97 protein-coding genes and 2 pseudogenes (2 of these 99 only partly in view) are annotated in these 115,343 nt (G+C 40.0%); 35 read left to right on the top strand and 64 right to left on the bottom strand.

Features of this window, described 5'->3' with window-relative positions:
• Both A923_RS0101500 and def read right to left on the bottom strand, forming a co-directional pair.
• Nucleotides 1–359, bottom strand: the 5' portion of a protein-coding gene (locus tag A923_RS0101500; RefSeq protein WP_017219870.1) for a cold-shock protein. 304 nt of this gene lie to the left of the window's left edge; only the first 359 of its 663 coding nucleotides appear in the window; its start codon is at nt 357–359; its stop codon lies beyond the left edge, outside the window.
• A 34-nt stretch (nt 360–393) separates the two neighbouring features.
• Entirely contained in the window at nt 394–897 is a 504-nt protein-coding gene (gene def / locus A923_RS0101495; protein ID WP_017219869.1) for a peptide deformylase, read from the bottom strand.
• Nucleotides 898–1,212: 315 nt separating this feature from the next.
• Here def and A923_RS0101490 point away from each other — a divergent pair, with 315 nt between their 5' ends.
• Nucleotides 1,213–1,686 (top strand): outer membrane lipoprotein, encoded by a 474-nt coding sequence (locus tag A923_RS0101490; protein ID WP_017219868.1) that lies wholly within the window; start codon nt 1,213–1,215, stop codon nt 1,684–1,686.
• A gap of 10 nt (nt 1,687–1,696) precedes the next feature.
• On the opposite strand, the gene A923_RS0101485 is transcribed toward A923_RS0101490, so the two are convergent.
• The 5 genes from A923_RS0101485 to A923_RS0101465 all read right to left on the bottom strand — a co-directional run bounded on the left by A923_RS0101485 (nt 1,697) and on the right by A923_RS0101465 (nt 7,802).
• A complete protein-coding gene (locus A923_RS0101485; protein WP_017219867.1) occupies nt 1,697–1,993 on the bottom strand; it encodes a c-type cytochrome in 297 nt (98 codons plus the stop codon).
• Between the two features lie 140 nt (nt 1,994–2,133).
• Nucleotides 2,134–4,830 carry an arsenate reductase (azurin) large subunit gene (locus A923_RS0101480; RefSeq protein ID WP_017219866.1) on the bottom strand — a complete coding sequence of 899 codons (2,697 nt, stop codon included), beginning with the start codon at nt 4,828–4,830 and terminating at the stop codon, nt 2,134–2,136.
• A gap of 2 nt (nt 4,831–4,832) precedes the next feature.
• A complete protein-coding gene (locus tag A923_RS0101475; protein WP_017219865.1) occupies nt 4,833–5,453 on the bottom strand; it encodes an arsenate reductase (azurin) small subunit in 621 nt (206 codons plus the stop codon).
• Nucleotides 5,450–6,700, bottom strand: coding sequence for a cytochrome-c peroxidase (locus A923_RS0101470; RefSeq protein ID WP_017219864.1), 1,251 nt, complete (start codon nt 6,698–6,700; stop codon nt 5,450–5,452). Before A923_RS0101470 ends, A923_RS0101475 begins: the two co-directional genes overlap by 4 nt.
• A 10-nt stretch (nt 6,701–6,710) precedes the next feature.
• Complete coding sequence (locus A923_RS0101465) at nt 6,711–7,802, bottom strand: cytochrome c peroxidase (RefSeq protein WP_017219863.1); 1,092 nt, start codon at nt 7,800–7,802, stop codon at nt 6,711–6,713.
• Nucleotides 7,803–8,150: 348 nt separating this feature from the next.
• On the opposite strand from A923_RS0101465, the gene A923_RS0101460 reads away from it, so the two are divergent.
• The 3 genes from A923_RS0101460 (at nt 8,151) to A923_RS0101450 (ending at nt 14,523) form a co-directional block, all read left to right on the top strand.
• A complete protein-coding gene (locus tag A923_RS0101460) occupies nt 8,151–10,475 on the top strand; it encodes a HEAT repeat domain-containing protein (protein ID WP_157532735.1) in 2,325 nt (774 codons plus the stop codon).
• A gap of 150 nt (nt 10,476–10,625) precedes the next feature.
• Nucleotides 10,626–13,172: a PAS domain S-box protein gene (locus tag A923_RS0101455; RefSeq protein ID WP_017219861.1), complete on the top strand. Its 2,547-nt coding sequence runs from the start codon at nt 10,626–10,628 to the stop codon at nt 13,170–13,172.
• The gene (locus A923_RS0101450) at nt 13,165–14,523 is read left to right on the top strand and encodes a sigma-54-dependent transcriptional regulator (protein ID WP_017219860.1); all 1,359 of its coding nucleotides are present in this window, start codon (nt 13,165–13,167) and stop codon (nt 14,521–14,523) included. The genes A923_RS0101455 and A923_RS0101450 overlap by 8 nt, the downstream gene beginning before the upstream one ends.
• 110 nt (nt 14,524–14,633) lie before the next feature.
• Here A923_RS0101450 and A923_RS0101445 read toward each other — a convergent pair whose 3' ends face one another.
• Nucleotides 14,634–14,837 (bottom strand): cold-shock protein, encoded by a 204-nt coding sequence (locus tag A923_RS0101445; RefSeq protein ID WP_017219859.1) that lies wholly within the window; start codon nt 14,835–14,837, stop codon nt 14,634–14,636.
• Nucleotides 14,838–15,049: 212 nt separating this feature from the next.
• On the opposite strand from A923_RS0101445, the gene A923_RS0101440 reads away from it, so the two are divergent.
• The 3 genes from A923_RS0101440 (at nt 15,050) to A923_RS0101430 (ending at nt 19,506) form a co-directional block, all read left to right on the top strand.
• Complete coding sequence (locus A923_RS0101440) at nt 15,050–16,492, top strand: methyl-accepting chemotaxis protein (RefSeq protein WP_017219858.1); 1,443 nt, start codon at nt 15,050–15,052, stop codon at nt 16,490–16,492.
• Between the two features lie 642 nt (nt 16,493–17,134).
• Complete coding sequence (locus tag A923_RS0101435) at nt 17,135–17,587, top strand: putative pterin-binding protein (RefSeq protein WP_017219857.1); 453 nt, start codon at nt 17,135–17,137, stop codon at nt 17,585–17,587.
• A complete protein-coding gene (locus A923_RS0101430; protein ID WP_017219856.1) occupies nt 17,587–19,506 on the top strand; it encodes a putative bifunctional diguanylate cyclase/phosphodiesterase in 1,920 nt (639 codons plus the stop codon). Before A923_RS0101435 ends, A923_RS0101430 begins: the two co-directional genes overlap by 1 nt.
• Before the next feature lie 150 nt (nt 19,507–19,656).
• On the opposite strand, the gene A923_RS0101425 is transcribed toward A923_RS0101430, so the two are convergent.
• Nucleotides 19,657–19,962, bottom strand: a complete 306-nt coding sequence (locus A923_RS0101425; protein ID WP_017219855.1) for an NIPSNAP family protein — start codon at nt 19,960–19,962, stop codon at nt 19,657–19,659.
• Nucleotides 19,963–20,040: 78 nt separating this feature from the next.
• Nucleotides 20,041–20,463: a rhodanese-like domain-containing protein gene (locus A923_RS0101420; protein WP_017219854.1), complete on the bottom strand. Its 423-nt coding sequence runs from the start codon at nt 20,461–20,463 to the stop codon at nt 20,041–20,043.
• Nucleotides 20,464–20,715: 252 nt separating this feature from the next.
• Between A923_RS0101420 and A923_RS0101415 the strand changes: the two genes are divergently transcribed.
• Nucleotides 20,716–21,585 (top strand): LysR family transcriptional regulator, encoded by an 870-nt coding sequence (locus A923_RS0101415; RefSeq protein WP_017219853.1) that lies wholly within the window; start codon nt 20,716–20,718, stop codon nt 21,583–21,585.
• 286 nt (nt 21,586–21,871) lie between these two features.
• On the opposite strand, the gene A923_RS0101410 is transcribed toward A923_RS0101415, so the two are convergent.
• The gene (locus A923_RS0101410; RefSeq protein WP_017219852.1) at nt 21,872–22,051 is read right to left on the bottom strand and encodes a DUF6435 family protein; all 180 of its coding nucleotides are present in this window, start codon (nt 22,049–22,051) and stop codon (nt 21,872–21,874) included.
• 278 nt (nt 22,052–22,329) lie between these two features.
• Between A923_RS0101410 and A923_RS0101405 the strand changes: the two genes are divergently transcribed.
• Entirely contained in the window at nt 22,330–23,619 is a 1,290-nt protein-coding gene (locus tag A923_RS0101405) for an O-acetylhomoserine aminocarboxypropyltransferase/cysteine synthase family protein (protein WP_017219851.1), read from the top strand.
• Nucleotides 23,620–23,728: 109 nt separating this feature from the next.
• On the opposite strand, the gene A923_RS0101400 is transcribed toward A923_RS0101405, so the two are convergent.
• The gene (locus A923_RS0101400; RefSeq protein WP_017219850.1) at nt 23,729–24,814 is read right to left on the bottom strand and encodes an alcohol dehydrogenase family protein; all 1,086 of its coding nucleotides are present in this window, start codon (nt 24,812–24,814) and stop codon (nt 23,729–23,731) included.
• Nucleotides 24,815–24,886: 72 nt separating this feature from the next.
• A complete protein-coding gene (locus A923_RS0101395) occupies nt 24,887–25,468 on the bottom strand; it encodes a TetR/AcrR family transcriptional regulator (RefSeq protein ID WP_026006005.1) in 582 nt (193 codons plus the stop codon).
• 170 nt (nt 25,469–25,638) lie between these two features.
• On the opposite strand from A923_RS0101395, the gene A923_RS0101390 reads away from it, so the two are divergent.
• Nucleotides 25,639–26,691, top strand: a complete 1,053-nt coding sequence (locus tag A923_RS0101390; protein ID WP_017219848.1) for an alkene reductase — start codon at nt 25,639–25,641, stop codon at nt 26,689–26,691.
• A 157-nt stretch (nt 26,692–26,848) separates the two neighbouring features.
• On the opposite strand, the gene A923_RS0101385 is transcribed toward A923_RS0101390, so the two are convergent.
• The 3 genes from A923_RS0101385 to A923_RS0101375 form a co-directional block, all read right to left on the bottom strand.
• Entirely contained in the window at nt 26,849–27,793 is a 945-nt protein-coding gene (locus tag A923_RS0101385; protein ID WP_017219847.1) for a LysR family transcriptional regulator, read from the bottom strand.
• 147 nt (nt 27,794–27,940) lie between these two features.
• A complete protein-coding gene (locus A923_RS0101380) occupies nt 27,941–28,972 on the bottom strand; it encodes a DUF1214 domain-containing protein (protein ID WP_017219846.1) in 1,032 nt (343 codons plus the stop codon).
• A gap of 243 nt (nt 28,973–29,215) precedes the next feature.
• A complete protein-coding gene (locus A923_RS0101375; RefSeq protein WP_017219845.1) occupies nt 29,216–29,758 on the bottom strand; it encodes a DUF3332 family protein in 543 nt (180 codons plus the stop codon).
• A 293-nt stretch (nt 29,759–30,051) separates the two neighbouring features.
• On the opposite strand from A923_RS0101375, the gene A923_RS0101370 reads away from it, so the two are divergent.
• Nucleotides 30,052–30,447 (top strand): DUF1090 domain-containing protein, encoded by a 396-nt coding sequence (locus A923_RS0101370; protein WP_017219844.1) that lies wholly within the window; start codon nt 30,052–30,054, stop codon nt 30,445–30,447.
• Between the two features lie 106 nt (nt 30,448–30,553).
• Here the strand turns inward: A923_RS0101370 and A923_RS0101365 are convergent, their stop codons facing one another.
• Nucleotides 30,554–32,113, bottom strand: coding sequence for a methyl-accepting chemotaxis protein (locus A923_RS0101365; protein WP_017219843.1), 1,560 nt, complete (start codon nt 32,111–32,113; stop codon nt 30,554–30,556).
• Nucleotides 32,114–32,400: 287 nt separating this feature from the next.
• On the opposite strand from A923_RS0101365, the gene A923_RS0101360 reads away from it, so the two are divergent.
• Nucleotides 32,401–32,682, top strand: coding sequence for a hypothetical protein (locus A923_RS0101360; protein WP_017219842.1), 282 nt, complete (start codon nt 32,401–32,403; stop codon nt 32,680–32,682).
• 7 nt (nt 32,683–32,689) lie between these two features.
• Here the strand turns inward: A923_RS0101360 and A923_RS0101355 are convergent, their stop codons facing one another.
• The 4 genes from A923_RS0101355 to chrA all read right to left on the bottom strand — a co-directional run bounded on the left by A923_RS0101355 (nt 32,690) and on the right by chrA (nt 35,993).
• The gene (locus A923_RS0101355; RefSeq protein WP_017219841.1) at nt 32,690–33,373 is read right to left on the bottom strand and encodes a Dph6-related ATP pyrophosphatase; all 684 of its coding nucleotides are present in this window, start codon (nt 33,371–33,373) and stop codon (nt 32,690–32,692) included.
• 25 nt (nt 33,374–33,398) lie between these two features.
• Nucleotides 33,399–33,839, bottom strand: a complete 441-nt coding sequence (locus A923_RS0101350; RefSeq protein WP_237716152.1) for a DUF5522 domain-containing protein — start codon at nt 33,837–33,839, stop codon at nt 33,399–33,401.
• Nucleotides 33,840–33,855: 16 nt separating this feature from the next.
• A complete protein-coding gene (locus A923_RS0101345) occupies nt 33,856–34,752 on the bottom strand; it encodes a cobalamin-binding protein (protein ID WP_017219839.1) in 897 nt (298 codons plus the stop codon).
• A gap of 89 nt (nt 34,753–34,841) precedes the next feature.
• Nucleotides 34,842–35,993, bottom strand: coding sequence for a chromate efflux transporter (gene chrA / locus A923_RS0101340; protein WP_017219838.1), 1,152 nt, complete (start codon nt 35,991–35,993; stop codon nt 34,842–34,844).
• 454 nt (nt 35,994–36,447) lie between these two features.
• On the opposite strand from chrA, the gene A923_RS0101335 reads away from it, so the two are divergent.
• A complete protein-coding gene (locus A923_RS0101335; RefSeq protein ID WP_017219837.1) occupies nt 36,448–38,886 on the top strand; it encodes a VolA/Pla-1 family phospholipase in 2,439 nt (812 codons plus the stop codon).
• Between the two features lie 148 nt (nt 38,887–39,034).
• Here the strand turns inward: A923_RS0101335 and A923_RS21900 are convergent, their stop codons facing one another.
• Nucleotides 39,035–39,481 (bottom strand): AAA family ATPase, encoded by a 447-nt coding sequence (locus A923_RS21900; RefSeq protein ID WP_017219836.1) that lies wholly within the window; start codon nt 39,479–39,481, stop codon nt 39,035–39,037.
• 222 nt (nt 39,482–39,703) lie between these two features.
• Here A923_RS21900 and A923_RS0101325 point away from each other — a divergent pair, with 222 nt between their 5' ends.
• Nucleotides 39,704–40,603 (top strand): hypothetical protein, encoded by a 900-nt coding sequence (locus A923_RS0101325; protein WP_017219835.1) that lies wholly within the window; start codon nt 39,704–39,706, stop codon nt 40,601–40,603.
• A 116-nt stretch (nt 40,604–40,719) separates the two neighbouring features.
• Here A923_RS0101325 and A923_RS0101320 read toward each other — a convergent pair whose 3' ends face one another.
• The 7 genes from A923_RS0101320 to A923_RS0101290 form a co-directional block, all read right to left on the bottom strand.
• Nucleotides 40,720–41,601, bottom strand: coding sequence for a sigma-70 family RNA polymerase sigma factor (locus A923_RS0101320; RefSeq protein WP_017219834.1), 882 nt, complete (start codon nt 41,599–41,601; stop codon nt 40,720–40,722).
• A gap of 189 nt (nt 41,602–41,790) precedes the next feature.
• Nucleotides 41,791–42,126, bottom strand: a complete 336-nt coding sequence (locus A923_RS0101315; protein WP_017219833.1) for a metalloregulator ArsR/SmtB family transcription factor — start codon at nt 42,124–42,126, stop codon at nt 41,791–41,793.
• A 67-nt stretch (nt 42,127–42,193) separates the two neighbouring features.
• Complete coding sequence (locus tag A923_RS0101310; protein ID WP_017219832.1) at nt 42,194–43,396, bottom strand: NnrS family protein; 1,203 nt, start codon at nt 43,394–43,396, stop codon at nt 42,194–42,196.
• Nucleotides 43,397–43,570: 174 nt separating this feature from the next.
• Nucleotides 43,571–43,807 (bottom strand): FeoC-like transcriptional regulator, encoded by a 237-nt coding sequence (locus tag A923_RS0101305; protein ID WP_017219831.1) that lies wholly within the window; start codon nt 43,805–43,807, stop codon nt 43,571–43,573.
• Nucleotides 43,770–46,082 carry a Fe(2+) transporter permease subunit FeoB gene (gene feoB / locus A923_RS0101300; RefSeq protein WP_017219830.1) on the bottom strand — a complete coding sequence of 771 codons (2,313 nt, stop codon included), beginning with the start codon at nt 46,080–46,082 and terminating at the stop codon, nt 43,770–43,772. The genes A923_RS0101305 and feoB overlap by 38 nt, the downstream gene beginning before the upstream one ends.
• A complete protein-coding gene (locus tag A923_RS0101295) occupies nt 46,082–46,309 on the bottom strand; it encodes a FeoA family protein (RefSeq protein WP_017219829.1) in 228 nt (75 codons plus the stop codon). The genes feoB and A923_RS0101295 overlap by 1 nt, the downstream gene beginning before the upstream one ends.
• A 294-nt stretch (nt 46,310–46,603) precedes the next feature.
• A complete protein-coding gene (locus tag A923_RS0101290; RefSeq protein WP_026006003.1) occupies nt 46,604–48,439 on the bottom strand; it encodes an ABC transporter ATP-binding protein in 1,836 nt (611 codons plus the stop codon).
• A gap of 298 nt (nt 48,440–48,737) precedes the next feature.
• Here A923_RS0101290 and A923_RS0101285 point away from each other — a divergent pair, with 298 nt between their 5' ends.
• Nucleotides 48,738–49,976 carry an aromatic amino acid transport family protein gene (locus tag A923_RS0101285; protein WP_017219827.1) on the top strand — a complete coding sequence of 413 codons (1,239 nt, stop codon included), beginning with the start codon at nt 48,738–48,740 and terminating at the stop codon, nt 49,974–49,976.
• Between the two features lie 99 nt (nt 49,977–50,075).
• Here the strand turns inward: A923_RS0101285 and A923_RS0101280 are convergent, their stop codons facing one another.
• The 6 genes from A923_RS0101280 to A923_RS0101255 all read right to left on the bottom strand — a co-directional run bounded on the left by A923_RS0101280 (nt 50,076) and on the right by A923_RS0101255 (nt 56,389).
• A complete protein-coding gene (locus A923_RS0101280) occupies nt 50,076–50,618 on the bottom strand; it encodes an acyloxyacyl hydrolase (protein WP_237716151.1) in 543 nt (180 codons plus the stop codon).
• A gap of 46 nt (nt 50,619–50,664) precedes the next feature.
• A complete protein-coding gene (locus A923_RS0101275; RefSeq protein ID WP_017219825.1) occupies nt 50,665–51,627 on the bottom strand; it encodes a ribose-phosphate diphosphokinase in 963 nt (320 codons plus the stop codon).
• 2 nt (nt 51,628–51,629) lie between these two features.
• The gene (locus A923_RS0101270; protein WP_017219824.1) at nt 51,630–53,135 is read right to left on the bottom strand and encodes a thymidine phosphorylase family protein; all 1,506 of its coding nucleotides are present in this window, start codon (nt 53,133–53,135) and stop codon (nt 51,630–51,632) included.
• A gap of 171 nt (nt 53,136–53,306) precedes the next feature.
• Nucleotides 53,307–53,627: a YdbL family probable chaperone protein gene (locus A923_RS0101265; protein WP_017219823.1), complete on the bottom strand. Its 321-nt coding sequence runs from the start codon at nt 53,625–53,627 to the stop codon at nt 53,307–53,309.
• Between the two features lie 17 nt (nt 53,628–53,644).
• Nucleotides 53,645–53,827 carry a YnbE family lipoprotein gene (locus A923_RS0101260; protein ID WP_017219822.1) on the bottom strand — a complete coding sequence of 61 codons (183 nt, stop codon included), beginning with the start codon at nt 53,825–53,827 and terminating at the stop codon, nt 53,645–53,647.
• Nucleotides 53,828–53,836: 9 nt separating this feature from the next.
• On the bottom strand, nt 53,837–56,389 hold the full coding sequence (locus A923_RS0101255; protein ID WP_017219821.1) for an intermembrane phospholipid transport protein YdbH family protein: 2,553 nt from the start codon (nt 56,387–56,389) through the stop codon (nt 53,837–53,839).
• A gap of 240 nt (nt 56,390–56,629) precedes the next feature.
• Here A923_RS0101255 and A923_RS23295 point away from each other — a divergent pair, with 240 nt between their 5' ends.
• Nucleotides 56,630–57,172 carry a type II secretion system protein gene (locus A923_RS23295; protein WP_017219820.1) on the top strand — a complete coding sequence of 181 codons (543 nt, stop codon included), beginning with the start codon at nt 56,630–56,632 and terminating at the stop codon, nt 57,170–57,172.
• Between the two features lie 24 nt (nt 57,173–57,196).
• Complete coding sequence (locus A923_RS0101245; RefSeq protein WP_017219819.1) at nt 57,197–57,448, top strand: hypothetical protein; 252 nt, start codon at nt 57,197–57,199, stop codon at nt 57,446–57,448.
• A gap of 23 nt (nt 57,449–57,471) precedes the next feature.
• Here the strand turns inward: A923_RS0101245 and A923_RS22690 are convergent.
• Nucleotides 57,472–57,612 (bottom strand): annotated as a pseudogene (locus A923_RS22690) (metal-dependent hydrolase); the annotation flags it as partial.
• A 694-nt stretch (nt 57,613–58,306) separates the two neighbouring features.
• Here A923_RS22690 and A923_RS0101240 point away from each other — a divergent pair.
• Complete coding sequence (locus A923_RS0101240; protein ID WP_017219818.1) at nt 58,307–61,210, top strand: HD domain-containing protein; 2,904 nt, start codon at nt 58,307–58,309, stop codon at nt 61,208–61,210.
• Between the two features lie 69 nt (nt 61,211–61,279).
• On the opposite strand, the gene A923_RS0101235 is transcribed toward A923_RS0101240, so the two are convergent.
• Together A923_RS0101235 and A923_RS0101230 are read right to left on the bottom strand one after the other, a co-directional pair.
• Entirely contained in the window at nt 61,280–61,720 is a 441-nt protein-coding gene (locus A923_RS0101235; RefSeq protein WP_157532728.1) for a hypothetical protein, read from the bottom strand.
• Between the two features lie 475 nt (nt 61,721–62,195).
• Entirely contained in the window at nt 62,196–62,729 is a 534-nt protein-coding gene (locus A923_RS0101230; protein WP_033197509.1) for a hypothetical protein, read from the bottom strand.
• Nucleotides 62,730–62,828: 99 nt separating this feature from the next.
• Here A923_RS0101230 and A923_RS0101225 point away from each other — a divergent pair, with 99 nt between their 5' ends.
• Nucleotides 62,829–63,035: a helix-turn-helix domain-containing protein gene (locus A923_RS0101225; protein WP_017219815.1), complete on the top strand. Its 207-nt coding sequence runs from the start codon at nt 62,829–62,831 to the stop codon at nt 63,033–63,035.
• A gap of 74 nt (nt 63,036–63,109) precedes the next feature.
• Here the strand turns inward: A923_RS0101225 and A923_RS0101220 are convergent, their stop codons facing one another.
• From A923_RS0101220 to A923_RS21890, 7 genes and pseudogenes are all read right to left on the bottom strand, one after another.
• On the bottom strand, nt 63,110–63,628 hold the full coding sequence (locus A923_RS0101220) for a YgjP-like metallopeptidase domain-containing protein (protein ID WP_026006002.1): 519 nt from the start codon (nt 63,626–63,628) through the stop codon (nt 63,110–63,112).
• 278 nt (nt 63,629–63,906) lie between these two features.
• A complete protein-coding gene (locus A923_RS0101215; protein WP_017219813.1) occupies nt 63,907–67,314 on the bottom strand; it encodes an HD domain-containing protein in 3,408 nt (1,135 codons plus the stop codon).
• Nucleotides 67,315–68,110: 796 nt separating this feature from the next.
• Nucleotides 68,111–68,617, bottom strand: coding sequence for a hypothetical protein (locus tag A923_RS22590; protein WP_017219812.1), 507 nt, complete (start codon nt 68,615–68,617; stop codon nt 68,111–68,113).
• On the bottom strand, nt 68,614–70,794 hold the full coding sequence (locus tag A923_RS0101205) for a hypothetical protein (protein ID WP_017219811.1): 2,181 nt from the start codon (nt 70,792–70,794) through the stop codon (nt 68,614–68,616). Before A923_RS0101205 ends, A923_RS22590 begins: the two co-directional genes overlap by 4 nt.
• A 2-nt stretch (nt 70,795–70,796) precedes the next feature.
• Entirely contained in the window at nt 70,797–73,118 is a 2,322-nt protein-coding gene (locus A923_RS0101200) for a hypothetical protein (RefSeq protein ID WP_017219810.1), read from the bottom strand.
• The gene (locus A923_RS0101195) at nt 73,111–74,568 is read right to left on the bottom strand and encodes a site-specific integrase (protein ID WP_017219809.1); all 1,458 of its coding nucleotides are present in this window, start codon (nt 74,566–74,568) and stop codon (nt 73,111–73,113) included. The genes A923_RS0101200 and A923_RS0101195 overlap by 8 nt, the downstream gene beginning before the upstream one ends.
• 150 nt (nt 74,569–74,718) lie before the next feature.
• Nucleotides 74,719–75,150: pseudogene (locus A923_RS21890) on the bottom strand (metal-dependent hydrolase); the annotation flags it as partial.
• 147 nt (nt 75,151–75,297) lie between these two features.
• Here A923_RS21890 and A923_RS0101185 point away from each other — a divergent pair.
• Nucleotides 75,298–75,642, top strand: a complete 345-nt coding sequence (locus tag A923_RS0101185; protein ID WP_017219807.1) for a YajD family HNH nuclease — start codon at nt 75,298–75,300, stop codon at nt 75,640–75,642.
• A 103-nt stretch (nt 75,643–75,745) separates the two neighbouring features.
• Here A923_RS0101185 and A923_RS0101180 read toward each other — a convergent pair whose 3' ends face one another.
• Nucleotides 75,746–77,053: a BamA/TamA family outer membrane protein gene (locus A923_RS0101180; protein WP_017219806.1), complete on the bottom strand. Its 1,308-nt coding sequence runs from the start codon at nt 77,051–77,053 to the stop codon at nt 75,746–75,748.
• A 294-nt stretch (nt 77,054–77,347) separates the two neighbouring features.
• Here A923_RS0101180 and A923_RS0101175 point away from each other — a divergent pair, with 294 nt between their 5' ends.
• Nucleotides 77,348–78,172, top strand: coding sequence for a DUF547 domain-containing protein (locus tag A923_RS0101175; protein ID WP_017219805.1), 825 nt, complete (start codon nt 77,348–77,350; stop codon nt 78,170–78,172).
• Nucleotides 78,173–78,228: 56 nt separating this feature from the next.
• Here the strand turns inward: A923_RS0101175 and A923_RS0101170 are convergent, their stop codons facing one another.
• The 3 genes from A923_RS0101170 to hisA form a co-directional block, all read right to left on the bottom strand.
• Nucleotides 78,229–78,744 carry a type II secretion system protein gene (locus tag A923_RS0101170; RefSeq protein ID WP_026006001.1) on the bottom strand — a complete coding sequence of 172 codons (516 nt, stop codon included), beginning with the start codon at nt 78,742–78,744 and terminating at the stop codon, nt 78,229–78,231.
• Nucleotides 78,745–78,821: 77 nt separating this feature from the next.
• Nucleotides 78,822–80,096 (bottom strand): cyclic di-GMP phosphodiesterase, encoded by a 1,275-nt coding sequence (locus A923_RS0101165; protein WP_017219803.1) that lies wholly within the window; start codon nt 80,094–80,096, stop codon nt 78,822–78,824.
• A 258-nt stretch (nt 80,097–80,354) separates the two neighbouring features.
• The gene (hisA, locus tag A923_RS0101160) at nt 80,355–81,113 is read right to left on the bottom strand and encodes a phosphoribosylformimino-5-aminoimidazole carboxamide ribotide isomerase (RefSeq protein ID WP_017219802.1); all 759 of its coding nucleotides are present in this window, start codon (nt 81,111–81,113) and stop codon (nt 80,355–80,357) included.
• A 300-nt stretch (nt 81,114–81,413) separates the two neighbouring features.
• Between hisA and A923_RS23190 the strand changes: the two genes are divergently transcribed.
• Nucleotides 81,414–82,361: a hypothetical protein gene (locus tag A923_RS23190; RefSeq protein ID WP_020372909.1), complete on the top strand. Its 948-nt coding sequence runs from the start codon at nt 81,414–81,416 to the stop codon at nt 82,359–82,361.
• Nucleotides 82,362–82,366: 5 nt separating this feature from the next.
• Nucleotides 82,367–84,328, top strand: a complete 1,962-nt coding sequence (locus A923_RS22460) for an HD domain-containing phosphohydrolase (RefSeq protein ID WP_237716150.1) — start codon at nt 82,367–82,369, stop codon at nt 84,326–84,328.
• A 560-nt stretch (nt 84,329–84,888) separates the two neighbouring features.
• Here the strand turns inward: A923_RS22460 and A923_RS0101145 are convergent.
• From A923_RS0101145 to A923_RS0101125, 5 genes are read right to left on the bottom strand one after another with little or no spacing between them, the layout of a single operon-like run.
• Entirely contained in the window at nt 84,889–88,446 is a 3,558-nt protein-coding gene (locus A923_RS0101145) for a methylmalonyl-CoA mutase family protein (protein WP_017219800.1), read from the bottom strand.
• Nucleotides 88,447–88,495: 49 nt separating this feature from the next.
• Nucleotides 88,496–89,671 (bottom strand): dihydrolipoamide acetyltransferase family protein, encoded by a 1,176-nt coding sequence (locus A923_RS0101140; protein ID WP_017219799.1) that lies wholly within the window; start codon nt 89,669–89,671, stop codon nt 88,496–88,498.
• On the bottom strand, nt 89,671–90,648 hold the full coding sequence (locus A923_RS0101135; RefSeq protein ID WP_017219798.1) for an alpha-ketoacid dehydrogenase subunit beta: 978 nt from the start codon (nt 90,646–90,648) through the stop codon (nt 89,671–89,673). Before A923_RS0101135 ends, A923_RS0101140 begins: the two co-directional genes overlap by 1 nt.
• Complete coding sequence (gene pdhA / locus A923_RS0101130; RefSeq protein ID WP_237716149.1) at nt 90,645–91,754, bottom strand: pyruvate dehydrogenase (acetyl-transferring) E1 component subunit alpha; 1,110 nt, start codon at nt 91,752–91,754, stop codon at nt 90,645–90,647. The genes A923_RS0101135 and pdhA overlap by 4 nt, the downstream gene beginning before the upstream one ends.
• Nucleotides 91,735–92,823: a Leu/Phe/Val dehydrogenase gene (locus A923_RS0101125; RefSeq protein WP_017219796.1), complete on the bottom strand. Its 1,089-nt coding sequence runs from the start codon at nt 92,821–92,823 to the stop codon at nt 91,735–91,737. Before A923_RS0101125 ends, pdhA begins: the two co-directional genes overlap by 20 nt.
• Before the next feature lie 425 nt (nt 92,824–93,248).
• On the opposite strand from A923_RS0101125, the gene A923_RS0101120 reads away from it, so the two are divergent.
• From A923_RS0101120 to A923_RS0101095, 6 genes are all read left to right on the top strand, one after another.
• Nucleotides 93,249–93,698 carry a hypothetical protein gene (locus tag A923_RS0101120; RefSeq protein ID WP_017219795.1) on the top strand — a complete coding sequence of 150 codons (450 nt, stop codon included), beginning with the start codon at nt 93,249–93,251 and terminating at the stop codon, nt 93,696–93,698.
• A 548-nt stretch (nt 93,699–94,246) separates the two neighbouring features.
• Entirely contained in the window at nt 94,247–94,897 is a 651-nt protein-coding gene (locus A923_RS0101115; protein WP_017219794.1) for a GIY-YIG nuclease family protein, read from the top strand.
• 140 nt (nt 94,898–95,037) lie between these two features.
• Nucleotides 95,038–95,460, top strand: a complete 423-nt coding sequence (locus A923_RS0101110; protein ID WP_017219793.1) for a hypothetical protein — start codon at nt 95,038–95,040, stop codon at nt 95,458–95,460.
• Between the two features lie 137 nt (nt 95,461–95,597).
• Nucleotides 95,598–96,023: a hypothetical protein gene (locus A923_RS0101105; RefSeq protein WP_017219792.1), complete on the top strand. Its 426-nt coding sequence runs from the start codon at nt 95,598–95,600 to the stop codon at nt 96,021–96,023.
• Between the two features lie 213 nt (nt 96,024–96,236).
• Nucleotides 96,237–96,758, top strand: a complete 522-nt coding sequence (locus A923_RS0101100; RefSeq protein ID WP_017219791.1) for a DUF6988 family protein — start codon at nt 96,237–96,239, stop codon at nt 96,756–96,758.
• 555 nt (nt 96,759–97,313) lie between these two features.
• Entirely contained in the window at nt 97,314–97,940 is a 627-nt protein-coding gene (locus A923_RS0101095; protein ID WP_017219790.1) for an HAD-IA family hydrolase, read from the top strand.
• 184 nt (nt 97,941–98,124) lie between these two features.
• Here the strand turns inward: A923_RS0101095 and rarD are convergent, their stop codons facing one another.
• Nucleotides 98,125–98,988, bottom strand: a complete 864-nt coding sequence (gene rarD, locus A923_RS0101090) for an EamA family transporter RarD (RefSeq protein WP_017219789.1) — start codon at nt 98,986–98,988, stop codon at nt 98,125–98,127.
• 413 nt (nt 98,989–99,401) lie between these two features.
• Between rarD and A923_RS0101085 the strand changes: the two genes are divergently transcribed.
• Nucleotides 99,402–100,736 (top strand): sodium-dependent transporter, encoded by a 1,335-nt coding sequence (locus A923_RS0101085; RefSeq protein WP_017219788.1) that lies wholly within the window; start codon nt 99,402–99,404, stop codon nt 100,734–100,736.
• Nucleotides 100,737–100,920: 184 nt separating this feature from the next.
• Here the strand turns inward: A923_RS0101085 and A923_RS0101080 are convergent, their stop codons facing one another.
• The 8 genes from A923_RS0101080 to A923_RS0101045 all read right to left on the bottom strand — a co-directional run bounded on the left by A923_RS0101080 (nt 100,921) and on the right by A923_RS0101045 (nt 107,745).
• Nucleotides 100,921–101,316: a CBS domain-containing protein gene (locus A923_RS0101080; protein WP_017219787.1), complete on the bottom strand. Its 396-nt coding sequence runs from the start codon at nt 101,314–101,316 to the stop codon at nt 100,921–100,923.
• Entirely contained in the window at nt 101,313–101,663 is a 351-nt protein-coding gene (locus tag A923_RS0101075; protein WP_017219786.1) for a P-II family nitrogen regulator, read from the bottom strand. Before A923_RS0101075 ends, A923_RS0101080 begins: the two co-directional genes overlap by 4 nt.
• Nucleotides 101,664–101,812: 149 nt before the next feature.
• Complete coding sequence (locus A923_RS0101070; RefSeq protein ID WP_017219785.1) at nt 101,813–102,622, bottom strand: DUF1538 domain-containing protein; 810 nt, start codon at nt 102,620–102,622, stop codon at nt 101,813–101,815.
• On the bottom strand, nt 102,619–103,359 hold the full coding sequence (locus tag A923_RS0101065; RefSeq protein WP_017219784.1) for a DUF1538 domain-containing protein: 741 nt from the start codon (nt 103,357–103,359) through the stop codon (nt 102,619–102,621). The genes A923_RS0101070 and A923_RS0101065 overlap by 4 nt, the downstream gene beginning before the upstream one ends.
• Before the next feature lie 192 nt (nt 103,360–103,551).
• Nucleotides 103,552–105,204: a non-ribosomal peptide synthetase gene (locus A923_RS0101060; RefSeq protein ID WP_017219783.1), complete on the bottom strand. Its 1,653-nt coding sequence runs from the start codon at nt 105,202–105,204 to the stop codon at nt 103,552–103,554.
• An 80-nt stretch (nt 105,205–105,284) separates the two neighbouring features.
• Nucleotides 105,285–106,271: an acyltransferase family protein gene (locus tag A923_RS0101055; protein ID WP_017219782.1), complete on the bottom strand. Its 987-nt coding sequence runs from the start codon at nt 106,269–106,271 to the stop codon at nt 105,285–105,287.
• A gap of 254 nt (nt 106,272–106,525) precedes the next feature.
• Entirely contained in the window at nt 106,526–107,194 is a 669-nt protein-coding gene (locus A923_RS0101050; RefSeq protein WP_017219781.1) for a LysE family translocator, read from the bottom strand.
• A 149-nt stretch (nt 107,195–107,343) separates the two neighbouring features.
• Nucleotides 107,344–107,745, bottom strand: coding sequence for a lipoprotein (locus A923_RS0101045; protein WP_017219780.1), 402 nt, complete (start codon nt 107,743–107,745; stop codon nt 107,344–107,346).
• Nucleotides 107,746–107,918: 173 nt separating this feature from the next.
• Here A923_RS0101045 and A923_RS0101040 point away from each other — a divergent pair, with 173 nt between their 5' ends.
• The 4 genes from A923_RS0101040 (at nt 107,919) to ugpC (ending at nt 112,278) form a co-directional block, all read left to right on the top strand.
• Nucleotides 107,919–109,211 carry an extracellular solute-binding protein gene (locus tag A923_RS0101040; protein WP_017219779.1) on the top strand — a complete coding sequence of 431 codons (1,293 nt, stop codon included), beginning with the start codon at nt 107,919–107,921 and terminating at the stop codon, nt 109,209–109,211.
• 72 nt (nt 109,212–109,283) lie between these two features.
• Complete coding sequence (locus A923_RS0101035; protein ID WP_017219778.1) at nt 109,284–110,165, top strand: ABC transporter permease; 882 nt, start codon at nt 109,284–109,286, stop codon at nt 110,163–110,165.
• Between the two features lie 67 nt (nt 110,166–110,232).
• Nucleotides 110,233–111,075: a sn-glycerol-3-phosphate ABC transporter permease UgpE gene (gene ugpE / locus A923_RS0101030; protein ID WP_017219777.1), complete on the top strand. Its 843-nt coding sequence runs from the start codon at nt 110,233–110,235 to the stop codon at nt 111,073–111,075.
• Between the two features lie 120 nt (nt 111,076–111,195).
• Nucleotides 111,196–112,278 carry a sn-glycerol-3-phosphate ABC transporter ATP-binding protein UgpC gene (gene ugpC / locus A923_RS0101025; RefSeq protein ID WP_017219776.1) on the top strand — a complete coding sequence of 361 codons (1,083 nt, stop codon included), beginning with the start codon at nt 111,196–111,198 and terminating at the stop codon, nt 112,276–112,278.
• 132 nt (nt 112,279–112,410) lie between these two features.
• Here the strand turns inward: ugpC and A923_RS0101020 are convergent, their stop codons facing one another.
• The gene (locus A923_RS0101020) at nt 112,411–113,619 is read right to left on the bottom strand and encodes a NupC/NupG family nucleoside CNT transporter (RefSeq protein ID WP_017219775.1); all 1,209 of its coding nucleotides are present in this window, start codon (nt 113,617–113,619) and stop codon (nt 112,411–112,413) included.
• 626 nt (nt 113,620–114,245) lie between these two features.
• Here A923_RS0101020 and A923_RS0101015 point away from each other — a divergent pair.
• On the top strand, nt 114,246–115,343 hold the 5' portion of the coding sequence (locus A923_RS0101015; RefSeq protein WP_017219774.1) for an isovaleryl-CoA dehydrogenase. The gene runs 75 nt beyond the window's last position; the window shows 1,098 of its 1,173 coding nt (coding positions 1–1,098); the start codon lies at nt 114,246–114,248; its stop codon lies off the right edge, out of view.

Genomic DNA, 115,343 nt, shown 5'->3' with positions numbered 1-115,343 from the left:
CAACCTATGTCTGCCGCCAACTTCTTAATATGGCTACGACCTTCGTTTTGATCTTTAAAGAAACGTGTGCTCAGTGTATGTCTTGCAACAACATGCCCGTATCTTGGTTGATTGCTTTTCGCAGTGAAAAAAGCAACTAACTGTTTTTTAAAGTTAACATCCGGTACGTGTACTTGTTTTGCGGCAAGGCCTTTTGGTGTGTCAGTTGGTTCAAACTCAACAACAACATCCTTCACCAATTTAGATTCATTGGCTTTATCGAGCAAGCTCGACACATGTAAGAAATAACTCTCGCCATCATCGCCACAAATAAAACCAAACTTCTTTGCAGAAATGTACGATATAATTTTTCCTTTCACTTAACTTAGCTCCTTCAGTCTTTCTCAGACCTTATTAGTCCATTTCTTTAATTGCTTTTTTAACTTTCTTTAATGCCATTTTCTTTTTCAACGGCGATAAGTAATCAATAAAAAGCTTACCTTTAAGATGGTCAATCTCGTGTTGCATTGCAATCGCTAAGAAGCCATCGTCATTAATTTCAACTGCGTTACCTTCACGATCCAATGCCGTTACTTTCACTTTCGTAAAACGTGCAACATCAGCATAGAAGCCAGGAATAGATAAACACCCTTCTTGACCCGATTCGATGTTTTCGCCTTCAACAACAACAGGGTTGATTAATACCATAGGTTCGTTACGACCCTCTGAAATATCAATTACAACAACGGCTTCTTTACGACCTACTTGCGTTGAAGCAAGACCAATACCGTCTTCTGTTTTGTACATTGTATCAAGCATGTCATCAATCAATGTTTGAACTGTACTTACGTCTGCTACTTGCTCAGCGGGTATCTCTAATTTTTTGTTTGGTGCCGTAAGAATAGTTAATACTGCCATATGTTTTTAAATCCCGGTTCTTGTTTATTTATTACAAACGTGCATATTTTAAGCGCCACATTATAGCCCACAATTGGGTTCAGTTTCTAGTTTATAAATTACGATTACATAGAGATAGTTGAAACTTATACGTATTTCTTTCACATTAATGGCAAATCTATGCCTTAACAGCATGTTTTTTAACTATTAACATTATCTGTCAGGTCTTTTTAACTACACTTAGTATTATTACCTCAATATCGTATTGCATTATAAATAGCCATTATTTCAGTAAAATGAGGCCTACAGCATACGATAAACGCAATAGGACATGTGATGAAAGCATATTATCTACTCTTACCTTTGCTGGTAATAAACACGATTAATTTTGGCTGTTCAAGCAATCCTTATGGCGACAGTTACGATGTTGCTGATACACGCAAAGTGCAGACAGTTTATTATGGCGTAGTAATTAGTGCCAAACCTGTAAACATTGAAGGTGATAAAGGCAGTAGTGCTGTGGGTACAATTGCCGGCGGCGCTGTTGGGGGTATCTTGGGTTCTAAAGTGGGTGGCGGTTCTGGCTCTGATATTGCCGCTATTGGTGGTGCAATCTTAGGTGGCGTGGCAGGTAACAAAGCGGCACAAAGCATCAGTAAACGTCACGGGGTTAATTTAACCATTAAGCTTGATTCAGGCAAGGTCATTTCGGTGGTGCAAGAAGTCGACCCTAATATGTTATTCAGAGTCGACCAGCAGGTGCAGGTAAACCAACAAGGCAGTACTGCGCGCGTTGTGCCGCTGAATTAATCAGTCATCACTATTTAAGACTCGCATAATACGCAGATACATTGGCAATATCGGTATCAGACAATGCCATTGACATCCCTTTCATCGTCGGGTCTTGACGTTTACCTGATTTAAAATCTTTTAGTTGTTTAGTCAGATACATGGCTTTCTGCCCAGCAAGATTAGGATACATAGGCACCGCCGATATCCCCGCACCACCATGACAAGCCGCACACATTCCAGATTTAGCTTTACCTGCGTCAATGTCTGCAGCTAATGCAGGAATGGCGAACAGACTAGCTAATATAACGAGAGACAGTTTTTTCATTTAAATTTACTTCCTAAGTCTTTATTTTAATCTTCCTTGTTAGCGCTGTTTCCAGCCCTAACAAGATTTAAGTAATACCTAGATTTTAAGCAACATCTAAACAACGTTGATACAAAGTCTAAGTCATGTTCAGCGTCGGCTTAAACAATATTTCGCGGTGCAAAAGAGAACGCACGGAATTCATGCTTATATTTAGATTCACCGATCTTCCTGATTTTCGATACACCCATCTTAAAGTTGTAGTTACCACTGATCTGGTCAACGACGCGTGTGGTAAGTGAATTCGATGGCTGGCGCATATCAATCATATTGGCATACAGCGCCCCTTTCTTGGTTGCTGATGTCACAATGGCAACCGCGGTCACAGCGGCTTTATCTAGTTGGATATGACCGTTTTTCAGTAAACTGTTGAATTGGAAGTCATCACCTTTCACACCCAAAATAGTATCTTTGAAATTAGCCACACGATCAGAATACATCATCACTTGATCGCCAGATTCAATACCGCGTCGCTTGGCATCTTCAGGGTGGATCTCAACCCAGTTTTCAGGCCAGCGTTGTGCTGTATAAGCACGGCGTTCAACATCATCAAAACCTGATTGCCAAATTTCGTTTACACGACCATTAGAAAACCACAGTTCATCTTCTCTTGGTTGTAACCAAGCATAAAAATCACTGAACAGATCCCAAGGGTGTTTCTGAAGATTGATCTTACCGGTTTGACTATTAAACGCGGTAAGTTGTTTCTTCAATACGTTCTGACCCTGTGGACCATTAGTTAAACCTTTTTCAGCTAATGTTTCAGCCGTCATTTCGGTATCATGCAAACGTTTCGTGCCCACTAACTCTTTGGTATCGTAGTTATAGAATACCGGCCCTTGAATACCTGTAGTGCCGTACTCTTTCAATTTTTGATGTAAGGTTTTACCTTCGGCATGGGCTGCAACCTTGATCATATTGAAATCTTTACGACTACCGCGGCTAAAGCGCGATGCTTCTTCTGCTACATCGTTAGAGTTTTCCCAATCAAACCCGTCAAAACCCATACGTTTAGCTAATTGACCGACAATCCACCAATCCGGCTTTGCTTGTCCCGGCGCATCATTAAATTTTTGATAAAGGCGTAGACGGCGCTCGCCATTGGCACGCATAAAGTCCACTTCACCCCACGTCGCTGCAGGGAAAACAATATCAGCAAACTTGGCACCAATCGGATCACGTAGATATATGTCCTGGTTAATCACCACCATACCGCCCGAGTCAGCACGTTTTTTTAAGGTATCAATAATCTCTTGTTTGTCGTAGCTGTAGACTTGATGTGGGTTCGACGTAACTAATTCCCAGAACTTCTTCTGCAACCCTTGGCTACCACACATAGATTGGATCCAGGTGGTACCAATAACATGGGCAAAACGCGTATGCCCTGAATATAAATAACGATCCGTATCCAGTGCTCTGCGGCGGCGACCCGGCACTTTCTCTGGTGACTTGTTACGCGGTAATTTACCGCCTGATTGACCACCACGTTGATGACCACCAAAGCGGCCAACAACTTGCCCTTCTCGACCACCAGCACCGACAACGGTTGCTAATGTTGAAATGGCATTCGTATTGGCGGTATTGTTTGACCAATAAAAACCTTTCTCAATGCCAATCGATGTTTTTGGACGTACACCATTCACTGGTTTAGCCATCATTTCAGCGGCTTTGTAAATCTTAGCAACATCAATACCGGCCATTTTGGCTGCGTATTTAGGATCAAACTCGTCCTGGGCTTGGTTCCATTTTTTATAATCGTCAAAGCCATCAGTTTGGAATTTCCCCCAAGTGGTACGCCACTGCCAAGGCGTATTACGGGTACCTTGACCAAAACCTGAGTTAGACTCCCATTTGTTATTTACCCATTTATCAATCCATTCATCATCTTGCCAACCATTGTCCATGATCACGCGTAATATCGCGCCAACCACTAAATTGTCAGAACCTGGATTCAGATCGATATGCAAGCCGCCATGTTTCTTCATGTAAGCAATACCGGCGGTTTCTCTTGGATTCAAGATCACCGTTTTCATACCACGTTGAATAGCAGGCATAATAAACTGCGTAAACAAGATAGTTTTGGTTTCATACGGGTCGGTACCACAAACCATTAAGGTATCGGCAGCGCCCCAATCATCATAACTAGGACCGAAGTTATCAAAACCGGCATCACGGAACCCCGGCGTAGACGTTACATCTGATGGCGTATCATGGAAACTGAAGTTAGCAGTATTAATATGACGTAAAGCATATTTAGTAATGGCATAAGTATTTTCAATATATTGATACGAGAATGTTTTCACGCCATAAGCATTAGTACCATGCTTATCAATCACGTAACTGCCTACTTCAGCGGCGATATCCAAGGCGAAATCCCAAGGCACAGGCTGTAAACTACCACCGATACGCACTAACGGTTGGGTTAAGCGATCGCGCGTACCCGTTGATGGGTTATAGACTTTTTGCGCTAATAGACCGCCACGCATTGAAGAGTCACCCATTTTGTTCACGACTGTACTGTCTTTATCTGGCACGACAACAATATGATGTGGCTTGCCTAGGTGCATCACAACATTATGTTGCGATGGTGCCACCCAGGCTTGCAGTGGCGCACTTGGAAAATTAATACCAAAGGCATTTTCGCTGGCTTTTTGGCCACCATTGGCTTTTTCTAACGGCCAACGGTAAACCTTATAACCACAGGCAACAATACAATAATCACATGCAGTGGTGATGATCTCTGCATTTGCAGGTGGTAATGGTGCATGGTCTTCTGGAATATAAAAATTAGTAGTCATAATTACGCCCCTTGCATGGCAATAATATTATCGGTACGGCCAAACAACAGCCCCATAATGCCCACGGCATAAATGTCATCACCATCTTGTTCAAGTAATACTTGTGGCAAACTTTCATAAGCTTGACCCGAGACAATGATGCCGTGACGACGTAAATCGAAGGTCGATAAATGGAAAGGACATTGGCCTAATACACGGTGTTCGCCAACGACTTTATATTGACCATCAAGCGGCCCGCCTTGGTGAGTACACATCAATGAAAACGCCACGATGTCTTGTTTATTACCCAGACCACCGCCTGCTTTCACGCCCATTTGGGTAATAATGGCGCGTGAGTTAGGGCCATTATCAGGGTAGTTAAAGTTAACTGGTTGATTGAGTTTCAACTCGCTTACTTTAGCGATTAATTGCCGTGGATAACCGACTATTCGCGCCTGCACATTTTGCGCTTGAGCCGTACCAGGGAATAACGACAAAGACACCACACTGGCGGTACTTGCTAGCGCACCGGTATACATGAGAAAGTCACGACGTGAGACCATGCATTTTTGATGCTCTTCTGCACTTTCTGTCTTCATTTTATCTTTACGCTCTGCATTGCGTTTTTTTCTGTCAAAGATCATTTTGTCGCCTCCGCAAGTTGTTGCTCGGTGAATAGACGCTGATAAGGGGGTAATGTTGGATAGTCCATAGTGATACGTTCGCCAGAGAACGCATCGAGGAATGCTAACAAGTCTAATTTTTCAACCGCGGTTAGACCCAGAGGTTTAATTAACGCACTTTTCGTTGCTGGATAACCTGTAGAACGACCATCAGCAGCAATACCACCGCGATCATAAAAATCAATCACATCACTCAGTGTTGCTAACGTACCATTGTGCATAAAAGGGGCGGTATATTTGGTATAACGTAAACTCGGGGTACGGAACTTACCCTTCATTTCTTTCCGTTTTCCGCGGAAATAAACACCCGGATCAGCTTTGGTTTTACGGTACATTTTCTCGTTAGAGCCTTTTCCATACAGCTCGTAACGGAACGTGATCTGCGCAAGAGCCTCCGAATCCCAACGTAAGTTAGTTGGCACTCCAATATTGTAATATTTCTGGTCACTGGCTAACGCACTGTTATGACAAGCAATACACTGGGCTTTGCCTTCAAATAAGGTTTTTCCCTGAAGTTGCTGTGCTGTTAACGCCGCTGTATCACCCATCAAGTAGTTATCTAATGGCGTATCGGTTTGCACTAAGGTACGTTCAAATGCGGCGATAGCTTTCCATGCATTACTGATCTTCGGATAATTATCGCCGAAGACTTGGTTAAAACCAGTCACGTATTCAGGAATAAGAGCCAATCGCGCTTCCATGATGTCGTCTTCGCCATTACCTGCAACCGCCCCTTTTGCCGCACTTTTCGCTTGGCCTTCGAGTGATTTGCTTGAACCTGCCCAGAATAAATTACCGTAATAAGCAGAGTTAATAATGGTTTGACTGTTACGCCAATGCACTGTGCCTGGGTAACCGATAGATAGATCAGTCGGTACATCCCAGCCTAAGTCGGGAAGATGACAAGCCACACAAGGTGTTGAACCATCACCACCAACGCGGCCATCAAAGAACAGCTTTTTACCTAATGCAATTTTTTCATCTGTCATTGGGTTATCAGCTGGAATAGGTACGGCACCCAATGGTGCTAACGCAGGTAATGTCATACCATTTAAGGTAATTGGTTTTAATGATGCAGCGACTATCTCTGCGGTGATGACATTTTTGTCTGCCTGACTTTTCTTATCATCTTGCTGCGCACAAGCTGGCACAGTAGTGATCGTCAACAATAACGCGGCCATTGTAGACAAGTTGATTTTATTGCTCATCTCGTCCTCCTTAGTTTTTAGCATTTTGCCAATCGGCAATCGGTGCATAGTTATAATCAGACTGAGTCCAAACATGCTGTTCAGTCGTTAAGGGTTCACTTGATAATGATTTCAAGAAAGCGACTAAGGCTTTTTGTTCTTGCCATGTCAGATTCAATGGTTTTAAACGGCTGTCTTTGTTGCTGTCCATACCACCACCGGTATTATAAAACGCAACGACATCTTCAAGTGTTTCCATCACACCGTTGTGCATATAAGGTGCTGTTTGTTGTAATTCACGTAATGTGGGTGTCATAAATTTACCCATATCACTACCATCTGCTTTATGCGTTTGCACATGCGCGCCAACATCGCGTTTTAGATTCATGTAATTTTCATTACCCATGAACATATTAAAAGCGATAAAGGTTTGATGACGCAGTGGGTCGCGGAAGATATCGAAGTTTTCTTCAACACCGGTATTGTGCGGTTTGCCGTCACTTAACAGCGAACCATTATGGCATTGCACACAGCCCGCTTTACCGGTGAATAGCGCTTGGCCTTTACTTGCCAGTGCTGACATTTCACCTTTATCGAATGGCGTTGTATTGGAGGTTAATGTTTTCAGAAATTCAGGGATTGCTTTACGAATGGAACCATTAGAAGGTTCACCATAACCAGCAGTTTTAAACATGCTGACATAAATAGGATCTTGTTTAACTCGCTCTTGCATCAAACGCATATCCATATTCATTAACCAATCTTCGGTTAACATTTCACGTGTTACATCGTTTAAGTTGGTCCCTAGACGACCATCATGAAACCACACTTGCTTATAAGCGGTATTGATCAGTGTTGGTACATTTCGGAACCCCTTGCTACCAGGGTAGGCAGGTGCTAGCGCATCTGGGTGTGAAAATCCATTGTCTGGTTGGTGGCACGACGCGCAAGACAACGCACCATCACCCGATAAACGCGTATCATAAAATAGACGTTTACCTAATTCTGCTTTTGCGGCATTCACTTTCAATGTTGGTAATGAACCAAACTCACTGGTACTGCTTGCAGCCCAACTTGAAAATGATAACGAAATCGCAGCAGTAAGGATCAGCATTTTTTTCATTATAAAGCTCCTTTGCTTCCTATTAATTGAAATAACATTAATCACAATGGGGTAATTGCATAAACTGAGCCAAACCAACAAAAAAAATAAACAGTTATTTTACAAACGCTTACGTCAAACCTTGATCGGGTTAACATCACTGTTTTTGTAACGTTTTATTAAATAATAAAAATATTAGTTGCATGGATCGTTAAATTCTTCTGTTTATAAAGAAAACGTTAAAATCACGCGATTAGTGCTGGGAGTAGGTATAGACAGGCTGCGCAGCAATTTACCTATTTAGGCATGCTTTATGCTTTAGCCTTTGTATAGATAAATGCAGAGAGAGTGAATCGAATGACAGTTAACATGACACAGACGAATGCAGCTATTAATGAATTAAGTAAATTACTGGAAACCGGGGATGAAGCCCAGCGTTGCCATTCAGCCCGTGCGATCAGTGTCGCTAAAATAACCACAGTCACCCCGCAACTCAATGCCTGTTTATATCATCAAGACCCTGATGTTGTGATTGATGCGGCAACTGCGCTCGCCACGGCATGTGCGGGCGATTTAGAAAGCTTAGAAGATGTGGTACTGAACCATCCTGATAGTGATGCACGATTAGCAGCGTTATCAGCAATCGCGAAACAATATAACAACGCACCACAACGTGTTGTCGATACCATCACCCGCTTTGCTGCGGGTCGCACTGCAGAAGACGATTGGGGACTCAGCGGTGGCTGGGATGATTGGTGGGACCTACAATTAACCGCAGTGCAATTACTCAGTGCAATTCAAGCAACACAAAGCCGCGATTTGTTCAGCCCATTGTTTATTGAGTTATTAAGCCAAGATCCAGAACCTGAGCTTGAGTTGGCGCTGTATCGTGCGTTAGTCGATTTTCACCCACAGTTATTATTACAGCACTGGACCTGCGCACGGAAAATGAAGCAGCGCAGACTTGCCCGCGCCTTTGCCTCCAGCACAACAACAACCGCACTAGATCATATGGCGGTTTGCTTAGAGTGTGACGATGTAGAAATTAAAAAAATTGCCCTTAAAGCCTTTGCTACTCACGGTAAAACACACGACATTCAAGCTTACATCGCAGGTATCATTGTCTGCCTTAGCGATGGTGAGCCAAGTACACAAGCAGCGGCAACATCGGCACTCAATCAACTTGATCAGCTAGACGCGTTACAAACAACTACGTTGATGCAGTTTGCTAAAGACGCACCAGAGTCGAGTTTACCGAGCCTCATTCACCTCATCTCTGGTCATATTAATCAATTAAATACCGCCGATATTCATTGGCTGGAAGCATTACTCACACACTGTGATATCGAGATTAAAATAGCGGTTATTAGCTGCTTTTCACAATTGTCAGAAGCACCGATTTTGTATTACACAGAGGTCTATTTAAAGGCATTAACTAGCTGTTTAACTGCCATACAGGATCGTCATTTACCCCTATATCAACGCGCTCAATTACTGCGACTATTAAGTCAATTTGATCAGCATGCCAGTCTGTCATTCCCGGTATTAAAAGCATTGCTGGAAAATGAAGATACCGAGACTGCTCTACGCCAATCGGCATTAGAAGCAATCACTAGCGAAACTAATGATGAAAATCAACAATGGCTAAAACAACTGTTACTTGGCCTTGCGTCTCAAGCCGACACTATCGCCGTTACCCAAGTTGATACTGCTGACGTTGAAAATAATAATAGCCAGTCTGAAAAAACAGCTGGGCGCGTTAAGCTAGAAGCGCTATTAGCTGAGCATGGCGATAAGTTTCCAGAAGACCAAGGCTTTGATAATGCACCAGTATCAACACTGGCGGCTATTCAACAATCAAACGTTGAAGCAACGCTGCTATCGACAGATGACAAACCTGATGATCAAACCTTAATGGAAATGATGGATGGTCTGGATGATGAATTTGTCGCTTATCGCAATATTGTCCGAGACCATCTTGATACCGGCGATAACTTAGCATTAAACCGAAAAAAAATTGCCCGTTTACCGCAAACCGATAACAAGTTACTAGCGATTAGAGCGCTCGGCCACAGCAAAACAGAAGCGGCTGCGACCTTATTAATAGAAGCTATGCTGGGCGCAACACCAAAAGAACAACACGAGCTATTTCAAGCCCTCACCCATATTGCCAAACAGCACGACTATAAAGTATTGCGTAATGGCATTGGCGCTGCGGGTTATACCTTGCATTATGGTGACCCGTTATGTAAGCAATCAGCCGCACAGTTTTTAAGTCACATGCCATTGAACAAAGCCCTGCCAATCTTACTGGTTGGTGCTGAGGACGAAAATGAACACGTGCGCGTTTGTTGCCTAGCAGCACTTAAAGTGCAATTAGAAACTAAGCGATTATTACAGCGCCATCAGCAACAAACCTGTGAGTTATTGGTGAAAAAAATACACGATCCTGCGGGCGGCGTGCGTAAATTAGCTTTGCAATTACTCGCCAAGATCGACTTAATCAGCCACTTACCTATGTTGGTAGAATTAGCGGTAAGCGATCAAGAAAGTAATATTATTGCCGCACAGCTGTTCTTTGCTCAACAACAAGACACGCTAGAAATTTTAGCGGACAACATTGCAAACTATAACGACCATCGCCAACCTCTGGCTATCCAGTTAACGGGTCGATTGCTCGCAATGTCTGCCTAAATAAACCGACTTTAATGTCGTTTCGCATGATATAGCACAACTAATATATTGATTTAACATGACAAGAATAAATGGCATCGAGATACGGTGTCATTTTTTGTTACACTCATTAAGTCGGAAACTGAGCGCAGTAAATACTTAGGTAAGAATATGGATATATCGACAAATCGTAAAAAATCATACCAAGATCTCATCTATTGGCTAATACCTTGCTGGTTAGTCATTTTTATTATCATGACGATTCACTATTCGCTAAACATTGCTAAGGACAAGCAATACTCATTACACAATGAGCAAGTGATAGTGGAGTTAATCGAGAAATTGCTGAATGATAGCTTTAACAGCATGACATCCGATGTGTTGATGTTGTCTTATACCGCCAAACAATTAACCCTCAATGACAACAGTTTCTTGCCTTTAACCAATTATTTTGTTGAATTAAGTAAAAATGATGACAATTACGAACAGATACGTTTTATCGACATGCAAGGTTATGAACGTATCCGCATTAATAACATCGGCAACAGAATTTATTCGGTTGATAGTCAAAATTTACAAAACAAATCGAAGCGCTATTACTTCCAAAAGACCATGCAACTGAGTCAAGGCAATGTCTATATCTCACCGATGGATTTGAACATCGAAGCCGGTCAGATCCAACAGCCGCTTAATCCCACCATCCGCATTGGTGTGCCAGTGTTTAATGCCCAAGATGAGAAGATAGGCGCGATAATATTAAACTACAAAGGCCGTAAACTGATTAATCGCTTACTCCATATTTCGCCTAATTTTATTGAGCATTTATACATACTCAACGCTGAAGGCGTGGCGATTATTCAACCCGTAAAAGCGGTACCACCTCAACCTGCTACGCCAAATACCTTGTCCGATGTAACGCAAGAATTCCAATTCAATACCAGTAAAGAATTGAGTACCGAATTACTGGCACTGATGAGCCGCCAACATCAAGGTCAGCTATTGTTTCAAGATAATTACATTACCTTTACTCAAGCGTTTTCAAATCGCAGTAGCCGCTGGACAATCGTGTCGGTATTTCCCCAAGAGCGGTTTAATTTAGCCCGTAGCGCTTTTACCGAACAATTCATGTTGCTGTACATCACACTGACCTTAGTGATCAGTTTTTTCGTGTGCCTTTTCCGCTATCATCGCCAACAAACCAACATCTTACGTAAACAACAGGCATACGATAAACAGTTCAGATTAACCTTAGAGAACATCCAGTATATTGCAGTCTCGATTAACAATGACGGCATTATTACTTTTTGTAATGACTTTTTCTTAAACTTGGTTGGTTATCAAAAACACCAAGTCATTGGCAAGCGCTGGGTTGATACCTTTATTCCGCAAAAACTACAACAACAAGCCGCGGAAGCGTTGAAGCAAGCATTAATACAAGAACTGGATCAAACCAAAATTGAAACCGTAGTACAAACAAATGCTGGTGAGGTAGTGTTAGTTTCATGGAGCAGTACCTATTCTCAAGCTCACGGTAAACAGCTAGCCACTGCCACCTTTATTGGTGAGGATATTACCGAGCACAAGATGGAACAAGATCAACTTCAGCGCTTAAGTCACGCCGTAGAACAAAGCCACAACTCGGTGATGATCACCGAAATATCAGGTGAAATAATCTATGTAAACCCAGTTTTCTGTGAACTTACCGGCTATCAAAAACAGGAAGTAATCGGCATTACCCCTAAGTTTCTACAATCGGGTGAGATGCCAGAGGTCGGCTACGATAGTCTGTGGCAAACCATTAAACGTGGTGATGAATGGCGTGGTGAATTCCATAATAAGAAAAAGAACGGTGACTTGTTCTGGGAACGTGCGCGTATATCACCAGTGAAAGACAGCGCGGGTAATGCCCTGTATTTCGTTGCGGTCAAACAAGATATTACCAAAGAGAAACAACTTGCCCGCGAAATGCAGGAACAAGAAGCCTTACATGCTAAACAAGACAAACTGGCGGCAGTAGGTAAAGTGGTAAATATGATCGCCCACGATTTAAGAAACCCACTGAGCTCAATCAAAATGGCGTTGCAGATTTATGCCCGTAAAGAGCAAGATGAATTGTTTGATATCTCACTTGAGCAAGTGCGTTACATGGAAGCCATTTTAGAAGATTTGCTGTCCTACTCTAGACCGGAACAGTTTAAACCAGAGTGGCTTGATTTAAACAAACTGGTTGAGCTTGTCGTGAATAGTCAACGCCGTTTCGCCAAAGAAAAAGATGTAGCGATTGAGTTTAGTTATCCGCATAACTTACCCACGGTGTACGCAGACCCGATTAAATTGCGCCAAGCATTACAGAATTTGATCGTTAATGCGCTGCAGGCAGCAGAAACCAGTGAGCAAGCTTGCCCTTTAGTGACCGTGACGACTAACATCTTACTTACTGATTCCAATTCGATGATCTTAATTGATATCACCAATAATGGAAAATCTATTGACCCTTGTATGGTCAGCAAAGTATTTGAACCTTTTTATACTACCAAGGCAAAAGGCACAGGCTTAGGGCTGGCTATCGTACAAAAGATCATTGAAAGCCACAAAGGCAATGTACGGTTAAAACCCATCAACCCTATTGGTACCTTAGCACAAATACAATTACCGCTATCTAGCCACAACAGTGAACCCATTTCACCGAATAAGGAAGTAGTTAACGAATATGTGTAAATTGCTTATCGTCGACGATGACAAAGGTATACGTCGTACGCTCGAATTACATTTTGAAACCCAAGACCATGACGTTAAAACGGCAAACAGTGTTGATGATGGCCTCGTTATCGCGCAAGTTTTCATGCCGAATATCATCATCCTCGACATTAGAATGGAAGGCAAATCAGGTTTAGAAGGCATTAGTGAATTCAAACAATTATGTCCGAACGCCCGCATTATCATGATCACCGCGTTTCATGATATGCAAAGTACCATTGAAGCAATGCAAAATGGCGCAGATGAATATATACACAAACCGTTAGATCTGGATGAAATTGATGGTGCGGTGAGTTCGGCTTTACAATATCAAAATAGCAGTACTCTTGATGCAATTTCGATTCCAGACAGCGGTGGTAATTCTATTGTTGGTTGCTCTAGAGCCATGAAAGAAATATTCAAAAACATTGGTCGAGTGGCAATGACTAACGCATCAGTGATGATCACAGGTGAGTCAGGCACAGGTAAAGAAATGGTCGCTAAAGCAATCCATAATGCTGGTAATAAGACCGCCCAACCTTTTGTGGCTATTAACTGTGCCGCCTTGGTCGAGACCTTGCTTGAGTCGGAAATGTTCGGCCATAAGAAAGGTTCGTTCACGGGCGCTGTTAACGACCAAATGGGGAAGTTTGAACTGGCGCAAGATGGGACTTTATTTTTGGATGAAGTGGGTGAATTAGCCGGTTCTATTCAAGCTAAATTACTGCGTGTACTACAAGAAAAAGAGTTTACTGCTGTCGGCGGCAAGTTTTCGCAAACGACCAATGCGCGGATAATCTGTGCAACTAATATCGACTTCGCACAGGCTATTAAAGATAAAACCTTTCGTGAAGATCTGTTTTATCGCTTACAGGTAGTGCGTATTCATATTCCGCCACTGCGAGAGCGTAAGGAAGATTTACCCATACTGATCCCTGCCCTGTTAGCACGTATCAACCGTGATTTGGATACCCAAATTAATCAGGTAGCTCGAGATGCAATGGAAGCGCTTTGTGCTTATGATTGGCCGGGTAATGTTCGAGAGTTAGAGAACTTACTTACCAAGGCCATGGCTTTATGTCCGGGTAAAATATTAACCCAAGATCTGTTTGAAGGCATTGCGCCACAACCGACAGATCTTGATCATGCTAGCTCAACCAATTTAGGCTTGTTAGCACAGCAAGGGATTGCTGAATTAAGCCTGCAAGATCTTGAATTACAGTACACAGTCGAAGTACTCGAACGCGTCGCAGGTCATAAAGGTAAAGCCTGTGATATTTTGAAGATAAGTCGGCCTAAATTGCAGCGTATACTTGAACGCATTGACGCTTAAAACAGTATTGAGTCAGGAATAAACGAGCAGACAATAAAAAAGGATTAATCCCCACTTTAATTTACTATAAATAGTGGTTATTAATCCTTTTTGCTAATAGTTAATTTAACTTAAATTGCAGTTACATTAGTAGCACAAGGGCCTTTCTGCCCAGTACCCTCTTCAAATTCAACTTTCTGGCCATCTTCTAATGTTGCATAACCAGATGTTTTAATTTCAGAATGATGCACGAACAGGTCATTACCGCCTTCGTCAGGGGTGATAAATCCAAAACCTTTGTCTGCATTAAACCACTTAACTGTACCTCGACTCATAACGCTTTATTCCTCAACTGACTTTAGAACTTAATTAAGCATAGTAGAGGTCGTCTTATTGTCCAGTTTGTAAGCAACAAGACAATGAAAATGAGCTTTACATCTACTTACTAAATGGAAAACCTTATTTTAGTGGCTCTTTATGTGAGCATTACTATTAATAGCTAAATTCATTACATGATGTAGTGTTTTGTTATATCAGGGGCGTAATAATGAGAGAAGTTAACTTCAGAACCATAGATAAGCTGTTTATCAAAATGAACATTACTGATAAATTCTGGCTACTTTTCATAATGATATCAACAACTTTAATTGGCCTCTCTGGCAGTAATTATTACGCGAAAATGGCAAGAATTGATGTAGCAAACCACCAACAGGCACAAACCCGTCTAACCTCTACAATCGATGCGCTAAAAGGCGCTGGTTTAGACAACAGTGAATTACAAAAAGCACTTCTACAACAAAATATTCGCGTGTTTAGCCAGCCGACTACGACGACACGCGACACTGAAATAACTGTATCACAGTCTTTAGGCCAGGGTTATGCTGTACTGACTCATTCTGTGGATAATACTGAAGCACAGAGTCAAGCGTTCCTTAGTTTCTTACTGTCTTTATTACCATTACCTTTAATTGGGTTATTTATCTACTGGTTCGCGACACATTTAAGCGGTGCCCTATGGGTTATACACCAAGCGACCTGCCGCATTTCTAATGGCGATTTGAGTTCACGCCTTGGCTTTCATGTTGGTCGTGACGAGTTTGGAATAATCGGTTTCGAGCTTGATCGCTCAATGGACACGATTAGTGAACTAGTCGAAACAGTTAAAACCAGTACAGTTACTTTTCATCGAACGACAACGACATTTGAAAAAGATGCTCAAGCTTCAGAACAACAAGTTAATCAGCAATATGCTTCTGTTGATTCTGTCGCGACCGCAATGGAAGAAATGTCTGCGACTGCGAAAGAGATTGCCGGTTTTGGGTTACAAGCCTCTCACCAAGCAGATAACGAAACAACCAAGATTAGACAGAGTAACGAAAGGATCCAAGATGCGATCCTCATGGTGACCGAATTATCTGAGAACACCAATGCTGCTTCAGTATCTGTCGTTAATTTGAATGAGAGAATGACTGAAATTGATAATGTGATTGTCACGATTAATGGGATTTCTGACCAAACCAATTTGTTAGCCTTGAATGCTGCAATTGAAGCTGCGAGAGCCGGTGAACAAGGTCGTGGTTTTGCTGTCGTTGCAGATGAAGTCCGAACCCTTGCAGGGCGAACACAACAGGCAACTGTTGAAATACGAGATATGATTGACAAGTTACAAGCTGAAACTCAGGGTATTTCAAAAATCACTGCTGAAACCTTAGATCAAGCCAATAAAAGCCGAGAGATAATTACAGAAATTGGTACTGATGTGAATGAAATAGCGGAATCAGCGCAGTCAGTAATGGATATGAGCACTCAGATTGCAACCGCCGCCGAACAGCAAACGTCAGTGGCAAATAGTATTGCATCTGACCTTAGTGATATTCGCTCACAATCAAGCGTATTGCTTACTGCCACGCAGTTGTCAGTTACTGGGATCCAAGAGCTTGTCAGTGCATCTGAGTCATTAGGCTGTATCTTTGAGAAATACCACACTTAAACAATAGTTAAGATGAACAATGTGTTGAACTGATGACTCCGAATCACTAGTTCAACGCATTCCAACTATCATCCTTTTAACTATACTTTTAACTACACTCTTCATTACACTCTTCACAGCCCTATTCGGCAGTTCTATAACCAGTTCTAATAGCGAAACTTAATTTCATATAAACGGCGCTGCATCGCAGGGTAATGTTAATTCAATGAGGCTGCGATCTTTTATATGTGACTCGCAAGCAGAACGAGAAAAGATAGCAAAAGTATGGACGGACGGTTTACCTATCAGAGTTTAGCAGCGTTACTCTGCCGTGATATGTTCAAGTCGATTTCCCATCGATTTATAATGTGAATAGAGGCGTTTCGTATCTCATATAATTTACAGAAGTTAGTGGTAAACGGTTACCAGTATTACTTAGCCACTGTAACCACTGTAACCACTAAGTATTATATTAAATGCTAATTATTGATGTTATTGTTTATTTAATGTTAAATAAATATTAAATAAACTTACTTTTATAGTGGTAATAACCTTCATTAAAACATAAGGAGTGATTAACCACTTTATAATAATTAGAAGTCAGGAGATTGTAACGTGTATATGAAAATTGTGATGATATGTTTAATAATGGGATTCTCTACGATGAGTATCGCTACGGACTTATCTAAACCACAAGGCACAGTTATTCTCACCGTTAGCGGTAATATTGGTAATATAAATACCAATGGTGAAGCCCAATTTGACCGTCAGATGTTGGAACAACTTTCACAAACCAAGATCACTACCTATACGCCTTGGACCGAAGGGTTGCATGTTTATGAAGGGGTACTGCTAAATACTCTTCTAGAACAAGTAAATGCTTCTGGCCATAAGTTAGTAGCGACAGCTTTGAACGATTACCATACAGAACTCGATCTCGAATTACTCCGTGACTACCCAATACTGCTAGCAACAAAAATTGATGGCGCTTTCATGCGTGTGCGTGATAAAGGACCTATCTGGATTATTTACCCTCTGTCTGATTATTCTGAACTAAATACAGCCAGACACTATGAAAATATGATTTGGCAGCTGAGCAGTCTGGAAGTGTATTAATGAAAAGAGTTAAATTTATTGTCCTCACCATTGTCATACTGATATTTTCTGCTTGTTCAATCATCAGTACTCAACGCCATACTCAAGTTACAGATCTTCTGACCCTCTCGATTAAAAGTGTCGGTTGGGCAGCGTCTGAATTGGAGCTAGAAACGTTAAAATTTATGCAAGCGCTAAAGCTTACGGCTCTAAATGATATGAGGGCAGAAGACTTGCAGTTGCGTTTCGAGCTGCTCTGGAGCCGGGTTGAAGTATTATCAGTAGGAGAGGAAACTCATCAATTTAGAAGTCGCCCAGGAGCAATGGAACTATTGCTTAATTTCAAACAGTTCTTGGTTGAAGTAGAACCTGAATTACTGAGCATCAAGATAGGTGATGAAAGTGCGATGAGGGTAGTACAAGATCTCAAGATTTTCCAAACACAGGTGAGAAAATTTAATGTAAATAGCTTCTCTGGAGATCAAGCATTAGGCAATCTAGAACAAATACAAAGCATTGAGAACAATTCTAAATTCTACTTGTTAGGTTTGTTACTGAGTGGCAGTATACTAATATTCCTCGTAATTCGTGAGAGTAGTGTTAACCGTAAGCAAGCATTGCATGACAGTCTCACCGGTTTAGCAAACCGCTATTTTTTTCAAAAAAACTTAAAAAAATCTATTTTCTATTCTCGACGTAACAATTCCCGTGCAGCTGTCCATATCATCGGTATGAATGGTTTCAAGGAAGTGAATGATCGATTAGGACATGCGGTTGGAGATCAATTACTTCAAGAGGTCGCTTCACGCTTAGCGCTGAGCGTTTGCTTACCAGATACCGTGGCTCGTTTGGGAGGAGATGTATTCGGCATAATTCAGAATAATATTACTAATGCTGATGAAAGTGTCCAGTTAGCGAAACATATTCACGAGCAGATAAATTGTGAGATAAATGTTCACGGCTATCAGATATATCCGGATGTGAGTATCGGTATCAGTGTATATCCAGGCGATGCAGTGCATTATGATAAGTTACTTAACAATGCTGATACAGCGATGTACTGCGCCAAAAAAAATGATGATACGTACTACCGATTATTTGAGCAAGAGATGAATGACAGCGTTCTACGGTATAGGATATTAGTAGAAAGTTTACAGGCTGCATTAAACCATGATCAGCTCCAGCAGGTTTACCAACCAATTATTTGCCTCAAGACGAAACGGATCGTTTTGGTTGAAGCTTTATTGAGATGGCATCATGAAAAATATGGCTATATATCACCGCTTGAAGTCGTTTCCATCGCCGAGAAAGCAGGTTTAGCGGAAAAATTAAATGAGTGGGTATTACTAAAAGCATGTTCACAAAATATGGCTTGGAGGAAAGCCGGTTTACCACTAATTCAAGTGTCTGTGAATATTTCTCCTGCTATGTATACACGATATGATCTTGTGACTACAGTCAGTCGCACACTATCCATTACAGGCTTACCTGCAGACCAATTGGTTATCGAAGTAACTGAAGATACCACAATGCAGGACATTGATAGATCACCAGACATACTACAAAACCTACGCCGTTTAGGAGTAGAGTTAGCGTTAGACGACTTTGGCACTGGTTATTCTTCTCTAAGCCATCTCAAGAATATGCCATTTCAGAAACTAAAAATTGATAAAGTGTTTATCCAAGAGCTAAACAATCTTCCCAAGGATATTAGTTTTATTCGCACCATAATCAACTTAGCTCATGGACTCGGAATGCAGGTAGTGGCGGAAGGAATTGAAGTCATCGAAAATTACGAAGATCTTTATTTAGAAGGTTGTGAGTATGGACAAGGTTACCTGTTTTACAAGCCTGTTCCACATCATGAGATTGAATGTATCTTACGAGAAAGTTTGAGCGCCTTAGAGCCTAGTGACTATAATGCATATGTATCTTATTGATTTTTAAATTGAGTCGATTGAAAAATTATATTTTGAATCAGCACAACAATTGCAAGATAGAAGATAGAAGTAACAAGTAGTCAAGGTATTGTATTCGCGAATAATACAATACCCCACTTTCATTTCCAGTTTATCTATTTATCTATTTATCTATTTAAATAGTGGACGGAAAAAGCTACGTTGATAACGCTTAATACATTGGGTTTGCTCTGCATAATCAAAGGCGGCTATGCATTCTGAATCGTTTAGAGACTCATTCCTATATTGCTCATATTTAGCTAAGCTTGGAAAAGTAAATAAAGCCAACGCTACATTGTTAGCCCCTTCCGATGGTAAAAAATATCCCTGATGTTGGCCGCCAAATTTTGTGACTAGCGGGATCCAGAGTTTGGCGTAATGTTCAAACTCTTTTAGTTTATTAGCATCGATAATATATTCAATAAAGCAGGTAACCATTTTAATTCCCTAAGTTTTAAGATGAAAAATAACAACCACTATTCTTTATTGATAATGGTTTCCTTAACAGATATAACGTTATTTTTGAACGTCACTCATCCGACGGTTAACAGGGTATCGTTCAAAATCTTCCCAGTAATGAATTCCACCAATCATTTCTTTTACCGTAAACCCTAAAGCTGATATTTTTAAACCTGCCCTAGACGCACCATTACAACCAGGTCCCCAGCAATAGACTACAAACGAAGTGCCTTTATCGTATTTCGCGAATGATTCACGATTAATGTCACTGTGAGGCATACTTACAGCGGTGATGACATGGCTCTTATTAAAGGCTTCAGCAGAGCGAACATCTAATATTATGTAGCTTTTATTATTTGCTTTTAAGTCCGCATACACATCTGAGCAATCTGTTTCGCAAGCCAGTTTAGCCGCAAAAAAGTCGTGCGTTTGCTGAGCCGGAACCGCTGGGTAAAAGAATGCGTTTGTATTGTGAGGCATAAATCTTCCTTGTCTTATTGGTTATAAATTGTGAGTTGTTCATTGTTCAGGAGTAGAATGAATCGTTCGGTTTCTATGGCATTAATTTAGCGCGATTGAAATAAATCCAAAATTCATAATTTCTGAAGTCAGTGTTCAACATAAATGAAGGATGAAATGGTTACTTGGATCCAGAAGCTGGTAGTATATTTACCTTATACTGACTAACAATGCTGCTCAAAACTCAATTGGACTGATTTAAGGGGATTTACATTGGAATTTTATCACTTACGTTCTTTCGTCGCAGTTGCTCAAACAGGCAATTTAACGCAAGCAGCAAAACGTTTATATACAACACCACCAGCGATAAGTGCGCACATTAAAACGCTGGAAGAAGAACTCTCCACGCCTTTATTCATCCGTTCCAGTAAAGGTATGTCCTTAACCGATAAAGGCCAGTTATTATTAGTAAAAGCACAAGCCACACTAGATAGCGCTGTGGATTTAGTGAATCTGGCCGCGCATAACCAACATGAAATAATAGGGACATTTCACTTAGGAATTAACTTAACCGCCAAGCAAATTAAACTGGCGGAATTAATCGGCAATTTACAAGAGAACTGTCCGGGTATCAGCTTGGATATTCAGCAACAATCAACCGGAAAAACCATTAATGAAATTAGAGAACATCAATTAGATGGGGGTTATATTTTTGGTGATATTCCCGATGACTTTATCGGTGTAGCCGTTATGGACCAACAGATAACGACAGTGGCACCAATGGCATTTGATTGTAGTAAAATATTGACTCAAGCAGACCTTAGTATTCATCCGTGGATAATGATGGGCGACTATTGTCCTTTTGATAATTTCTTAAAAGGGATACTTGGAGATGACATTCCATCGGTATTGAAAACCAGTGATGACGGTACTCGACTAGCGTTAGTTAAAAGTGGTCTGGGGCTTAGTTTTCTAGAAATAGAGGAGGCACTTCGGGCTGAAAGAGACAACAAAGTTCAAATAATATCAGCTCTCGACTTTCCAGCTACACTCCATTTTGTTATTGCTAAAAATAGATCTCATGAGCCAGTAATAAGTACATTAATGCAAGAAATTAGGATCTTGTGGCGTTTAAAATTGTAGTCTATTAAACACTACAATTTGCCAACTTCTCATATGTAAGCAAGGTACAAAATAACGATACTAAACAAGAAAAACTAGTATCGTTCTATAAGTTTGCAAGAGCCTCAAGCGGTGTACTTAGAGAACACTTCGATACGATGCTAGATGATACAGTTGATGTTGAAACTGTTTACTTTTATCGGTATAACGTACAACCTCAGACAGCCAAAGAAATCATTAAACAGACGCTAAGATCCACTGGCTTCATCGTGCTATAACGACTTTTACTGAACTTTAAGTTTGAGTATTATGTTGTTGCTGAACTTTTTAACGCATCGATTTCAATACCTATTTTTTCAGCCTCAACAGTGAGCATTGAATATGCTCTAATATCGCCATTCCGCTGTGCATACATCGCTTGTTCAAGTTTAGCGCTATAGAGTTTAGTTAGTTTTTTGACTGGATCTCGTTTAAATATTGAAAACATGGTCGTACTCCTCAGTTGGTTACTTAACCTATACGTATGAAAATGGATTTTAGTTTCATTTATTTACACGTTAAGTCATTTTAAATGACAAGCCCCCCCTGATCTCCTTTGTAAAACCTTGCCAATGACCAATTACTTTTCTGTACTAAACCTTTGTATATGTGAAAAGAATCACACAGCTGCGACGAGAGTTGCACAGTTGTCAAAATAGTTTTAGACATTTAGATGGCCGTTTGATATGTTTATATTTCATTCAAAAGGAATTAGGATTAATCGATATGAAACTTGAATCATTGGCACTTCATCACGGATATGAATCTGAAGCAACGACGAAAGCAGCTGCTGTACCTATTTATCAAACAACCTCATATACTTTCGATAATACCCAGCATGGTGCTGATTTGTTTGATTTAAAAGTGCCTGGCAATATTTATACTCGTATTATGAATCCTACTACCGATGTATTAGAACAACGCTTAGCCGCGATCGAAGGTGGTATTGGTGCATTAGCCGTGGCATCCGGTATGGCGGCAATTACTTATGCTATTCAAGCGCTAACACAAGTGGGCGATAACATTGTTAGTACCAGCCAACTTTACGGTGGCACATATAATTTATTTGCCCACACGTTACCGCGTCAAGGTGTTGATGTTCGCATGGCGGCATTTGACGATTTTGCAGGCTTGGAAGCACTTATGGATGAGAATACCAAAGCGCTATTTTGTGAATCAATTGGTAACCCTGCCGGCAATATTGTCGACTTGCAGCGATTGGCAGAAATTGCGCATAAGCATGGCGTACCCTTAATGGTTGATAATACAGTCGCGACACCAGTGTTATGCCGACCGTTTGAACATGGTGCCGACGTTGTGATCCACTCTTTAACCAAATATATCGGTGGCCACGGTACAACGATTGGCGGCGTGATTATTGATTCAGGTAAATTTGATTGGGCTGCACAGCCTAAGCGTTTCGCATTACTCAATGAACCTGATGTGTCTTACCATGGTGTGGTTTATACCGAGGCATTTGGTCCAGCCGCCTTTATTGGTCGCTGTCGTGTCGGTCCACTGCGTAATACCGGCGCAGCGCTTGCCCCACAAAGTGCATTTTTGTTAATGCAAGGACTCGAAACACTGGCGCTTAGAATGGAACGCCACTGCAGTAACGCATTAACCTTAGCTAAATATCTTGAGCAGCACCCGAAAGTAAATTGGGTGAATTATGCGGCTCTCGAGAATAGCCCTTACCAAGATAACTGCCATAAGATCACCGGTGGTAAAGCGTCCGGTATTATCAGTTTTGGTATTAAATCAGCATTAGCGGGCGGCGGTAAAGAAGCCGGCGGACATTTCATTGATGCGCTGCAAATGATTTTGCGATTAGTTAATATTGGTGATGCGAAATCATTAGCTTGCCACCCGGCGTCAACCACGCACAGACAGCTTGATACTGCAGAATTAGCCAAAGCAGGAGTGTCAGAAGACCTAATCCGTATTTCGGTAGGTATTGAACATATAGACGATATTATTGCTGATGTGAGCCAAGCATTAGAACAAGTCGGTTAATAGCAACTTAAGGAAGGAAACGTAAAAAGCCGTCACGAATGGCGGCTTTTTACGAATGTATGACTTAACTCGCACACTGTTTGCGTGCCGAGGCTAAAGCAGTTCAGTTTTAGTCTTGTGGCGGAATGAGTACAAATTTACCAACATGGACCTTCTTCAGAAACTCCTCTTGCGCTTCCACAATGGCACTGAGTGGGAAAGACTTTGCTAAAACAGGCTGGATTTCTTGCTGTTCGATGTAGTTTACAAGATTTTTGAACACTGGTTCAGCCCAAGCGGTAGTCCCTATTAATGTAATATCTTTTAAGTACATATCACGCATATCCAACTCTACAATAGGTCCTGCAATCGCACCGGATGACACAAACCGCCCACCACGTTTTAACAATTTCAGCATTGTAGGAAAACCAGCACCTGCCACGTTATCCACGATAACATCGACAGATTGCTCACCGAGTTCTGCTAATAGATCATCGGCTCTGCCGAATAATACATCGGCACCCAATTGTGATACTTTACTGTGTTTATTCTCGCCAGCAATGGCGATAACCTTGGCATTTCTACGCTTAGCAAGTTGCACAGTAGCTGAACCAACGCCTCCAGAAGCGCCCGTTATCAACGCAGTTTCACCCGCCTTAAGCTCGGCTCTATGCAACATATTCTCTGACGTGCCATAAGCACATGGGATAGTGCCAAGTTCGGCATCCGACCAATCAGATGTTATTGGGAATACTTCGCTCGCTTGAATTTTCACGTATTGAGCGAATGCGCCATTAAAATCAGATCCCATCCAGACGTTGTCTAAAGTGTCAAAACCGTTTTCACGAATACAGGGTCGGATCAGCACACGCTTACCAACAAGATTACTGTCAACATCGTTAGCAACACTAACGACGAGTCCACAACAATCGGTTCCTTGGATAAGCGGAAAAGGGGTATGTTTGTTCCACCCACCGTCGGCATCTTGTAGCTCAGGTTCTGCGTTTAAATCCGATGTGGTATTAGTGGACTCGGTAACAGATGAAGAATACCACCCTAGTCTAGTATTAATCTCGGTGTTGTTTACGCCTGCAGCGAGGACTTTAATCAATACTTCGCCTTGCTCCACAACTGGCATCGGTACATCTTGGTAAATGAGTTTGTCATAACTACCGTTACCCGTTGTAACGATAGCTTTCATTGCACTGTGAGTCATGTTTATTAAATCCTTTAAATTCTTATCCATGTGACTTGTTAGGGCTGAAACGCGTTGCATGGTGGAATTCAGCTAACGACATACATCCTCATAAAGCTGTTCGGCGAGCTGCTTTATGGTATTACCTTCAGGATGAGTATGCGCAAACGTTCTTAAACCATATATTCCCATCATCAGGTAATGCGCACGTACATCAGCGTTTCGATCACTGGTGATTTCCTTTTGATCAATCGCATTTTGTAAAACTTGGGTAATGGCTTGCTGCCAGTTAGCGAGGTAAAGCGTGATAATGCCACGCACTTCTTCATCTTGTTCAGCAACTTCATTCAGCGCCTTAGTTAGCAAACAAGACCGCGAGACATCACAGCTCTGGCATTCTAAAACGATATTATCCAGGTAGGCTTTAAGCTCAACAAGTACTGGTCTCTGACCCGAAAATATCCCCGTGAACTCAGTATTTCTATCCTCACGGTACTGGCCTAATGCGGCTAATAGCAGGCCACGTTTATTTTCGAATGCACAATAGATAGACCCAGGGTGTAAACCAGTGGCCCGTTTCAGATCTTGCATGCTGGTCTTGCCGTAACCTTTATCCATAAAAGAGGTCATAGCAGATCTCAGTACTTTCTCTCTATCAAATTCTGCAATTCGCATGGCTAATAATAACTCTTGTTAGGACTCTGTATATCTGAGTCAGATAGTGTAACTGAAGTCCATTGTAATCAATTTTGAACGTTTATTCAAAATAGTTCTTGAATGATCATTCAAATAAGCATATCTTGAACGCTCATTCAACATCTTCATACCATTAAGCAGAGAGCGCTATGACAGCTAACTTATTTCAAACTTATGTACTTAATAAGACTTTATCTTTAAAAAATCGCATTCTCATGGCACCTCTGACTCGTTGTATGGCTGATGATGAATTAGTACCAACTCAAGCAATGGCTGACTACTATGGTCGTCGAGGTGAAGCGGGTTTAATCATTTCAGAAGCAGTGACTATACGTCCTGATGGTCAAGGTATCCCTAACACCCCAGGTATATTTACACCGGCACAAATTGACGGTTGGAAAACAGTCACTGACGCCGTACATCAAAACGGTGGTAAAATTTTTGCGCAACTTTGGCACACTGGTCGTGTTGCACATCCACATTTTTATCAAGCAACGGGGAATCCAGATGTAATCGCACCTTCTGCTGTGGGTGTTGAAGGTACAGTACCAAGAATGCGCGAGCTAACTTATCAAACACCAAAAGCGGCATCAGTTGAAGAGATTGCTCAGTTAGTCAGTGATTATTCTCAAGCTGCGGCTAACGCAATTGACGCCGGTTTTGATGGTGTTGAAATTCACGGTGCTAACGGTTATTTAATTGACCAATTCTTACATCATGACAGTAACCACCGCAGTGACGAATATGGTCAGACGCCAGAAAACATGTCACGTTTCGCGCTCGAAGTTGTTGATGCCATTGTTGAGCGCATCGGCAATGAAAGAACAGCACTACGTGTATCACCGGGTGCATACTTCAATATGGCTGGTGATAGCCGCGACCGTGATGTATTCGATTATCTAATCCCAGCACTAGAAAAACGTGATTTAGCGTTCCTACATATTGGTGTTTTCGATGATGCGATGGAGTTTGATTATTTAGGTGGTCGCGCTTCAAGTTATGTACGCAGTATTTATAACAAAACCTTGGTCGGTGTGGGTAGCTTTACCGCTGAAGCCGGGAGCCAAGCCATTGCCGATGATAAATTTGATTTGCTGGCGATTGGCCGACCATTTATTGCCAATCCTGATTATGTTGAACGTGTTCGAGATGGTAAAGACTTAGTTGAATATTCAGATGAGATGTTGACGAGTCTAGTTTAACGATTAACTCGTTTCATCATTACATAGTATTGGTCGTCAACAGCGATAAAAAATAGGGTTAGCATTGTGCTAGCCCTTTTTGTTACATCCAATACCGGGAGTCGTAGTGTCACCCTCTTCTTGATATAACTTTTGTATCAACGCATCATCCAAAAAATTAGCTTAACAGCGCTCTTAACTGATTTAACATCAAGCTTTTAAACCATTTGTGGGCACTATTATTTCTATTTCTTTCATGCTGAATTAAAAACAAATCAACATGATATTCAACTTCATTTTCAAATGAATATATAGGGAGCAACTGCGACGAAGATTGAAAATAATCAACATGAAGATTAGATCCAAACAGTAAGGCATCTGAAGAACCCGCTACGTCGAGTAATATTTGCGTTTGGCTACTTCTCAATACTGGCTTTTTAAACCTTTGCGACAACTCGAGTAATTTGTGAATTGGAGAAGTGAAAGCATTAGTCTGGCTCTCTTCTACATTCATACTTATAAAAGGATACGACAACAGCGATGCCATTGTTGTTACGTCACCATCAAAAAGCGGATGCTCTTTACGCGCATACACGATCGGATAAATATGGCCAAGATGTTCAGAGAAATATTTGGGATGGCTCTCGCGCGCATAATGCATCGCAAAATCAAGCTCGCCAGCATCAAGCAGTGGGAATGGGTTCGACTTTACATTCGCTTCTGTTACCGAGACCGTCGGTGCAACCTTCATTACCTCACCGATTAAGCGTGGCATTAAAAAAGATGAGATATAAGTAGGCACTGACAAGTTGAACTGAGCGTCACATTCAAAAGGATCAAATTCTTTAGGTATTAATAAACGGTGGAGATCATTTAAAAGTGGCGCAATAAGCAGTTCTAATTCAGATGCTTTGGGTGTGGGAGAAATACCGTTAGATGTTCTTATAAATAGTTCGTCATCAAACATGTCGCGAAGCTTAGCAAGTGTGCGGCTCATCGCCGATTGGGAAACACACATTTGCTCTGCTGCGCGTGAAACATTACGCTCCTTTAATAACACATTAAGAGACACTATTAAGTTAAGATCAATTCTCGATAATTCAAACTCGATACTGTTTTTCATAGTCTGTTTTTCATTTCATATTTTTCATTTCAGGGTTTGATTACAAGTGTGACCCACTTCTAACTGCATGAACTACGCTGTAAATCATTGCCATATTAATATTTATCTAACACTAACATGGCATATATCCGACTTACTAAATTAGGATTATTTTGTCACAGTAGGGAGTACACGCAGCTCACCAGAACGTACTTTATCACTTGGCATATAATGACGAACACCCAGGTTGAAAACGCCGGATTCATTCGCAGTTTCGATATTATTTATCGCTTTTTCACCACAACCAAATGAAACAGTGTAACTGCCGTCTGTGTTTTGTGTGGCTGTGTGTGAATTCACATTGGCGATGTCATTAAACATAAAGCCTGCTTTGTCATAAACAGTGATAGACCAAAATGCTTTATTCTTTGGATCATCAAAGTTAGCCGTGTAACAAGTGTCCGCAGGGTAATTTCCTGATACTTCATATACGTTGTCTTTTGTCTGCGCACCACCCCAACCTATCGCGGCACCAACTTGATATTTTTCTTCTGTAAAATCAGCACTGCTACTATCTGTTGGATCGGTAAACATACCGTATAACGCAGTAGCACCATCCCGTGTATTAATCGTTGGCATTTTCGCTTTTAACGCATTCTCAACAGTTTCAATTGCGTCGAAATCAAACGTATCCGCAGTAAAAGGCACAGATGAACCCGCGTCTATTTTCATCTCATTTTGAATAGCTGTAACTTGCGCTTTATTTAGACGTGAATCGAGGCGGACCACCAAATATACATAGTCACCTTTGTGTGTTGTGACTTCGAACGTACCAGCGCCATATGTCATCGCTTGTATTCTGTGATCTTCGGTTACTGGTTGCACCGAAACATACATACCTTCCGGTATTGCAGGGATAGTATATGTCGCACCTTTAGATACATTAACAACTGCCATTGAATAATAAGTATCGCGGTTCATCCGCACCACTGGTTGATTGTCGGTCGGCGTCAGCATATTTCTATGTTGAAATTGGTTAATGCCACCAGCATTGTCTTGCGCTATCACCATTTGGCGATGGGTTTCGGCTGTTGGATAGTTTGCTTCTGTTATAGGCATTAACGTTTGCGGATTAGCATTTACCATTACTGGTGAAGCAATTAAAATACTGAGTGTAATTTTAGTTAGTATTGATTTCATATTAGCTCTCATATAATGAATGGTTAAACCTGAACTGGTATGCCAACCACTTTATTCCAAACCACATTATCCATCCAATGACTTATATTAATATCATGATATGCACTAGTTGGGTAATACAGTGTTAAATATGTCTCGTTCGACATTATAATTTTTGCTTTATAAGAAAAAGAAGAAGAAAATAGAACATAGAAAAGCCGACAGTTACATCGGCAATATGGATAATGGAACGTGAAGATAAGTTTATGACGTTGTAAACGCTTGTAATTGTTCCATCGATGTTTCGCTAACAACAACACCGTCGATATAATACGTCACTAACTGCCCTTGTTTAACGCCTGTTAATACCGCTTTATCACCATTACTGTAGGTGATATCCATCTTTAAAGTATTATCGTCCACTTGCGTCATCACGCCAGTTTCAATAATACGTAGATTAGCAATTGGTTTGATTGGCGCTTCTTTCAATGATGGGTCTAAGTCGTCATTTATTTTAAATGTAGCATCTACTTTAGTATCAAATATGTGTGGTTTACCATTAAGTGGGTTTGTACCAGTCCAGAATCCAAGTGAATTAAAGATCAAGTAATCAACTGCGACCGAAATCCCATAAACAGGGGCCATTAAGATATTCAAACCGCCTCGAGCATAGCGATTATCAACTACTTCGACATTAAATTGCATTACCTTCGCTGTTACCGCGTTACTGCCGACGCAACCAGTGATACCGGTAAGAGCGGAAGCCACAGCCGTCGCGATGATGATTTTTTTATATTTGTTATGCATTATCATTCCCTAATAATTAACGATTGCTATAAATCCAAGTATTTCATGCTATAAATTAATGCTAAATATTTTCAAAGGACTCTTATATTTATGTACACTTTAGCTAAAAGGGCAATAACTAATGACTAAAGTGCAATAACTAAAGGCTTATGACTGTTATTTATCTAAAAACATACGCTTACCAGCCATCTACAACGCGACATCCTTAATCTTAGCGTGAGAATGGCTATTATTCATGTTCAGTTCATTTGACCTTGATAAACTCGGCACATAATAATTGAGAGAGATATTTTATGAAAACTAGCTTTAAACTTACGCTCTGTGTACTACTCGGTATATCCACCAATGCATTAGCCTCTGATTGCAGTGCGTTAAAAGCATGTGATAAAAAGATTTGTGAAATCAATAACCAATTGTCGATGGCTAAATCTGATAACAACCAATATAAGATTGATGGATTAAATAAAGCGTTAAAATATACTACTGAATATTGCACTATTGACGGTTTACGTGATGATATACAAGATAAAATAGATGATGCGATGGAAGATATTGAAGACTATCAATCAGATCTCAACGAAGCAAAATCAGACAATAAAATGGATAAAGTTGACAAATATCAACGTAAAATAGAACAAAAAAATGAAAAAATATCGATGCTTAAACTTGAATTAGCTGACTTAAATTAGAACAGAGTAGAATAGCTATTTTAATGTCTAACAAGGTGCCCTCAATCAATTTAGGGCACCTCTAATGTCAACTCAATATCAATTCCATGTCAGTTCATCACTAAAGCTATATTTTAAAAGAACCCACGTGTTGATCCAAAGTGTATGCAAGTTCGGTTAAATTTCGACTCGTGACTTCGAGTTCCTTACTTGCCGCAGCGCCTTCGACGATTGAATGATTCACAGTATCCATATTTATATTAATTTCATTAGAGACACTAGACTGCTCTTCGGTCGCCGTCGCAACTTGCGTATTCAAATCAAGAATAGCGATAACTTGATTCGATATTCTAGTCAGTGCTTCTTGCGCTTCTTCGGTAGCCTTTGAACCTTCAACCGTTAAAGACTTACTACAACTCATCGCGTCCACTGCGCTTTTTGATTCACGCTGCAGTTGATCAATCATATTCTGAATTTCACCTGTAGATTGAGCGGTTTTAGTCGCCAAATTTCTCACTTCATCAGCGACAACTGCAAAACCTCTTCCAGCTTCACCAGCACGGGCAGCTTCAATGGCCGCATTTAAAGCAAGCAGATTAGTTTGTTCTGAAATACCATTAATCACTTCCAGTATCGAGCCTATCGATTGCGTTCTTTCAGCTAAAGAAGTGATAACGAGAGAGGTACTGTTTATTTCTTCAGATAGGTTACGGATTGTGCCAGCAGCCTCTTGTAATACATTATTACCCTCCTGAGTTTCATCATTCACATTTTTGGCCGCGTCAGCTGCGCCCGATGCATTGGAAGATATCTCATTGATGGTTGCGATCATTTCATTCATCGAGGTGACAACCAATAAAGATTGTTCACTTTGCATTTCACCTCGAGATAAAGACCGTAATGCTTGGTTTCTAACGTCTGTTGCTGAATGACCTAACTCCAAGCCAGTTTTAACTACCTGCGTGATAATTTCATTAATGTTTCCAGCAAAGGCATTAAAAGCTTTAGAGATATGAGCAATTTCATCATCCCCTTTTATCGGCAGTCTTACGGTTAAATCGCCATCACCTTTAGATATATCTTCCAACGCCAGCTGTAGGCTTGAAAGCGGTTTGAAAAGACGATCCATTAACCAAATAAGCACACATATACAAATAAGGAATATACCTGAGATGGCAATTAACTGAGTGATGAGAATATCTGATGCCGCTTCACTTACTTCAGTAATCGGAATACCAATATCGACAGTACCGTATAGCTCACCATTAACATAGATCGGCGACATAATGTCGTAAACCCATACTTTTTGTATATCGGCATACCATTTTGAATGTTGTGAAACACCTTGGCTTGCGCCTGCTACGCTATAACTGTCATCATAAACTTTATTGATTTTTTCTTTATCACTGTGCGCAATCGCTTTAACATCTTTATTAATAACAATCGCATAGGAAATATCTGGACGCACTTTCAGAGCGGTAACTAATTCTTGTAGATCGATAATAGGTTGTGATGATTTCTCGAGCACATATTCAACATTTGTAGCAAGTAAAGAAGCTTGTTCTTGAGATTTTTTTAGAATGATTTTATCTATTTCTTTATGAGAAATATATGAAGTTGACACTATGCTCGTTATAGCAGCAATCACAAACATTGCGAATACGACTATTAGTATGATTTTTTTCATTATTTACGTCCCTGATGTTGTTAATAATCCCTTTAACTAATGAAGGAAGGAATTAATTAATTAATTAAAAATAGTATAACTTTCACACCCGTATCCGAAAAGACATTAGAGTTCAATTTAAGATCTGCGATGTTATTATTCGCTAATAAATACAAAATCATGAATAAATGTAATGACAATATGTCATATTACTGTGATTTATTCTAAACGAAATATTTTATATCTTTTTAGTCAGATACAATCACCTTAGAGTCGTAAATATTTAACGTTGTGGGATAGTTATTGAAATGGCATGTGTGATCAGTATTTTCAAAAGTAATAATTTGGCGTATGTAAGCAAATTACAAAACGATGATACTAAAAAAGAAAAACTAACATCATTCCACAAGTTCGCAATGGACTCAAGCGGTGTATACAGAGAACACTTCGACATGATGCTCAGTGACATTACTGACGTTGATAATGTTGACGTTGATAGTATTTACTTTGACGGTGAAAACGTAGCTCCGCAGATAGTCGAAGAAATAATTAAACAAACGTTAAAATCTGCAGGCTTCATCGTTTTATAACGGTCGATTACGATCCATTACTACACGCTAACTCCAAATCTATCCAAGTATAGTGACCTTCACTATTCAGTTCGCCGGTTTTAATATCAATAGCGTCTGAAAACAGTGGACTATCAAATACAAAGGTATGGAACTCACCATTCTCACCACAAGGATCGATGCCTTCAGGTAGACTGGCAATAAAAGCCTCATCAAAGACTTTACCAACATAATCCGCAGATAAACGGCGAGGATCGACACAAGTCACTATCGCTTTCTGACCGCCAACCAGCATATCATTGGCCAGCTGTTGCGTATCTAACTTCCACAGCGGGAAGATTGCGTTAATACCAGTGCCAACCAGATTATTAACACGGTAGTTTTTGATATCCGCTAAAAACAGATCGCCATACGCAAAGTTCACTACCTCACGCTGTTTCGCCTGTCCAACAAACGCATCCATTATCGCTTCATATTCAATGTTGCTACACGGATACGGAATTTCGATAATATCCAAGGGTAAGTTCATAGCAGCAGCTTGGCGCTGTAACAACTCAATACGCACAGAGTGAACCGCGGTACGTTGATACTGCGCATTCACCGAGCAAAAGATACCGACGATCTCGATGGTTGGATCTTGCGCCAATTGCAGACACGTCCAGGCCGCGTCTTTGCCGGTACTCCATGAAACTAATGTTTTTTGCTTTTTCATATTTTAAGTATCCAGTACTTCACGCTTATTTATAAGCACAATGACGACAATTATTACCACAACAGCGCGCACGCTTTAAATGATACCACTCGCTAAAAACATAACGGCCATTTTCGATAGTAAAATCGATGTTCTCGACTAACTCGGTTTGATGACGATACGGTTCAGCCAATGCAAGGCGCGCTTTAGGCGAACCTGCAGCATTAAGCTGAGTCATAATTTCAGCACCAATAGCCTTGGCTAAACACGCTTTACACAAACAATCACTTAAAGTGCCCAATGGCATGATCGCGGGTAAATCTTGACACCAACAGCCGCCCTGCTCGCTTGCTTCAGCCACACCACAACCAAACTCGGCTTGGCATTCTGAACATTGCTTCGCCACTGGCGCAGTGATGTTCAATGAAACTGGCTCTGCATTTTCTTCGATATTTACAATTTTGTCATCAACGCCTGATTTCGTCATACTTTCAATTTCCACGTTATACATGCTCATTTTCGTTTGCGAACTGCTGTTGCCATGCTTCGATAATAGCAACAAGTTGATCTAAACCGTCAGTTAAGGCAGCTGGACCCGGTTGTAATATATTTGCTGATTTAACTTCAAATAATTGCTTGTTTTGTACTGCGCTGATCGCATCCCACCCATCTCGGGCTGCAACCTGTTCAGGCTTAAACTTACGTCCACACCATGAACCAATGATGATGTCAGGATTCGCATCGACCACGATAATGGGATCGGCAATAATGCGGTTCTTCGCTAATGACTCTTTGGCCAGTTCAGGGAAACACTCGTCTCCCCCTGCGATCTCAATCAGTTCTGACACCCATTGAATGCCCGACATTAATGGATCGTTCCACAATTCAAAATATACTTTAGGACGTTTATTATATTTTGCGGCATTGAGCTTGATGCGCATTATCTTGCTTTCAATATCATCCAACCAAATAGCGGCTTTTTCACTCGCGCCAACCAGACTTGCTAACATCATGATCATGTTAAATACTTCATCAACAGAACGCTGATTAAAGATATGCACAGCAATACCCTGCTTGATTAATGCACCAGCGATATCCGCTTGGATGTCAGAAAAGCCCAGCACTAGGTCAGGTTTTAAATCGAGGATCTTATCTATCTTGGCTGACGTAAATGCAGACACTTTAGGATGCGCTTGTCGCGCGTGCGGAGGACGAACAGTAAAACCTGAAATACCAGCGATACGAGACTCTTCGCCCAGTATATACAACATTTCTGTGGTTTCTTCTGTTAAGCAAACAATCCGTTTCGGGTAGTAGTCCTTCATTTTATTTAATCCGTCACTTGGCTCTAATAGCGGCAGTATATCTTGTTTATAACAAAGTGAAAACCCAGTAATCATAGGGTTATAGCTACCTTTAATTACTGGGTTTTGTTCATATAACTTAATATTTATTTATGTATCTTTATGCCTCAGCGGCAATGCGCCGATTACAGCCCCATCACATAACCAAATGCGATAAAGCCAGCAACCACTGCCATAATCGGTAATTTCAATGTGCGAAGCGCAAAGAAACCAACAATCACCGCCGCCATGTCAATCGGATTAACAATCGCAGAAGTAAATACCGGACTGTAAAGCGCAGACATAAGCAAACCAACAACCGCGGCATTAATGCCCCATACTGCGCCAGCTACTTTCGGTTTAGCCGCTAACGACTCCCACGCACCATGGAAACCTAATACCAGTAAAAAACCCGGTAAGAAGATAGCAACAGTGGCAATCAATGCCCCCATTAATGGTGAGTTAACCAATAAATCAGCGCCTAAGAATGCAGACAATGAGAACATCGGACCCGGTACCGCTTGTGCTGCGGCATAACCCATTAAGAAACGGTCAGTATCAATCGCATCACCTAATGCTTGTTGCAACATAGGTAATACCACATGACCGCCACCAAACACTAAACTACCCGACAGGAAGAAGTCAGCAAAGATAGTTAACCACGCCGGTGAATTTGTTAATAACGGCAGACCCGCAAACAACACCGCGAAAATAACGAGCGGTAAGTAATTCACACCACCTTTTACAATCGCAACAGCCGTCGTTTCAGCTGGTTTTTTAAGTTGCATACCCACTATTGCCGCAACAACCAGCACCAACATTTGAGTTAATAAACTCGGCACGAGTAATAGAACAGCCGCAGTCACAACACAAATTGTCACTGTCGTACGTTCTTTACAAAAGCCTTTGTACATATTCAGGGTTGCATCAGCAACCACCACAACCGCTAACAATTTCAGTCCATGGGTAATACTCACTAACCATGCTGCGTCTTGTGTTGCGTTGGTCGTTGCTAAAATATACAGCAATAACACCGAAGGGAATGTGAATGCGATAAAGGCAGTGAAACCACCGATAACACCGGCGCGACGTAAACCGATTGCAAAACCGATCTGACTTGAACCTGGTCCAGGTAAAAACTGGCTTAATGAAATTAACCTTGCATAGCTTTCGCTATCTATCCATTTTAGTTTTTGAACGAATGTTTTCTCGAAATAACCGATATGTGCAGCCGGGCCACCAAAACTGATCCACCCCAATGTAAAAAACTGCCAAAATACTTCTAAAACTTGCTTCATTACTTTGCCTTTTATAGCTGTTATGCGATACCAATTTCGCGTCACTATTGTATTTCAGTTTTGTGACAGTTATATGACAAAGGCTAAGGTTTGCAGCAAGTTATATCGTAAAAACCACTTATCTTGGTCTCTTTTAAAACAAGTAACTTAATAGTGAGATAATTAACGTTATATCAAGAGCCTGAAACAGATCAATATACCAAAACGGTTACGCTCATATCGACTCGCTGTATACATGATACAAATGTTAACCAAAAGATCTTATGTGACGCAATGTCGTGAATTGTAAACAAATGAAAACATCCTTTCAATCCAGAACAATATAACAAAGAATACCTCAAAAGTGGCAAGTCCAATTATAAGTTAATCATAGCAGCCTACTTAACAATACCAATATATAGCACTTCGTTAACGCGAAGCGTTAATTTTCTACATTCAAAAATCGGGATTATCAATGAGAAATAAGAAAATTCTAGCGATTACAATAGCAAGCGTGCTTGGGTTAACAGCCTGCGGAAATGATAAAACAGATCTAAGTAACAATACCGATGACATCATTAAAGATTCTCTTAATCGTCAATCAAGTATCGCGTTTGATTTAATATCTTCAGAACAAATGGTATCGAGACCCACTTACTTATTGATGGATAGCTCAGATGGTACGTTAAACATTCCCCTTAACGTTGACGATGATCCTACCGACCGAAATAACCCCGCGGTAGCGATGGGCGATACCGATGGCTGGAGTCCAACACAATCTTTCGTCATTGAACTTAGTTTACCGACTGACGTTACACTAACAACAGATACTGCATTATTAGAGTCTGCCATTAAGATTGTTCGGGTCAAAGTATCAAGCACCAAAGTATTTAGCATCGAAGATCCATCTGTAGATGTGTTAATAGCTGGTGTCGATTATAGCGTAATGTCAGACGGCACATCATTAACGGTATTACCGCTTAACGGCAGTCTGGAACATGGCAGTGACTATATCTATGCCATAACAGATACACTCGTCGATAGCTCTGGTGACCAACTCGGCATGTCAAACAACTATGCGTCATTGAAAAATACCCAGATAGCTCAAACTGGTAACGTTTTTGAAATACCACAGAAAGTAGTCTGGCAGGTCGAAGGCTTGATGCATAGTTACGGTATCGCCAATTATGAAAACATTATTTATTCAAGTTGGTTTACGACATCTTCTGCTGGTGAAGCGCTTTATTTTACAAAATTAGCTACAGCCTTAACCCTGCAATCAATCAATAACGATGCAACGGCAAATAAGATATGGCCTTTAGAAGATGATTCACTTCTGCCTAACAGTGCGAATCCAAATAATTTAGATTTAACAGGCTTATATAACCCTATGACATCAGAGCTAACGTCGGAAACCCCTGCGTCAGCCATGCTAAAATCAACCGGCGTTAAGGTTCACAAAGGTAAAATTAAGCTTCCTTCATTTCTAGAACGTGATCTAGCCGATGACAAATGGAAGAGTACACCATGGCAAAGTGCGACGCCAAGTTTGGCTATCATTACTCACGTATTAAATTCGGGCTCTGACGCCGAAAAATTAGAACTCGGCAGACAGTTAGATGCAGCAGGGATTGATCCTGAGAATATTTCGAAGCAGGCGGAGCAACTAAAGCTTGTAGGTAAATCGTTCACGCTTAATGGCAAGCCACTTGATAGCGAGCGTTTAATAACTAAATACAGTCCCCTGCCACAAGTGAAATCAGTTGAAGATGTTAATTTCTTATTAATCACCCCAGAATTTGATAAAGCTGGAGTCGAAGTAACGGCTGAAAACCCAGTTCCTGTGGTTATTTATCAACACGGTATTACTTCTGTTAAAGAAAATATCCTAGCCTCTGTCGAAGCGCTTACTAAGGGCTATGCAATACTAGCTATTGATTTACCACTACATGGTGAACGTGCGCTTGAAGATGGTACTGTAACAACCTCAGCTACTGCAGACGTATTCCTGAACTTTGAATATCTAGCTGTTGGTCGTGATAACATGCGCCAAGCTGTTGCTGATCTACTCGGTTTACGTGCAGGTATCGCGATGATCGGTTCGGCACAGAAAGCCAACTCACCAAGCATAGAAGATACAGCATTTGCTGTTCTCGATACAAAACATGTCAGTTTCTTCGGGCACTCACTTGGCGCGATAACAGGCATTAGTTTACAAGCAACAATTGATCGCCCTATGCGAGGTAATGATAGCTTCGCCATTGATAAAGCAGTATTTGCCAATCCAGGCGGTAGTATTCCATACTTACTGCTCAATTCAGCAGTCTTTGGCGGTACGCTTAAGCATAGCTTAATGATGGGAGCAAGTACTGAGTACCAAGCCTTTGCACGTAAGTCATGCCGTATTATCGAAATGGGCTGTTTCAACAAATACTACAAGGAGGCGGCAGATACGCCTGGAGCTCAAGCAACAATCGACAAGACATTCAAAAGCTTTGCAATTGCAGCTCAAACGGTTCTTGAAACTGTTGACCCATTTTCGCTTGCTCGAAATATCGATGCGTTAACGCCAATTTACCTCGCTCAGGTTAAAAGCGATATGGTCATCCCCAATATTGTAACGACTAACACAGGGGAAAACACAGATAATAAAAATGCAGCGCCTTTTTCACCGATTGCCGGTACAACACCACTAATCAAACAACTTGGTCTGGATAATATTGGTACTGACAATACTACAATCAAGAAAGTGGCGTTAATCAACGTCGGTGAACATAGCTCTGCAATTGCCTATAACTGGAAGACACCAGGTGCAGATAAAATGGCAACAGATGAATTACAAATCCAAATTTCAAGCTTCTTAGCTGGTGACGGTAGAATGATGACAATTGAAAATAATACCCTACTTGATTAACCCAATAATCAAACAATAAAATGAGTACTTACTCATAACAAACCAAGGTTTAGTTTTAAACCTTGGTTTCTAGATAATGAACCCTATTTAAAGACTAACACGTTAAATATGCCAAAGCGGATATTGCTGTATGTCGAAGATAAAATACTTAGCTTGGAATATAACGGCTTTCATCAGGATCAGGTTCATAACTCAGCGCCATTCTAGCGACAATATCAGCGGGTACATTATGGGTGCTGGTGAACTGACCACAGCAATGAATAATGTGTGGCGTGACGTCATAACAAGCGGCAATATCTAACAGTGCGGTTAGTTCCCACAGCTTAATAGTGGTGTTGCTAACAATCACTGATTTACCTTGGCTTAATGCGTTACGTATATTCAGCTGGCAGAATGCGTGAGCCTGTTTGATTTTACGTCCGTCATAGCAATACTGACCGTGCTTGTTAATGAAATAATGATCCGCTTCACAGTGAACAGCATCCGGTATTGATTGCATGTAATGTGTAGCGAGCGTCGATTTCCCCGAACCAGGGATCCCACGGATGATAAGCAAACAAGGTAAAGCTGGTATGAGGGGTAATGATGCTGGCATAAGAGGCTGCTATAACGACTAGAAAAGTATGAGGCGTATAAGTATAAGGCTTCATACTTTGCATGCAATATAATTAGTACTTAACGGGTTAAAACGTCAATTCAGTGATAAACATTGGTTTTTTTATTTAATATTTGTCTAAATTCCGCTGAACTATTTCAATCCTTTGATATCCAATACATAATTAGATCTAATAGTCCATCTCAACAAATAAGTGACATCATGAACATTAAATTAATATCAGGCGTCGTAATCGCCGGTCTTGCAGCGAGCTATGCTGGCGGCAAAATCTACATGACAGATAAAGTAGCAACTCAACTTGATGCCAAGATCATCGAAATGCAGCCAATGGTTAATGTTAAATATGGCGATCTGAGTGTTGAACCGATCACTCAAAAAATTCAATTGCATGATGTCGTACTCAGCCCTACCGATGGTCGTGCAAAGCCAATTACGATTAATGAAATTACAGTTAATGACTTTGATAGCGAATCAGAATTTCCTGCAGTGTTAGACCTCGCATTAAATGGTATCTCGATCAGTATTGATGATATCGAACCAGAAACCGCTGCACAGCTAAAAGTACTTGGTTACACCGATGATATGCTCATCAGCTTAGCGACTAAATATACTTACGTTGATAACGTAATGGATTGGCAGTTTAACCTTAGCGCACAAGACATGGGAAAAATGGCATACTCATTGAATATTGCCAATTTTGAGTTTGACCCAAAACAACCCGTTTCACTGTTGTTTGCTTACCCTAACTTCCAACTTAATGCGGCTGAATTTACCTACACAGATGAATCATTTGTAGAACGTTTATTTAAGCAAGAAGCACAATCGTCAGATATGACGGTAGAAGAATTGAAGCAAGATATGTCTGATAAGATTAGCGCGTTACTCGCTGCAGATATTGAAAATAAAAATAATGAATTAAGTGATGAGCAAATCAAAGTTGCAAGCGGTGCCACTGAAGCATTCATTAAGTTCATTAACGACCCGCAAAGTCTCACGATTTCAGTCAACCCAGAAAAAGCGATCACATTGGGTGAGATTACTCAAACACAAAATGATCCAGCTAAGTTAATCGCGTTACTGAACATGACGTTTAAAGCTTAGTCTTTAAAAGACTGATATTTGAATGCCGTTTTGAGTAGCTGTGTTTGAGTACTAATAGAAAGTATGTCAGCTAGTATAACCGCTAGCTGACATTACTCTGCTCACACATACTCTATTTACACATTGATGGTACAGATAGAATCGGCTTCAAAATCAAAATCTTCTTTTACCAAGTCATTCGCACACAGTTGCTCTCTCACTTGACTCAAACCATTACGAATGATTTGTCGGACTCGCTCGCGCGAAATATCCATCAATTGGGCAATGGCTTCTAAGCTCATTGGATCTTGGCCTTTAAAACCAAAGCGTAAGCGAATGATATTCTGACTACGTACGGGTAAGTATTCTAATAACGCATCCATGTATTCGTAATAATCACATTTTTCATAACGAATGTCCGGCTGACAATTAACCTCTGCGGCAACCAAGTCTTTTAAACTCGCTAATAAATTGTCACCACTGATGATCTCTTTATCCAGCGAACCTTCATTGAAATAATGACCTAATATATTCAAAACTTTACGCGGCGAAATCTTTAACTCTTGCGAGATCTTGGTAATACCTTCATTAGTATCAAGATCAAGTCCTAGCTCAGAAGACGCCCTCAGGATCTGTTTATAAACACGCGTAACATGAATGGGGATCCGGATCGTGCGGCCGTGATTCATAATATACTGCTCGATGTTGTTTCTTATCCACCAAACTGCATACGTTGAGAATCGACAACCTCTCTCGGGATCAAATTTATCGACAGCATGCATCAAACCAGTATTACCTTCTTGAATGATCTCGTCCCAATCAAGTGAGTAATTCTGGTATTTCTTTGCCACCATAAGCACCAATCTCAAATTAGATTGGATCATCGTATCTCGTGCAGCTTTATCTCCATTTGCTGCAGCAACCGCTGTATCGTATTCTTCCTGTTTAGACAATAACTGGCTAAACCGCTGCAATTCATCAAAATACACATCAAGTGCGTTGCTTGTAATGTTACTCATTAATCATCCCTGTTTATGAACTACCCTCATAGTAGCACAACAAGGTGACAGGTTGTTTCGTTTTATTGTAGTTAATATCACTAAATAAAAACACAATACGAAACAAAAGCTTAATCAACATTACCATTTATCGAAACAATGAATAAGTATAACAATAGCGATCAATCAGGCAGGCAGAATAAGGCACCATTAGTTACAGGTTACTGGACGGTTCTGCATCTCGGTGAGACGTAAAAGCTCGTTAGCAATACTCTCGAGGCTATTTTCTAAGGTAAGCACTAAAACTTGATGTGCCCAATCCGGCATCTCAGGATTGATTTTATAATGCACCCACTGACCTTTACGTCTGTCGACAACAATATTTTGTTGACGGAGTAAGGCTAAATGACGTGATACTTTAGGTTGGCTTTGATCAAGTGCGTGTGTTAATTCACACACGCACAGCTCGTGCTCGTGTTGTATTAGTAATAAACTTTTAAGTCTAGTTTCATCCGCTAAGCACTTGTAAAACTGAAGTAATTCCATAAATCCGTTCATTTTAGGTGGCGTATGCCGCCACTCTATATAAACCTTGATTCACTGTCAAACGGTTCTAACCTGGTCGGCCGTCTTCACGCGCTTTAAACAGCATTGGCGCATAATAATAAACGAACAACCCAAACGCAATAACCCAGAATGCAATACTCACGTTAATAAAGGTAATATAATGCTGCATCCAGAAAATTGGACCGATTACCCGGATCGTCGCGGCAATAAATATACTCAAGAAGCCCAAAAACATGGCTTTAGGTTGTTGTAGCATGCGACCAGTGTGACCCAATGATACGCGAGATATCATGGCTAGAATTAATCCACCCATGCCACCAACCGTAATCAAATGCCACAAATGACTGACAAAGGGTACTTGGATAAAGTAACTCATGCCGACAGTGAATAGTCCTACCCAGATAAAGAACAGCGAGCCATGGATAGACCATAACAGCGGTACACCAAAAGTGATCCAAGGTTTCCAACGACACCAGCGAACGGCTTGACTGACACCAGAGATCAAGAACAGAGTACCAAATACTGCGGCTGGCACGGTAAATAACGGCTGTAGTAATAATAAGGCGGTAATAAAAGCAAGACTACCTGTTGCTAGTTTTTCTAACCAAGGTAAAGGTAATACTTTTGCAGTTTTGGTGCCGTTTGCGGTAAACATAGGCACAACACGACCCGCCATCACTGACATTAAGACCGCCATCAAAGTAACTGATGCATAAGCAGCTTGGTTAAGTGTCATGTTCGCTAAGCCTAATTTAGCTAAATGCATTTCAATATTAGCGACCGTAAATAGCACTAATATCGGTACAAAAAACAAATTACGATACTGTTTTATTTTCAGCAAAGGTTTAGCCAAAATATACGCAACAGCCGGTAAGAAGCTCAAATCAATCAGTATAATGACATAGTCATTCAGCAGCATTGGTAACAACAGCGCGACCCTGCCCGCTAGCCAAAGTATGAACAGTCCCAGCAAAGGTAACCCTGAAATACCACGCAAGCCCGTCCAATTTTGAATCGCCGTTAACAAAAATCCGGCAACAATTGCACAACCAAAACCAAATAGCATTTCATGGATATGCCACCACAGTCCACCACCATAAGGTTGGAACGTAATATGACCAGATAACATTGCGCCCCATAGCAATAATGCGATGACACTAAATAACGCGCCAGCTAAGAAGAATGGGCGGAAGCCAAGACGTAACACAGGGAGGATTTTTTGTTCCTCAGCTAAGTCAGTAATTTGCATTGATTTGACCTTTAAAATAAGAATTAACTAAAGTATATGAGTAAAAACAGGGGCTGTAATTGACTAAAGGCAAATACCCGACTTAAATAGTCAAGTATTTACCTTTTTATTGATGTTATTAAAACTTACTGATAATAATGTTTGCTACTAATAATGTTTACTACTAATAAAAACTCAGTTCAACACTGTAATAGCCAGTTCATTGTCATCATTCCAACGGTACCAAACATCGCAGTTTAATTGTCCAAGCCGAGGACGCTCACTGATGCTTGTCGATATTTTACCTTTGGCTATCCACAATGCTAGCATTGCATCAATACCATCTTCGCTAATGCCAAACTTTTTTGCTAATTCAGTTCTGCCGGTTTTTCCGTTAGCAACAAGATGATCTTTCAGGCGCGTTAAAATCATATTGGCCCTTCTCCTCTTGTAGTTTTACTTTGTTACCTTGTTTTTTCAACAGCGCCACAACAATCAGCATTAGCACACTGAAGAAACTTATCCAGCCGATGCTTGATGCCGGATGCGCTGCGAACTCAGCGATTTGATAGTACATAGTCGCAACAAAGTAGCCTAAGTACATAGTCCAGCTAGCAATGAATACGGCAAACGGTCGGCCAAATTCACGTACATAAGCGCCCATTGCCGCCGCACAAGGCGTGTATAATAAAATAAACAATAAGAAAGCAAAGGCTGCTGCGTCAGAACCAAAGCTGTCTTTTAAGTTACCAAACAGCGTCACATCAACTTCTTGATCGTCAGCAACTGCACTCATGTCGGTCAAATCACCCACATCAACGCCCAGCGGATCTGAATAACTTAAGTCGGCTAAGTTGGCAGGGATTGATAATACCGCTTCTTCTAAACTCGCGAGTAAATCAAATTCGGCATCGTCACCTTCTGCGCTTGAGTACAAGCTATTCAAGGTACCAATCACCGCTTCTTTGGCAAAAATACCGGTAATAATACCCACAGTTGCTTGCCAGTTATCAGCTTGAATACCAATGGGGGCAAGTAATGGTGTTGCCACTTGGGAGACTTGCGACAATATCGAACTTTCACTCTCTTCGTTGCCAAAGCTACCATCGGTACCCAGTGAGTTAAAGAAGCTTAAAAACGCCACCACTAAGACAATCGTTTTACCGGCACCAAAAACAAAACGTTTTAGTTTTTGCCAAGTAATAATCAGCATGTTTTGCATCGTTGGTAATTCGTAATCAGGCATTTCCATGATAAAGCTATCACTGCGACCTGGGTACAGGCTCCAACGTAATAACATCCCCGTGAATACCGCCACCAAAATACCAATAATGTATAAGGCAAAGACAATATTCTGACCATGTTCAGGAAAGAAGGCCGCAGAAAACAAGGCATAAACAGGTAATCGCGCACCACATGACATAAACGGAGCCATTGCTGCGGCTAATCGACGTTCACGCTCATGCTCTAATGTACGTGTCGCCATAATCGCGGGTACGTTACAACCAAAACCAAGCACCAAGGGTACAAATGCTTTACCTGGTAGGCCGATTTTTTGCATTACTTTATCAAGTACAAACGCAGCACGCGCCATGTAGCCTGAGCTTTCAAGTAATGACAAGAATAAATACAAGCAACCAATCACCGGAATGAAAGTCGCAACCGTTTGAATACCACCACCAATACCATTGGCAATAATAGTCACTAACCACACGGGTAACAAGCCGTCGAGCAAATAATGGCCGCCATCAACAAGGACACTGCCAAAGCTGATATCGAAGAAATCGATAAATGCGCCACCAATGTTTATCGAGAACATAAACATCAAATACATCACCGCAAAGAAGAACGGGATGCCAATGTATTTATTCAATACGACTTGGTCGACTTTATCACTGAATGAACGGCTTAACTTACCTTCTTGACGACGTACTTTATTACATAACTTGTGTAAGAAGGTGTAACGGACATTGGCAATATGGAAATCAGTTTCGACCGACTCCGCCACTTTATTCTTTACTTCTGACACCTGCATCAGGATATCTAAACTGAGTAAGTCACTCACTAAACTGTCATTCTCTAATGCGCGAACAGCCAGCGAACGAGGCGCTACATTATGCTCATAAAAGTGAATATCTAATTCGCTAATCGCCGCTTCTATTTCTGGACCATAGTTCATCGCCAGCGGTGTTGTTGTTACACCTTTTTGTACTAATGAATGCAGATTTTGTTTAAATTCGCTGACTTCACTTTTAGCATTGGCAGACAAGGCTAATACTGGGCAACCAAGGGCTTTCTCTAACTTTTTAATATCTAATACTTGGCGTTGACGCGCCAGCACATCCATCTTGTTTAAGACCACAACCATAGGACGGCCTAACTCTCGCAGTTGTAACGTCATGTACAAGCTACGCTCTAGGCATGAGGCATCAACGATGTTAATGATCAAGTCCGCAGCATGATTTAATGCCGCTTTCGATGCGATCATTTCATCGACACTGTTCACTTCATTACTGCTGTCTAAAGCATAGATGCCGGGTAAGTCCGTTAATAAAAACTCATCACCAGCGTGACCATAACGCCCTGTTTTTTTATCAACAGTCACACCAGCCCAGTTACCAACACGTTGGTTAGCACCCGTTAATGCATTAAATAAAGTGGTTTTACCGCTATTTGGGTTACCAATAGTAAGGATTTGATACAACATTAAACGACCTCGACTTCAATTTGTTGCGCGAGTTGCTTACGAATTGCAACAGACATACCGCGAACAGATATTTGTAAAGGATCTCCCATAGGGGCACGACGCATCAGTGTTACTTCGGTCTGTGGCAATACGCCCATCACCATTAACTTCTTGCGTGTGTCAGCAGGTAAAGCTGACATATCGGTAATTGTAGCGACAACACCATCGTTTAATAACGCTAACTTCATATCTACACCTAATCCTAATGATAACTATTATTATTAACATTCTACGCAGGCAGTATAAATTACTCTTGATATGAATCAATACAGTATAAATGAAATCGTCAAAATGACTTAAAAATAGTCATAAAGTAGTATTTTTATATAACAGGTGGATTTATTTATAGGTGGGGTATAAAACAAAAAAATATATGCAGCTCACCATTATGGCTATTTTGTGAGCTGCATATTTTTCAGGGCTATTTTACGATCTCTTTATAAGCATTCTTTTTAAGATTAATGTTTGAGACCTATTTTTCACTATGAAGCGCTTTCACCGATAAAACCACCGGTTTGATGTGCCCAAAGTTGCGCATAAATACCTTTTTTAGCAATCAACTCTTGATGAGTACCCTGCTCTATCACACACCCTTGATCTAAAATAATCAAACGGTCCATCGCCGCAATGGTTGATAAACGGTGAGCAATCGCTATCACCGTTTTGCCCTCCATCAATTCATTTAAGCTATCTTGAATGGCTGATTCAACTTCAGAATCTAACGCCGATGTCGCTTCATCTAATACCAGAATGGGTGCATCCTTTAATAAGACGCGAGAAATAGCGATACGCTGGCGTTGACCACCCGAGAGTTTAACCCCACGCTCACCAACTTGCGCATCATAACCCTTGTTACCAAAGGTATCCGTCAGGGTACTAATAAACTCATGGGCACAAGCTTGCTCTGTTGCTTTAAGCAGTTGTGCTTCGCTGGCATCTGGATCGCCATACATAATATTGTCACGAATAGTACGGTGTAATAACGAGGTATCTTGTGTAACCATACCGATTTGACCGCGTAAACTGTCTTGCTGAACATCACTGATATTTTGGCCATCAATTTTTATCGCGCCAGACTCAACATCATGAAATCGCATTAACAAGTTAACTAAGGTCGATTTACCGGCACCAGAACGCCCCACTAGACCGACTTTTTCACCCGCTTTTATCGTCAGGTTTAATTTCTCAATCACCCCAGCTGATTCACCGTAATGAAAACTGATATTATCAAATTCGATTTCACCTGCCGATACCGTTAACGGTTTAGCATTTGGTTTGTCTTCAATCTCAATCGGTTTAGCCAAGGTATTCATGCCGTCAATCACTGTGCCCATGTTTTCAAATAGACCACCAATTTCCCACATGATCCATTTCGACATACTGTTTAGACGAAGCGCTAAACTGATCGCAACAGCAATGATACCGACACTTAAACTCGAGTCTAACCACAACATGATCGAAATTGCACCGACGCCGAACAATAATAAGTAATTCAATAATTCAACGCAGAAAGTAAAACCGGTTACTAAACGCATCTGTTTATGCACAGTGACAAGGAATTCGTCCATGCCTTCTTCGGCATACACCATTTCGCGAGAGTTATGCGAGAACAGTTTCACCGTGGTGATGTTGGTATAACTATCAACTAATCGGCCAGTCATCATCGAACGCGCATTAGCTTGCTCTGTCGAGATCTTCTTAAGCTTAGGTACAAAATATAACTGAATGGCAATAAAACCAACAAACCACGCCAGCATCGGCAACATCAGGCGCATGTCTGCTTGGCCGATCATCACCAGCATTGCTAGGAAGTACACCGAGATATAAACCAATACATCCAGCAATTTCATTACAGTTTCACGCACGGATAAGGCTGTTTGCATTACCTTGGTCGCAATACGTCCGGCAAAGTCGCTTTGGAAAAAAGACACACTTTGACGTAATAAATAACGGTGAGCTAACCAACGAATAGACATAGGGTAATTACCCAGCAATGTCTGATGCATGATTAACGAGTGCAGCAATACTAATAATGGCATCCCCACCAGTATCAATACACTTAAGCCAATAAGGTTGGTACTTTCTTCATTAAGGAAATTTTGCGGTTCATGGTTTGATAACCAATCCACCAGCTGTCCCATAAAGCCAAATAACGACACTTCTAATATCGCGATCATTGCACTTAATATTGCCATCGCTAATAACGGCGACTCAAAACCACGCGTATAGTAACGGCAAAAAGCCACGAGATCTTGCGGCGGCTGTTCTGGCTGATGCTTAGGGAACGCCGAGGACATTTTTTCGAAAAACTTAAACATAGAGGATTATTATCTGAGCAATTTAAAGACCCGGCTATGGTACTACGTAATTGAGTCAGAGCGTAGTCTACATAAGCAGATTGGCAAGCTGTCCGCGGTAATTTATATTGATTCATGATTAAAACTAAACGTGTAAACAATATATTACACTTTAATTTACACATTTTACACCAAAACTGTTGCACCAAGCCCTATAAAATAAGTAAACTCGCTCAACCTTAGCGATTTATAGATGTTTAAGGCATTTGGTGTAAATTTAAGTTTACACCCTTAGCGATTATCCGTAATGGAATGTTTTATGACTTCGAATAAGATAGTAGGCAGTACCCTTATTGTTGCTGGCACCGCACTTGGTGGTGGTATGTTAGCGTTACCCCTTGCATCAGCCGGTTTAGGTTTCTATACCGCGGCTTTCTTGATCATCCTAAACTGGGGTTTAATGACGTATACCGCCTTGTTGATGTTAGAGATTCATCAACACGCTGAACAAGATGCAACGCTTAATTCCCTTGCCAAAAATTTACTCGGTAAACCGGGTCAATACCTCGCGACATTTGCTTCTTTCTTCTTATTCTATGCACTTTGTGCGGCTTACATCGCCGGTGGCGGTTCGCAGTTAACGCACAAGATCAATGATTTACTGAGTTTAGAACTGACGCCACAGTTTGGCGCAATACTGCTGACAATCATAGTCGCGACGGTCGTCTCTATCGGTACGCATTCAGTGGATATGGTCAACCGTGTATTGTTTAGTGTTAAAATTATTGTGTTAGCCCTCACGCTAAGCCTACTATTTCCACACGTTGAATCGATTAATTTATTAGAAATGCCTGTACAGCAAGGTTTATTATTGTCCGCATTACCGGTGATTTTTACGTCGTTTGGTTTCCACGGCAGCATCCCGTCAATCGTACGTTATGTCGGTATTGATATTAAAACACTGAAAAAAGTGATGATTTGTGGCGCATCCGCCCCACTTGTTATTTACCTGTTATGGCAAGTTGCAACACAAGGTGTGTTAAGCCAAGCTACGTTAATGGAAAATAACTCGCTAACCAGTTTCATTGCTTCACTTAGTTCAGTATTACAACAACCGCAAGTCAGCCAGTCTGTCTCGGTGTTTGCAGATCTTGCTTTGGCAACATCATTCTTAGGCGTGAGTTTAGGCTTGTTTGATTTGTTATCTGGGATGATGAAACGCACCAATACTACGATTAATAGCAGTGACGCTAACGCTGGCACTGATGGTAAGTTACATCGCGTGAAAACAGCACTCGTTACATTTTTACCACCACTGGCTTTTGCCCTGTTTTACCCACAAGGTTTCATTTCCGCGTTAGGTTATGCCGCAATCGCACTGGTTATTCTCGCGATCTTCTTGCCTGTTGCTATGGTATCGAAACAACGTAAAGCCCAAGCAAGTGGTTACCGCGTTATCGGTGGTAATAGCACACTGGTACTGGCTAGCTTAATGGGTTGCTTGATTATCACGTCGCAGTTTTTACAAATGGCTGACGTGATCCCTGCTGTTGGTTAGCCTGGTAATTGAGAAATGTTAATCACATAGTCTTAAGTACATGATATAAAAAAGCCCTGTGACGATGGAATACTTCATCATCGCAGGGCTTTTTTACCGTTAAAATTGGTAATGCAACCTGAGTCCCATATTATCCATGCCGCTATTTCGGTCACTGCAGAGCTCCCCATGTGATACGTGATCCCAAAGCACAGCAATTGACACCTGCTTGTCCAATTTATAGCCGAATTCAAGAGACTCCCTGAACAACCACCAGCACCCAAGCGTTGTCAGCCCATCGCCTTCCTCTACCACACCACTATTACCATTATGCACTGTCATCCCGAGACCGAGACTAGCAAAGAAGGACTCTGTTATATCAAAGTCCCACATGAAACCGGTATAAAGAAAACTGGTATCACCCTCAGTATTAATTGTCGTGCCTACAAAAGGCTTAGGCTCGCCGAGTGCACTGAGAAATTTGGGTGATTGAAAATGTAATTCCATATTAACATCAACACCGTGTTCTTCATCAGGGGCGATCGGTCCAATATTATGCACTAATATACCACCACGGAACTCAGCGATTAATGGCAGATGGGTTCCAGCCTCATCAACCTTTGATGCAGCATTCACCGAATTAATAACGATGAGTAATATCAAACATACTAAGCCACAAAATATGAAAAAGCCGTTTATTGTCAATTTCTTAGCTACCACTTATTGTATTGCAATTCACAGCACTGGCTAACAATGCGATACTCTGATTAATCGGTGCCACTAAAATATCACTCAGATCTAGCATGTTAGAAGCGTGTGGGATTGAATTCGTAGTAATTAACTGACTCACCCCCTTTTCTAGCAATACCTTATCAACACCATCAACAAAAATACCATGCACCGAAGCACAAAAAATGTGTTTAACGCCCTGCTTATGTAACGCGTCGATGCATTTTACGACAGTCTGGCCACTGGCAATTACGTCATCGATGATCACCGCAGTATAGTCTTTAAAATTACTTAAATCTGGCAAGGAAACAATGACATTTGTATCGCCTAGACGCTGCTTGCTGCCGACAACATAAGGATGATGACAAATACTTGCAACCTGTGAAACCCACTGCTCACTTTCAGCATCAGGGCCAACTAATAACATTGCCTTTTGACTGAGTAACCATTGTGATAATAACGGCGCAGCATGCACAACCTTGCTAGGGATCGTATAAATTTCATCAAGTGCGTGGTAGCGGTGTAAATGCGGATCAACAGTAACTAACCAGTCTATTTGTGATGATAATTGGCTGGCAAAAATACGCGAGGTAACGGCCTCGCCAGCAGAGAAACGTTTATCCTGGCGCATGTAACACAAATAAGGTGCAACAAGTCCCACAGATGCTGCGCCCAACTCACGTAATGTGGCCACTAAAAATATCAACGAGAGAAATTTATCATCTGGATAAGCAAGATCCGCCAACACGATACAGTGCCTATCTTGCACTGCTGTATCAATACGCAAATAAGACTCGCCATCAGGAAACCGTCTTGTGCTGTGCTGTCCATTCACTGCAGGTAATCGCTGACATAATTGACTCTGTAGGGGATGCTCATTTAGCGCGAATAAAATAGCCGGTGTCAATTCCACATCCATTGTACTATTCATAACAGTGGCCATACTCATTCTCCTATCTCAAACAAATCACGATTATCGTTAAAGTAACCTAATGCGTAATCACGCTGCCCTAAAGTATCGGAAAATAAAGTAAACAACGGCATACCTTTTAACACCTTATCACCCACATCAACATGCAAGCGAATACCCGCACCTTGTTCTTTCGGTGCACCCGCTAATTTTGCCAATCGCGCCAGCCGGCGGTTATCAATACTGCGAACCCGCCCATTACGTTTGGCATATTCAATACGATGATGATTTGCTTGCGGTATGTCTTTCCCACCACCTTGCGCAGCAACAATACGTTGGAACTGTTGCCACGCCTGGCCACTATCAAGTATTTCGGTCGCTACCTGCAAAGCTAAATCAAGCCCATAACCATGCGCAAAGTTGAGTAATTCAGCAGATAATGTTAACGAACGTGAGCGTAGATCTTGTGGTGCTTGGTCATCTAACTGCAGTACCGCGAGCACATCACGCGCTTCTTCTGCGGGGCCGATGCCACGACCAATCGGATGACTGCCATCGCTAATAACACAACGTATTCCGAGTCCGAGTGTCGTGCCGACTTCAACAAATAAATCGGCTAAGCGCTCGCCATCAGCCTGAGTTCTAATTTTAGCGGTGTCTCCAACCGGAATATCAATGAGCACATGAGTCGAGCCAGCGGCAATTTTCTTCGATAATACCGATGCAATTAACTGTCCCTCACCATCGAGATTTAAGGCGCTTTCAATACGTATTAAGATTTCATCAATTGGGCTTAAACTCACCGCACCGCCCCATACGAGACAAGCCCCGGTGCGCTCAACAACCGCTTGGATCTGTTCAAGATCAAGATCCACCTTCATCAACACCTCCATGGTATCAGCGGTACCTGCTGGCGAAGTGATTGCGCGTGAAGACGTTTTAGGAATAATCAAACCAGCAGCACTGGCTATTGCCACTACTAAGGGGGTCGTTCTATTGCCAGGCAAACCACCCACACAGTGTTTATCATAGACATTGGTATGCAGGGGCCAACTTAATCGTTTACCACTATCGACCATCATGCGGGTCAAGGATACGATCTCGGCGGCACTCAAATTATTACCAGCACAAGCACATAAAAAACTGGTGATTTCAATATCACTATAGCGATGGTCTCTGATATCTACCACGATAGAGCGAATATCAGCTTCGCTTAGTTCATGCCCATAGATCTTTTTCCGAACGGCGCTTGTTGATAACACCACAGGTGCGTGTTTGACTTGTACTTTTTCGCCACTAACGACACCAAGCCGCTGTAAGGTGACCAAAGAGAAACCGATATGTTGGACAGGCAGGACGTGTTGTTCAACGACGTTAAGTGTCGCGATGATATGCTCGCAACCGGAGATGACCAGCACTCGGGAGCTTGCCATTAAGCCTTCTGCTAGGCATATATGACAATCATTTCTCATGTATACAACTGGTTCTTGATGGGTATCTATGCCCATATCGTATACCGTCAGTTGTTGTTTTTTAGCCATATTCGCTCATTCTGCCAGTCTCTAATCTCCCACTAAGAATAGCCTTAAAATGAAGTTATGCCTTACTTAGAAATAAGCACGTTATTCCACGGCAAAAACGAAAAAGCCCCACCATAATGTTATTTATACATCACGGTAGGGCTTATTATTTTTAACGTAATTATGTTGTCGCTATTTCTTTTTCCACTGCCCTGGAGCAGATTCAATAAACTGACCTTTGTCTGTCATTGACATGGCTTTTTTCGCTGCGCGTGCAGAGATAGCCTGAACGGTCACATTATGCTTAGTTGCTAGCTCTTGATATTTAGCTTTACGTTTATCATTCACTTCTTTAATTAACGCGTTGACTTCACTACTTGGCTTTACAGCCCCAAGGTAGCCATTAACTTGCTCGCCAACTAACCCAGCTTGTTTTGCGGATTGTAAATCAATTGCTTGTACCGAAAAAGACATCGCAAATAAAATAATCAAGGTTGAAAAAATTCTTTTCATTGTAAGCTCCATTTTGGCTAGAATAACTCGTCATCGCTAAATACATCATCTAGCTCTTTATCAACTTTTACTTTGATTTCATGATCAATTTTTACATTTAAATTAATCACTATCGGTTTATCGGGAACGGCAAGCTGTACTGTTGGGGTACAACCAGCAATAAGTACAAGTAAACTTGCACTAAATAACAGTGCTTTCATATTATATCCTTATGGGTTATTCATTTTATCCAGTGCATCATACATCGAATCATTAATTCTTAAACTACGAAATAGCTGTAATATATTTTCTTCATGTGAATAATTAAATTCAATGGGGCGCTCGACACTTGGGTTGCGACCTTTAATACTAATCAATAACTTAGTTTCACCGCTCGGTTTAAAGTCCACAGCACTGTATAAACGCTCATAATGCAAATTTTCCAACAGATCTAACGCATAACGTAATTGCGGTTGCGTCAGCTTTAACTGGTCGATAGTGACGTTATCTTTAATTTGAATGATACCGCCCTGACCTTGCCCCTCGATTACACCATCGGTTATCGATACCGCGGACCCTTGCAGCACAAACGGTAAATCAGCCTTTAATAATCCGGTCACTTTCACACCCGGAACTTGATATAATTCAACAGCCTCTGGTAAAGATAGATTGCGAACCTGTATCTGACCAACAATATGCTCAAAATCGGTAATTAACAAGGGTAAAACCGAGACCTGACCTGAAAAAATATCGGCCGAGGCATTATCAACAGCCACTTGAAATTGTCCATTCGTTAACGATACCAAACCTGACACGGCTATGTTTTCAACCACAGGCCCCATATTGACGGCTGCTACATTGCTATCAATTGTGCACTTAGCCATTAATGATGCCGAAATATCAGCGTTGGTACTATCCATATTACAGCGCCAACTGGTTTTCAGTTGTGCGGCGCTAATGTCATTGAAATGCGCACTATCAGCCGTTAACTCACCGCTAATATTAGCCGCCAAGTAAGGTTTTTGTGTAGCTAAATTTAGTGTGTAGTTAAGCTTGTTTGTTATCTGCGCAGATAGCGTTAACCCTTTAGGTAAAGGATATACATCGGTCATTAACGACGGGATATTTTGTATTGGTAACTGCCAGTAACCTTCGGCTTTAATTGGCTTGAGTTCTAACAAACTCACGGTGTTTTCACTTTTTAGCAGTGCATCATCGAGTTGCCAATCAGAATTCAACACGATGCTCTTCGTGCTAAAACTGGCTTTATGCTGCGCGGTTAGTGTATTTATTTTATAGGTTTGTTGATATTGGCTGTTATCTAAGATGGTTTCGAAAGCACTCGTAAAGGATGACACTTTATTATCCTTGATGTTAATCCTGGTAGGCGTCAATAATTTAACCGTCATATTGTCACTCGACATGTCGGTATATTTAAACTGTTGCGCTGTTATGCTTGCTTGATTAACGAGTAACTTAGTTTGTAGCGCTGTACTTGTCGGGTTGAATTCCACAACCCCTTTCCCAGCCACTTGTACCGGCATTGGTTCTAACCCATCAACCGCACTGAAAAATCGGCTATTACCCGCAGCTGAAATAGCCCAACTGCCTTGCCAAGATCCTGGGGTAAGTAACAGTTGGTTCACTTGTAGCGCAAATCTATTTTCCGACATGTGTACCGTCGCACCGAGTTGTTTCGCTGCAACCTGCCAGGTATCTATATTTCGGTCTTGTATGCTCAACTGTAAAGATAACGGTAATTGTGGCGTTATGATGATTGGCGTTAGCGTTAATGAATCGCTCTGCTGAAAAGGTTGGCACACTGCGTTTGCCATTTTAAATAACGAATCAAATAGAGCACAGTTATCGGCGGAAACAGTAATAGGATCTACATTAACCAAGTTTAAATCGGCAGCATCAGCTAACCAACCGTTGTCACCTAAGGTTAACGCCGTCGTTAAGGTTAAATTGGTGTTGGTAATGACTGCTTGTTGTTGCTCATAAAGCCCTACATCGTTAAGTGAAATAGCCACTGCAATACGATCAACCTTTTCTGGATTGAGCGCGATGTCTACTTTAACCGAGCCGGACAGCAAACCATTAAGCTCAGGTAAGAATAGATCCATGATTGGCTTAGTTTTCGCTAAGTCAGTGATCAATGTTCCGTTGAGTTGCTTGTGACGGTCTCGGTCATTGCTTTTGTCATTAAGCTGGCCAGCGCTGTAATTAAACTCGGCAGTCAGTAATTGCAGTTCTTGCTGCCACACAGAAAATCCAAATTCAGGGTCTACATTGTTATAGCGATAAACAATATTTTTAACATCCAAGGTATTTAGCTTAAGGCTTGACCAAGACTCTAATTTATCCGCGGCGAAGTCAGGTAAATTATCACCCCGCACCGTGATATTAGTAATGTGGAGATCGGGTATCCAATCAGGTAATGTGGGAATAACCAGCGCGGTGGCTGTGGTTTTCGAGTCGGTGTCTACCGTTTGAGCTTGAGTCGCTTGCTGAAACTGCAAATAATCAAGGCTTAAATCCACGTTAGCTAACGCGATGCTGTCAATAAACCAAGGCTGCTTAAGATCAAACTTCATTACTAAACCGGTTAACTGTTCGACTTTAATGCCGTAGTTTTTAGCTAAATTATTGCTCACTTTAATAATAATGCTTTCACGATAAACAGAGGCCACGGCAACACTTAACATCATTAATGTCGAGACACCTAAGATCCAACGTCTTAGATGAAATGATGCTTTTTTTGTTTGCTGCGGTGTCGACATTAAAAAATAATCCTTATAAATATAACTGTCTATCTAATTTAGTATCCTGAACTACAAGTGTAATCAAATCAAGTTGCTCATTCTGCGTACAGTATTGATAAACACTAAATATAATATTTTATGCATTAATATCTATGCTTATTGATTAATACTAAGAGCCTTATTAATCAAACACAATACTTTAACACCATGTCACATTTAGGTAATATCACCACACCAGAATAACTCTAAAGTATTAGCATGAAGCATCGCGGTTTTACTCTCATCGAATTAGTCATTGTCATTATCGTCTTAGGCATATTAGCGGCAACAGCAGTGCCTAAGTTTCTCAATTTACGAAATGATGCAGAAAGAGCTACATTAAGCGGTTTTTCAGGCGCATTAAAGAGCGGGATTGATGTGATTAGCGCTAAACATGAATTAGAGGGGCGCCCTGGTAATTTGAGATTTAACGAACCTAGTTCTCCTATAGGTTATTACAGCATTGACTTTCATGAGGCTATTACATCTCAAATATTACATTTCCCAACTTCAACAGCACCTCAATTTTGTGAGGCTATATGGAATACATTGATTGAAGGAGAGAAGAGCGTAATTAAGCCACTAACAGGTAACGATCCGAAAGCCTTAATTCAAATAACGCATTATGCAAAAGCGGATAATTCTCGTATGCGTTGTGAATATCAATATCCAGAAGTTGGTATTACTTATTACATGAGTGGCGAAGGTACTGTGTGTAAGCAATACACAGGTGATATAATACCTACTGCATGTGATATTTGATTCGTAACAGAGTAGTCGTAAACAATGGCAAAACCAAATAAGAAAGGTCCAACGCAAACTGTTGAGATATTTTGTAGTAAGTGCAAAGCACTGCTGTTTAAATACCGTAAAGGCGGTAAAGGAAGTTTAGTGAAATGCTTTAAAGAGCGTATCGTCACAGACTATTGCAACACACCGTGCACTTGCCCTAAATGTGAGCAAGTGTTTGCCAGAGATACCTTGGTACGAGGCACACCGGCTTACAAAATGGTCGGCGGTAAAGTAACAATGAAATAATAACTGAGTAAGAATAAATCCACTTAGTTATAAATCTCACCTCTAAACTCCACCTGAGTTAAATACAAGCGCATTTCAAATTCGAACTGGTGATAATCAGGCAGCATATGCTCGCAAAGCTTGTAAAATGCCTTATCGTGGTTTTTCTCCCGTACGTGAGAAAGCTACCCTTGCATAGTATTTTGATAAAAAACATGATTAATTAGACGTAATAAATTTAAAATCAAAGACTTAATGTGTATTATAATGATGTTTATATCTCGAGAGTCATTTATGATTAATTTTTAAATTTAATCATAATAACGAAAAACAATTTACTACATCGCTAAGGCACTCCATTTCATACCTAGCGATAGACTCCAAGATCAAAATAAGATACTCCCTAATTAATGAATTTTACCTTCAAGCTCCACTTGAGTAAGGTATAAACACATTTTAGGTTTTCACTAAAAAAGTATTATGCCAACATATGTTGCTATAGCTTATAGAAAAATTTTTCTTGATCTTTAACTCTGCTTGAGTTTGGCTTTAACAGTAGAACGATTTCAATTCATACTTAATGTTTTACACCTTATACCTACAAGCCATTTAAAAATAATGGCCAACCATACTCCCAGGGGATTTTCTATAAATAATATCATTTGACTACTAATCTAAGTATTTCTTGACTCACATATCCAAAAGTAAGTCAGAGCTTTGTTTACTCATGTAAAGAAAAGACCTCCTAATTATCTAATAATTACATTTAATTAAAGTATTCATATTAAAAATTATGATACCAAGTAATAAAATCATTTAATTTCAATGGTATAATAAGCCTTTATTTGATAATTTCACATTTCAATAGCTGGAGCTAGAATGGCATCAATCATTAAAAACAGACTAAAAGAGTTGTGTGACGCTGATCCTTCACTAAACACTCTTTGGGCGCAATGGACTTTTGATGAACAATTAATTTCAAAAGCGCTTAATAATGTAAGTCAAACATTTCCACATTACAGTCTTCATGATGCTTCACATTCAAATCAAATAGTGACAAATATTGAACGTATTTTGGGCGCGGAAAATATAAATAGCCTTTCAGCTACAGATCTGTGGTTAATTCTTGAGGCTGCTTTTTGTCATGATATTGGCATGGTTATACCAATGAATAAAATACGAGAAGATTGGGATACTCCTGAATTTAATGACTATCTACTTCTAATTGCTACAGACGAAGCCCATGAACTGCACTTAGTCGGAAAAAAATATAAAGATTCTAACTGTGAAAAAATTTTTAATCACTCTCAGTGGCCATTAGATACATTCGAAGACATAAGAATATTATTAGCCGATTTTTACCGTAAAAAGCACGCACCTAGAGCTGAAGCGATCGTTAAAAACCCTTGGCTTGAAATTGGTCTAAGTAGTCCAAGAAATGAACTACTACCTACTCGGTTATTTAAAGTTTTAGGAGCTGTTAGCGCCCATCATGGTTACTCATTCGATGATGTAAAATTGTTACCTAAAAAAGAGGTTGGCTTTGGGAACGATAATGCGCACCCGAGGTATATAGCATGTTTGTTGAGATTGGGTGATTTGCTAGATTTGGATGATAATAGATTTTGTCCTGTTATGCTGAAAACTGCTGGTACGCTCCCTTCTTCAACACATGCTCATATTGAAAAACATATGTCGATTGAACATTTCCGCATGGATCAAAATAGAATCGAAGTTCGGGCTATTTGCGAAACATATGAAGGATACGCAGCAACAGCGAGTTGGTTTGCATACCTCGAACAAGAAATTAATCAACAAATGATGCATTGGGATGATATTGTTCCAAGCAAAAAAATGGGGCTATTACCCACAATCGGATACCTAGACATCCAACTTAAAGACTATGAATTATTAAGTCGTGACCGCCCCCCTAAATTTGAAGTTGATGAAGATAAAATGTTTGATCTGTTACAGGGTGCAGGTCTCTATGAAAAGCCATTTCAATGTATAAGAGAAATTCTACAAAACGCAGCTGACTCTACACTTCTAAAATTATGGATCGATAAAGATATTCTAGGAAAATATAACAATATTAGTTTCTCTGAACCATCAAACGAAATAAATGAAATTTTAAAAAATAACTATAAAATTGATATCAATATTGAAAGAGGAAATTCCAACGAAAAAACTATCGGTTGGAACATTAAGATTCAAGATAAAGGCATGGGTATAGACAAAAGCGGACTCACCTACCTACAAAAAATAGGGTCATCGAATAAAGATTTAAAAAAACGAAAGTTAATAAATTCGATGCCTCTATGGTTACAACCATCAGGTGCTTTTGGCATCGGTTTTCAAAGTATATATTTGATAACGGATAGCGTGACAATTCTATCAAAGAATTTCTATAATGGTGACGCTATTACGGTTAAAATGGACGATCCCAATAAGTCTAAATTGGGCAATATATTCATTAAAAAAGAAATGGAAAGTTACAAGTTCGAAGTGGGAACTTTGATTAATTTTAATATTGAAAATGATAAAGTTCCATCTCATTTTTCATATTCCTTAAGCGATAGAATTATCACATCAGAAATACAAAGCTATGATTTTATTGAAGAAAAGCCATTAAATATTGAGATATTGAATTTAATAAGTGAAGTAAAAAGATTTTCTAAAAATAGTTATATACCAGTTAGTTTAATTTTTGATGGTGACCCTATAACTTTAGATCATATTGAATTTAACAATATGGGATTTTATCATAGCTCTGGACTTCGAATTGTTTTGACTTCGCCTGAAAATAGTAATATTTTCGTTAATGGGAAATATGAGTCACAATTGTTTTTTAAAGGCCAACCATTAGAAACCACTTTAAGTTCTCATTTTTGTCATTTCAGCATAGATATATTAGGACTGAAAGCTAGTGATATTTTAGAAATTAATCGAAATAAAATAAAAAAAGATAAAGAAAGTGAAATAAACAGCATGATTAATCATGCCTTAATTGACTTTATGAAAAAACTCGAACGAGATAGTAAATTTTCAAATGATGACATCCAGTTTATGAATGCATTTATTATCACTTGTCACGAACCAGCCTATTTCAACACTGAAGATTTTAAATACAATACTCTTCCATCACTAGTTATTCAAGACAACATTACAACAACAGATATAATTACAAGTTCTGAGTGTCATTTAACTATTAGGACACATGAAAGAGCACGTGAAAGAACTGAAACAATAATCACATCAAATAATGATAAATATCACATTACAGTTGATGTAACTCATTCAAACCAAATAATTAAGTTTTTGTGTAAATATTTACTACCAAAGCATTTTGAAGGTGTCGAAATTGATTTCGAACATAAAGAAAACATACGTGAAGTTAAAATTAAATACACTCATACTAAAACATGCATTATCAATAATTCAGTTATTAAAGAAGTATTAAGAATTGGAATTAATAATCTAAATAGATGGCCGAGAATGTCTATGATTTGCCCAAATGAATTTGATAAATTAGCCGTTAAAGATAATAAAATTGGGTTTTGTGAAGGTTTACATCATCATATTCTTTATCAGGTTTACTATCCTGAATTGAACTGTATGATTTTACCATTTAAATCTGGCGACGACTCCTTTGCACATTACAATTTTGACCATCTTGTTGCATGGGTATATAAAAATAGGAAAAAACCGGAAACAACTAAAGAAGAAATAATTAGTGAATACGAACGTTTTACAACATATATAAAAAACATAATGAATACGTAAAACTGAATCCACATTATTAATTTATAAATAGTGTGGATTTTCAATCCCCATCAGAGTTTAATAATAGTTTTAAATCATATTTAAAATTAAGCTTTTAGAATTATAGAATAGAAAAAAATTAAGACTTCCCCATAACATAACACCTAGCAAAAAATGAGTTTCAGACCAGTGTAGTTTCCATTTCCCAGAAGGATATTTTCGTCCTAAATCACATGAAACTTTATTTAATAGATTAACCTCATCAAATCGGTAATCAACCCAAGATTTCTTGATCGCATCAGTCATGATAATAAAAAAAATACAAGAAAAGACTAAAATAAGAGAGCTTACTTCTATAGTAAACTCAGTTAATTCCAATGATATTTTATTATCTTTTAAAGCCGCGATAGATGAAATTATCACACCGATTAATGCAATACTAATTTTCTTTAAATTAGATAAATTCACATTAAATTGTGTATCTAAATATTTTATTTTTTCCAGAATAAATTTATAACGTTCTACAGTCAACTGTATATGTAACTCTTCGTTCGTAGCCTTTGGTTTCGAACTTTGACAATTTATAACGCGCACAAACACCCACTTAAATATATGAAACATAACAAAATCAACTAAAAAATACAAATAAATAGTACAACTAAATATATCTTTACGCTTACGCGTTACCCATTTAAACAGATATTACATTCTTTTTAATCTTAATGGACGAGCTAATGATTGTTTGTTATCACATCCGATATAGTACCAATCCTTGAGATCAAATTGGTCAGCATGAGTGACTCTGTTGGAGATAACGAGAAAGTAAAATCTAACGCTGTGACAGTACTTAAAACACTAGCTCTAGTTCTTGGTTAACTATACCTGCATTCGATACGGGCTCTTTGGCATACACTACTCCATAGTCATATTTTTCATATTCAAACGACTCAACACAGAATCATATAAATATTGATGTATTTACAACATTTAAAGCAATTCAAACAAACTATTTATTTCGGGTGGCTATAATACTTTTGATTGCTTTAATCTGCCCTAATAGCTTTGAACTACACTCTCTAGAACGTAAATAATTGGACTGAAGTTCATCTTGTAATTCAGGAAGTGATTCAAATAAATTCATGTACTCTTCAGATTCCGCAAGACTTGTTATAAGATCAACTTCCCTCTTCTTTAAACGATCTTCTAATAATGTTTCTGTAGATGAATTTTCATCAGAAATAGTAAGTGAATAATCGATTTCATTTTTATCCTTAGGTATTAGGCCAATTTGATAAAACAATGCAGTCTTATGGTAAGCATGCTCTCTCACACTGCTTGATTCAGCCTTAGATAGCATACCAAGCTTCTGTAACCGTAATATTTGCCGATAGACCGTTTTACGAGCATATACAGGGTCAATATCACCAACTTTCGTTGTGTACGACTCTTTAAGCTGACTAACAGTAAAATGATCTAAATTGTCATGAATAAATATTTCATAGATTACTTGCGTAACTTTCAACGGTTTTTTAGGTAACACTTTTAAGTCCAAAAATTTAACCAATATAAATGCGGATTATAATCCGTTGTTTTTATCCTTACAAGAGCGGATAGTCTTTCATTTTTAGAATGATTTAAAATGAATGACTTAGCTATTTTTGTTGGATTGAAAATTAAACAGAAGCGAAAAGAAGCCTGCATATCCCAAGATAAGCTTGCATTACTAGCTGATATAGACCGTTCTTATATTGGACGAATTGAGCGAGGTGAAGTGAACATCACGCTTGAAAAGCTATTTGAAATTGCAGATGTTTTAGATTGTGACGCTAAAGTTTTATTACCTTAGGTAATACGCGAGTAAGTTAAGTCCTAGCATGTAATATCCCGCCTAACCAACTCTACGTTTCAAATTAATACTTCTTAGTAAATTTTACCTTTAAGCTCCACTTGAGTAAGATATAAACGCATTTCAAACTCTAACTGATGATAATCTGGCAACATATGTTCGCATAACTTATAGAAAGCTTTGTCGTGATCCTTAAATCTGACATGACTTAGCTCATGCACCACAATCATTTGTAAGAATGGTTCAGGACAACTCTTAAAAATTTCACTGATACGAATTTCATTTTTACTCTTCAACTTATTGCCCTGAACTCTAGATATGAACGTGTGTAAGCCAAGTGCATTATTGACGACGTGTATCTTTGGGTCGAACACAATTTTACTGATTGGTGATGACTTTTTTAGATAGCTATTCTTAAGTTCCATAACGTATTCACGTAATTGCTTATCATTACTTACCTTATGTTTATAAGGGTATTTTTTCAGTAAAAATTGACCTAACTTATCTTTCTCTATCATCATTCTGACCTGGCTTTGAACTTCAGATGAGTACGATGAAAGGTATTTAAGGTTTAAAGATTGAGTGCTAGACATCGTTGTAGATCGTTGCTGTGAATATTAAGGTGAGTCTATTTTACCTGATCAACTCTAAAACTGATAGTAAGGTAATTATACCATTCGGTTATAGAAAAGAAGATCTATTCAACCTTAAATATTAATATACAAGTAGCCTTAAAAAATTTATGGTGAAATTAAGCTAAGTATTTAATGATAACCGCAGAGAATAGTAAATGTTTAAAATAGAAAATAAATATTTTAAACATCTGATAGAAATCAGGCTTAGCATATTATATCTAAGCCTAAAAATAATTTTATTGACTTATTTTCATTTCAGTTCCATCTAAAAATTTAAACTCTTTACTCTCATGCTTATCCCAAAATGATATAGGTAATAGATCAACTAGTTTTTGACGGTCATGCTTCCCAGGTTTAATCGTGGAATTACAATCATTCATACCTGTTAAAAGTATGCTCCAGCCCTCTTCTACTCCTTTTTTGTAGGCTTCATCCTCTACTTCGTTTAGCGATAATATCTCTGCTTGAGTAAGTTCTCTAGATGAAATATATATGTAAAGAACATTCCGTGTCTTATCTAAATTATTATTTTCCCAACTATTTAATTCATTTAAATGAAAATTAGCACGTCTCCTTTCAAAATTTTGCACCAAAGAAGGACGCTCTCCATAAAAATTTTCGTCTACAGTGTACATTCCTTTACTTTCATCTATCAGCAAAGGATCTTGTTCAAAAAAAGCAGCTATACCATTTGAGTAACAACTTGTTTCATAATACATTTCTTTTTTATTTTTACCGAATGTATGTTTTTTTAATACATCACACGTTTTTTTAGGCACTATAGGTAAAATACTAGAAATTATATCATATTGACTATCATCAACGATCCATTTATCAGCAGGAAACAATATACAGCGATCCTTAAACCGTTCATTTTTAATGACTACAATTCTATTTGATACTTTACTAGTCACTTTAACTGTTCCATCTCTTTCAACAGAAATATTTTCTGCACTAAACAGTTTGTTGTATATTAAATCAGTCGTGATGATATCTAGTTTATAATTATTAATAGATTTAAATGATAAATCACTAGAGTAAAAAAGTTCATTTATTGATATATTTTTGTTTATTAACCCTAAGAAATTTGGCATGTAATTCTTTAAGTTTTTAGATTCAATCAACTTCAAAATCAACTCTTTGTTATAAGACTTAAATTTACTCATTAAACTATTCAATATTAAGTCACACTCTTTACTTTTAATATCTATTGAGTGGTTATTTATATGCTCCTCTACTTTATTTATAATTAAACCAATACATTCAGGTATGAAATCACGTAATTTATCATCGAATCCTTGAGGCCAAGAAGTTATAGATATTCTATCAACAGATAGTTGAGGTCGCTCTTCACCAATAAAATTTAGAAAACCTATTCCGGTAAGAAATTCAAAGTTATCAAAATCTGAATTTAACCTCAAATTACTAGAAACACTGACACCATCAATTGCCATATTATTTTTCTTTATAATTGGTATTATATTTATAGCATCTGCATTAAACTTAAAATTTTTCCTTGGTAGTATTAATACCATATTAAAATTAAACTGTTCCCTATCAATTTTTATATTGTAACTTTCAACATCCTTACTAACTTCTGAGAATGCTGGTTTGGCAGCCATACTAATTCTAGATTTAACAAAATGGTTATCAACAAATAAAGCGTCCTCATCCTTGCATTTAAACATATAAGGTTTACCATAAATTTCAGATGAATTATTATCGTTGTCTTTAACAAAAACATTTATATATTCAAATGGCTGGCAAACTATATCATTTACTTTTTTTAAAAGGCTTTTTTCCCACATGGCTAATTTTTCATTAAATACAATGTCGAGCTTACTTAACATTCCATTATCATGCATTTTCCCTAACGCAAATAAATACTCTTTTTCTATTGGATCATTGCCTAATTCATTAGCAATATCTCCTTTTAATAAAATACGAACTACAGTGCCTGAACTTCCAATTAATTCTTTATCAATTCTAGAACTTTTTTTATAGTAAAAGTTTTCATGCGGACCATCTATAACGCATGAAATGACTTCACCCTCTATTTTCTTTGTTACGATCTCTATTTTTTCAGCTATCATAAAACAAGACAATATACCTATTCCAAACTGAGACGTAGGTGAAAAATTATCTTGCCAATCAGCTTGTTCTTTGTAAAAATCCGTTGACTTGTAATATGAGTTTCCGATGTTCAACAAATATTTCTCAATGATATTTTTTGACATACCAATACCATCATCATGACAATATAAATATATACCTTCTGGTTTATCGCACAATCCAAACTCTACTTTACAATGATGCTTTCTATTATTTTCAGAAATCATTGATTGCAATGTTCTACAGGCATCTAATGAGTTTTGATATAATTCTCTAAGACAAGAATATTTATCTTTATATAAGCCAACGCCCATTAATAACTCAATAATTTTTCTTTGATTTAATTTAAAACTTAGCCCCCTCATTGGAAGAAAGGTGTCTTCATCGTTTGTAATTGCATTTCTATCCACTTTCTCTGATAGAAAAAATTTGTATTCATCCTCCCACTTTCTTACGTACATAAAGTAATGTTGAATTTCACTATCAATCCAGTCTATGTAATTATGCAACTTAAAGTAATAATCAGGATTTTCACAATATGCGTTAAAGCTAATAGCTCCATGATCAATGCTGTAGTTTACACCTTGTTCTTTTATAGCCCACTGCTGAAAGCTGAATTCAGATTCATAAACTTTACTCCTACTTATAGACATAGGAGCTCTATCACTACTGAAATGAATCACATCCCCTAATCTGAGCATCATAGAAACAAACTGAAGATTTGTAGTTTCTGATCCAAAATATCTTGCATCAGTTTTAAGAGTGTCTAAATACTCTATGTTTTCACCATGAGACCGACAAATACAACTAAGATCCTTCGCTATTTTATTTCCCCATGTATTTTTCCCTAAAATGGTAGAAAAATATGAGCCCAAGTTTTTAGTGTATACTTCTGATCGTTTATGATGATTGACTCTTATAAAATTTATTCTTATTTCATTGTTTAGTTTACAAAATTCATCTGTATTTTTGATAGCAGTAATTGCATCTCGATAACCATTCCGGAACTGTTGATAATCAATAAAAACACTTGCTAGATCTTCTATAAATTCTTCTTTATTATTTGCGGCGAATAGCCATTCAATTGTAGTGTTAAAGTCACCACATAATATTTTTTCTTTATCTTCAATAAACCTTATAGCTTCAGAAAAACTATATGGCTTTTTTAAATCATGGTGAATTGATGATGAATCATTATTAAAATGGCCAAATCCTTCTGTCATTTTTAATAGTTTAATTTCCCAGTCAGAAGGAGCCATCCCACAATCATGTAAGAATGATGACATATAGATAAAAAATAATTCATAACTAGATAGTTTTTTTATTACTTCATCACCAAGTAATTTTTCAATATTTTCAATAACTTTATTACTATGATCTGCATCATGATTATCGAATTCGGTAAGAACAGTAATAACTCGTTTAAGATGATCACTAATCTCTTGAGTCAACCCGACGGCTAACTGGTATAACGGTAGGATTGTAGATTCGTTTTCTTTACATGTTTCTTCAAGCCGTTCAATTATTTTCATCTTAATCCTATTTTGGTACTTTATATTTTATTATTAAATACAGTAGATCATCAATCTTTGGATGCTACGGAAAAATACACTTGAAATTGTGAGTATAATACGCATATGGTAACTAGGGTTTAAGTCCATTATTACAGCTTGAATTACACATCGACAGATTAGGACTGGCAGTTTATAACATCCTTGATTCTGCCACCGAATTGACTAAAAAAACGACAAAACACAGCTTAATTTCAATAGGTTAGATTACAGCCCTTTACTTTATAAGTACAACTTTAGCGGTCAACTAATTTGGGCTGCGGTTTTGTATTCTAACCAGTATCTTCGTTCTGATTCATTTGGCGTTAAAACACCGTTGTATTGATACGGCCTAACTCGGCTGTAATATCCAGTGATGTAATTCGCAATCGCTCTTTTAGCATCATCTAAACTTGAATAATATTTAGTCGACATCCACTCTGTTTTAAAGCTTTAAAGAAGCGATTTATCGGGCTATTGTTACAACAATTACCACACTGTGTCATAATTTACTGCACTTAATAACGCTACAGATTTTGACGGAATTGTCTGCTTGTATTGTGGCAACCACGTAATGACCTGAAATGCGTTATGCACAGTAGTAAAAGCACTCAAGAAAAAGTCACCTACAACGCTTATTTACCTCCTTTAAAACCGATTTTAATCCGTGATTTTGATTGGATAATGAAAACTTGCGGTTACTAAAAAAGTAAATATTAAAAAGTATTCACAATACTTTCAAATCCTACTGGACGCTCCATGAAGTCGTTAAATATATTCAAAAGTTGTGCTTAACACCAAATAGGCCTGTAACTTTATCTGCGTATATTTTTTGTCGTTGCTGAGGAGTTAACACCTTATCCAGTGCCATTAATAACTCGTTATTTTGAATATGGCTATTTCTCAATGACAATTCTATTGATTTTATTTTCTGTTTTTCTAACACCAAACGCTTTTTTAGATCCAAAATTTCTTGCTTAGCAAACTTTAATTCTGCATATTCGTTAGCTTTATCAGGTTTATCGAAATCTCTATCAGGATTGCATTCATAATCTATCAGTTGCTTAATCTCAGGGTAGTTTCGTAACGCACCGGTTGAGAATCCGGCCTCTCGTTCCACTGTAAGATAGTTGATTTTGTATGGCGGAGGCACTACTTCAGTTGTTAACGGACTACCGAATTTTTGGCTATCCAGTAAACGAGTAAGTGCATCCTTAAAACGTTTTGAAGCTTCAAGGCGCTTTATTTCACGACGAGTAAGTGTCTTCTTCTTATATTTATTCATACGGATACCCACCCATTGAAACCCGAATCATTCATTGTGACGTTGACTGGAATTAACAGTTTCTCTGCAGCTATAGTCAAGGTATAGGCCGTGTAAGGAACGTCCAAGTCAGACATGATTTTCTCAGCGGATTTAATGCGAACAATGTCTCGAGATACCTGACCAGCATCTAGCCATCCCTCATCTTCAGCGAGCACTAGTTGACGCATAGCTTCCTGTCGAGCAACTTCTGCGTAGGTGGCAGCCTCTATGATATCAAAATCGCAATCCACACATTCCGACAGGTCGATTTCAATACGAAGTTCACAGTTTCGGTTAGTGCAATACATATTGGGAGCGATAGCATGGAAGTCAGCACGTCCTCCTGATATTTCTTCCCGCCAATACTCCACAGACATTCGGCGATCACTGTATTTTTCCTCAATCGGATTTGTGAGCGCATCACGATGAAATTGCTTTCCTTTTCCCCCTGCAAGTCGGTGGCCATCAGCAAGTCGCTTGAATATGTGAGCGTATTTAACTGCCTTTTGATCAATACGCTGTGATTCAACTTCTTGGTACCAGTTTTTCAGGGAGCTTGCGTTTCTCGCGTAATACATCGTCATAAATACACTGAAATGGCTAAATTGTTGCTTGAGCTGAGGAAAATCACATAGCTCAAACCCTACAAGATAATAAGCAAGACTACGCCGTAGTTGATGCCCTGATAATGGCCAGATATCACCCAGTTTTACCTCATAACAATCGGGATCACTTTTTTTCAGCATGCTTAGATCCTCATCTGATACCCGCCAATATTCACTTTCTTTGTTCTTCAATGTTTTTATCGAATTGTGAATCCTCAATGCAGGATTAATTTGGAGAAACCCTCCCAAACAGGATAAAAAATAATGCCTTTGATCAGCAGGGAAATATTTCCTGTAGGGTTCATGGATCGAGTTAAGCAGATGGGCCGCATCATAGCCCGTCTTGGTCGTTACGAATACATCATTAGTTCCTTTGTAGTGCAACGTAATTTTATTAGTTCCAGTATGAAGCAGAAATAACTCTTCAACTTCGTTATTCCTGCCTGTAGGTAATTCTAGTCGCTGAGCACAAAAATCACTGTGCATGTGTACCAATTCATCCCCACGCATTCCAGATAAAGCCATACACAAATATATACATGATTCACTCAGACTTCTGATTAACGCCTTGAAATTTTCAACAGTAAAGCTTTTTCCTGCCACCACCAACAAACCATCATTGTATTCCTTAGCCGACATGTGCATGCCTGGATGATTCCAAAGCATGTAATCCAGCCAACGTTGCCCTCCTTCACCATGATCAACTAATCGCATTCCTTGTTCGGCTAAAGCTTTACTCAACTCATACTTTATATTCGTTTGGTCAATGCTCCTTTGAGAAAATATGCTATTAAATGGCCTTCTAGCATGTCGTAAATCATCCAACTTATCTGCTCGCATACATTGTGCAGTGGCCAGCAACCTCGTTAAAACATGGTTAATCTCGGCCCTATGTGGCCACCACTCCCTGATGAACTCACTATGACGTACTAATGAATTAAGATAGAGATTCAGTGGTATTACGGTCTTTCCTCTTGCTTTAGCAACATCAAGGTTTAGAGCCTCATGTCCGAATTTAGTAGGAAGGTCATATGGTAACGTTGCTTGGTTCTCCCAAACCCTATTAATGCAGCAAAAAGTCTTGTTATCATGAGCTGAAAATGAACCTGATTCGATTAATTCCAGCATTACATCCGCATCCAATCCATTAAAGGTATTGATGCCCATCTTCTGCAATGCATAAGCCATATGCCGCAGGTAGCGAAGATGTCCAGTAAGGTTTTGATGTGTACATAGACGTGTGTCGTAGTAGTTCCAAGCGATAACGGCTGCCTTAAGCTCATTTGTTAGTGAATCGCACAGTAACTGTTTTTTGAACGGACCTCGTATGTCCTTAAAATTATAAGCAGGCTCGAGGCGGACACCAGGACGGTGGCCTTTCGTCTTCCAGTTGTTCTGTTCAAATGTAGCAATCACAGTGCCATCAGGTTTTGTAAAAACTGGCATCCCTTTAAGGGCTTCCCAGTTTCCATCAGCACAGAGTTCAAGTAGTTTTCTCGCGCCTTCACAGTTCGGTATCAGCGAAACTACATTAATTAAACGATTAAGCATAGCTATATCCTTATAGGTATCGTTAAATTGTCAACAGCATTCCAATAGGGATGTCGTCCTTGAGAATCCAGACGAGCAACAGCTTGCTTAACTGTATTCTTAGGAATATTAGCATGTATGACGCGATGTATTTTTTGCACTACTGGAGCAAGTGATTGCTGGTAACGGCCAGGGTAGTGTTCTTCGGCTTCGGATAGTAAATCAGTGAAACTTAGCAGGCGGTATATGGCGTCAACGTCATCAACTAGTTTAGCATGTTTGCATCCTATACATTTGTCATACTGTGTGCAGCTTAACTGATATCGTTTATCCAAGCCTATTCCGTTAGCACGTTTAACTTGAGCAGTATGCTGTGGGTGCTGACTCCCCGGTTTACAAAATGTTCCAGCAATATTTGCCTTTCCATTTTTTGCACGACATTCATCAATTGTCAGTACAGGTATTCCCAAGTCGTCAGCTAATGCCTCCTTGGCCGCCTCAATATCTAGATCTCCCGCTCTCAAACGCTCTAAGACTTGCATCGACTGGCTCATCACACGCATGTTTGTTTCGGGATGCTCTGCGTTATAGCTTCTATACTGAGTTGCGAGCGCATTTTGCAATATAACGCTGACAGCTAATCCACTGCCTTGCTTTTTGCGCGCCACCATAGCAGCCGTTTCTCTAAATCGACTGCTAGTTAAGTCGATTAAATAGTCACTAGTACTTAGTCCGGCGTTACTTAATACCTTTTGATCTTTCATATAACCGGAAAAACCATATCCCATGAAAGGTGATAAACGGTTTTTTCTTCCATCGATAGTCGAGATATAAGAGAATAAATATATTTTTCCGAGGCTATTACTTGCAAGTTTCCACGAGATAAATAAATCCAGAATATCTCTATGCTCTGCGGGTATAATCAGCTCTCCTTCTGAACGATCAAAATAATGAAACAAAGCGATAGTCATTCCTTTTTCGTCCCTTATTTTAATTGGGAAACAAATGTCTTTCAGCCGCACACTACTTATTTGTACGGCATCAATTAATAAATGTGCGATGACGTTCAAACGTTTAAAGGGAGCCTTGTTTTTTGTCTTATTACGATGCACAATTGAGTTTTCGTCTACAATAATCCTATCGTAAAAATTTTCATTTAAAAGCATAAAGAATTGGTACTTCAAAGCAGGTACACACTGCGCTCGCTTGTCACAATATAAACCTAAGTTTGCAGCCAAATCCCCACCTTTTAACTTTGCGCTAGTCATAACCAATGGGTGATCCAGTGAATCTAGGAGGTATAGTAAAAGTCCGTTCTCAGAACGGTGAAATTCTGTTGATAATGTTTCCAAAAGCGTAATGAAACTTAAACCAGATTTTTTCACTTTCCCTTCCGTCACATCCCCACCCATAATGGCTGTCACATCTTTGTTCTTTGCTCTAACTTTAGTCCCGAATAGTTCGACCCACTCCTTAGTTCGTTCATCTTTAGTCGTGCTAGTGCGAATTAGTGGGCGGCATAACCCTTCTAATACACAAGTGTTAAATGCAGTAAAATAGGCAGTCAGATAATAGGCAGCTACCATCGCTTGATTAAATGCGCTGCTTAGGCAGCATATTATTTCTTTACGAAATCCAGAGGCGGCGGTATTACTTTTAACTTCCCATGAAACTCCATCAATGTTGACAGCAACCGTACAATTAGGGTTACCAGTCTCAATGATCGCTTGTGTGAGTTGTGTAAAATACGTGAGCAGACGCCTGATGATGACATCTAATTCAGAACTAGAATAAGCTGTAAATGGAATGTTACTTTTGGAAAAAATAGATAGTTGTATGTCCCAACTTTGCTTAAAAACACCACTAGCTCCAAGGGCTTTACGCAACGATGTAAGGAGAGCACCAGCAGTACCTTCGGTTATTCCGACCTCTTCACCATCTTGATATTGCCATAAGGGCTTATGTGCTTGCCGACATTCAATGCGTTGTCGTAGATGAGTATGATAATTTCTGTAACCGTCTTCTGAAAATGGGTCGCACTTCCATTTATAGCACAAGAACATGTAGCGCTTAAACCTATATAACACAGGATATAAGGTTATGTCGGCCTGCCCTTCTCGTCGTAATTCATACATTCTCTTTTTGAGTTTGTCTATTGGCTTTTTATAGCTTTTAACTACCCGAGCATCTTTGAATGTTCCCTCTCGTCTAAGTATATTAAAATCAAACAAAGTAATTTGATTACCCTGCTTAATTTTTATTATGTCGGGCTCTAACAGCTTAATATTTCCAGTCTTACGCTTCATTATACTCTTGGCAGCTTCTCGAGTTTTTGATTTAGCCATTACCACGCTCCATTGCATCTTCCATGCGTTCGTTCATATGCTCGGCATGACTTTTTCGCACAATACGGACATCACGGAATGTTGCATATTTGAGAGTATCTTTAATATCTTCATGACGCATATCCTTGCTCAATTCTTGCAGTGCTAGTGACGCTGACATACCATTATCTAACTTATCTTCCAGCCTATAAGTTGCGAATGTGGAGCGAAGCTCATGAATAGTATAATCCCATGTAGGATCTATACTTTGCAGGTATTTTCGGTATTGGCTATAGGTTGTCTGAAGTGTGTTCTGTGCAAATGGCTTACCATATCGGCTCAAAAATAGGCGACCATTATGCAGGCCCTTTTTGTCAAGTTGAAGCCTGAATTCAGACACCGTATAGTCGTACAAGTCCAGCATAAGACCTGCAGAGATAGGAGCTTGACCACCTTCCTTAGAAAATTTGGTCATACACCCATTGAACAACGGTCCAATCTGGATTTTTATCTCTTGATTGTCACTTGGTCTGTAAATCACACTACGAGGAAATGTTGTGAACTCAGACAGTCGTAAGCCACTCTCGAGTCCAAGGCGAAAACACAACTGTTTTTCTATTGGTAACCTAATCAACTCTCGCTCAAACAACTCCTTATGTGATGGTGTCATGGGTCTCAACGTATCATGTGCCTCCTTACTTTGTTCAGGAGGGAAGCCTCCCATAATATCGGTTGTTTCCACGGTACGCATACCCGCTGTTGTTCTGCTACCATCAGGTTGAGTTTGGTTCTGCTTGTTATATATGTGCGAGAGCATATGCCCTTCTCTCGGAGTGCCTGACTGTTTACGAATAGGCAAATGTATATTAATGACCTCAAAGGGATCATCAAAACGGTTTAAAATAATGAAGCCTGTACGTCGTAGATATTTGTAGTAGCTGATAACTGAACGCATCCGGTTTTTACCAGTGCTCAGAGCTAGTTTTTGGGCTATGATTGGATTGCCATACTCATCAGATTTCGATTCACCGTTCTCGCATAACTCAGGTATACCGGCAACCAACTCTTTTAGATGTTCAGCAAACATATATGTTGGACGTTCTTCCTCTTCTTCTGGGAAAACATCGTATTTCAAATCAAGCTCATCTAGGAATCTATAGTATTGCAACAATGCTTTAGCTATCGGAGCTGTATCTTTTCTGCGTTTTTTCTTAAGGTGATACAGATATTGGCTAGCCTCAGAAACAACTCTCCCATTAGGATCTATCAAAGCATGAACTTCAATTAAAGTTGGTTCGTCATCTTCCGCTAACCTTAAAAGTTCTTTGCCAGTATCACCATTAACAACAATTTCAACACTTGGCCGCCAACTAACTTGTAAAGTTGTATAGTAGTAGTCATTAGCCTGATACCGCCCGCCAATAACCTTGTCAGAACGCTGATAGTGCTTTATATCCATACAGCCTGTCATAAACATCTCCTATTGTTAGGTTATAGAGATGCGGAGTCCTTTAATATTCTCTCAGGCTAATCGCCCTATAGTTGAACGTAGATAAATCTGGGACTACTCACACATTAATCATAGTTCAACAGTAACTTCATGCAAGGGTTTTCATCATAGCTTTGACACAAGGGTAGCCAACTCATGAACGGTGATCATTTGTAAAAAAACTTCAGGGCAACGTCTAAACAACTCACTGATGCGGATCTCGTTTTTACTCTTTAATTTATTACCCTGCACTCGTGATACAAAGGTGTGTAGCCCCAGCGCGTTATTCACCACATGAATTTTAGGATCATAAATGATCTTACTGATTGGTGATGATTTCTTTAAGTAATTATTTTTTAAATCCATCACAAACTCACGTAGCTTTTTATCACTGGTAATATCGTGCGTATGCGGATATTTAGTTAATAAAAATTTACCGAGCGTGTCTTGCTCTAACATCAGTTTGACTTTGCTTTTAACTTGCTCTGAATAAGAAGACAGGTATTTAAGTGCAGTTGAATCTATTGTTGAAACTTGTTTTGAAACGGACTTTGAGACAGGCATAGTTAGCTAGAATACTGGTAATTTGAATAGCGCACATTTTACCTCATCCACTTTATTTCTGATAGTCCAAGACAGGTTTAAATAAGCAGTTGATCAGTATCCGATATACTTTTACAATAACCTTTTTATCATTATGGATGAACCATCATGTCATCAGATACTTTAGGTTCTAGCGCAACGTACAAGCGCATGGAGCAAGGCTATCGCGAAAAAGCACTTAAGTTATTCCCATGGATATGTGGCCGTTGCACACGCGAATTTGTTTATTCTAACTTAAGAGAGCTAACGGTTCACCACATGGACCATGACCACAGTAACAACCCTAATGATGGTAGTAACTGGGAATTACTCTGCTTATATTGCCACGACAACGAGCATTCAAAATATACCGAGCAAGATCAGTACGCAACAGAAGTTGAAGCCGGTGATAACAACCAAGAGTCAGCGACTTACAATCCATTCGCTGATCTAAAGTCAATGTTCAAAAAGTAACACTTGATTTAGAGCTTATTTAGAAACTAAAAAGCCGTCATTGTATACCCTTTAAATCGGTAACAATGACGGCTTTTTTATATCTTTAAAATGGCCGTTTCCGCTAGAATGGTTGGTTAACCATAAACCAAGTTTGGCCACCATTTTCACTTTTGGCAAAATCAATACGTACTAACACGCCTTCTACGTTAAACCGTAAGCCTAAACCTGCAGTCCATTTTAAATCATCATGCAATGCCGACAAATCAAAACTATCAGAAACTTGCCCTGTTTCTGCAAATGCAGACCATTGCCACCACGGAAAATCATAAAATGGTAAGTTATGTAATGGTTGCCAATGCGGTTTTACACGGTATTCTGCGCTGTAAGATACTGCACTGCGACTATAAAACTGCCCTGAGGAATAACCACGTAGTCGATTAAAACCACCCAATTTGATACCTGCGAAAGAAGGTGGACGATGCTTGTCCGCAACGCCAGTGCCACTATCCCATGTTGGTGTATCGGCAAGGTAATAGTTAAATGCTAAGACTTGTTCTTTAAAAAACATATTCCCATCAAATGGTACAAATGCACTTTGCTCTAATTCCCAAGTCGTCCAACTGTTACGCTCATCGTTACCAAAATCACGACGAACGGTGAACCGAGTTTGACTACCCGATTCTGTATCACCAATACTGTCGCGGTTATCCCAGTCAAACTTTAGTTCTAGCCCTTGTGCAATATCGGGTAAATTATCGTAGCCCGTCACATCACGCTGTTGTTGAAACGGCGTAATATTAATACTGGTAACGCCAGATTCCAGTGGATTAAATTCCACTTCACCGCGTTGCTGCTTCAAACTACGCGCCGCACCATTGGCACCTAAGCCCCAAGGTAATACATATCTCGCATTAACACGTAACGAAGATTCGGTACCCTCCGCAATAACTTCGTTGGTCGTTCGGGGTTCGCCTGGCGCTCTTGCCGCAGGTACATAATAGATACCGTTACTTAAATAACCACGATAATATTCCGTTGAGAATAACCATGATTTTAGGCCCGGTAATGCGTAATTGTTGAATGAGATAAAGCTAATATTACTGTCATTCTCACTGTATAGGCCAAGTCCGAATATCGACGCTTGCGGCTGTCCAGCATGTTTGATAATACCGGATACGCCAACTGCAGTGCCCAACTGTTCTGTTGATATAATAAAAGGCACGCCTGCGACTTCAGTATCGAAGTGAGGCATTGTTGTTGCTTGTTCGGTATTACCGTTAGCAGTAGCATTACTACTTTCGGTACTACTCTCGGTACGACTTTCAGTCGTATTCTCAATGTTAGTTGCTGTCGTCTCTTCAGCATTAACCTGACTTGTTATCAGCAATGCACTACATAATAGCGAGAAAAAAATATTCTTATAAGACACTTACACTCCAAAGGGATAGTAAAAAAGGCACTAATTAATATAGGTTCGGAAGATAGCCCAAAACGCGCTATTTGTACACGCTACAAAGCCATAGAATGGCTACTTCAATCTAATTAATTATTAAACATAATAAATTTCAGTAAACGGTGATTATTTTTCCAGCTTGTGTAAATAACTGTATCCTTCACACTATTAAACTATGATTAAAGATAATAGATAAAACTCGTGTTATACAATAAATACAAGGGTATAGATAAATGAAGGTTTATTTTTCGTAAGGAAATAGGATTGATCATGACAAAAGTTTTTTTTAGTTTATTCATTATATTAACGAGTAGTTTCTACTCGGCGGCGAGTATTGCTAAGCCGTTATCCTATTGGGATAAGCGTGGTCCAGCCATAGCGCAAGATGTTGATCACAGCCAATGGCAACACATTCTAAATCGCTACTTAATTGTCGGTGAAAACAGCACTGCAATTAACTTATTCAATTATCAAGGTGTAACGAATCCAGATAAAAGCATTCTTAAACAGTATCTCACACAACTACAAAGCATAAACCCGTTACAACATACCAAGGCACAACAACAAGCCTACTGGATTAACTTGTACAACGCGCTGACAGTACAACTGATACTCGATAATTATCCAGTGAAATCGATTACTAAACTCGGTGAGCGCTTCTTTTCATTTGGTCCATGGGATGATGATGCTGCGGTCGTTAATGACAAAACGCTGAGTTTGAATGATATTGAGCACAAAATACTGCGTCCTATTTGGAACGACCCTCGCATCCATTATGCGGTTAACTGTGCCAGTTATGGCTGCCCCAATTTATCAGTAACAGCTTTTACCGCAAGTAATACAGAACAGCTATTAACGGCAGGTGCTTATGCTTATGTGAATCACCCACGCGGCGTAACCGTTAAAGGTGAAGATTTGGAAGTATCGAGTATTTATAAGTGGTATGCAGAAGATTTTGGCGACAATGAGAAAACACTCATTGAGCATTTTAAACGTTATGCCAATCCAGAATTAAAGCAAGCTTTGCTGTTATTTCAACAAAGCCCTGGAGATATTGATTATGAGTATGATTGGCGTTTAAATAAGTCTGAATAATGTGTTCAATATTTTATAATAACGATTTATCGCTACTGATAAGTCGTTATTACTTTTTAAGGGAAAGTGGTTACGCTACCAGTGTTAGTATCATAGCTGATATACAAAGCTTCATTATCACTCCAATGATACAAACAAATACCAGGATCTACTTGCTTTACAACGAATGGTTCACTTTTATCAGTATTATCAATCTCATCACTACCTGTATTTAAAAGCGTATTCCACAATGAAACGCAATCATCTACATTATCATTACTGAGAATAGAGTCTCCACCATCAAAACTTTGAACAGGCCAGCCAACTTTATTGAAATCAATTTGTCCTTCAGTACCAGTTCCATATAGCTGAACATCATTATTTGAATCTACATCACTCGCAGAACCCATAATAATCCATTTACTGTGGGCTAAATTAACCGCACTTTTCAACGCGCCAGCAGTGCCTTCAACAACTGCAATTTCTGCATCATCTGATAAGTTTAAAAATTTAGGTAATGCGGTCGCAGATAATATCCCTAGGACAATAATCACAATAACTAATTCGATAAGGGTAAAACCATGTTGACGCACTTTCAAAATTTAAACCTTTTTAATAAATAACTCGCAGCTCATTATAGTGCACAAACTCTAATTGTATATATGCAATATTATTTATCGCTTTTTGTATTTTCAAAATAATAGCTAATACGACTTCTCGGATTAAGATATTCGTAAATCTGTTCCGGTAATTTATCTGGTTTGAGTACACCCGTAATCTTTAACTGGCGTTCTTCCAAATCGATAATCGGCGCTTCGGCGCGCGGTACTTCTGAATCATAAATAAGAATGTTAGGGAATAACAACCGGTCTGAATTGACCGACAACACCATGCCTATTTGATCATTCGATAATCGTACGACACTGCCAGGTGGATATATCCCCAATATTTTGACTAATAACTTCAAGTCACTCTGGTTATATTTATTCACACTATTTTTATACAACCAGGACAACGCAGTAGACGGTACCCGTGCTTTGGTAATATCCAGTGGATGACAAAGGGTATCGTATTTATTAACAACACTAACCAATTGCACCAATGGGTCAATATCATCGCCCGCTAAACCTTTCGGGTAGCCACTACCATCTAACAGTTCATGGTGTTGAGAGATGATCGCTTTAGCGCTTTCTGGAAAAGTATCAACTAAATTAACAAAGTCCAACCCATACTTAGGATGCTGTTTTAAAAAATTAAGCTCGGCACTCGTAAGTGCGGTCTTTTTCCGCAATATTTGCGGTGGAATTTTTAGCTTCCCCATGTCATGGAATAAAGCACCCATACCAATGGTTTTAATTTCGTTTACATCTAAACCTTTCATTTTCGCCAGTAACATAGACAATACTGACACATTCAAGGAATGATAATAAATGTTCTCACTTTCTTTGGTTTCACTCATTAAATGTAAAACAATATGTTCTTCTTTTAACAGTGACTCGGCCATGTTGCCAACAAGTTGAGTGGCTTCGTCAATAGCATTAAGTGGTCGACTCGCAAGTTTGGTCATCACAGAACGCACTTGAACAGCAGCTGATTGGAAGTTTTTCTCTGTCTTGATTATTTTGCGGCGATGGCTTTTTAGTTTTTCAATATTCTCTTGCTTCGACTCCCACAACTCCCGTTGAATTCTCTCTAGATCAAGGTTAGATATATCAGAAGGAGGAACTGTTGAATCTGAGGTCGATGTTGGTGGTAACAAGCCATTATCACTACGCTGTGGGTACACAGATACGTGCGAAACGCCTAGTTTACGAATAAGTAAAAGCTGTTCTTCAGAATCAATTTTGAAATTGTTGAACATGAAAGGATGGTCACACCAACCCAAGGGTAATTTAATATAGTTTCCCACTTGGATACGATCGACGGTTACCTTAATACTACTCACTTAATACAACTCATAATAAACCACAAAACAAAACTGGAGAGGCATTTTAGTGGAACAAGTGTATATTTTAAAGCTGTTTATACTAAAAATATGAACAATCATATTATAATAGGGTTTTCGTCACAAATTTATAATAATCTAATCATAAATTTGTGACTAAACAGATTAGAAACAATACGAATAAACGACAGGTCATATCAACAATTAACGTAATAAAACCTGATATATTCATAAGCTTAGCAATTTTATTGATTTAACTTAATTCGCTTTATTCCAATCGATACATTGTTGTAAAGTGATACCAGAACCACCAAATATATCCAGTGCACTCCCTATCGTTAAATCAACTTTACCATTGGATAAGCGGTCGACTAAAGCCAAGTCGTCAATACTGCGCGCGCCACCAGCATAGGTCACCGGTATGCTGGTATGCTGGCCTAATAAACTAACCAGTTCTTGATCAATACCATTTTGTAGTCCTTCGACATCCGCAGCATGAATCAAAAATTCGGCGCAATGCTCTGAAAGTTGCTGCAATGTTTCAGCATTAATCACAGTACTTGTGACAGTTTGCCAACGATTCGTCGCTATATTCCAACCCTCTGTGGTTTTCCTACAACTCAAATCCAAAATTAAATGCGCTTTACCGATCAGTGCTTTTAACTGCGCTAATTTATCCCAGCTAAACTCGTCGCCATCAAATAAATATGATGTAACAATCACATGAGATGCACCAGCTTCTATATACTTAGCTGCATTGGTTAAATTAACCCCACCACCAAACTGCAAGGCTTGTGGCCATGCCCTTAACGCTTTAACAACTTCCGCTTCATTATTGGGGCCTAACGCAATGACATGGCCACCACGCAGATCGTGTTGACGATAAATATTGGCATAATAAGCAGCATCATATTGGCTAATAAAATTAGTAGCAGCGCCTTGATCATTCAAGCTACCACCAACAATTTGTTTTACTTTACCCTGGTGTAAATCAATACAAGGACGAAACTGAGTCAAAACAACACTCCTCTGTTAAAGACTAAACGATCAATTCCTGATCATAGACTGCATTACGTATAAACATGTGGTTTAACAGTATATACGTAATGCGATCCTTTTCAGCATTTAAAATGGTTAATCGTTATGACACATTAAATGTTAAATTAGAGTTGGGTTCCAACCTAAAACATTTACGTTATATGCTACCCTGTTGTTGGTAATGCGTAAGTATTAGTAACCGTGACACATCGTATTTATTTTTCATAATAATAGTATTAAATATCATAAAAAATGACATTTATCATATCGGAGCTAGGTTTGAAAAAAATTAAGTTATCGCTGACAAATTATACTGCAATGGCATTCTCAATATTTCTATTTATTACCATCAGCATATTAATTTCAATCAGTTATAATCGAATGTCAGAAATGGCACATGACGCAGTGTCACAACAGTTTCAACGTTATGTAGACGACATTTACACGTCAGTGAGTGATAAATACAAACCTATCACGCAACTTTTTGGTTACCTTAGTACCAGCTCTGATTGGGACAATGAACAAGCCTCAGATGTCAGTTTAATCAAAGCAATGGACCTTACTCGCTACCTCGCGAAAGATACATTAACCAACTCGATTTATATGGGTTTTCCGAATGGTGATCTACTCGGCGCACATAAGCTAAGTTCTAAAACTCAACAGTACTATTATGACGCACCGGAACACGCTAAGTTTGTCATCGAAACACTGACATACAAACAAGCTAATTCAAATGAACTGACCCGAGTTTACCTCAGTAAAAGCTTTGACGTCATTGATACAACTGTAACTAAAAATGATTCGTTAAATGTCTTTGAACGCGATTGGTACAAAGTTGGTATGCAGAGTTCTAATTTAGTGCCAACACCTGTCTATAAAGATTTAAGAACCAATGAAGACTCATTAACGCTGGTACAAAAACACAAATTTTCTGATGTTGTCATTGCCACCGACCTTAATATTAGAACCATAGTAGATAGCCTTAAAGCCTCCGATTTGAGTCATGATGCGATACGCGTGTATTGGGTGACAAAGGCCAGTTCGTTGTTTATCACGACAACGATAGCCGTTTCTCTAATGTCGACGATATATCAGTTGATACAGCGATGGGAAACCTGCTACAAAAAGACAATTTTAAGACCATTATCCGTGATAATCTCAATAAAAATAATCTTTTCACTTTTAATTTCCAAGACAAACAATGGCTCGCACAAACTCACAACATGAGCTTTATGCAAAATAACAACGCACGCCTTCTCATTGCTGTACCAGAAGAGAGTATCTTAGGCCCAACAAAGAAAATGCTCAGTGAAACCATGCTAATCTTAGTTTCAGTCGGGGTTATATTCATTCCATTAAGTTGGTTATTTGCACGCGTATTAACACGACCATTACGTACCCTCTCAGAACAAATTAAACAAGTTACCGCGTTAGACGTTTCAGAAACCGAAACAGAGCTATCTCATATTGAAGAAATAGCAGAACTACAGCAATCGACGGCGAAAATGCGGAAAACACTGGATGACTTTTTACGCTTACTCACCATCCTCTCTAACGAACAAGATATTCATAGCTTATTAGAAAAAACCTGTGATAAAGCCAGTCTGATGCTTAAAGCCGACAGTGCGTTTGTATATTTAAAATCCGAAGAAGATGACAGCATTTTAGAACCCTTTATTTTACATACTCAAAATGACAGCATAAAGGCGGATATTACCCAGTGCCCTAGTCTCTCGACACAATGGCCGTATGAAAAATTAAGAAATAATGTCAATGTTAAAGATATTCAATTTAACCTTATCCATCCAATGCTAAAAACAGCGTTAGTGAAAGCAGGCATTCACCCTGAAAATAGTAATGTTTATACGTTAACAATTCCCTTGGTCGATCGCAGCGGTCACATTCTAGGTCTACTTGGTTTTAGTTATGACGAATGCCTTGCTGACGAAGATCTCACGCATGTCATGGGCGTGGCAAAAGCACTATCGGACTTTGTCTCGCTCTCTTTTGAAGGCCAAGATTTAATTGCCAAACAAAAAGAGCTGCTCAACTCGTTTATCAGTTTGATTGCTGGTGCGATTGATACAAAATCGCCCTACACTGGCGCTCACTGTCAACGCGTCCCCGAACTTGCTAGTATGCTCGCTGATGCGGCGTGTAAATCAACACAAACACAATTCCGTAAATTCAGTCTAGATTCAGAGGGCTGGGAACAACTTAACATCGCAGCTTGGTTACATGACTGTGGCAAGGTGACCACACCCGAATATGTGATTGATAAAGCGACTAAATTAGAAACAATTTATAACCGTATAAATGAAATTAGAATGCGATTTGAAGTGCTTATCCGAGATGCTCAAATCCAAGCCCTCACGGCAATTTCACAGGGCGAATGTGCGAAGCAAACCAACAGTATATTGGCCGATAACATACAGCAAATCGAAGCTGACTTTGCATTTATCGCTCAGTGTAACCTCGGCGAAAATTTTATTGATGATGATACGATTGCTAGAATAGAGTCTATCTCTCAGCAGACTTGGTTACGTTTCCTAGATGATGAACTCGGGCTTTCACCTGCTGAACTTGCACAAAAGAACAGACCAAATCCCATTACCCTACCGATAATGGAACCCGTGTTATCAGATCGTACCGAGCACATGATCCCACACATTGATAACTCATTAGAATTAGAAGCGCATTTACGCTTTAACATGAAACGCCCGCTGCACCGTAATGACCTGGGTGAATTACATAATCTGATGATCCAACGAGGTACGATCAATGCTGAAGAACGCTATATCATTAACCACCATGTGATTCAAACAATTACCATGTTGGAACAACTGCCATTACCGCCACATCTAAGCCGTGTCCCCGAGATTGCAGGTGGTCATCACGAACAATTAAATGGTCGAGGTTACCCACGAGGCCATCAAGAAGAAGAAATATCGCTTGAAGCACGTATATTAGCGATTGCGGATGTATTTGAAGCGCTGACTGCGAGTGATAGGCCTTATAAAACAGCGAAGTCGTTAAGCCAAAGTATTAAAATATTAAGCTTCATGAGTAAAGACCGACATATAGATAGCGATCTATTTAAACTGTTTTTAAGTTCGGGGATTTATCTTGAATATGCACATAAATACCTAAAACCAGCGCAAATTGATGAAGTCGATATCGCGGCGTACTTATAGCCGTCACGATCTCGTCAGCTCTAAATTTCAAATTCTAGCTTATGGCTTATGAGATGGCTTATGGGTAGTCGGTTATGAGTTTAGGTTGTGAATTGTGAATTGTGAATTGTGAATTGTGAATTGTGAATTGTGAATTGTGAATTGTGAATTGCAGCAGTTTTCTATACACCAGAAACTAAAATGCCATCTATAAATAGATGGCATCAAATTCTGAATTCTTAGAAATTAGTAACCGAAATGTCTTGGGTAAGTGAATTTTGTGTTATATAAATCACCGAAAACAGGTGTTGCAGGTACTGAATTTTTCATAGAGGTCACCTTCTAAATCATTAATCAAAAATTGAACCACGTGGCTCAGTTGATCTCGGTTCCTTGGAGGCGGTTTAACGGACTCATCCTTTGAGCATTTTTCTATCTTCTTGTTCAGAAGATGTGACCAATGTAACATAAAAAACTTATTACGCAAGCTTTCATTTGAAACCCATCACATAATCAAGTAAATAAACTAGACAGAATTTCACGCATAAATGTGATCATCCTTCACTCTAATCCATTTCAGCCTACATATTGCGGCGATATTTACCACCAACTAAGTACAATACATCAGTCAATTGAGATAGGCTGGCAAATGGTGCTGCATCCATGAGCACTGTGAAACTATTGCTTTCAGTATCATGATTAGCTAATAGCGCCACCTTCATCGCTGCCAATGACAACTCACCTTGCTGTTTATTTTGCTGCTTGAATCGTAGCACAGCATCAATTTGTTGCTGCTTCTTACTCTCGCTGCAGCGTACCAACTGTTTATCACTCAGTGGCATCGCATCATGCGCTTGGACATCGCGAGACATGCAATTAATCCCCACCATATCAAGCTTTCCGCTACCTTTTAATTTCTCGTAATACATACTTTGTTGCTGGATCTGCGTGCGTTGATAACCGGTTTCAATTGCACCGAGTACCCCACCACGACGGGCTAAACGATTAAACTCGCCATATACGGCTTCTTCGACAAGGTTGGTTAATAGTTCGATAACATAACTGCCCTGCAGCGGATTTTGATTCTTATTCAGTCCAAACTCACGATTAATAATGGATTGAATAGAAAGAGCCCGATAAACCGAGTTTTCCGTTGGGGTCGTAATCGTTTCATCATACGCATTGGTATGCAGACTATTACAGTTATCACAAAGTGCGTAAATGGCTTGTAGACTGGTTCTAATATCATTTAAATCAATTTCTTGTGATTGTAAACTGCGGCCAGATGTTTGAATGTGATACTTCAATTTTTGGCTACGATCATTGGCGCTATATACTGACTTCAATGTTCGCGCCCATATCCGCCGTGCAACGCGCCCTATCACTGCATACTCTGGATCCATACCATTACTAAAGAAGAAGCTTAATCGTGGCGCAACCTCGTCAATGTCCAATCCTTGCGCTAAATAATATTCTAATAACGTAAAACCGTTGGCGAGTGTAAAGGCCAGCTGAGTAACGGGGTTAGCCCCTGCCTCACCAATGTGATAACCACTTACTGAAACAGGGTAAAATTTCGCAATCGCGTTGGCGCTAAAGTAACCTTGCATATCGGCCATTAGCTTAAGCGCAAAGTCTAACGAGAAAATACACTCGTTCTGCGCAATCTCTTCTTTTAAAATGTCAGCTTGCAGCGTGCCTCTAACCTTATTGTAAGTCGCCGTTTTCAACGCTGTGTATTCAGCCTCTAACCCCAGTAGCTTGGTCATTAACACCTGACCCGATATGCCGAGTAACTTAAGCCCTAAACCATCATGACCCTGAGGTAAGTCTCCACGATAAACCGACCGCTGTTTAGTACTCGTGTTCTTACTACTATTATTGCCACTAGTACTGCCACTACTGATGCAAGATGATAAATACGCTTTAATGAGTTTGTTGGCTTTAGGCCATAACTTGGTTTGGGTTAAATACAACTCAACTTGTTGGTCAATAGCTGTATGTAAAAACCACGCCATGAGTATTGGTGCTGGGCCGTTAATCGTCATCGATACCGACGAACCGGAATCACACAGGTCAATGCCAGAATACAATACTTTCATATCATCCAATGTGGCAATTGAGACACCCGACATACCAATACAGGCGAATACATCAGGGTTTATTTCTGGATCATGTCCATACAAGGTATTCGGATCAAATGCCGTTGATAAACGAATCGACTTTTGGCCTTTAATTAAATAATGAAAGCGCTTATTGGTATCTTCCGGTAAGCCTTCTCCGGCAAACATCCGCGTAGGGTCTTCATCATTGTGTCTTGTCGGAAAAACACCCGCAGTATAAGGGAACTGCCCAGGTCTATTTTCATTCAGTAAAAAAGCCGTAATGTTATCCCAATGGGCTTCGTTTGGTTTCGCCACATGGGGGACCACGGTGCCACTTAAACTAACAAAGTGGTCTTTGTGTTCACCATACGATTGCTGGCAATCGATGGTATCAACCCCTTCTTCAATGCGTTTTAACGCGAGATCTTCATCGTCTCTAAACCAAGCTAATAAAGCATGACGAAGTGGCACTGAAATCTTAGTTAAAAGCTTGTTATAACGTGTTCTTAACGGCGGTAATAACACTTTTAACGCGGCATCTGTGACTAAAAAACTATGTTCATCAGATTCATTTTCTATATTTGCTTGGGGGTAACGCGCGAGTTTAACGGGTAAAAACGGATCACCGAGATCTGCTAACATTTGATAGCAGTTATGCAGTTCGCGTACTTGTTCTATTTGCTGTAAATGACTATCGGATAGCGCGGCATAATGGTTACAAATAGCGGTTAAATAATCTGGGTTTTGTAATTTTAATTGACTCACGGTGAGCGTCCAATCATAACGTGGGTATGTCGTTAATGTTTGTTGGTAAGATTTTTTGACGTCAGCCTGAGCGGTAAAAGGTAACTTAGTCATTAAAAATGCAATAAAACGACCAAAGCCATGATCATTATAATGGCTTGCTACCATCGGAAAAACGGGCAGTTCATTGCCAGCAATCACCTTTTCTTGCTGGTTAAAACGCCATTGCTGCTGCACATCATTAAAGGCATCTTCACTGCCTTGTTGGTCGGCTTTATTCAGCACCACAGCATCGGCATATTGTAACATCTCAATTTTTTCTAATTGGCTGCTGGCACCATAATCCTTGGTCATTAAGTAAAGACTAAAATCAACCATATCAACAATCGCGCTGTCACTTTGACCAATACCTGCGGTCTCCACGAATACCAAATCAAAGCCTTGGTTAATTAATATAGGCACACAGGTTTGTAACGATTGACTGACCGACACATTGGCTTGTCGTGTGGCAATCGAACGCATGAATAAACGATCGTGCGGCAAGGTATTAATGCGGATACGATCACCGAGTAATGCCCCCCCTGTTTTTTGAGCGCTGGGATCAACGGCTAAATAAGCGATCTTAATATCAGGATAAAGCGCTAATAACGCTGCTAGCAACTCATCACTAAAGGTACTTTTTCCCGCGCCGCCCGTCCCTGTGATCCCCATGACCATGGTTTTTTTGGCTGGTAAGCTTGATGATAATGTAGCTGACACACTCGCTAAGCGGTCTTGCTCAATAGCCGTGATTAATTGACCTAAATACAAATCAGTTGCAGGTTTAACGCCTACTTTTTTAACCTTGAATTTTGCTTTACCTTTAGGCTTTATCGTGACTAAACGGTTTAATAAGTCACTGATCATTTCGTCTAAACTTAACACATCGGCACTGGTATAAACCCGGGTCACGCCTTGCTCTTCTAGTCCTCTCGCTTCATCTGACGAGATAGTCGCACCGCCGCCCACAAATATTGCGGGCTGTGCACCGACATCGGCGAGGCTAGATAATAAGAAACCAAAATACGGATTATGCCCACCTTGGTAGGAACTCATGGCGATGGCATCAACATCTTCTTGCAGTGCCGTTGTCACCACATCGTGAACAGATCGGTTAATGCCTAAGTGTATGACTTCAACTCCTCGCGCTTGTAATAACCGCCGTACGATATTAATGGCAGCGTCGTGACCATCAAACAAACAGGTCGCAGTTAAGATGCGTAAGGGGAACTTGGTTGAAGTCGTTTTCATCACTCTTCACTCCATAATTTTGATAAGACTAGCGATCACAGGTTTTGGTTTAACTATCCAACGCTAGGTCGACCATTAACACGGCGAGGAATCTTGCAGCCTCACCACCCGTAATCGATCTATGGTCAAATGTTAACGATAGCGGTAATAAAGTATGTTCAACGATATCACCGCTATTATCACCGGATTTGTTACCGCCCGATTTAGCATAGCCCAATTGTTGAAATAAGCGCCCTGTTCCGAGTATTGCGACAGTCGGCGGCATCACAATCGGGTTGGCGTATTTACCGACCATGCTACCAAAATTAGATAAGGTGATGGTATTACCGCGTAAATCATCTGCGACTATTTTTCGTTGTGATACCAGCTCTTTCAGGGTATTAATTTTATCACGCATTTCATGTGGGCTGTAATTTTGGGCATCGCGGATAACCGGAACGAATAAGCCATCTTGCGTATCGACCGCTAAGCCTAAATGCATGGGTTTAATAATACGACGGCCAATGGCATGACTGTCATACCAAGCGTTTAACGTCGGTTCAGTTTCACAAGCCAGTGCCATCGCACGGATAATACGAACCGTAATATCACCTTGTGCAAACCAAGTCGTAATATCAGCATCATCATGCAGCGTAACAGGCACGACTTCAGCATGTGCTTGTGTCATGGCTTTTGCCATACTACGACGCACACCTTTGAGTGGCACTAACTCGCCGACGTCAGCAAATATTTTAACCACTCGTTCTACATCAGAAGCAGTCACAGTACTATGCGGGCCGGAAGGGGTAACAATCGCTAAGTCGATATGATATCGATGGGCTAATGCACGCACGGCCGGTGTTGCCTTCACGCCAATACTATTTCCCGATACCGATTGCGCAGTTTCTTTTAATTTACCTTCGGTTGTATGCAACTCTCCGACGACAGATGTTGATGCTTTTACGGGTGCTGATTTGGGTTTTTCTTCAACCTTACTCGCGAATACAGCGCCCTCTTCCAAGAACTCAACCAGTGGGTCTCCAGTATGAATAATATCACCGCTTTCGCCATACAATTTCACCACTGTCGCGTTTTCAGGACACGGGATCTCGACAATGGCTTTTGCCGTTTCCATCGACACCATTAACTGATCGGCAGTCACGACATCACCAGGTTTAATAAACCATTCAACAATTTCGGCTTCGGGTAAGCCTTCCCCTAAATCAGGTAATTTGAAAATATGCATCAGAACTCCATGACGTTGTTAACGGCGGTAATAATTTGTTCGACACTTGGCATATAATATTTTTCCATTTTAGCCAAAGGCATAATAGTGTCATAACCCGTCACGCGCATGACGGGTGCTAATAATGTCATTAGCCCTTCTTCAGCAATAATGGCGGCAATCTCTGAGGCTACGCCACCACTGCGCGCGGCTTCTGAGATAATCACACAACGACCGGTTTTCGCTATCGAGCTTAAAATGGTGGTTTTATCAATCGGTTTAATCGACGCTAGATCGATAACTTCTGCCGATATATTCCGTTCTGCTAGTTGATCCGCCGCTTGTAAGGTTTCATATAACATAGCCCCCCAACTAATCAGGGTCACGTCAGAGCCTTCTCGCAGGGTAAAGCACACATCTAACGGTAAAGCTTGGCCATTGTTGTCGACTGATTCGGTTTGTAAGCGATAAATACGTTTCGGTTCAAGGAAAACGACAGGATCAGGATCGCGAATTGCGGCAAGTAACAAACCATAAGCACGGCCAGGTGAAGACGGGATCACCACACGAATACCAGGAATGTGGGCAAAAATCGCCTCGGTACTTTCACTGTGGTGTTCAGGCGCATGAATACCACCACCATAGGGCGCACGCAATACCATGGGACAGGTTAAACGACCACGGGTACGATTACGCATCCGCCCTGCATGGCATAGAAACTGATCGAATGCAGCATAGATAAAACCCATAAATTGAATTTCGACCACGGGTTTCATGCCTTGCGCCGCTAAGCCAATGGCCATCCCGCTAATCAGCGATTCAGCTAACGGGGTATCAATGACGCGCTCCCGACCATACTCAGCTTGCAAGCCTTCTGTGGCGCGGAAAACACCACCGTTAGCGCCAACATCCTCACCCAATACGATAATATCTTGATCTTCAGCCATTGCATCAAACAAGGCGTTATTGACTGCATCAATCAGTGTCATGTCCTTCATTTTTCACCCTCCTGTAAGATCTTTTTTTGTACCTGCTCTAACTGGTCTAGATAATGATCGGGCAAGGTTTCATACAGATATTCAAACATGGTCGTTGGCGATGCGGGTGGAATAGCAAGATAACGTGCTACCGCAGCATCAATTTCATCACTACACTGTTTTTCTAGTTGTTCGACGCCCGCTTTATCAATAATCAATTCATGCAGTAGTAAATTTCGCAGTCGCGTCATGGGTTCTTTTTGCCAAGCTTCCCCTACGTTGTCATCGTCACGATAACGAGAAGCATCGTCGGCAGTGGTATGATCGGATAAACGATAAGAGATAGTTTCAATGAGATGCGGGCCTTGTCCCTGCCTTGCTCTGTCGATAGCCGCTTTAATTTTGATATAACAAGCGATAACGTCATTGCCATCTACTTGTTCACAACTAATACCACCAGCAATGGCTTTTTGCGCTAATGTTTCACAACTCGATTGTTCATCGCGCGGCAAAGAAATAGCCCATTGGTTATTATTGATAATGAATACCAGTGGTAACTGCCAGACCCCTGCCGCATTGACTGATTCATAAAAGTCACCTTTAGATGTCGCGCCATCGCCGCAAACAACGACCGCAACACGCGGCTCTTTACGTATCTTCATGGCATAGCTAATGCCGACTGCATGACAACACTGGCTGGCAATTGGGATCGTACAAGGCATATCTTCTCGTGGCCCTTGAAAGTCCATGCCGCGTTCGTCGCCACCCCAATACATTAAGATCTCTTCCGGTTTCACTCCACGAATAAGTACTGCTGCCGTTTCTCGGTAAGCTTGAATAAATACGTCTTCTTCGCGCATCGCTTTACCAATCGCGGCGCCGACCGCTTCTTGACCAAGACAAGAAGCATAAGTACCAAGACGACCAGTACGCTGGAGCGCAATCGCTTTACAATCAAACGTCCGGGTAAATAACATCCATCGATAAAACTCAACCAATAATTCGCTACTCACCCCCGCAACAGAGAGGTTCTTTAAGGATTCAAATAATCGCCCTTCCTCATTAAGATATTGGGTGTAACCAACGCGAAATATGTTTTCGGTTTTTTCAGTGTTGTGATTCATCATTCGCTCCAGCTAGTATCTTTTCAGCCAAACCATTAGCGATATTCACTGTCGAGCGATTTTGCTGCTCGGCTTGGGTAAATATAGCCAGTAAAGTGTCATACAAAGCGGCCAGTTTGTGCTGTACTACATCCGGTTTGTTAAGATAGGAGATCTGTAATACACCTCCTGAATTTATTACGTAATCAGGTGCATACAAAATACCTCTGGCTGCCAACGCATCGGTCATATCGGGTGTTTGTAATTGGTTGTTCGCAGAACCAGCAATAATTGACGTATTGAATTGAACGATAGAATGGGCATTAATCACTTGGCCTAAAGCACACGGTGAAAAGACATCACAATTGATGCCATAAATGTCATCACCCGCAACAACTTCCGCGCCAAATTCGTTAATAAGTCGTTGTGTGGCCAATGGATTTGGGTCGGCAACGGTTAACTTAGCACCGTCGTTGTGCAGTAGCTTCGCTAACGCATAACCCACATTACCCACCCCTTGAATCGCTATATGCAAACCGGAAAGTGACTCCTGCTGCAGCTTAAATTTCACTGCCGCTTTAATGCCGTAATAAACGCCTTTCGCGGTATGTGGAGAAGGATCTCCCGAAGCGAGTCCCGCGGTGGTGGTACACATCACATGGTTAGTTTGACTGGCAATTACATCCATATCTGCAATGCTGGTACCACTGTCCATCGCGGTAATATAGCGACCATTTAGGCTTTCAACAAAGCGTCCAAACGAGGCAAACAGCGCCCTGCGATCCGTTACATGTTTAGGTTTTAAGATAACGGCTTTACCACCACCAAAAGGTAGTCGATTAATGGCTGTTTTGTAGCTCATGCCAGCGGCTAAACAGCAGGCATCTTTAACAGCAGCCTGAGTCGAGGGGTAATCAATCATTCGACAGCCACCAATAGCAGGGCCTAACTTGGTACTGTGAATAGCGATAATGGCTTGTAATTGTGTTTCTGGATCACGCCAGAAGTGCACATCGCTGAATGGATATTGTTCAGCCATGTCAAATAGATCGGTCGATACTCCCGACTCTCTCGATTCAATGTAGCTTGCCATAAACGGTTCTCCAACCTTAGGTTGTGAATACCTTACAGACGCACAGTTCATTACACTTTAAGTCGTTGGGTATGCAGGAGGTTACTCTATGAATAACTATAGACACGATACGCAACAGTGCCCATTCGCAAACCCGTTATAGTGACTAACAACGCGGTCAATGGTGGGTGTCTAGAACATGAGCCAAGGACACCCTAAGCATCTAGCGTAATAACAATATGTCATCTCGAATTGCAAAAATGTAATCATATTTACTTGCTACTAAAAATCAATACTAATACAATCAGTTACATAGATAGCTTTATTGATACTCTTATTGATAGATGTCAAAGGTTAAGCTCTCTTCGTGATGAAGGCGTAATTTGAGACGCCCTATTATGCAAGGTTATATTCGAAGGCGTAATTCTTCAAGGAGTGATAAATAAGTGCAAAATTTGAAAGGGACAGTGCTCGGTTTTCTATACATAATTGCAATGCTAGCTTTAGTTTGCAGTTCGTTACTATTTATTATATTTGTTGTTCGACTTATGGACGGCAAGGACAATGCAAAATCGGCACTAATCGTTTTTTCGTTTATAACAATTGTTATAGCCATACTGACTAAAAAAATAAAAAAAAGCAGAAAATTAGTTTTAATTGGTGATATTGATAACTTTATACTTAAATATGCTATCGAGCATTCAGGCTTAATTACAGCGACAGACCTAGCATCGGAAACAAATTATAGTCTCAAAGAAGCATCTCTTCATTTAGAAAGAAACTATCGCGAAGGTTACTGTAATAAAAGGTTAACTAATGATTGTTTAATCGATGTTTATCATTTTAAAGGGGCTGTATCTCAAAAAGAAAAAGAAGATTACATTAACATTAAATAATCAATTCGTAACGCTTGCCACTGCTTGTAAAAAACGTAACAAAGTATTCAGGTGTTACTCCCAGCTTATGAGAGCGTTAACTTCAGCTTAACCATGTGTTATGGGATTCGAGCTTCCCATTTTAAGTTTAAGCACTAAGCCATTAATGCCCCATTCCTGCTTAGAATATTTACTCATACTCGATGACCTCACATTAATTTGCGATATATTTTCTTATGGATAAATACTGTGATTACATTAAGGCATAATTTGGATTTACAAAGATAGCAAAAATATATTATTTAACGTGCCAAAACATTCAGTTTTTCAATCGTTTATTATTTTTAAGATGTTGATTTTTAAATGGTAATATTATGTTGACAATGTTTACATGGGTCTCTATAAATACTGTTCTTATTTTTATCTGTGTTTTATTTGATTTTGAATTACTATTCATCAATATCTATTTGTAATTTATAGTAAATTTAATATTGTTGATAATTATTGAAATGGAATTCGCCTTATACAGAATTCTGTATAGTAAACTGTTAGCACTACACGGAGAACTCATGCAGCCAAGTGAAGTACGACAATGCAAATGTGGCCGTTACGTATCTGATATTTATCTTGATAATGGCGATTTTTATTTCACATCTGATCATTTTGATTCGCATAAAAAAGCGCATGAGTGGGTAACAGAGTGGGCGTACTGGGCAAATAACCTTTCAGATGGCTCCGTAGACAGTATTTATTATATTCTCCAAGTTCCAGATTCATGGGCTGGGCCGGCACCAACTGCACATGCATATAGTGGTTTGTTTGTTAAAATTGGACGAACTAATAACCCTCTTAAAAGGTTAAGTAACCTTCAAACGGGAACTTATGGCGAATTAATCATTCATGCACTTGAGCCTGGAGGCTCTCAAAGAGAACGCCAGTTGCACGAACAGTTTTCACATTTGAGACGTCATGGTGAATGGTTCTCATGTAATAAAGAATTGATGAAGCACGTAATTGATACGTGGTATAAGAATAAAATGCTTCCTCCTAAGCATCAGTACAAAATAATGGCAATGGCTGACAGAGTGAATGCTTACCGGCAAGTGAGGGAGATCATCGGGCATACACCCGATACAGTAAACCCTTCACTTCATGAGGATTGGCATGGCACGACATTTGTTGATTTAGTACACAGTTCGTTAGCTAAATCAGGCAAGTAGTGCTAACAAGTAAAATCACTGGACGCATAACGGCTGTCGCGTTTTTTGCTAAAAACCAAAAGCGGCAAAACAGCACCAAACTACGCGCCAGTGTTTGAGGCGTTAGGCAAAAATCATATTTCTCATACGTGGATTAGACAATGTTCCAATTAAACGATAAGTCGTCAATTCAGTCACAAATGACTAAGTGGCTTAAATTAGTTCAGGCTGAATACAGTGAAAATAATACGGTACGAAACAATGACCATTGTGAAATGAGAGCTGATGGGATAACACTACTAATGCGGTGTCAAACAAATGATGTAGAAGGCTTATGTTTGGTTATTGCAACTGTTTATTTAGATGAGCGGTTACAAAGTCAGGGCTGGTTTAAATCTTTCTTAAAGTATTGTGTCGCTATTAATCCGTGGGAAAAGTTTGCTATAGAAGATGTTGATAACCTTCGCTTACGTAAATATTGCATAGATATAGGCTTCAAGCCTGTAAGTAACTTCTTTGCAACATCGTTCATCATAGATCAGGATATTGTAAGCAAGATAGAAGCTAACCCATTCAGTTCTTAGTTAACATAGGGTGAACTTGCCAGATAAGGTGTTCAAACGGAACTAAACAGTGGGTTACGTTTCGCTCCACATTATAACCCGCAATTTTTGTCCGCTTTACGCGGCGTTGGTATGTTTCACGGAAATTTGGTCACTAAATGGATATTTCGGTAAATTTAAAAGAAGCTACGACTTTAGCTAAATCCAAAAATTATGATCAAGCTATTGAGTTACTGATTGAATTATTGCCAATTATGGCTAGCCAAGGTGGCTTTCCCCACTCAGCTTATACAAAAATTATTCCTTACTTTCAAAAGGCGGGAAGATATTCAGAAGTCGAAGAATTCTGTAAAACATATTTATTTATCTCAATTAAACGTGATTGCGATAAAACATTTGCGCATAAACCAAAAGAAACCGGCTCGGCGTTTATTCATCTTCATACTACAATGGTTTATGATAAATTATTACTTTGTGCTAAAAGAGAAAAGTGCCAAGACGATATGGCAAGGTTTCAAAATGCTAAAGTTGCGCACTATGACATATATGAGTCATGGTTTTTAAAGGAGCACGGTTACACATAACAAGCTAATTAATAAGGACAAATACAGTTGGCTGTTTTCGTTCCTCAACATTTTAGTCAACAATTTTTTCTCCATTATTAGGGTGTTATAAAACTAGGGGTTGTTATCATCGATAAATTACTAATTAGATCTGCAGAATTTGAAAGCTATGTTCTTAATGTTCTAAGCCACCCTGTTTATGATAAGTCAGAACGAATTAAAGTAAGCAAAATAATGTGCAGTGTTGCCTTGGAACACGCTGAAAGTTTTAAAATTCTTCTAGCTTCTCGAAATTTCACATCGGCAATAGGGTTACTGAGGCTTCAATTCGAATGTTTGGTTCGTGGAATGTGGGTTCTCTATGCTGCTACTGACACGGCGGTGGGAAAGTTAACTGCTGAGTTAAATGAGGAAAATCAAAAAAGAGCTGATCATTTACCTATGTTAACCGAAATGATTAAACGGCTTGAAGTAAAAGCACCTAAAAATGCTATTGATCCAATACTTGAATTTAAGCAATATTCTTGGAAACCTTTAAGTGGCTATGTTCATGGCGGTCTACATGCAATTGATCGACATAGTAAAGGATATCCTCTCGAAATACTTGTACAAGCTTTAAAAGCATCGAATGGTGTAAATGGAATGGTCGCGATTCTTGGCTCTATTCTTTCTGGTCAACCTGCTTTAACAAAAGAAGTGTATCAATCATTTAAATCGTATTCCGATTGTTTTCAAAGCAAGTCGAACGTTTTATAGCAAGCGCTTAAACGAAATTCGCTCCTCTACACAATTATAGCCAACAGTTTTGTCCGCTTAAGTGGGCATTCATCTCAACTTCGCTATACTTTTGGTAATGCGAAACGCCCTCTGTGAAGCATCATCTCTAAGCCATTCCTGTCCATAGATGGCTTAGGGGGATCGCTCTAAACCTGTGGTGATCTAAGCCAAACTGCCCAGAAGTGGCTTAGGGCAGTTACTCTCTCAGGAATAACGTTAAGCCGAATTTCCCTCATTGTGTATCAATGAAAACACGAGTCTCCGTGATTAGAATTTGCATTACTTGGACGCTCATGTGAAAAATGCTAAAGTTACTCGTCTCACATAACGTTTAAGAATCAATACGATTTTAATTAAACAATTGAATCATATGGTTATAATGTGTATCTTATTTTAATTATGGTTACTAAATCCCACTAATAACAGTTAACAACCGTCTTATAAGTGGAACTAAAACACTTGGCTTAGTTTCGCTTCGATCCACATTATAGCCAACAATTTTAGTCCGCTTAATGTGGACGTTAAGTGGTAAATATGATCAAATGTATAATTTTTGACTGCGATGGAACATTAGTAGACAGTGAGTATCTCTGTAATTTTGGCCTTCAAATCATGCTTAAAGATTACGGCATAGAATCTTCTGCTACTGAAATGATGGAAAAGTATCGTGGTGGTGAATTAGCTACAATCCTTCAGGATATAGAATCAGAACACCAGATTAAATTAAAAGATAATTTCGTAACGTCTTATCGAAAACTTGTTGATGAACTCTTTGAAAAAGAATTAAGACCGTGTGAAGGAGTGGACAAAGCATTGAAGGAAGTCATGTTGCCTAAATGTGTGGCATCTAGCGGCCCACTTGAGAAAATTAAAAAAGCGTTGTCCATTACTGAACTAAGCGAGTACTTTAATGAAAATATTTATAGTTCGTATGAAGTTGGTTCTTGGAAACCTGACCCCGGTATATTTTTACACGCAGCAAAAGAAATGGGTTTCCAACCCAATGAATGTGCAGTGGTTGAAGATAGCCCGGTAGGTATATCAGCAGCAAAGGCAGCGGGTATGCGTCCAATATTGTATGATCCTAACAATATACATAGCACAATTTCATCTTTGTACACTATCAAGCATATGCGAGAACTTTCGGATGCAATCACTTAACAAGGGCATGTAATTCTACACCGCTTATTGTTGGCAGGCGTTAATCTCAATCTAGACATACTTCTGTAATGCGAATCGTATTCTTTAAAGTTTAAACACTAAGCCACTCTTGTCCATCAATGGCTTAGTGTTATCGCTCCAACTCACCGCTCTAAGCCGTGTCTATCCATCATTCCCAATACTACTAACCGCGTCGTTTATAACTATCGACAGCGATCAATACCAACGCAAGCATAATCGCCCCATAGATTGGCCATTGGATTAGCTCAACACGCTCACCAAGTAATAAACCCACACAAAAAACCAATGTCGGCTCTAAATACGTCAATAAGCCAAACAAGCTAAGCGGCAGCATTTGTGAGGCGTATAAAAATAATAACATCGGCAGTGTGCCAGTGAGCCCGAGTCCTAGGTAATAAGCCCAAGACGATATTTCGATTTGTTGCCAATCACTAAAGGGTTGTAAATAGAGCATGCCAAGCAGTGCGAGCGGTAGTAAAAAAAGGTTGTCTAAGGTGAATACCAGATCACTCGCCATTGGATAACGTCGGCGATTCATAAAGTACAGCGGATACCCTAAAGCAACCAAAAATACAATCCAAGAGATGCCATCGGCAATGACATAGGCATACACAACACCACAAGCAGCAATGATGCATGCAATTAACTGTACACGCGTTAATGTCTCACCATAGACAAAATAACCAACCGCAACCAGCGTCAGCGGTAGCGCAAAATAGCCTAATGCCACAGAAAGTATTTCACCCTGTAGCGGCGCCCAGATAAATAGCCAAAACTGCGGTGCAATTAAACAGGCAGAGAGTAAAAATCGAGGCCATAATCGCCATTGCTTTAATTGTTCCCACAACTTTGAGATCCGCCCAACGAGGGTTAAACCCAATAGCATAATGATGGAACTCCACAAAATCCTTTGCCCGGTTAGCCAATGACCAGCGCCACCGGCAACCGCTGTATCTGGCCAATCAGGTTGAAACTGGACATACAGGGGCATCAATGCAAATAAACAAGACGCTATTATTGACGCCATTAATCCCTTCTGGTGCGGGGAAAAATTGAACGTTTTACTATTAGATTTGAAGAAAGTCATAGGTTATCACTGGAGTAGCATAATAAGTGCAACTGGTTAGAGAATGAGAGTAGGAACAGAGATAATAACACGGCCCACAACTGCAGTTTTATATATTGAGTATAAAGATTTAAATACGTCAGATAAGCTGAATATTAACGAATAGATTAAATTATAAACTAACAAAGGGTCATAAAATAAAATATATGCCCTCCGGGCTTTTAATGTTACGGTAAAACTGGTCTACTTGTCATCAATCTAATTTAAATCTAATTTTAACTAGGTGTATAGATTTGTTTACAATCAATTGTGGCGCTTCCATATACTGAATAAAATAATTCACTAACTCGGCAAGAAATACGTTGGAATAAATAATGGCAACAGGTTCAAGAGCACAATTTTCGTCTCGTTTTGGCTTCATCATGGCCGCCGCAGGTTCTGCTGTAGGCGTCGGTAATATATGGGGTTTTCCAACGCAAGCAGCCAGTAATGGTGGCGCTGTATTTTTACTTGTTTATTTGTTAATGGTATTTGTTCTCGCGTATCCATTATTAGTAGCCGAGTTAACGATTGGCCGTCATGGTCAAGCAAACCCAATCAAATCAATCAAATCAATCTGGCCTAAACAAAAAATGGCCGCAACAGGCCTCGGTATTGCAGGCATGATTGCGGTATCAATGATCTTAAGCTTCTACGCGATTGTAGCAGGTTGGTTGTTAGGTTCATTACTGTCACCCTTCTTTACGCTTGTTGGACTAGATTCGGCAGCTGAATGGGTGAATGCATTCACTACCGAACGTAACTTAGTCATGATGATTATCTTTATGGTCATGACCGTTCGCGTGGTAAGAAGTGGTGTGACTGACGGTATCGAGCGCTGGTCTTCACGTTTAATGCCTATCCTGTTCATCTTATTTGGTTTGATGACAGCGTATATCTTAACGTTAGACGGCGCGTCTGAAGGGCTTGAAATGTACCTTATCCCCGACTTTTCACACCTAAGTTCAGACTTAGTGATCAGTGCGATGGGACAAGCGTTCTTCTCATTATCATTGGGCGTGTGTGCCATGATGGTATACGGTTCATACTTAAGCAAAGAGACTAACATTCCACAAACAGCGGCATACGTTGCCTTGCTTGATACTGGTGTTGCATTTGGTGCTGGTCTACTGATTTTACCAGCCATGTTTGTGGCACAGAAAAACGGTGTGGAAATTTACGACGCAGCCGGTGCACTACTCAGTTCAGATACATTAGTGTTCACGGTACTGCCAGCAATGTTCGATAGTATGGGCGCTATGGGTATTGTTATCAGCATCCTATTCTTCTTGTTAATGCTTATTGCTGCCCTAACATCATCAATTGCCATGTTAGAAGTACCGGTATCATGTGCAACCGAAGAATTGAATAAAGACCGTAGTACCGTAGTTTGGTGGATTGGCGGTATTATCACGCTAGTTTCAACAATTATTATCTTCAACTTCGCGGATCTATTCGGCTTAGTGATCACAGCAACAACAGTGTATGCACAGCCGATTCTTTCGCTACTGTTTGCATTACTTGTGGGTTGGGTATGGCGTCGTGATCAACTGCTTACCGAGATCAAACAAGGTAACCCTGAACTAGAAGATGGTTTATTCTGGAAAATATGGCCTTGGTATGTACGTGTTGTATGCCCGGTGCTGATCATCCTAGTACTTGCATCTTAGTTCTGGCATCTTAGCGCTTGTATCTGAGCAACAGCAGAACAAATATTGCTAGAATTTAAACCGGTATTTAAATAACAAAATGGCGGCTACGTCTCTATTATTACAATAGAACATAGCCGCCATTTTTGTATCTGACATAAATATTAAAATAGCTTATCTCGCTATTACCTACGTCCCTCTTTATCTACTTATCTAATTCGTGTAAAACCAATTCTTTATAACCAATCAGACCAAGAATATCTTCATTTTCAATCACTGGTGCATTAGATAACCCAAAGCGCTCAAATAAACGGGCACAATAACGAATATCCATTTCTGGCGGTACTGACACAATTGGCTTCGCCATGACTTCATAAATGTTAACGCGATCGGGTGAACGATCTTTGGCTAAGACTTGCTTGGCAATATCGGATAATACCAAAATACCGTAAGCATCATGTTGATCACGCTTATTCACAATGATCACTTTAGAATCATGCTTTTTCATGGCATCAATCGCTTCACGAATGGTCTGCATACCGTCCATACAAATATAATTTTGGGTCATAACAGCATTGGCTTTAATTGGATTTTTGGTCACAGTTCGTTCTCCACAGTTTTGCTTAATTGACTAATTTGATGATTCACACCGACCGCATCTTCAACGTCGATTTGTACCGCAATACCTGAACCAGGTTTCCCATCAAACTCACCGACTTTATTAATTTCTTCTAAAATATGTCGACTTAAATGTTCTTCAACAATAAACAATAAAACATCGCGCTGTGTTTCTAGCGTTAAACCAAAGAAGGTTTTCGATTGCTTAAGGCCTTCACCTCTGGCGTTATTAATAATAGTGGCGCCTGTCGCACCCGCACTACGTGCAGCATCCATGATCCCGTCAGTAAGACCAGCATCTACAAATGCGACGATTAATTTAAAATGCATTTTATTCTCCAACAATTCATAATTTTGACTGTGCTTGTTCTTGTAATAGGACTGTTCTTGAAATAGAAACAGTGCTTGTAATAGAAACGGTTCTTATAAAAATAACTGCGCTTGTAAAGCAACAGTAATAACACGTAAATATCCGCGAACTAACTTGTCGTGGCTTTCTTGTCACGCGTACTGATCCACTGCGATATTTGTGCATACGCCATCACCGACATGATCGGGAACAAGCTTGCAAAAGCAATAAGACCAAAGCCATCGATGATCGGGTTACGTCCCGGCACCGTTTCCGCTAAACCTAATCCGAGCGCGGCCACTAACGGTACTGTTACCGTCGATGTTGTGACACCGCCCGAGTCATACGCTAAGGGGATAATTAATTTTGGTGCGACTAATGTTTGCGCAACCACGACCACATAACCGGCCATGATGTACCAATGGATCGGGTCGCCAACAACAATACGGTAGCAACCAAGCGAGATACCAATCGCCACACCCAAGGCAACAGATAAACGTAAACCCCAAACACCAATCGCGCCACCTGAAACTTCATTGGCTTTAATCGCCACTGCAATCAAAGACGGTTCCGCAATCGTAGTAGCAAAACCAATAAAGAATGCGAATAAATAAACCCAGTAATAATCAGTCCAAACCAGTTCGTGTATGCCTTCAGTAACAACGTCGACATTGTTCACACTGGCTAGAAAAGCCGGATCTGTGAGTTGTTGCGCCATCAAGCGTCCAAGTGGAAATAACGCCCACTCTAGACCAATCAAAAACAGCGATAAACCAATCAATACCCATAAGAAACCCATGAGCACACGGCCTAGATTCGGCAAGGGTTTACGAATAACAGCAAACTGAAAACCAAATAATATCGCCGCAATCGGCAACACATCATGAAACGTGGTCGCAATCGTCGAACCAATCTGACTTAACATTTCGATAAAGGTCATAGCATCACCATGCCATAAGCCATTACAAAGATCATTGGATTAAGCGACGCTAACGCGATAAGACCAAAGCCATCAATCATCGGGTTTCTACCTTTAATAGACGAAGCAAGACCAACACCCAATGCCGTGACCAGTGGTACTGTAATCGTCGATGTTGTGACACCGCCGGAATCATAAGCAATACCAATAATTTCAGGCGGCGCAAACATAGTCATGATCATCACCAGCACATAACCGCCAATAATGAACCACTGTAGTGGCCAGCCTTTAATAATACGCAGTACACCCACAGCAATCGCAATACCGACACTCAAGGCCACACTCATTCTTAAGCCTTGGGCATAATCATCCATAGCAACTTGGGTTGTACCGATAAGATCACCACTAGCAGCCACTCTCGCCGCTTCTGCAGCAACTGCGATTAATGCCGGTTCAGCCACTGTAGTCCCAAAACCCAGACAGAATGCAAAAATCAATAACCAGCCAACGCTACCTTTACGCGCAAACGCATGCGCCATTGATTCGCCAATAGGAAATAAGCCCTGTTCAAGGCCATGGATAAAGAAGGTGAGTCCTAACAATACAAACAGTACGCCAATAAGCAGTTGGCCGACGTTCGGTAGCGGTTGTTGAATAACCACTAACTGAAAGAATAAGATCACAACAATGATGGGAGCAAGATCCCTGATACTGCCCAACATAAATTTAAGTAGGGTTTTAAACGTGTTAACCAACATAGCCTCCTTGATTAGATTAATCACGCGGATACTAGCGTATTGGAAAACTAAAAAATTGATCTAAATCAACGTTTCAAAAAATAACCCTATAGAGGTGAACTTAACGACAAATAAACCTTAACTTAACTTAGTAGCAACAATAATGAACAATAAAATGGTTTATACGGGGATTCATTAACCGAGTCATAATGCCTAATCATTAAACCTGACAGTCGCATAAATCAGCTCTAATTCAGCCACACTGCATTGCTGCCACTGTTTAGGTAATTCACTGCCTAAACAGTGTTCTAGCTCTACAGATAAATAAACAAAAGATAATGAATCAGCATTTAAACTGTGGAAGTTTTCATCGGGGGATAATTCTTTTAAACATAACGCTTCAATAAATAAGTGGCTAATACTCTCCCACTCTTTTTCATCCAACTCTAAAATAGTGGAAATAGAACGCAACGTACGTCGCATAAACCCAAGCTTAGGTTTTTTATAGATATACGCTGCAATCGTTTTAAAATCATATTTTCCATTCGATAATAGCGGTATTGAATTAAATGTGGTGATGATAAATTTGTCACGCGGCAAAGCATAATGTTCACTTAATAGCGTTAACAACGGTGTGCTATCAACATCATCAGTGCGCGACTCAAGAGCAATAATAATCGCATTATCATCGCCTGTTACCGCACTGTGCGGATAGCTTTTTTTAACAAAGCTTTGCACATCATCAAGGTTAATTCGCAAGCCAAACAACTTCACGAACCGCTTGGTGCGCCCCACTAAATAAAACAGTTCGTGTTGCGTGCGACAGGCAATATCACCCGTTAACAATACCTCTGGTGTCTCATCACCGGCTAAATCAGCCACTGAGTGCGCATACCCCATCATCACATTGTCACCGCGATAAACAAGTTCGCCAGCTTTATCCAAGGCCTTTATCTCGTGACCGTCGTCATCAATAATAGACAGGTGGCCTTGCGGAATAGCCCGTCCGATCGTATGTGGAAAATCGGCAGTGAGGTGTGGGGGAAGATAAGAAATCCGCGGTGATGCTTCAGTTTGACCATACATGACAAAGAAATCGACGCCACTTGCTTGTGCTTGCAAAGCGTACTGCTTTACTAAAAACCCCTCCAATTTACCGCCTGCTTGAGTGACATAACGCAAAGTAGGGTATGTTTTAAAATCAAAATTAGTCTTTAACAAAGCTTCAAATGTATAAGGCACTCCGGCGAAACTTGTCGCAGAATACATTGCTAAGTCATCCCAGAAACCCGTATCTAATACACTGTGTGCGGTAAATACAGTACATGCACCCGCTTGCAGATGAGAATGTAATATAGATAAACCATAAGAGTAATGGAGTTTCAAATGTGCTAAAGCAATATCATCCTCATTCAACTCCAGGTATTCAACAATCGACTCTGTATTAGACTGGATATTGGAGGTGCTTAATTTGACAAATTTAGGCGTACCTGTGGTGCCCGATGTCGACAGTAACAAGGTTAGGTTTGGGTGTAACGGGTAACTATTTTGCGAATGATGATAAACCTGACCTAAGCCATTAATAAGGATATTGGGGTTATAAAGATTAATCAGTTGAACTGACTTGTCACTGTCAAAATCATCAGCCAGATAAACGACTTTATTACTCTTTAAGCAGGCTAAGTAACAAACTACAGACTTAATAGTATTTTTTGATTCAATAAATACCAAGGCTTTATCATTGCCAAGTTGCTGGGCTAATATCGTTACTTGATGGTCTAGATCAGCGTAGGTAATAGAACTACCACTCACAGCATCAATCACCGCAATGTTGTCTTTAAATCGTCGTAAGTCATTAAAAAACATATAGCCTCTCTACTTACTATAATCTCGATGCTCGCCACTATACTTTCTATATTTGTCATTATGAGTTCTACAAAACTAATTTATAACCCGACAAATATTTTTGATTTATCCTTTAAGATCCATTTAATAATAACAAACGATGCTAATGATAAAATAATCGTGGTCGAGAAACTAGCTGCCGCAGCAAACAGCCCGGTAATTTCAATGCCAAATAACTGGCTATGCAACATTCGAATAGCAGCAATAAAGTAGCCATGCACAAAATATAAATAAAAACTTAAGCGGGCGAACATATTTAAGAACTTATTCTGCTTGGCTAAATGACGCTTTGTAAATGCCATCAAAATCACTGCCAACACCATTTTCCACAAAAGGTCTACCGATGTACTAAATGCTGAGTCCCATGATAGCCAAAGGTAAGTAACGATAAAGCTGAATAACATTAATCCACTGTATCGTGTCAATTCTTCATAAATACGCGGTCGCTGCCAAAGTAGCATCCCAAGTAAATAGGTTGGTAAAAAATAGACAGTCCAAATTGCATTATTCTCACTGAATTCAGGGCGCCCAAACCATAATGCTGGAATTAAAGAGACGAAAAAAAAAGCACCTAACATTTGCTTATTTTTGACATAAAGCAAACCCGGACTGAAAAGGTAAAGAGGAATTATCATGGGGATAAACCATAAAGTAACAAGATGGGCTCCCGAGGCCATAAAATACACATATTGAGAAACAAAACTTAAGCTATGAAACCAATTAATATCAATCCAGAAGTGGGTATTTTTAAGCCCTGACATGTATATGAAAATAGCCGGAAGTGAAAAAAAGAAATAGGGAATAATAATGACTTTAACTTTATGTTTTAAATACTTTAGATAGTTAAAATTAGTCGATAGCGATGAGAATAAATAACCAGCGACCACAACAAATAAAATCGTCGAGTTATCGAGTAACAAACTAAGACTATACAAGATCGCCGAGTCATCATTGTTAATCGTGCCGATTGCATGGATCAGCACAATTAATAAAATGGCAATGCCTCTAAAATTATTTATAAATTGCATTATATTCTCTACCTTCAACTTGTACCACTACAGCCAATGCCCACAGGCTGGCTATCATGAAGCGATAGCAGTAACTACGATGTTTCCATGTTGTCGATTAGTCAAAAATAAGGGTTTAGGATAACCCTACTTTCTGGAATGTAATTATAAGCCAATATAGATGAAACAGCCAAGATATTGGCCTATTCATCTACCACAGACTTAAACGCTAGATTAATATAGCAATTTAAAGATCAAGATAAGTAGTTAGTAAATCAAGTCTGCTTGGTTAACGCTAACTTGATACCAAACAACAGGAACAACCCACCAGTGAATTTAGTGAGGTAGGTGGTTAAGCGCTGGTTATGTTTAAGCTTGCCGCCAATAGAAGACGATGACCAAGCCAAGATATGACACCAAATCATCGCGTTAATATTAAAAATAACACCAAGAAAAATAAAGGACATGGCTTTATGCGGGTAATCCATTGCAATAAATTGTGGCACAAATGCCAGGAAGAACAAGGCTACTTTGGGGTTTAACACATTAGTTAAAAAGCCTTGGAAGAAGATATGTGACAATGAAGTGTTTTTACTATCCACATTATCGACACTATCTACACTCGTTACAGCATCCGTATTTACACTAGGCTTTTTAGTCTTTGCAAACAGCATACTAAAACCTATGTATAGTAGATAAATACAGCCTATCACCTTCACCACAGTAAACGCCGTAGCGGATGTAGCTAAGATAGCAGACAGGCCGAATGCAGCAGCAAATACATGTACCAATGTACCGGCACCAATACCAAAGGCACCAACAGAACCAGCACGAAAGCCTTGCCCCGCACTGCGTCCAATAACATATAAAGAATCAGGACCAGGGATCAAATTGAGCATGATGCCTGATACCACAAATAACCACAGTTCTGTTACTCCGAACATATTTAAACTCCTTATAATGTTATATCTATATGTTGTTATATTTACTTAATCGTAATTTATCTTAGCGGTCAGTCTCAATGTCCACATTCAAATACGCATTATGGACATTGACGCCCGACATTTCTATACATATATTTATAACTCAAGTGTTACTCGCTTAATTTACATTCCACCTTAAGCTCTTTACAAATTCTAAATACACCGTCAAGAACGCGACTGGCGCCATCATTTTCACGAGCATCTGCACTGATTGTTAATTGTGATACTTGTCGATTAATTTGTGAAATTTTAATCGTTGCCGCAGTATCGTCTTGATTAATATCTAACAACATTAACGTATCGTCTTGCTGGATAATGTCTATTTCAGGATTATTACTGACAATATCTACCGCTTTGTTATAAACCTTATTCGCTGGCGCTTTGATATCGACAGTAGCAACTTCGTGACTTTGACTTTTGTAATACATCACCGCGCCAACCGTTGCCATACCAAGGCCTGCACAGCCGGACAGTAATGCCGTAAATAATAAAACAATAAGACTTCTTTTCATATTTGATCCCTTCAATCCACTAAAAAATATCACAACATAATAAATTATATATTACTTTATCGAAATATAAAAATGTCACATTACCGTAATAAAAGTGGAGCGTAACTGTCATCATTAGTCCCTAGAATGAGCATCAAATATAGCTATTAACTAAATAATCATTAGGGATTAAGATGAAAAAGCAATTGATGACAGGTGTGCTTGCTACATTACTATCAAGCACAACGATGGCTGCAACAGATATTACTTGGTGGCACGCGATGAGTGGCCAACTCGGTGAAACCGTCAATACAATTGCGCGCGACTTTAATGCTTCGCAGGATGAATACAACATCAAACCGGTATTTAAAGGTTCATATGTAGAAACACTTACTGCCGGTATTGCCGCTTATCGTGCAGACCAAGCGCCTAATATTCTACAAGTGGCCGATGTCGGTGCTGCAACAATCATCAATGCGCGCGGCGTGGCGAAACCAGTAGAAGATATTCTGGTTGAATCAGGTTATGGATTTAACAATCAAGACTATATTGCGGGTGTGCGTAACTTTTACGCTGACAGCAATGGAAAAATGATTGGTATGCCGTTCAACAGCTCGACACCTGTGCTTTATTACAACAAAGATATTCTTGCTAAAGTGGGTGTTGATGCACCTAAGACTTATGAAGAAATGGAGCAAGTCGCCAGCAAGCTAAAAGAACAAGGTTACGCGACGTTCTCACAATCATTAACGCCTTGGATCATGTTCGAAAACTTCAAGTCTCGTCATAACTTACCTGTTGCCAATAAGAACAACGGTTTTGATGCACCAGCCACTAAAATCATGATCAATACACCCGATATGGCGATGCACTTCAACAAGTTAAAAGACTGGTCTGATAAAGGTTACTACAAGTATTACGGCTCTGATTGGGATGCTAACCAAACACCATTTGAAAAAGAGCAAGTGGCGATGTGGTTAGGTTCATCAGGTTCATTTGGCGGTCTACGTAATCGTGTTGATTTTGAACTTGGTACCACTTACTTACCTTACTGGCAGTCAATGAATAAAGATGCCGGCCGTACTTTCATTGGCGGTGCTGCACTGTTCGCGATTGATGGTAAACCGAAAAAAGAACAACAAGCTGTAGCGGCGTTCTTTAGCTTTTTAACTAGCCCTGAAACGCAAATGTTCTGGCACAAATCGACTGGTTACGTCACCGTAACGAAAGCCGCTTATGCACTCACTAAAAAATCAGGTTATTACCAAGAACAACCAGATGCTGAAGTCGGTGTTAAACAGTTAAGCTTACCCGGTGGTGAATGGACCAAAGGTTATCGTTTAGGTTTCTACTCACAAATCCAAGAAATCATGCATCGTGAATTTGATAATGTTTTTGCTAACCGAATTTCGGTAGAAAAAGCACTGAACAATATCGATAAAGAAAGTCAGGTTATCTTAAGCCGTTTCGCACGTACTGTTCGATAATCCATTACGACTGTGGTTCACATAATGTGCACCACAGTTAACTTATTCCTTTCAATTCATTAGGTTTTTATTGTGGAACAACGCCAACAATATACTCATTCGGCATTGCCTTATTTTCTATTAGTGCCACAAATTGCAATTATCGCGATATTTTTCTTCTACCCCGCCGCTGAAGCTGTTTATCTGTCGTTTATGCTAGAAGACCCATGGGGTCAATCATCACTGTTTGTCGGTTTAGAAAACTACACCATCCTATTCAACTCGACTGAATATCTAAAATCTGTGGTGTTTACGCTGGGCTTTGCTTTAGTCGTTTCGTTTTTATCTTTGTCTATCGCCCTGTTACTAGCTGTTAAAGCCAATAATATTTTGCATGGTAAAGGCGCTTACAAGATCACCTTAACCTGGGTATACGCTGTAGCACCAGCGGTAGCAGGTATTATGGGTGGCTTTATGTTCAACCCACATATTGGCGTGTTCACTGAGATATTTGCTAGTTTAGGTTGGGATTTTAGCTTATATACCGACCCTTTTGATGCCACATTCGTGCTAGTTTTAGTCTCGGTGTGGAAGCAAGTATCCGTCAATTTCATCTACTTTCTCGCTGGTTTACAGTCTATCTCGTATGCTGTTAATGAAGCTGCAATGCTCGATTGTGAAAGTGACCGTCGCCGATTCTGGACCATCACTTTCCCTCTCCTTGCGCCAACCGGATTCTTCTTATTGGTCATCAACTTAACGTATGCCTTTTTTGAGACTTTCGGGGTAATCGATACCTTAACATCAGGTGGTCCAGGCGGCGGTACAACATCATTGGTGTATAAAATTTACCGTGATGGTTTCATTGGTACAGACCTCGGTGGCAGTGCTGCTCAGTCAGTGGTGTTATTAGTTTTAGTATTGGCATTAACTTGGGTGCAATTCAAGTTTGTCGAAAAACGTGTGCACTATTAACAAGTGCACTATTAACTAAAAATAGCTTAACAACAATTGCAGACAGGTTAACAACGAGAGCTTTATTATGAAAAAAAATCAATGGTTAGATCATGTGATCCTGATTATCGGCGCACTATTTATGATTATTCCGATTTGGCTAATTTTCGCCAGTTCGACGCACAATCCAAATACCATTATCAGCGATGGCTTACAGTGGTTACCCGGTGGTAATTTCACTAGCGTTTACACTGAAGTATGGAATAAAAGTATCGGCTTTAGCAGTGACGTTAACGCTAAATCCATGATCATCAACTCTATGATCATGGGGCTAGGTTTTGCTATCGGCAAGATCATTATTTCAATGATGGCCGCTTACGCATTGGTTTACTTCCGTATGCCATTTGCATCACTGTGGTTTTGGCTTATTTTTGTGACACTACTGCTGCCGCTTGAGGTACGTATCATTCCCTCATATGAAGTGGTTGCTAGCTTGGGCATGTTAAACAGTTTCTCAGGGTTGATCTTGCCACTCATTGCATCGGCAACCGCCACTTTCTTCTTTCGCCAGTTCTTTCGCACTATTCCGAATGAATTGCTCGAAGCGGCGCAACTTGATAACGCCGGACCGATACGTTTCTTTTTAGATATTTTACTGCCGCTATCGAAAACCATGATTGCCGCCATTTTCATTATTATGTTTGTGGTCGGCTGGAATCAGTATTTATGGCCAATCATGATGACCACAGATGAAAGCTACAACACTATTGTCATGGGCATCAAGCAAACATTAAGCGACATTAGCCAAAGTAGTCAGCCGCGTTATGACCACGCTTTTGCCTTAGTAATCTTCGCGATGCTACCGCCTATCTTAGTCATCATCATTTTCCAACGCTGGTTTATTAAAGGCCTAGTTGAAACAGAAAAATAGCCCTTGTTGTAATTGCACGCATAAATAGGTGCGTATAAACAGACGTGCAATCGACAACATCGCCACAATTAGTTTCACACTTATTATTCGCATTACAACAAATGTGTAAAGAGACAGTATATGTTAGCACTTAAAAATTTAGTTAAAACTTACGAAAATGGTCATCAAGCAGTTAAAGGTGTTTCAGTTGACATTAAACAGGGGGAATTCATTGTTTTAGTTGGTCCATCTGGGTGTGGTAAATCATCTATCCTACGCTCTATCGCTGGTTTAGAATCAATTACCGGTGGTGAGATACACCTGAACAATCGCCGTATTGATAATGAAAAACCAGCAAGTCGTGATATTGCCATGGTATTTCAAAACTACGCGCTATACCCGCATATGACGGTGTATGAAAACTTAGCCTATGGCTTAAAGAACCGTGGTATAGATAGAGACACTATCGAGTCAAAAATAGAAAAAGTAGCAAAAACACTCAAGATTGCAGATTATTTAGAGCGTAAACCAGCTAAATTATCCGGCGGCCAACGCCAGCGAGTAGCAATGGGACGCGCCATTGTGCGTGATCCTCAGCTGTTCTTATTTGATGAACCGCTGTCTAATCTAGATGCATCATTACGTGCGCACATGCGTTTAGAAATTAAAAAATTACAACGTGAACTCGCCGTGACAAGTGTTTACGTGACTCATGATCAAGTCGAAGCCATGACGTTAGCTGACCGTATTATTGTCCTGAATCAAGGTGAAATAGAACAAATTGGTACGCCTGCTGAAGTTTATCACCAGCCTGCAAGTACCTTTGTTGCGAGCTTTATTGGTAGTCCAGCGATGAACTTTCATCAAGCAGAAATTGCCGATGGCGTGATCAACTTTGAGCATCAAAGTATATTTATCGCTGAATACGCGCATTTATCCGCGCAGACAATCCAATTAGGTATTCGACCTGAGCATGCTGTCTTAGAGCCTTCAAAGTCAGGATTAAGTTTTTCACTTACCGTGCAAGCGGTTGAACCATTAGGACCAAATCAGCTGGTACACGGTTTAGTGAATGACAAAGTTTTTACTGCATTAACACCCGAACTGCACTTTGCAAGCAAACAAGTGTTAACTCTTCATGTTGCAAAGCAGCATTTACACCTATTTGATAAAAACGGTCAACGCTTGCAGGCATTAGCCCAAGAAGTAGCACAAGCAAGTTAACAACTCCCGGATAAATAGGTAATGTTTAAGTCGTAATAACAAAAAGGCCCACTTCAATTTAACGTTAAAGTGGGCCTATCAGTTTAATTATGTTTACTGCGTTTATATTTACCGAGTAATACTAACAAGCCATTATAAGCTAATGAAAATACCCGCTAATGCTGCACTCATTAAGTTAGCGAGTGTTGCTGCTAATACCGCTTTAAAGCCTAAGCTTGCCACATCTGAACGACGCTCTGGCGCCATCACACCGATAGAACCGATTTGAATAGCGATAGAGCCAATGTTAGCAAAACCACACAATGCAAAAGTAATAATTATTTGACTGTGCTCAGAGATAGTGTCTTTAATCGATGCAAAATCCATGAACGCCACAAATTCATTTAGGATCATTTTTTGACCGATGAACGAACCTGCTACCAGCATTTCATTTTCAGGTATACCAATCATAAAGGCCAGTGGTGCGAAGATGTAACCCAGTACACTTTGTAATGTGAGGTTTTCAATACTTATCCAGTTACCAAGTACTTCTAAACCTGCATTGGCCATGGCAATCACACTCACAAAGGCGATTAGCATAGTACCAATTGCCACAGCAACCTTCATGCCATTCATCGCACCGCCAGCTAATGCATCAATTGCATTACTGTGCTCGCTTTTTGCCATTTCAACATTAGCGCCTTCAGTGACCGTTTCTTGCTCTGGCACTAATAACTTCGCCATCAACAAACTGCCCGGCGCAGCCATGAAACTTGCAGCGATCAGATATTTAATTTCAACGCCTAAACCTGCGTAGCCGCCCAGTACACTACCTGCTACCGATGCCATACCACCCGTCATCACAGCGAACAATTCTGAACGTGTCATTGTTGGTAAGAAAGGCTTCACTAATAACGGTGATTCACCTTGCGATAGGAAGATGTTACCTGTTGCTGCTAATGATTCCACACGACTGGTACCAAGAAACTTCTGGATACCACCGCCAATCACTTTAATCACCCACTGCATCACACCGATGTAATACAGTAAGGAGATGAGCGCACTAATAAAGATAACTAACGGTAATACGCGGATCGCAAAGACAAAGCCTTCCGTCGCTAAATCACCAAATAAGAATTGGATACCCACATCAGCAAATCCAAGCAGACCGGCAACACCGCTGCTCATCGCACCTAGCATTGATTGACCAATAGAAGAATAAAGCACAATTGCAGCAAAACTCGCTTGCAGGAACAATGCCCCACCCACGGTACGCCAATTGATCGCTTTACGGTTTTCAGAAAGTGCGCATGCACATAAAATAAGTACTAAAATACCAACTAAACTAATTAACAACTGCATTATTTCATCCTGGTCTTAAAAATAAATGTATAAGAATGAAGGTGTGATACCAATTGGAATAAAATTTAGATGGCAGTAAACGCAGGAAAAATTAACACCCAGTGGGATTAACTTAGACCTGATTCGATGATCATGATTTTATTGCAATGGGTATTACGTGCATTGGTATATGAGGTGAGGAAAAACAGCATTTTTGGATAAAAATAATCTAGTCAGTCCGCCCAATAACAACATACGAGTCACCTTGATAGCAAGCTACAGTCACGCTGGTCCAAAATCCTTGGGTCGTTCACATTTCCTTGGTGACGGCTTGTAACTAAGGTGGCTAAACTCGATGGTTCTGGCCGGATGAGAATTGTATAGAGATCTAGTTCACATTAACAACATTTTATGTATTTTCACTTTAAATATTAAATTAATGCTTAATGTTTAAACTAAAAACATAATTATTAAACTAAATGTACAACTGAAAATGAAGCAAATATCTCCAGCTCCAAATTGGCAACCCCCTCGTTAACGACCATACTCAAACTAATGAAAGACAAGATTAATTCGCCAATTCAGTAATATTCTTGACTAACTCTAACTGTAGTCGTTCGTCATAGTGTCCCGAATAAGGAAAGTAGATGCCTAATTCCTATACCTCACTTAACTTCGCCCTCGGTGAAACAATCGATCTACTGCGCGACAGTGTCGCGGCGTTTGCCGAAGATGAAATAGCACCTCGCGCAGCGCAAATCGATAAAGACAATTTGTTTCCAGCTGATATGTGGCGCAAGTTTGGTGATATGGGATTATTGGGTATCACCATCAGCGAAGAATATGGCGGCGTTAACATGAGCTACCTCGCCCACGTCGTTGCGATGCAGGAAATAAGTCGCGCTTCAGCCTCGGTCGGGCTCAGTTATGGTGCCCATTCAAACCTCTGCGTAAATCAAATTTACCGACATGGCAATAAACAACAAAAACAACAGTACCTACCCAAGCTCATCAGCGGCGAACACGTGGGTGCACTTGCCATGACCGAGCCTAACGCCGGTTCTGACGTGATATCAATGAAGCTAAGTGCGCAATTAGACGGCGATGACTATGTGCTAAATGGCAATAAAATGTGGATCACCAATGGTCCCGAAGCCAGTACTTATATTGTTTACGCCAAAACAGCCCCTGAATTAAACAGCCACGGTATTACTGCTTTTATCATTGAACGCAGCTTTGCTGGATTTAGCCAAGCACAAAAACTCGATAAGCTCGGTATGCGCGGTTCCAATACTTGCGAGTTAGTATTTCAACACTGCCGAGTACCCAAAGCGAATATCTTGGGCGAATTAAATAAAGGCGTGCAAGTGCTCATGAGTGGGCTTGATTACGAACGCCTGGTATTAACCGGAGGTCCACTGGGGATCATGGATGCCTGTATGGATCTGGTTGTGCCCTATATCCACCAGCGCCAGCAATTCGGTAAAGCCATTGGTGAATTCCAACTGGTACAAGCCAAAATTGCCGATATGTACAGCCAGATGAATGCCGCCAAATGTTATACCTACGCAGTGGCCCGTGCCTGTGATAACGGAGACGCCAGTCGTAAGGATTGCGCAGGAGTGATCTTATATTGTGCTGAACTAGCGACGAAAATGGCACTCGATGCAATCCAATTATTAGGCGGAAATGGCTATAGCAATGAGTACGCGGCAGGCCGGTTACTCCGAGATGCTAAGCTCTAT

The sequence above is a fragment of the Moritella dasanensis ArB 0140 genome (assembly GCF_000276805.1).
In the GTDB taxonomy this organism is placed as follows: Bacteria; Pseudomonadota; Gammaproteobacteria; order Enterobacterales; family Moritellaceae; genus Moritella; species Moritella dasanensis.
The sequence above is the reverse complement of the archived record's forward strand: the minus strand, read 5'-3'. Positions and strand labels throughout refer to the sequence as shown.

Bases quoted from the DNA above. Each gene is read 5' to 3' on its own strand.
- A923_RS0101285 (WP_017219827.1), top strand. From the start codon at position 48,738: ATGACTTCGAATAAGATAGTAGGCAGTACCCTTATTGTTGCTGGCACC.
- A923_RS0101455 (WP_017219861.1), top strand. From the start codon at position 10,626: ATGGATATATCGACAAATCGTAAAAAATCATACCAAGATCTCATCTAT.
- A923_RS0101255 (WP_017219821.1), bottom strand. From the start codon at position 56,389: ATGTCGACACCGCAGCAAACAAAAAAAGCATCATTTCATCTAAGACGT.
- ugpC (WP_017219776.1), top strand. From the start codon at position 111,196: ATGTTAGCACTTAAAAATTTAGTTAAAACTTACGAAAATGGTCATCAA.
- A923_RS0101110 (WP_017219793.1), top strand. From the start codon at position 95,038: ATGTTCCAATTAAACGATAAGTCGTCAATTCAGTCACAAATGACTAAG.
- A923_RS0101390 (WP_017219848.1), top strand. From the start codon at position 25,639: ATGACAGCTAACTTATTTCAAACTTATGTACTTAATAAGACTTTATCT.
- A923_RS0101410 (WP_017219852.1), bottom strand. From the start codon at position 22,051: ATGTTTTCAATATTTAAACGAGATCCAGTCAAAAAACTAACTAAACTC.
- A923_RS0101335 (WP_017219837.1), top strand. From the start codon at position 36,448: ATGAGAAATAAGAAAATTCTAGCGATTACAATAGCAAGCGTGCTTGGG.
- A923_RS0101200 (WP_017219810.1), bottom strand. From the start codon at position 73,118: ATGGCTAAATCAAAAACTCGAGAAGCTGCCAAGAGTATAATGAAGCGT.
- A923_RS0101240 (WP_017219818.1), top strand. From the start codon at position 58,307: ATGGCATCAATCATTAAAAACAGACTAAAAGAGTTGTGTGACGCTGAT.
- A923_RS0101070 (WP_017219785.1), bottom strand. From the start codon at position 102,622: ATGACCTTTATCGAAATGTTAAGTCAGATTGGTTCGACGATTGCGACC.
- A923_RS0101325 (WP_017219835.1), top strand. From the start codon at position 39,704: ATGAACATTAAATTAATATCAGGCGTCGTAATCGCCGGTCTTGCAGCG.
- A923_RS0101475 (WP_017219865.1), bottom strand. From the start codon at position 5,453: ATGATCTTTGACAGAAAAAAACGCAATGCAGAGCGTAAAGATAAAATG.
- A923_RS0101370 (WP_017219844.1), top strand. From the start codon at position 30,052: ATGAAAACTAGCTTTAAACTTACGCTCTGTGTACTACTCGGTATATCC.
- A923_RS0101315 (WP_017219833.1), bottom strand. From the start codon at position 42,126: ATGGAATTACTTCAGTTTTACAAGTGCTTAGCGGATGAAACTAGACTT.
- A923_RS0101365 (WP_017219843.1), bottom strand. From the start codon at position 32,113: ATGAAAAAAATCATACTAATAGTCGTATTCGCAATGTTTGTGATTGCT.
- A923_RS0101205 (WP_017219811.1), bottom strand. From the start codon at position 70,794: ATGCTTAATCGTTTAATTAATGTAGTTTCGCTGATACCGAACTGTGAA.
- A923_RS0101290 (WP_026006003.1), bottom strand. From the start codon at position 48,439: ATGTTTAAGTTTTTCGAAAAAATGTCCTCGGCGTTCCCTAAGCATCAG.
- A923_RS0101430 (WP_017219856.1), top strand. From the start codon at position 17,587: ATGAAAAGAGTTAAATTTATTGTCCTCACCATTGTCATACTGATATTT.
- A923_RS0101320 (WP_017219834.1), bottom strand. From the start codon at position 41,601: ATGAGTAACATTACAAGCAACGCACTTGATGTGTATTTTGATGAATTG.
- A923_RS0101050 (WP_017219781.1), bottom strand. From the start codon at position 107,194: ATGTTCGGAGTAACAGAACTGTGGTTATTTGTGGTATCAGGCATCATG.
- A923_RS0101105 (WP_017219792.1), top strand. From the start codon at position 95,598: ATGGATATTTCGGTAAATTTAAAAGAAGCTACGACTTTAGCTAAATCC.
- A923_RS0101270 (WP_017219824.1), bottom strand. From the start codon at position 53,135: ATGGCTAAAAAACAACAACTGACGGTATACGATATGGGCATAGATACC.
- A923_RS22590 (WP_017219812.1), bottom strand. From the start codon at position 68,617: ATGAATAAATATAAGAAGAAGACACTTACTCGTCGTGAAATAAAGCGC.
- A923_RS0101485 (WP_017219867.1), bottom strand. From the start codon at position 1,993: ATGAAAAAACTGTCTCTCGTTATATTAGCTAGTCTGTTCGCCATTCCT.
- A923_RS0101265 (WP_017219823.1), bottom strand. From the start codon at position 53,627: ATGAAAAGAATTTTTTCAACCTTGATTATTTTATTTGCGATGTCTTTT.
- A923_RS0101055 (WP_017219782.1), bottom strand. From the start codon at position 106,271: ATGCAATTTATAAATAATTTTAGAGGCATTGCCATTTTATTAATTGTG.
- def (WP_017219869.1), bottom strand. From the start codon at position 897: ATGGCAGTATTAACTATTCTTACGGCACCAAACAAAAAATTAGAGATA.
- A923_RS0101045 (WP_017219780.1), bottom strand. From the start codon at position 107,745: ATGAAAAGAAGTCTTATTGTTTTATTATTTACGGCATTACTGTCCGGC.
- A923_RS0101355 (WP_017219841.1), bottom strand. From the start codon at position 33,373: ATGAAAAAGCAAAAAACATTAGTTTCATGGAGTACCGGCAAAGACGCG.
- A923_RS0101275 (WP_017219825.1), bottom strand. From the start codon at position 51,627: ATGGCCACTGTTATGAATAGTACAATGGATGTGGAATTGACACCGGCT.
- A923_RS21900 (WP_017219836.1), bottom strand. From the start codon at position 39,481: ATGCCAGCATCATTACCCCTCATACCAGCTTTACCTTGTTTGCTTATC.
- A923_RS0101420 (WP_017219854.1), bottom strand. From the start codon at position 20,463: ATGCCTCACAATACAAACGCATTCTTTTACCCAGCGGTTCCGGCTCAG.
- feoB (WP_017219830.1), bottom strand. From the start codon at position 46,082: ATGTTGTATCAAATCCTTACTATTGGTAACCCAAATAGCGGTAAAACC.
- A923_RS0101440 (WP_017219858.1), top strand. From the start codon at position 15,050: ATGAGAGAAGTTAACTTCAGAACCATAGATAAGCTGTTTATCAAAATG.
- A923_RS0101460 (WP_157532735.1), top strand. From the start codon at position 8,151: ATGACACAGACGAATGCAGCTATTAATGAATTAAGTAAATTACTGGAA.
- pdhA (WP_237716149.1), bottom strand. From the start codon at position 91,754: ATGATGAATCACAACACTGAAAAAACCGAAAACATATTTCGCGTTGGT.
- A923_RS0101215 (WP_017219813.1), bottom strand. From the start codon at position 67,314: ATGAAAATAATTGAACGGCTTGAAGAAACATGTAAAGAAAACGAATCT.
- A923_RS0101145 (WP_017219800.1), bottom strand. From the start codon at position 88,446: ATGAAAACGACTTCAACCAAGTTCCCCTTACGCATCTTAACTGCGACC.
- A923_RS0101095 (WP_017219790.1), top strand. From the start codon at position 97,314: ATGATCAAATGTATAATTTTTGACTGCGATGGAACATTAGTAGACAGT.
- A923_RS0101385 (WP_017219847.1), bottom strand. From the start codon at position 27,793: ATGAAAAACAGTATCGAGTTTGAATTATCGAGAATTGATCTTAACTTA.
- A923_RS0101040 (WP_017219779.1), top strand. From the start codon at position 107,919: ATGAAAAAGCAATTGATGACAGGTGTGCTTGCTACATTACTATCAAGC.
- A923_RS0101245 (WP_017219819.1), top strand. From the start codon at position 57,197: ATGGCAAAACCAAATAAGAAAGGTCCAACGCAAACTGTTGAGATATTT.
- A923_RS0101465 (WP_017219863.1), bottom strand. From the start codon at position 7,802: ATGAAAAAAATGCTGATCCTTACTGCTGCGATTTCGTTATCATTTTCA.
- A923_RS0101065 (WP_017219784.1), bottom strand. From the start codon at position 103,359: ATGTTGGTTAACACGTTTAAAACCCTACTTAAATTTATGTTGGGCAGT.
- A923_RS0101305 (WP_017219831.1), bottom strand. From the start codon at position 43,807: ATGATTTTAACGCGCCTGAAAGATCATCTTGTTGCTAACGGAAAAACC.
- A923_RS0101395 (WP_026006005.1), bottom strand. From the start codon at position 25,468: ATGCGAATTGCAGAATTTGATAGAGAGAAAGTACTGAGATCTGCTATG.
- A923_RS0101085 (WP_017219788.1), top strand. From the start codon at position 99,402: ATGGCAACAGGTTCAAGAGCACAATTTTCGTCTCGTTTTGGCTTCATC.
- A923_RS23295 (WP_017219820.1), top strand. From the start codon at position 56,630: ATGAAGCATCGCGGTTTTACTCTCATCGAATTAGTCATTGTCATTATC.
- A923_RS0101380 (WP_017219846.1), bottom strand. From the start codon at position 28,972: ATGAAATCAATACTAACTAAAATTACACTCAGTATTTTAATTGCTTCA.
- A923_RS0101225 (WP_017219815.1), top strand. From the start codon at position 62,829: ATGAATGACTTAGCTATTTTTGTTGGATTGAAAATTAAACAGAAGCGA.
- A923_RS0101400 (WP_017219850.1), bottom strand. From the start codon at position 24,814: ATGACTCACAGTGCAATGAAAGCTATCGTTACAACGGGTAACGGTAGT.
- A923_RS0101405 (WP_017219851.1), top strand. From the start codon at position 22,330: ATGAAACTTGAATCATTGGCACTTCATCACGGATATGAATCTGAAGCA.
- A923_RS0101490 (WP_017219868.1), top strand. From the start codon at position 1,213: ATGAAAGCATATTATCTACTCTTACCTTTGCTGGTAATAAACACGATT.
- A923_RS0101480 (WP_017219866.1), bottom strand. From the start codon at position 4,830: ATGACTACTAATTTTTATATTCCAGAAGACCATGCACCATTACCACCT.
- A923_RS0101435 (WP_017219857.1), top strand. From the start codon at position 17,135: ATGAGTATCGCTACGGACTTATCTAAACCACAAGGCACAGTTATTCTC.
- A923_RS0101375 (WP_017219845.1), bottom strand. From the start codon at position 29,758: ATGCATAACAAATATAAAAAAATCATCATCGCGACGGCTGTGGCTTCC.
- A923_RS0101220 (WP_026006002.1), bottom strand. From the start codon at position 63,628: ATGTCTAGCACTCAATCTTTAAACCTTAAATACCTTTCATCGTACTCA.
- ugpE (WP_017219777.1), top strand. From the start codon at position 110,233: ATGAAAAAAAATCAATGGTTAGATCATGTGATCCTGATTATCGGCGCA.
- A923_RS0101310 (WP_017219832.1), bottom strand. From the start codon at position 43,396: ATGCAAATTACTGACTTAGCTGAGGAACAAAAAATCCTCCCTGTGTTA.
- A923_RS0101115 (WP_017219794.1), top strand. From the start codon at position 94,247: ATGCAGCCAAGTGAAGTACGACAATGCAAATGTGGCCGTTACGTATCT.
- A923_RS0101020 (WP_017219775.1), bottom strand. From the start codon at position 113,619: ATGCAGTTGTTAATTAGTTTAGTTGGTATTTTAGTACTTATTTTATGT.
- A923_RS0101075 (WP_017219786.1), bottom strand. From the start codon at position 101,663: ATGCATTTTAAATTAATCGTCGCATTTGTAGATGCTGGTCTTACTGAC.
- A923_RS0101470 (WP_017219864.1), bottom strand. From the start codon at position 6,700: ATGAGCAATAAAATCAACTTGTCTACAATGGCCGCGTTATTGTTGACG.
- A923_RS0101140 (WP_017219799.1), bottom strand. From the start codon at position 89,671: ATGCATATTTTCAAATTACCTGATTTAGGGGAAGGCTTACCCGAAGCC.
- A923_RS0101100 (WP_017219791.1), top strand. From the start codon at position 96,237: ATGTGCAGTGTTGCCTTGGAACACGCTGAAAGTTTTAAAATTCTTCTA.
- A923_RS0101135 (WP_017219798.1), bottom strand. From the start codon at position 90,648: ATGAAGGACATGACACTGATTGATGCAGTCAATAACGCCTTGTTTGAT.
- A923_RS0101445 (WP_017219859.1), bottom strand. From the start codon at position 14,837: ATGAGTCGAGGTACAGTTAAGTGGTTTAATGCAGACAAAGGTTTTGGA.
- A923_RS0101260 (WP_017219822.1), bottom strand. From the start codon at position 53,827: ATGAAAGCACTGTTATTTAGTGCAAGTTTACTTGTACTTATTGCTGGT.
- A923_RS0101345 (WP_017219839.1), bottom strand. From the start codon at position 34,752: ATGATTACTGGGTTTTCACTTTGTTATAAACAAGATATACTGCCGCTA.
- A923_RS0101185 (WP_017219807.1), top strand. From the start codon at position 75,298: ATGTCATCAGATACTTTAGGTTCTAGCGCAACGTACAAGCGCATGGAG.
- chrA (WP_017219838.1), bottom strand. From the start codon at position 35,993: ATGAAGCAAGTTTTAGAAGTATTTTGGCAGTTTTTTACATTGGGGTGG.
- A923_RS0101295 (WP_017219829.1), bottom strand. From the start codon at position 46,309: ATGAAGTTAGCGTTATTAAACGATGGTGTTGTCGCTACAATTACCGAT.
- A923_RS0101125 (WP_017219796.1), bottom strand. From the start codon at position 92,823: ATGGCAAGCTACATTGAATCGAGAGAGTCGGGAGTATCGACCGATCTA.
- A923_RS0101360 (WP_017219842.1), top strand. From the start codon at position 32,401: ATGGCATGTGTGATCAGTATTTTCAAAAGTAATAATTTGGCGTATGTA.
- A923_RS0101425 (WP_017219855.1), bottom strand. From the start codon at position 19,962: ATGGTTACCTGCTTTATTGAATATATTATCGATGCTAATAAACTAAAA.
- A923_RS22460 (WP_237716150.1), top strand. From the start codon at position 82,367: ATGCAAAATAACAACGCACGCCTTCTCATTGCTGTACCAGAAGAGAGT.
- A923_RS0101060 (WP_017219783.1), bottom strand. From the start codon at position 105,204: ATGTTTTTTAATGACTTACGACGATTTAAAGACAACATTGCGGTGATT.
- A923_RS0101175 (WP_017219805.1), top strand. From the start codon at position 77,348: ATGACAAAAGTTTTTTTTAGTTTATTCATTATATTAACGAGTAGTTTC.
- rarD (WP_017219789.1), bottom strand. From the start codon at position 98,988: ATGGCGTCAATAATAGCGTCTTGTTTATTTGCATTGATGCCCCTGTAT.
- A923_RS0101195 (WP_017219809.1), bottom strand. From the start codon at position 74,568: ATGACAGGCTGTATGGATATAAAGCACTATCAGCGTTCTGACAAGGTT.
- A923_RS0101450 (WP_017219860.1), top strand. From the start codon at position 13,165: ATGTGTAAATTGCTTATCGTCGACGATGACAAAGGTATACGTCGTACG.
- A923_RS0101350 (WP_237716152.1), bottom strand. From the start codon at position 33,839: ATGACGAAATCAGGCGTTGATGACAAAATTGTAAATATCGAAGAAAAT.